This window comes from Synechococcus sp. MIT S9504 (genome assembly GCF_047497135.1).
In the GTDB taxonomy this organism is placed as follows: domain Bacteria; phylum Cyanobacteriota; class Cyanobacteriia; order PCC-6307; family Cyanobiaceae; genus Synechococcus_C.
On the sequence record NZ_CP138942.1, the window covers coordinates 2,111,128 to 2,220,106 of the forward strand.

Here is a 108,979-nt window from a genome sequence, read left to right on the forward strand (position 1 = left end):
TTCTCAGGACATTCCACCACCACCACAGCCCTTGTCACAGCGACGAGCAAGCGGTTGCGCAGAGCAAAACTGGATCGCAGGACCCTCTCGGAATCGCGAAGCTCAGTGATCAGCAGCCCAGCCTCTGCGACCTCCTGCTGCAAACTGCGATGTTCAGGCGGATAAACGCGATGCAGCGGAGTTCCCAGAACAGCCACGGGACTGCCTCCAGCCTGAAGACAGGCTCGATGAGCAGTTGCATCAACGCCCTCAGCAAGACCGCTGACCACAGGCCATTGAGCCTGGGCAAGGGCTCGACCCAGATTGACCGCCATCCGAAGGCCGTGGCTGGAAGGCCTTCTCGTGCCCACCACGGCAACCGCCTGCTGCATCGAGAGCAACGACAAAAGACTTCGACTGCCACGCCACTGAATTGACAGAGGCGGGCGCTCCAGCCTCTCAAAGCCAACCGGCCACTCAGGATCACAGGGCAACAGAACATTGATGGGAACCTTGATGCAAGGCTTGAGGCCGAGACTGGATCGATAACGCTCGAGCGATGCCAGCACCGAAGCCGGCCATCCGAACTCCTCCTGCAATGCGGGGAGAGACCAGCTCCAGAGATCCTGAAAACCCCGTGGCGCATCAGCGGCTGCCGAACAGAGCTGGCGCATCCGAGCTGCGCCTATCCCAGGGCACTGCAACCACAACCACCTCCAGGAGCGCTCCAACACGCCATTCAAGCTAGTACAAAAATACTATCAACCCCTGCACTTTGGCCCCTCAGCCAAGGCCCTGAATGCCGCTGCCACTGCTTCAGGCGGGTGCCGCAGAACCTTTCGGACTGGACGCACGCTCACCAAAGCAAGCTCCACTGAAGCTTCAGCCACGCAAACGCCAGCTTTGATGAATCGAGTTGACCAAGGCCAGCGAACACCCCGGGGAGCGCAGGAGACGCTCATCAGCTCCACCTCATCGCCAAGCATCAGCGCCTCCCGATAACGAATCTGCAGCTGAACAACGGGCATTTCCAGCCCACCTGAAGCCATCTTTTCGTAGGGGTATCCGGTTGCAGACAGCGCCTCCACCCGGGCCTCCTCAAGCCAACCCACATAGGCGCCATGCCACATCACACCGCCATGGTCTGTGTGCTGTGGGAGCACTCGCTTGTCCAGGCGCCAGGGGAGCCTGGTAACGCTCTCATTCAGCATGCGAACTGGGAACTCCAATCAGCCATAGGCTGCTGCATAGGCTGAAACTTCGCCGTGTTCAAGAACCTTCTGATCGCCGATTCAGGCAAAGGCCACGTCGGTGAAATGATCAACATGCTGCGCGACCTGCCGGCCTTCAAGGCCGCCAGGATCAATCTCCTGCATGTGGTCCCGGAACAGACCATGGCGGCAACGCAACAGCACTGGGAAAGCGCAGGCAGCCTTCTGGCTGAGTCTGTGGAAAAGCTGGGACTTAACCCGCAGGACGTCAATTCGATCATCCGTCAGGGGGACACCAAGCAGACCGTTCTCAATGTGGCGGATGAACTGAACGTGGATCTCATCGTGATGGGATCACGAGGACTTGGCAGGCTCCGGTCAATCTTGTCCAACAGTGCCAGTCAGTACGTCTTCCAACTGTCGACGCGACCCATGTTGCTGGTCCGCGACGACCTTTACATTCGTCATATCAACCGGGTTCTGGTCACCATCGATGGCACGGGAGTCGGCGATGACGCCCTCAAGCTCGCTTGCGAAATGGTCCTCGAGATTCCAGGAGGGCAGCTAACCGGCGTCCACGTGGCGCGACAAGACCCCACCCCATCACGAGGAGCAGCCATCAAGAGCGATACCTATCTCGACCGCGCTGTCCAGAGAGCTCGCAAGCTCGGGGTTGAACTCAAGCCCTTGCACGTCACCGACGCCGACATCGGCAAAGGGGTGTGCTTGGCGGCAGAACAGATCAATGCTGACCTGGTCGTGCTGGCCTCTCAGGACCGTCGCCCTCTGGTGGCGAGAGGACTGGTTGACCTCGACAAACTGCTTGGTGGTTCAGTCAGCGACTACATCCGAGTTCACGCCCCTGCACCGGTGCTTCTTGTGAGAGAACCGGAACAGAGGTGAAAGGTCACGATCGGAACAGCCGTGAGTGGAGTCACCCCTCACGGCTGTTGGTCTGAATGAACAGGATGATCAGGAAGACGGTCGGCACCAGAACAAACAGCAGGCTGGCCACGAAGCCGAGATCGTTGGTTTCCATGAACGTGAAAGAACCTGCTGGAACGTATCACCGTCCGGAAAGCTTTGACTCGAACCGATCAGCGCTCTTCACCGGGCGTTGCAGGCGAAGCCTGACCTGAGACTTTCAGCGGCCGCATGGATTCGTCAGTGACTGACTGATCAGCCGTCTCCTCATCAACAGCAGGCGCAACAGGCCACTCCACTGGACCAGGAGGAAGAGCTGCCGCCAGGGCGGCAGCCACCCGCTTGTCCTGTTCAGGCATGGAAGCCTGTGGTTTTGTCACCACCACCACCGACTGCTCAACCAGAGACTGGCAAGCCAGACGCCATCCTTCTGGCCTGCGCCTGAGCTTTACCTCCTCCACCGCGGTTCTTGGGCTCATCGAGGCTGTGGACGTCTCACCTTCAATCTTTACGAAGCAGGTACTGCACTGACCGCAGCCCCCACAGTTACCGAGCTGACCTTTCAGCCCGTAAAGCTGAATTCCCTCCCGCACGGCCACAGCGCGCAGGTTTTCACCCGGGAAGCACTCCACATCCCGACCCTCACGCACAAAACGGATGACAGGCATTGAACCTCGCTCAGAGAAGGGCGCTGCGACACGCCGAGGCATCGACATTACGAGCCTCAGGTTGCGTTTTGTAACCCCCCACAGAGAGAACGCCTCAAAGCCAAGCGAACCCAGGAAACCGGCTGAATCGAGAACTTCGATCACCTCCGCGACCGTCAATTCACGTTGCAGCTCACGACAGCCTGACGCGTACATCGAAGTGAACGCCCTACGATCGCCGGGTCTGGCTGCATTGGCAGCTCCGTTCCCCCCGAACCTGACCCATGGGATTGCCCTGGTATCGGGTGCACACCGTCGTCATTAACGACCCAGGCCGCCTTCTGGCCGTGCACCTCATGCACACTGCCCTCGTCGCCGGCTGGGCCGGCTCGATGGCTCTTTATGAACTCGCCATCTTCGACCCCTCCGACCCAGTCCTGAACCCGATGTGGCGTCAGGGCATGTTTGTGATGCCCTTCATGGCCCGCTTGGGCGTGACGGACAGCTGGGGAGGCTGGAGCATTACCGGAGCCACGGGTGTGGATCCTGGCTTCTGGAGCTTCGAAGGTGTCGCTGCTGCTCACATCGTGTTCAGCGGCCTGCTGATGCTGGCCGCCATCTGGCACTGGACTTTCTGGGATCTTGAAATCTGGCAAGACCCTCGAACCGGGGAGCCAGCGCTTGACCTTCCCAAAATTTTCGGCATTCACCTGCTCCTGGCAGGTCTCGGCTGCTTCGGATTCGGAGCTTTCCACCTCACCGGTGTCTTCGGTCCTGGAATGTGGATTTCTGATCCCTACGGCATCACAGGCCACCTCGAGCCCGTGCAACCGTCCTGGGGCCCAGAAGGTTTCAATCCCTTCAACCCAGGCGGGATCGTTGCCCACCACATCGCGGCAGGAATCGTCGGAATCATTGCCGGAATTTTCCACATCACGACCCGTCCGCCTGAACGCCTCTACAAGGCTTTAAGGATGGGAAACATTGAAACTGTTCTGGCCAGCGCAATCGCAGCTGTGTTCTTCGCAGCCTTTGTGGTGGCAGGAACCATGTGGTACGGAGCTGCTGCAACTCCGATTGAGTTGTTTGGCCCTACGCGTTATCAGTGGGACCAGAGTTACTTCAAGACCGAAATCAATCGTCGCGTCCAAACTGCGATGGATCAAGGTCAATCAGAGTCTGAGGCTTATGCCTCGATCCCTGAAAAACTCGCCTTCTATGACTACGTCGGAAACAGTCCTGCAAAGGGTGGCCTCTTCCGCGTCGGTCCCATGGTGAACGGTGATGGCCTTCCAACAGGTTGGCTTGGCCATATTTCCTTCACAGACAAGGACGGACGCGACCTCCAGGTCCGTCGCCTGCCCAACTTCTTCGAGAACTTCCCTGTGATTCTCGAGGATTCTGACGGCATCGTTCGGGCTGACATTCCGTTCCGTCGCGCTGAAGCGAAGTACTCCTTCGAACAGCAAGGGGTTACTGCAACGGTCTTCGGTGGTGCACTCGACGGTCAAACCTTCACAGATCCAGCTGACGTGAAGCGTTTAGCCCGTAAGTCGCAGCTGGGAGAAGCGTTCGAATTCGATCGCGAGACCTACAGTTCCGACGGTGTCTTCCGCAGCTCGCCTCGCGGCTGGTTCACCTTTGGACATGCCACGTTCGCGCTGCTGTTCTTCTTCGGCCACATCTGGCATGGAGCCCGTACGTTGTATCGCGATGTGTTCGCGGGAATTGATCCCGACCTCGGCGAGCAGGTTGAATTCGGTCTCTTCCAAAAACTTGGAGACCGCTCCACTCGTCGACTGCCGGAGGGCTACGTGCCCCCTGCAGGAACACCCCTCAGCTGATCAGCCCTTAGGAGATAACCGATGGAAAGCTTCGCTTACATCCTCATCCTCACTCTCGCGATTGCAACACTCTTCTTCGCCATCGCATTCCGCGATCCTCCGAAGATCGGCAAGTGATCATCTCAGCCCCGCTGATAGCGGGGCTTTTTTTATGTCTAAAACGTGAATTCGCCCCATAGATGTCATGGGTGGACGTGAGCCTTACAATTCATACATCTACGTAATTACAAGGGCGTGCAGTGCCCCTCCTGCCAGAACACCGATAGCCGGGTGCTCGAATCAAGAGCCGCCGATGGAGGCAGAAGTGTGCGTCGTCGTCGGGAGTGCCTCAATTGCGAGTTTCGTTTCACAACCTATGAACGGGTTGAAACAGTTCCAATCACAGTGATCAAGCGAAACGGCAATCGTGAAACTTTCAGTCGAAGCAAACTGCTTCATGGGCTGAGCAGAGCCTGTGAGAAAACTGGGATTCCTCCGGAACGCCTTGAAACGATGGTTGAGGAACTGGAACTCAGCCTTCAACAGCGCAGCGGTCGTGAAGTCTCCAGCAGCGACATCGGAGAACTGGTGCTCGAAAAGTTGAAACTTCTCAGCGAAGTCGCCTACATCCGTTTTGCATCTGTTTATCGCCAGTTCAGCGGGGTGAGTGATTTTGTGGCGACCTTGGAAGGAATCAATGCAACCAAGGCGGAGCTCACAGCCGCGATCTGAGCTTGATCGTCGATCTGTAGACTCGGCAATTGCCTGATTCAGGTCGGCGGGCCTGTCTCAGATCCCATCGCTCTGTCCCAGAGGCAGACCGCCAACGTTCCATGACTGTCACTCCCACAGATCCTTCCCAGGAATCTGCAGTGGACACCGCAGAAGCGGTCACATCCGAAACCGAAGCCGTGGCTGAAGGGTCAGCTGATCAAGCCGACTTCGGTACCGATGAAGACCTCGGCATTCCCGACGACATCCCCACTGCTGATGATCCCAGCAGCCGGGCAACCAGCCGGGACATGGACAGTGCTGGATTCACCCTGGATGAATTCGCCGCCTTACTGAGCAAATACGACTACAACTTCAAGCCCGGCGACATCGTCAACGGCACGGTCTTCGCCCTGGAATCCAAGGGCGCAATGATCGATATCGGAGCAAAAACAGCTGCATTCATGCCTCTTCAGGAGGTGTCGATTAATCGTGTTGAAGGACTGAGCGATGTGCTGCAACCCGGGGAGATCCGGGAGTTCTTCATCATGAGCGAGGAGAATGAAGACGGACAGCTCTCCCTCTCCATTCGCCGGATCGAATACCAGCGTGCCTGGGAACGTGTCCGCCAGCTCCAGAAGGAAGACGCCACGATCTACTCCGAGGTGTTTGCCACCAACAGAGGCGGAGCCCTGGTCAGGGTTGAAGGTCTGCGAGGCTTCATCCCCGGATCCCACATCAGCACCCGTAAACCCAAGGAAGAACTTGTTGCCGACTTCCTCCCCCTCAAGTTCCTTGAGGTCGATGAAGAGCGCAATCGTCTGGTGCTGAGCCACAGGCGCGCTTTGGTCGAACGCAAGATGAACCGCCTCGAGGTGGGTGAGGTTGTTGTGGGCACCGTGCGCGGAATCAAGCCTTACGGCGCCTTCATCGATATCGGCGGTGTCAGCGGTCTGCTGCACATCTCTGAAATCAGTCACGAGCACATCGAGACGCCACACTCGGTGCTCAACGTGAATGATCAGATGAAAGTGATGATCATCGATCTCGACGCCGAGCGTGGCCGCATCTCACTCTCCACCAAGGCGCTTGAGCCGGAGCCTGGTGACATGCTCACGGATCCGCAGAAGGTGTTTGACAAGGCCGAAGAAATGGCCGCTCGCTACAAGCAGATGTTGCTTGAGCAAGCCGAGGAAGGCGAAGAGCCCCTGGGTTCCATGATGATCTGAGGAATACGAGCCGATGGCTCATCTCAAACTCAAGGACTGCGATCTCGGTCCAGTTCAGGGGGTGCTGTTCGATAAGGACGGCACCCTTTCCCATAGCGAGCCACGTTTAATCGAACTGGCTGACGCCAGGATTGAAGAAGCGAAATGCCGATTCCGCTCAAGAGGAGCCTCAGCCAGCGCGCTTCAAGAGCTGGCTGATCTGCTGGCGAGAACCTACGGCCGCTGCAGGGCAGGGATCGTGCCCGACGGCACACTGGCCGTGGCGTCAAGACATCACAACCTGCTGAGCACCGCAACGGTGTTCTGTCAGATGAATCTGAGTTGGCCTCAATCACTGCTCTTAGCTCAGGAGGTGTTTGATCAAGTCGATAACCGCAGACAAAAGCTGCATCCAGGCGGACACCCAATTGGCTTGTTACCAGATGCAGCGAGGCTTCTGAGAGAACTGGCCTCTGCAGGAATCATCTGTGCCGTGATCAGCAATGACACCACGGAGGGCATTCAGAACTTTCTCCAGCAGCACCAACTCAATGACTGCATCAGCGGAGTGTGGAGTGCTGATCACCACCCAGCCAAACCGGACCCAGGAGCGGTTCAGGAACTGTGCTCACAGCTGGAGCTAAAAGTGGGGAATTGCGCCTTGATCGGAGATGCCGACACCGATCTGTTGATGGCACGACAGGCAGGGATTGGGCTGACCCTTGGCTATGTGGCCGGATGGCATCGCGAGCCAACGCTCACCGCCCATGAACATCTGATCAGTCACTGGAGCGAACTGACCACAACTGCAGACGAAATGTCAAAGGCCTCATGAGTCGACCTCGTAAAGTCTCCGCCAATCACCGATGGCCATGAGTCGATACGTCTTCACCTCCGAATCCGTTACGGAGGGACATCCAGACAAGATTTGTGATCAAGTCAGTGATGCCGTACTCGACGCCCTACTGGCGCAGGATCCCACAAGCCGTGTGGCCTGCGAAACAGTTGTGAACACAGGCCTATGCATGATCACAGGCGAAGTGACCTCCAAAGCGCAGGTGGACTTCATCCACCTTGTACGCAATGTGATCAAGGAGATCGGCTACAGCGGAGCCCGTGCCGGTGGCTTTGATGCCAACAGCTGTGCTGTCTTGGTCGCCCTCGACCAACAGTCGCCCGATATTGCTCAGGGTGTGAATGAAGCCGACGACCACGCCGGTGATCCCCTCGATTTGGTTGGCGCCGGCGATCAGGGAATCATGTTCGGATATGCCTGCAACGAGACACCCGAGCTGATGCCCCTGCCCATCAGCCTGGCCCACCGCCTGGCAAGAAGGCTGGCGGAAGTCCGTCACAACGGCAGTCTCGGTTACCTCTTGCCTGACGGCAAAACACAGGTGAGCGTGGTTTACGACAATGACAAGCCGGTTGCGATCGACACAATCCTGATCTCCACCCAGCACACCGCTGAGGTGGGAGGCATCAGTGACGAACAGGGCATCCGTGAGCGCATCACGGAGGACCTCTGGACCCACGTGGTGGAGCCGGCAACAGCCGATCTGGTCCTGAAACCAAGCCGCGAAGCGACCAAATATCTCGTCAACCCAACCGGAAAGTTTGTTGTCGGTGGTCCCCAAGGAGATGCCGGACTGACCGGTCGCAAAATCATTGTGGATACCTATGGGGGTTATGCCCGTCATGGCGGCGGTGCCTTCTCGGGCAAAGACCCCACCAAAGTGGACCGATCAGCTGCCTATGCAGCGCGTTACGTGGCGAAATGCCTCGTGGCAGCAGGCCTGGCGGAAAGGGCCGAAGTGCAGTTGAGCTATGCCATCGGCGTTGCCAAACCGGTGTCGATCCTGGTCGAATCCTTCGGAACAAGTCAGTTGGCCAACGACGCTCTGACAAACCTGGTTCAGGAGCACTTCGACCTGCGCCCCGGAGCCATCATCGAAAACTTCGGACTGCGCAATCTGCCTCAGCAGCGCGGTGGTCGTTTTTACCAGGACACAGCGGCCTATGGACACTTCGGCCGCAATGACCTGAAGGCTCCCTGGGAAAACGTTGACGCCAAGGCGGCAGAACTGCGCAACGCCTGATCTGTTGATGCAACATTCACTGGCGCTCGGAATTGATCTGGGCACCAGTGGAGTGCGGGTAGCGGTTCTCAGTCATCAACGTGATCTGCTGTACACGGATTCCACTGACTACGACCGAAGCCTGGCCTATCCGGATGATTGGCTGAACAGCTGCATCCAGCTGATCAAAGCCATCCCACATGAGCTTCGCAGCCAACTCAGAGCTCTTGCTGTCGATGGAACCTCAGGGACACTGGTGGCCTGCGATCCAGAAGGCACTCCCAAGGGAGAGGCCTTGCCCTACAACGTCGCCTGTCCGGAACAGCTGTATCGGGTGCGTGAGTTGGTGCAAGCAGGTCAGCCGGCGTCCAGCGCCAGTGGCAGCTTGGCCCGCGCTCTGAGGCTCTTGGAGCAACACTCGCAACCGCTGATCCTTCGTCACCAGGCTGACTGGATCAGCGGCTGGCTTCTTGGAGACTGGAGTTTTGGTGAAGAAGGCAACAACCTTCGCCTGGGCTGGTCACTCAGCGATCAGCGATGGCCGGATGCTTTTGAACAACAGTCCTGGCGTGCGGCCCTGCCGGAGATCAGACCCAGCGGCTCGATGCTTGGGACCATGGATCCCGCGCGAGCCAGCCAGCTCGGTCTTTGCGGAGACATCCTCGTGATCGCAGGCACGACCGATGCCAATGCGGCAGTGCTCACCGCCGATGCCGCCGATGATGAAGGCATCACCGTGCTGGGAAGCACTCTTGTGCTGAAACGCTTCACAGACAAGCCTTTGCATGATGGGGTAGGGACCTCCAACCACCGAGTGGGCGGCCGCTGGCTGGGCGGGGGTGCCTCCAACAGCGGTGGTGCGGTGCTGCGTGAGTGCTTTCCAGGGATCGACCTGGACGAACTGAGCCGGCAGATCGACCCTGACCAGGACAGTGGACTACAACTACGGCCACTGATCGGTCAAGGAGAGCGCTTCCCCGTTGATGACCCCGATCTTGAACCGATTCTGACTCCACGACCGGTCAGTGATGCGCTGTATCTGCATGGTCTTTTGGAAGGCTTAAGCCAGATCGAATGCCAGGGGTGGACGAGACTCACTGAACTCGGAGCACCCGCTCCGAAACGCTTGGTGACCCTGGGGGGCGGCGCCAGAAACCCGCAATGGCGACGCTTGCGACAGCGGTTGATCGGTGTTCCAATCCGCAGTTGTTACAGCCCTCCTGCTGCAGGGGTAGCGCGGCTCGCACTCAGCGCTCTGCAACAGCAGCATGATCAAATCCCCCATTCCGGGAGAGAATCAACTGAGCTTCCATAAGCCTTTGGCAAACAGACTCCGTGACGCCCTCGCCATCGGGCTGTTCGTCGTGTTGGCCGGATACGTGGGTTACAGCGGTCTTCGACTGGCCCTACTGCTCTGGCAGCGCCTCAGCTGATTTTGTTCCTTCAATCCCTGCATCTTTCCAATGGCCGCCGATCCACTCACTCCAGCCATCAGCGAACGCATCTGTCGTCACATGAATGACGACCACAGTGATGCTGTGCTTCGCTACGCCCACCACTACGGAGGTCTGACATCCGCAACAGCGGCCACGATGACTGGCGTAACCGCGGAAGCTATGACCCTTGAGGTGAATGGCGAGCCCGTCAGCATTCCCTTCGACCACACGCTCACCGACAGTGAGGATGCTCACCGCACTCTCGTGGCCATGTTGAAGGCCATGCCTGCCGGAGCTCAGAAGGGGGAATCCTGAACTGAATTACAGAGCATTGCCTTGCTGACCTCCATCAAGAGCTGTCTGAAGCAGCTGTTGATCGAACCAAGTTGTGCGATCTGCAAGCGACAAAGCATTGCAGAGACTGATCAGTCAGATCTCTGCCAGACCTGCCAACAACGCCTGGGTCTGGCAGAGACTGCGATCAAAGGCTTGAGCCCACTGCCCTGGCGGGCAGCCTCCTGGTACAGCGGAGCCATGCGCCAGTTGATTCTGTCGTTGCGCAGGAATCAAGACATGGGCGCTCTGCAAGCGATTTGCGGGATTCTGCAGAGCGACCTGCCGCAGAACAGTCTGCTGATACCGATTCCCGGCTGGAAAGCGAGAAGCCGGTCGAATCCACTTCCGGAACTGATTTGCCGCTGCCTGGAGCGACCGACACTTCAGGTTCTGCAGCGTTGTCGCCCAACGGTGGGCCAGCACCGGCTGAACCGTCAGCAGAGAGAGAGCAACCAGTGCGGCAGCTTCACCCTGAAGCAAACTTCGACCCAATCGACAAGTCATCCCTGGACGTGCCTGCCCAGACAGCAGCAGGTCTGGCTTGTGGATGACATCGTGACAACAGGTGCAACCGTTCTGGCCGCGCACCAGGTTCTTCAGGCCTCAGGAACCACCATCCAAGGGGTGCTCTGCCTGGCCAGAACACCCTGGGAGTTCCACCCTGTGATTTAGGATTCACAAGTCGCGCAGACAACGCGCCGGGATAGCTCAGTTGGTAGAGCAGGCGACTGAAAATCGCCGTGTCCCCAGTTCAAATCTGGGTCCTGGCACCTTTCTTAAGCGCCCAAAGAGCACTGAATGGTCCCCGTAATGGAACGATTCGGTGCTTTTTAGTTCGCGAACTCCTGGAGGCCATGCGCCGCACCTGCAGAGGTGCAGCCATGACTCAACGGACCTAGAACGGCCCGAATGAATACAAAAAACGGGATGGCTTTCCGGACCATCCCGCTGCCCCTGTTCGCGTTTTCCGCAGCCTGAACAACCCCCTTCATCTGGACGTACTTATTTTTGTGTATCGCATCGATACACAAAGTCGTCAAAAGCACAATTCAGGTCACCGGTTGGGCCAGGTACAAAGTCGAAGCATCAGCCTCCACTGCAGAGCCGAACTGCTCCGGCATTGGTCATACCATCGGCGAAGGCCTCTTCGGCTTCTTCTGACTGGGAGTGCTGGAGGTGGAGTTCTCTCCGGTCATGGGTAGGACATCGCTAAAGACAACACCCAGAAACTCATTAAGGGAGAGGGATGCCTGCTATTCATCAGCACGAGCCTTCTTGAACCGGTGTTAGCGCACATCGCTAACCCTTCTGCCACTGGCCGACGAAGGGAATGAATGCTTTTCAGCAGTGCCGCTTGACTTGACTTGTTTCTTGATCTCAGGGAACTGCGGACAATTCAGAGCAGGAAAATCTGATTTCGCCTCCCTAAAGAGATTCCGGATCAGGGTTTTGTATTGGCGCCTGGTGTCGTCCACAGAGATTCCCTTCACTTCACAGTATTTGCGAATGATGAGGAAAAACTCCAGGAAATCGTTGCTGGAAATTCGCTCAATCCTTTTAGTGGTCGCCCAGGGCTGGAGACCAAGACCTGTGGGCCCATTCCACAGGTGCCGCTTGTCACTCAACCAGCGATTGCGATTGTTCCTTGGTTGCTGCTCTTCATGGGCATACCACCGTTCCCAATACACGGAAAGTGCCTGGCCTTGCTCACGCTGCTGCTGCTCCAGCTGCTGATGAAGGCTTCGCCACCGCTCCTGTGATGCAGCCACAGCAATGATTGCGGCCTCCCAGGGGTCAGTGGTTCCACAGGTTCCCTCGATCGACAGACGCTTGCCTTGTCCTCGGTTGGTTCTTCCCTTAAAAGGACGCGGATCATCGGCCTTGTCTGGAAGAAAACGCCATTGAAGATTCTTGGTCTTCCTGCTTTTGACGCTTGGTTTCTGGCGGAAGACAGACAGTGATGGGTGAACGATCGCCCCTGGCCATCCCAGGTCTCTCAGCACATTCAGGCTGTGCAGAGTTCCGTCGATCCAGTTCTGGGGAAGAGAGCGAGACATAGAGTTCCCTCACCAACGCCAACGATCAGGAGGGCGAAGGACGTACCGCCAAACCGAACCAAACGTAAGGACGCGGTATGGGAACAGCAAGACAAGCCTTTGCTGAAAGGCGTTGTCTTGATTACTGCTCAACCAAGCTGAGTGTTTTAACGGGTCAATAGACCCATCACCCACAGCTCAAATCCTGGTCCTGGCACTTCGCAGAACCGCTCATTGATTCCAATCCCGGTTAACGACGATCGACAGTTCAACAACGCTGACGGATTCGCAATGGTGTTCGATCCCGCCTGGAAGGAATGTCTCAGGCGCGGCGAACTTGAGAACAAATCAATCGATGAAAAAATCGAAACAGTGATCGACCATTTGAACGATCATCCGTTTGTGCAGTCCGAGCCAAAACAGGCACGCCAGGTTGCTCAGTTCAGGGTCCGACTGCTTAAGCTGTAAGCAGCCGAATCCAACTTGGCCTCCACCCAATGATCAGGCACTCAGGAGATCAATCTGATCATTTTCGTCCTGATCCTTGACCTCCTCTTGTGAAGGCTCCAGTTGCGGGTCATCCACGTAGACCGTCTCATTCAGAGACGTCTCAAGCTCAGCCTCAATGTCCTCCAGATCGTCAGGATCAGAGACCTCTACATCCCTGCAGGCTGGGGCCATCTCTTCGGATGGTGGCGTCACGAGTTTGACGACCTGACCGGGGGCCTCTTCGCCCAGCAACCCCTGCAGATGTCTGAGACGGTCACCACTGTCGTCAAGCAGCTGTTGACTTGCTTCGTCTGGCACGGGATCTGATCCGTCCGACAAAGCATTCAGATGCAACTGCTCAAAACGCTCCTCCAGTGCAAGCAAACGCAGCGTGAGTGACTCAGCAATCTCGCTGACGACATGCAATTGACGACTGAGCTGCTGGACCATCAGTGCATTGGATTCAGCTGCAGCCATGGGACACAAGCGGTGGCGGCCCGATCGTATCGATCGTGCGTGGGTTGTCCAGGAGTGCCTGGCGCCAGCACAACCGGGCCTCACTCCATAGGCTTCTGGTGACATCCCTGCCGATCGACACCGGAGATTCCGAACAGTACGGATACAGTTCCCAAGGCCGGACTTGAGCGATGGATGGATCACAGCAGGCCAACCTCATGTCGTTGATCGAGGGGGTCGGAGATCAAAACGAACAGCTCCATTCGGTCGGCGATCAGATCCTGCGGCTCAACCTGAAGCCCGAGGACCTGCAGCTTTGGCAGGACACCTTCGCAGCCATGCCAGAACCTGGAAATGTGCTGCTCGCCTGCGAAAGCGATGCCTGCCCGTTAGAGGCGACCAAACTCACCTGGGTTGTTGGTGCCGCCATCCGCAGTACGGCAGTCAGGTCCGCATCCGATGTTGGAACACTGCTGAAGAATCTGGGAGTGAGTGATCCAATCGCGGATGCCATTCCCTGTCATTGCCCGGGAGTTGGCCAGGAGATTGCATGGGCTTTCTATCTGGAACGCCACGGCTGGCTGACCGCGTGCCCGATTCTTCCCATCACTTCCAGAAACAACGCTGTTCATCCGTGAGTTCCGCCTCAGCAGAACAAATCAAAGAACTGGCACGACATTCGAAGGTGTGTGGGCTCGATGGAGATCCCAGCCTTCCGGAGAAACTGCGTGTTCTGATCCATGAAGCCGATCAGAACAAACGCTTACTGACTGACGAGGAGATTCACTTGTGCTGTGGCTGGTCAGGCCTTGAAGCCGCTCCACTGGCTGCACTTCAACGACAGGCTTCCGAGCTTGTTGACCGAGCGCGCGCGGATCTTTTGAAAGAACAGCCGCAGCTGATGCAACCGGGCGGCCAGTTGTTTCCGCAGGAACGGGCCGAAGCCTGCTGGCGCGACTGCTTCCATTTTCTGCGGGTCAGCCTTTACGGGACTGCCTTACTCAGGACCGACGTCACCGACAGCGAAGGCATGCGATGCCTAGCGCAGCTTTACGCACTGCTCGATGTTCCAGTGCCTGCATTACTGCTGGCACTGGAGTGCCTACGCCTGCATTCAGTGACCAGTTACCGCAAACTTGGAGCAGGGGCTGATGCTGAAGCACTCGGTGACGCGTTATCTCATCTCTGCATCATTATTGGCAACGAGATGAAGAGACACGACGGGGCGCAGCGGTAAGACCGTGAAGCAGGCATAAAATGATTGGCGTTCATTGAGCATTTCTACGGATGGCGCTTCGGCTGCTCGACTACCCGCTCACAAGCCAGAACAATCGTGTCGGCGACCAGGGTGGCCTGAAGGCTGAGCTGAATCGCGCCACATTCCCAAGCCGTGAAGACCGGAACTTCCAGATCGAGCAGGCCTACCGGCAAATCTTTTTTCACGCCATGAAATGCGATCGTGACGTGAATCTGGAATCCCAGTTTCGGGATGGAAGCATCACAACCAGGGACTTCATCCGCGGCTTACTGCTGTCCAGGCGCTTTCAGGAAGGCTACGTAGCCTGCAGCACGAATTACAGACTTGTCGACCAGGTGGTCGGTCGCGTTCTAGGTCGCGAAGTACATGGGCAAAGTGAACGAATTAGCTGGTCAATCCTGATTGCAGAAAAAGGCTTCAGCAGCTTTGTCGATGCTGTGCTCGACAGCAGTGAATATCTTGATTCTTTTGGTTACGACGATGTTCCGACTCAGCGCTCGCGCGTCATTCCCGGGGCATCAACAGGAGTAATGCCGATCTACCAGCAATTCCCTCGCTACGGAAGCGACTGGAGGGATCAACAATGGGATCAAAAGCTACAAGCAAGGATTGAAATTGAAACACTCGTCCCTGCCTACATCAAAACGCCTGAATGGGCCAAAAAGGTATGGCTTGGCCTGGCTGCTATCGGAGCCTTTGAACTGATCAGAGTCCTTCTGATTGTGGCCGGGGAAATGTACAGCACTCGCTAGCTGAAGTGCGCTGGAACCAGAAATTCATCTCAGTCAGCATTGGCCACACAGGACGCCATCTTTCAGATGATTGCTCAGGACAACTCGAGGCCTTGCCGTCAAAAAGCTACTCAAGCGCAGAAACAGCATCACTCGATGACAACCAAATCAATGGAAAACGGGGAATTAAGAATCATTAAGCAGCCAATCGCCGATCGTTAAGAAAACCAAAGAATCGCCAGAAAACATTTTGTTGCAAGCCTCGTGGCTCTGCTGAGTTCATCTGTAAACGCGATTATTGTCTTGTCACAAATACCCCTTTGAGATCAGTAATGGTCGCCATCAAGCCGACACGTGATTTCACGAACCTGAACCGCGTCTCTTACGCCACAGGGAACTCCAAGAAAGCAATACAAAACAAGACGACCAATCTCTACCGTCAGGAGTGCGAGAAAGGCAACTTGATACCACGCAAGGGCCGGGCAGCGTCAACGCCTGAGGAATACAAAGAAAACCTATGTTCCGCCATGGGCATCGGCATCGGGCCAAGAGTCCACAGCGAATGCCCTTTCAGCAGCGTGAACGACGTTTATGCAGCAAACGGAAGTGAGGCGCTAGAGACAGCCATCGCAGCGAGTTACAAGCAGGTATTCGGCAACCTCGGCCCCATGGGCAATCAACGCTGCACTGAGCTGGAATCGCAACTCAGCAACGGCGAAATCAGCGTTCGAGATTTCGTGGCCGGACTCGCCAAGTCAGACCTCTACAAAGAAAAGTATTTCCATCGTGTTTCACCGATTCGTGGCATCGAATTGAACTACAAGCATCTGCTGGGAAGGCCCCCGATCAATCAAGCCGAAGTGAGCGCAGCCATCAAGCTGGTCGCGGAGAGTGGCTTTGATGCTTTGGTCTACAAAATCACACACTCTGGGGAGTATATGGAAGTGTTTGGAACAGACACTGTTCCCTACCCACGTGCTTGGACTTCGGCAGCTGGCGCTTATTGCTCCACATTCACAAATCTCGCCAGAGTGACTCCGGCCAACGCTGCTTCAGACACAACGATCGAGTCGCGCAGCCAACTGGTCATGGAGTTCAGCAATGCCCGTCGGATATCTGAATCGGGCCCCGGATACGATGTGAGTGGATTCGTTTACTCCAAGGCAGTCAAAGACCCCTACAGCGGAGCATTCCAACGGATGTATCAGTCTAAAAATGCAAAAACCTGGGCATGACTTAACAGTCCTCGGTGATTCAAGACTCCATCTCAACCAGGCGTGAAGATAACTGCATCGACCTCTCAAGTCGGTGCTTTTTCATGGCTTGATGAAACCAAGAAAAAGCACCAAAATCAGCGGAACATCCTGAGTCCTTTCAAGCCGAGATACCATCAACACTTGGCCAAGGAGCAACAGCTTGACCGCAAAAACAATCAGGCTTTAGAGCTCCTTGATTAACTTCAGTCTGACAGCAAAGGGGTAACCTCCTTTCAGTGCCATCAAGGAGGCTCGAGCTCTGACATCTCAATTCATCGACCTTCGTACCTGGACAGCTCCCGAAACTCAAACGCCTGAAGACGCCAAAGGTTCATCCGTGGACGCTCGTGGTTCCGACTGGAGCCATCGGGATTTAGGCCAACGTGATCTGAGCGGAGCCTTGCTTTGCCGTTGCAACCTTCGTGGCAGTGATTTAAGCCAATGCAAACTGGAAGGCGCAGATCTACGACTGGCGATATACGACTCACAAACCAAATTTCCCGAGGATTTCGATCATCAAAACTGCGGAGCTGTGGGCCCAGGAGCAAAGCTGAATGGCGCATTTCTCAATAACGCTGACTTAAGAGGAGTTGACCTGCGCAAAGCTGTCTTGATGGGCGCCTATCTCAGCGGAACCGATCTCAGCGGGGCAATTCTCGATGGCACTGCAATGGCTGGAGCAGATCTTCGACACGCAAACCTGCGTGGTGCGATGTGCAGAGGCACGCGCTTTGGAACCAGCCAGCTCGACATGGCCGATTTCCGAGGCGCAGACCTGGAAGCTGCGGCCCTGGACTGCGTCGAATCCATTCGGGGTGCTGACTTCAGCCTTTGCAGGGGTCTTGACCAGCAACTGGAGGCATTGCTGAACCGTGCACCCCTTGAACTTGATCAATGGAACCCGCTCACACGCAGCTCGACACGGACAAGCCTGGAATCGCTGAAAGCTAAAAATGATTTGTCAAACCAAAACTGATGCATGCTTCAAACCCCTTCCAGGAGCACAGAATTGTCATGTCACGCAATATTTAGACACACTTGATTGAGCTTTATAAAGAAGGCGCTCGCGCACGGCGGTTCTGACGGACGATGGGTCCGCGAATATCGCGAGAACCTTCATGCCCTTCGGTCCTGCCTCGCTTTTGGGGGTCGAGCGCTTCTCGGACGAGAGTGAAGCCCCCCTCGAACTGCTCCCTGGCGACGACGATGCCAAGAAGGAGCAGATCATCCGCAAGGTGTATCAGCAGGTGCTTGGCAACGCTTACGTCATGGAAAGCGAGCGCCAAATCATTGCTGAATCGCAGTTCAAGCTCGGTGAGATCAGCGTTCGAGAACTGGTGCGGCGCATCGCGAAGAGCGAGCTCTACCGCACACGCTTTTTCGATAACTGCGCACGGTACCGCTACATCGAGCTGGCCTTCAGACACCTTCTAGGACGGGCTCCTGAAGACTTCCAGGAAATGCGCACCCATGCTGAGCGTCTGGACAGCCAGGGGTATGAATCAGATATCGACAGTTTTCTGGATTCAGCCGATTACCAAAATGCTTTCGGTGAATGGACAGTCCCCTATCAAAGGGGTTGGAAAACCGAATGCTGCACGACCCTCCAGGAATTCACCTGGAGCTTCCAGTTATTACGTGGAAACAGCAGCAGCAGCCTGAAAGGTGATCTGGCTGGTAATCGCAGCAAACTTGGCGGCGCGGCATACCAAAACCTGCCACTTCCCGTGGTTCCGCCGTCATCCACCCAGGCGACAGGCTGGAGTTTCCGCCCCTCCACCAACTTGCAGGATGCACCCACCCGACTGGGTGCCGGTGCTGGCGAGGAGGGAGTGACCTACCGAGTGGAGGTCACTGGCTACAGCGCCAACAACGTGCGACGAATCTCTCGCTACACCCGCAGTAACCGAGTCTTCTACGTTCCCTTCGACAAGCTTTCCGAACAGTTCAAAAGGATTCACCGAGAAGGCGGAAAGATCGCAAGCATCACTCCGGTGACCTGAACGCATCAGAACAAACATTCGACCACGACCCAACCCCATTCATTGATCTGAACCATGGCAACCAACCAAACTTCGAACGGATTCGGTGCTGAAACCAAATGGAATAAGCCTGTCAGCTTCCAGAGAAAAGGGCAGAACGCTCCGAAACCTGCACTCACCAGTGGCGAATTCCTCAAGCAGTCATGCGATCAGATGGCGATCGGCGTGGGGCCTCGCAGTCATGAGGATTGTCCACACCGCGTGACAGCAGAGTGCTACAGCCCTGACGACCAAGCATCGCTGGATGAAGTGATTGCTGCCAGTTACCGACAGGTGTTCGGCAACGCCCACGTCATGGATTACGAACGCTGCAATGAACTGGAAGCACAACTGAGAGACGGCAGGCTCACAGTTAGGGACTTCATCAGAGGTCTGGCGCAATCAAGCTTTTACAAGTCTCGCTTCTTCTCTTCAGTTGCCCCGCAACGTGGAATCGAACTGAACTTCAAACACCTCCTGGGTCGAGCACCGCATTCTCAGGGTGAGGTGTCACAAAAAATCAGTTTGCAAGCTGAAAATGGCCACGATGCGCTGATTGACAGCATCATCGATTCCGCTGAATATCTCGAAGTTTTCGGCAGTGACATTGTTCCTTACGCCCGTGCGTGGAGTTCACCTGCGGATCTAGCCACATCAGCATTCCCCATGCTGGCAGCACTGCAAAAGAGCTTTGCTGGAAGTGACAGCGCACGCGGAGGCAGCAGTGCACTGACAACCAGCATGGCATCGGGCATTGCTCCTCGTATCAGCAGTCCTTCTGAGACCATTGGAGTCCGCCCGTCCTCTGCATTCTCAAGGGGACAGATCGCCAGCAAAGCGCCTGGAATCACCAGCGGCAGCGATAGCGCGCCGATGCGCGGAGATTCTTACGTGTTCTTTGGCCTGGGACAAAGAGAACAAGAAACGTTCCAGCGCTGCCCTGGAGATAGTGCAGATCAGCTGAATGCCCTGATCCGGGCCACATACAAGCAGGTGATGGGCAACCCTCACCTCATGGAATTCGAAAGGTCGGTCTCGGCAGAAAGCAAATTCATCGATGGCTATCTAAGCACTCGCGAGTTTGTACGGGCGATTGGTCTTTCAGCCGAATATAAAAAGCGTTTCTTCGAAACGAATGCTCCCTATCGATTCATCGAACTGAACTTCAAGCATTTCCTCGGACGTGCACCAAAATCACAAGCAGAAATCAGTGATCACACACGAATTCTTGCTGAAGGAGGTTATGAAGCCGAAATTTGCAGTTACGTTGACTGTGAAGAATACCAAAGCACTTTTGGTGAAGATACCGTGCCATTCGCACGAATTCTCTCCGAAGATGGCCGCTCACAAGTTGCCTTTAACCGTCACCTCAAGCTTGCCGAAGGTTTCGCTGCAAGTGACACAGTTCTGACCAGTTCTTCGTTGGTCACTTCAGTGGCAACGGGAATGGTTCCCGGCGGATGGAGCTCCACCACCACCAGAATCAACAGAACTGGTACTCAATCTGGTGCACCAGATCCCACCAAAAAGCGCTTCCGGATTGTGGTTGCAGCTCAAGCTGCTCGCACCAGACAACGGACCGCAGGCAACACTTATCTGGTGTCTGGCAAAGACATGTCCAGCCAGATGAAGTACATCCACGCTAGAGGTGGAAAAATCGTTTCCATCACAGAAGTGATGTAAGCAAACCTCAAGCAACGACCTGTTGAAAGGGTCTTTTGATATTCAAAAGACCTAAAAATCAACTCATCACCTAATCACCTAATCACCTGAGACATGACGGAAACCACCACACTGGCGACCCAGGCAAATGCAGATCTGGGACATGCTGATGATGTGATTCAAAGCATCTACAAACAGGTTTTTGGCAACCGTCATCTCATGGAGCTTGACGTCAATAAGTCTCTCGAAGCCTTGTTTATGAATGGAGATTTAACTGTTCAAGGCTTCGTGACAGCTCTGGCACAGTCGGATACATATAAGAAACTATTTCTTGAAGACAGGAGTCCCTATCAATTTGTAGAGCTCAATTTCAAGCATTTACTTGGCAGACCCCCTCATGATCAGCAAGAGCTGATGGAACATGTCAGCAAGCTGAGCACCGAAGGATATGAAGCGGAAATTGCTAGTTACACCTATAGCGAAGAATATCTCGCAGCATTTGGTATCGACGGAGTACCTCATAATCGCTCAAGCCAATCCATCAGTGGTGGACGAACGATTAATTACACACGAGGAATTGCTGTTGATGCAGGTTTCGCAGGCTACGACGCGGCCAGCAATGAATCAAAACTCCTGAGCAGCCTCTCCACTGGAAATGCTCCAGCGATTGTCGATCGCAAGAGCGTTGGCAACGCCAATGGAATCTCAATCTTTTGGACAACCCGTCGTCAGGTCAGTGCCAATCGTCGTGTGATGCAGAAATCAGTTGTCAGCCAAACTTCAATGTCCGCAACTCTGCGGAGCATCCAAGCCCAAGGTGGTCGGATCGTTTCTATTTCGAAGGCTTAAACCTTCATAAGATTGAGCTCTGATTGTTCATGGCATCAGAGATAATTGAATTGGCGTTAGCTAACGTCAATTCAATTCCGTCTTTCAGACACGCACCTAGTTTTTCTCGTTTACCACTGACATGCCAATTCTTAGAGACACGACCAGGTCTGACCCGAATCAGACAGACGCTTTTAATAAGTCTGTGTCATCGGTCCCCATGGCAATGTCGATGATGGTTGACTCAATGGTCAACATGATGCAAGCAAATTTGCCTAAAAACACTGAAGGATTCCACAGTCACGGCAGAAACACTGATGGATATTGAGCAGTTTGTTGCTCAAAGCATCGGAGAATGGCGCTCAATGAGAAGCGGACACTCCCTTGCATTTCAACAATTCGAAGATGTAGTCAGTGAAATATCGATCAAAGAATTCAGTGATGACGACGATCAGCTGCGGGAGCTGATCAAAGCTTCATCACAACCCAATGACAGCCACTACATTTCTCCCTTTTCAATGGAATGGAGTGCAGAGAGTGATTGGGAACCTGACGATCCCAGTGAAGTTTCCAGTGGGTCGTGCATCATTCTGCCGATCCCGAACGATGAACAATCCGGGAAACTATTGAGAAGCGTTGGCTATGCAGAGTCGGTAGCAGCAGAGTCAGAATACCGTTTTCTTGATGATGGCACGTTCATTCTCAAGACTCACTATGATCAATCCATTGCAGAAGAAAGAATTTGGTTCATTTCTGATCATGTCCGCTGCCGCTCATCAGTCCTGAAAACATCAGAGGGATCGGGCATCCTGCAAGCTTCATTTGCTTCCGAAGTCAGAAAAATCTCTGTTTAGTCCTCAGCGACTACATCCCATTCATGAAACCTGAAGAAAAAATCAGATTCGCAAAAACATTATCTGGCGTCTTTGATAATTTTGCACAGTCTCAAGAGCGACCCAAAGACTTTGCTCGAATTAATATTGTATTCAGGCCACTACCATGGCATATCTTTCAAGGACCCGGCTTTTATTCAGAGCAATATTACGACTATTCTCCATGGGATCCTTATAGGCAGGGAATTCATCGCTTGTCTTACAAAGAAGATATTTTTGTTGTAGAGAACTTTGGTTTCAGCAATAAAGAGCGGCTGGCTGGATCTGGGCGAAGACCAGAATTACTTGATTCGTTAGATCTCAATAGCCTGGAAAGAAGATGCGGATGCGCAATGTACTTCACAGAAAAAACAGCTGGTCACTATATTGGCAATGTAGAGCCAGGCAAAGCATGCATAGTACCTCGAGACGGGAAACTAACTTATCTCGTCAGCGAGGTTGAAGTGAACGAACAAAGTTGGGTAAGCCGCGATAGAGGTTTTGACCCCGAAACAGATGAAGTACGATGGGGTTCAGAACATGGTCCACTTAAGTTCAAACGAGTCGAAGATCTTTCTGAGATGGTCACATCTGAATGGATCGGCAAGACCAAAGAATGAATGCAAAACAGCATAAAACAGCTCAAAGGATGGATACGATCACAACATCTGATCTGCGAAGGAACTGATTTTATATTTGAAACTGTTGATCAAACGCAACTCGAGAAGTTTGAAAACTGTATGGACGCAATCGGTGGAAAAGTAAGGCAAATTAAAGCCGTGGGTAACTGGCCGATGGGACCAAACCGGTCATTTAAAATTTTAAGGGCAATTGCGAGCGTCCCTAGACCCGGCGGCGAAAGTCTCGTAACTTATTGGGCGAAACGAGGAGGGAAACAAACACGTTATTCAGATATCAATACTTGAAATCACTCCGAGAACCAACCCATCCATGTTGGTTTGGAGAAGTCGGTGTGCTTGCTCCACTTCCTTAAGATAGCTAGCGGATCGATTAAAAAACCACGTTCTGCCGCAATGGCAATGACTTGATCCTGATTGAGTGCCGCCTTGATCTCGTCTTGAAGACTTTGATCTGATTTGGCTAGGGCGATAAATTGTTCAAGGATTTGATCCTGTTCAGCATCAGACATCATTCACCTCACAATATCGTGATCTGAGCACGAGAATCAGGAATGATTCGTGTCCGCACCCTCCATCAGCATAGCTCTCCAAGCAGAAATCTGACGAAAAGCCCATGACCAATGACTGGTCTGAGCAGCTAAGATTTTTTCTGCGTGGAATCAGATAACTGAGCGAAGTCACGTTCAAAGTAAGAGTTCCATTCATTCTGATTAATATTGAAACCCTGACTTTGGGCATAAGCGATAATTTCCTCGTGCGATACAAGAGGCTTTAATCCCGTCGCAAGCTCATGTGAGCGAATCACCTCATTGACAAAACGGGGGAGTTCTTGAGAATTCATCAGCAACTCTCGATCCAGATTGCAAAATTAGCGTTGGTGCAGATCAATTGCAAAACAAGTGGTCCGCCAGTGCAACGCAGAAGCCTCCAAGGGAGAGCATTATTAATCACTCCGGAATCCACAAGAATCTTCGGAGGACGGGTGGCCTGATCGAGTGGGATCAGGGCGGCACCTGTTAGGGATGGGTCAACGGATTGAACGGCCTTACGAAGGCCTTCTATATCACTCACCTGATTTAACTGATTCTGAAAATTCTGGTCATTGTTCAGTGTCTCAACAAAACGTGGCAACGCTTTTTCCGCTTCAGCAGAGACTGGCATTTGTTTTACAGAAAGCTGATTTATGCTATCAGACAGGATGAAAGCCCTGAATGACTCAATTCCAGAGAGTTAAATCTGCATAAATTTACAATCAACATATGTGAGACAAACCCGGGGCAATCCGATGAGCTGTCGGAATGTGTCACAGGAGGCCTCACAATCCAAACTGAACTCCAAATTGAAAGCAACGATCAAGTCAAAAAGCAACCGAAGCATGCGCGGGAGGATTGCTACGACAACGAGTAATTTTCAAGATAGGACAACTGGAATTGATTTAATAAATGATTAAAAAAATCTTCTGAAAGCAACGAGCAACCTCGCCAACTCGAGAAAAATGAAATCTGTTCAACAAATTGTGGTCAACGCTGAGACATCAGTTATCAATCCAGCGGAAAGCCAGTCAAGAGTGAACTGAATCCTCTAACAAGGTCACGCAAGCAAAATTGAAAAGCCTTGACCGACTCGATCGACCACCTGAGTCGAAGGTTAGATCAGCTCCAACTATGACCAATTCAGAGCGTTCGGTCGGCCAACCGGAGCTCGGAGCAAGATCAGTGCGTGCGCGAGGGGGAAGGCTGGGTTGCGGATGCAGGAGAGGCTGAGACCTTGGAGACGATGGAACAGACCTGACATCAAGAGCTCAGAGAAAAATGCTTCAGCATTCATCAACTACCAATGAGCTTGGAAGGCACACCCTGAACTCCGACAAATCTGACAGACCTTGCTCTCTGATCACACTCGAGCCTGACTCGCGATGAGACAGCAAATGATTCAGCCGATGGACGGGAGAACTCAAAAAATTCAACGTCTTCCTCTAAAACGTCTACCTGCGACAAGAGCAAAGAATCAAAATGCTCTGAACCAATGGCCAGCCCAGCCATGACTGAAGCAACAAGTTGATTGATTGATTGAGAGTTGAACCGAACAATGGCCACTGTGCGATGACACAAGGTTCGTTATGCAACAAGCGCATGAGCGCCGAGCTGATTTGCATCATCACGACTGAAAGACCATCTGGATCAGCCAGGACGTTCACAACAGCTGCTCGATCCTGTTGCAAGCTTGCACCGAATGGCTTAACAGACCTTCGCCATGAAACTCGATCAGTTGCGTTACTAGCATTGAAAGAGCGCCATGGATGGGTCCTTAAACAGACGTCATAAACATCAAGACCCACTGCAGCGCAGTGCAACCAAAGCCACAGAGGCGACAGGTTTGCAATTTTTGGTTTTTCCTTGGATTTGAGTTTGCAAACTTGTGTGTCCTGACAATCTGCTTTTGGTGGGGGGACAGAAAGCAGGGTTAACGTCATTCGTGATGCGGATTTGCATCCCCCTCTAAAACTTTCCGAAGCACCCATGCTCGACGCATTCTCCAGGAAGGCCGTCTCGGCCGATTCCAGCGGCGCTTTCATCGGCGGAGGCGAGCTGGCCTCCCTCAAGTCCTTCATCTCCGATGGCAACAAGCGTCTCGACGCTGTCAATGCGATTACTTCTAACGCGGCTTGCATCGTTTCTGATGCCGTTGCAGGTATCTGCTGCGAAAACACCGGCCTGACCGCTCCTAACGGCGGCGTGTACACCAACCGCAAAATGGCTGCATGCCTGCGCGACGGTGAGATCGTTCTCCGTTATGTGAGCTACGCCCTTCTGGCCGGCGATGCTTCCGTGCTGCAGGACCGCTGCCTGAACGGTCTGCGCGAAACCTACGCCGCACTGGGCGTTCCTACAGGTTCCGCTTCCCGCGCTGTGGCCATCATGAAGGCTGCTGCTGGCGCTCTGATCACCAACACCAACAGCCAGGCCAAGAAGATGCCTGTCACCCAGGGTGACTGCGCAAGCCTGTCTGCTGAAGCTGGCAGCTACTTCGACATGGTGATCAGCGCCATCAGCTGAGCCCTATCTGTTTGATCGTTCAAAACAACACACATCCTTCATCATGAAGTCCGTCATCACCACTGTTGTCGGTGCAGCCGATAGCGCTTCCCGCTTCCCCTCTGCTTCCGACATGGAATCCGTTCAGGGTTCCATCCAGCGTGCAGCTGCACGTCTGGAAGCTGCTGAAAAGCTGGCTTCCGGTTACGACGCCATTGCTCAGCGTGCTGTTGACGCTGTGTACGCCCAGTACCCCAACGGTGCTACCGGCCGTCAGCCCCGTGCGTGTGCCACCGAAGGCAAAGAGAAGTGCAAGCGTGACTTCGTTCACTACCTGCGTCTGATCAACTACTGCCTGGTCACCGGCGGCACCGGCCCCCTGGATGAGCTGGCCATCAATGGTCAGAAAGAGGTCTACAAGGCTCTCAGCATCGACGCTGGCACCTACGTTGCTGGTTTCTCCCAGATGCGCAACGACGGTTGCTCACCTCGTGACATGAGCCCCCAGGCTCTGACTGCATACAACAACCTGCTCGATTACGTGATCAACTCCCTGGGCTGATTCGTCAGTTCAACTGTTGAATAATTCAGCAATGTGATTGGGGTGGGCATTTCTGCCCACCCTTTTTTATTACCTTCAGCTCGAAAGTAATCATCACGCCAAACTTGTGGCATTGCTGAATCATGGGACATTCCATTCGGCCACATCATTGGCCGATAACAAAGACTTACACCATTCTCGACAGCAACAAGAGGCCGATAAGGTTTTTCTTGTTCCCTCAAAGTTTGAAACCGATTGCTCTTGAGCTTCAGCGTCTAAAGCAACTATCAGGGGTAATTCGGGACCAATAGTCAAACCTATCCCCAATTCACATCATGCTCGGCCCAGAAACCAGTCTCAAATCAAACACATCAGCAACCCGAACCGGGCCTGCTGCGTATTCCACACCCAGCAAAGCAGGCAAAAACACAATCCACCGCACATTTGCAGGGGCACGCGCCGAGTACAAGAGGCAGCACTGTGCCTCCATGGGGATTGGAATTGGTCCCCGACTTCACGCTGAATGTCCCTTTGGAGCTGTTTTCGATCAATACAACCCAGATAATTCTGCAGCTCTCGAACGCGTAATAGCTGCCGCGTATCGTCAGGTTTTCGGAAACCTTCATCCCAGAGAGAGTCAAAGAGAGACCTCACTGGAGGTCAGGATGATGAATGGTGAAATCACAGTCCGTGATTTTGTCAACGGCTTAGCGAAATCAGATTTCTACAAAGCAAACTTCTTCCATTCTGTGGGAGCACAGCGTGGTATCGAGCTGAACTTCAAGCACCTGCTTGGCAGACCTCCTCTGAATCAAGAGGAAGTCCAGAATCACATCAAACTGCAGGCTGAAGCCGGCTTTGATGCACTGATCGACAAGCTGACTGACTCGGCTGAGTACACCGAGGTCTTTGGTTCGGACATCGTTCCTTACGAAAGAAGCCACGATTCCTATGCAGGGATGTTCACACGTTCCTTCAACCTGATGCGTGAACTGGGCGGCATGAAAGTTGCTGTCAGCGACAATGCTCAAGGCCGCAACAGCCGTACGATCAATCCACTTGCGATTGCATCAAGAGAAGAGGCTAAGCCCCAGGCATTCACCTACACCTCAGTTCAGAGGACCCCAGTCAAACTGCCTCAACAGCAGTACAGCGGACATCAGACTCCAAAGATGACCGATTACGTGGCATTCCGTCCTTTCGGAGTTCACTTCTGATCCCAATGCAAGTTTGATCTAAATACAAGTTTGATCAATAGGTTCCTCAACCCATCTTTAGATGGGTTTTTTTTTGCCAATGCTCAACCAACAGAGCTTCGAGCCAATCAATTAGATTCAATACAAGCGAATGATGACCATGAGTGAGGCAACATCGAATCAACAAATAGAAGCACTTGACAGTCTCACCGAGCAGGAAGCTTTCGAGCTGGCTGAAGCACTGAAGCAAAAACTGACTGATCAAGAGACCCCTCGCTCTGATCAAACTTCAATCAAGCAAATGATTGCTGGATTGGGAGATCAGCGTGGTGCTTTACGACTGACATTCGCACAAAGTCTTGGGAATGTGGGTGAAGCAGCTGTTCCATATTTATGCGATGCATTGAAAAACAACCCGAATGTCATCATTCGACGCGCATCTGCGAAAACACTAAATCTAATTGGTAGCAGAAAAGCATTACCGAATCTCGTTGAAGCATTCAAAACAGATTCTGATCCAGTCGTTCAAGGATCATCGGCAGGCGCCATGGCAACAATTGGCGTACCTGCAATCGATGCCCTACTTCAAATTCTGGTGGAACCAGGCTGCACAGCTTTTCAGGTGGGGCTTATCAATCTGGCACTGAGCTTTATTGGTTCGAAAGCACCAGATGCATTTGATCAAGCGACACAATCAGACAATGTTGAAATCCGCATCGCTGCGATCACAGTGCTGGCTGAACAGATTCAGGAGCAAACGAGCAATTCAGCGAAAATTGCACTCATCAAAGCGTTATCTGATGAGGCCAGCGAAGTTCGTGCGGAAGCGGCCACTATGGCCGGCAAAACCTTAGAACCCGAAGATGCCTCCAATGAATTGTGCAAGATGCTCAAAGATGAATCCGAGCAAGTCAGAAAAAACACATCACTTGCTTTGATGAAAATGGAAGCAACAGATGCAATAGATCGAATTAAAGACGCAATAAAAACTGAAAAAGATGAACAGGTTAAGTCTGTGATGACTGTGGCAGTGAATGTACTAAAGAGAAACTAGGACTTCCGCTAGTTAAAACCCAGACTCTGTCGTCTCTCAAGACTAGCTTGAGCAACCTCGCGAATTAATTCGTCTTTAGAATCATCTTTAACCAGCCTTTGTAGGCATTCATTCACCAATGGAGAATCTAATTCAGCCAGAGACATAGCCGCACCTTGAACATGTGCAATATTGCTATTGTCGCAGGCTTTAATCAACAAAGGAATAACACGAGCTTCTTCTGAAGCTTGTTTGGAAAGATGGCCAAGAGTCATCAGAGCGGACTGAGCCACTACCGGGCTGTCATCATCGAGAGCTTTTTCCAACATCGTGATCGTGTCGACAGAAAAAGCTTCATCAGGAAAACTGACTGAGACCTGAACGATTGCCTTAATACAACATGCTCTAATGGTTCCATTATCGGATGAGTCAAACAGTTGAATCAGATCGGGGACACTCTTATGGCCGATCATGCCTAAAGCTTTAACAGCAGTGCGATACACACCTGGATCAGGATCGTGCATCAAAGCGAACAGCCTTGGCATTGCCTCCTCAGGGAACTGCTCGGCAAGAAGTGAACAAGCAGTGAAGCGAATATTGGGATTTGGATGGACTAAATCAGCAAATAAAGAGTCAATGGACTTGCTAGACGCGTCCATATAAATACGTGCAAATATCGTTCAATACTACACCAGCGCAAGGAGCATTTTAGAGCCAATTCTATCCATATTGAAACAACAGGTTCAATCAAGCCAGTCGTGTCGATGCCAGCCTGGCTTGAACAAAACAATCATCGTCATCGACGAGTGATTTCAATAAATCTTCAACTTGAGCTTGATTGGCTTGACTAGAAATTGATTCCAACGCCAGGATCGCCACATAACGACAATCCCAAGCAGGCAAATATTGATCAGACAAAAACATTGGCATAAGTTCGAGAAAGCTATCTGGATTCCATTGCGCCATAGAATATATGGCTGCAGGACGACTCTTTTGAAACTGAGGTCGCATATTAATTGCTGAACTTTTCAGGATTTCATCAATAGAATGCACTGCTTGCTGAGGCCAATCAGATCGAGAACCAATCAACCGCATGAAGAAATAATGAGCCCCATAGTCGTTATGAGCTTCTTCTTCCCACTCTTTTAAAATTACAGGCCAGAGCACTTGCGAAGGCATTTGACTCAACGTCTTCATGGCAAGATAACATCGACTGAAATCGGTGTTGAAGAGGTCACGCACTAAAAAGTCGGGACCAGGCGTGACGTCATACTCATGCACAATGTTGATATCGCTTGGATTATCAATCAGAACAGCATCAACGAGGTGCATTGATTCGATCAATGCTGAATGATCTAGTGAATTCAGTAGAAGCCTGCAAGCGCGAACTCGAAAGGCCGGCGACACTGGCGAGCTAACAATGGCAGGAAGCTGCTCAACTGCCTGGGCATCGATTAGATCCTGGATTGCGCATTGACGATCCATCTGGTTTGGCAGCAAAAGATGGTCAGCAACAACAGAAAGCTCCTTCCTGCAACCTGTGAGTTGAGCATCTGCAGAAATTGCAGCACCTCTGATCCCGGGAGATTCGACATCCTTGAATGCCTGAATAGTCGTGAGACTTTCTTGTACAGATAAACTCGCCAAGCATTGAATTAAAACGCGTTGATTGGAAACATCGTCTTTTAGAAGATTAATTATTTTTGCAATCAGATCAGTCTGATTACATTTTAGTTGCCTAAGTGAGCAGACAGTGTTTTCAACCAAGTAACGATCATCAGACCACAAGCATCGACCAATTACAGAGATCGAAGACTCAGCACCCAGCCTCCCGAGAACTTCCACAGCCTTTCGTTTCGCAATATTTACAGCTTGCTCATTGAGAGGATTTTCCAACAAACCCAACAAAGCTTGCTCAGTCTCTGATCCCGGGCAATTAATCAAATGAGACGCGGCCATATAGTAATCGCTTTGCGACTCCAACTCATTAATAGGTCGAAGAAGAATCTGCCGAGCATGCTCACATGTCAGCCCAGGATGAATATTGTCAAAACGACCTGTCATCAAGAGAAGTATTAGTGTATAAATTGTACCTTAAAATCAAGCAAGGTGTCTTCACTAAACTCAAACTGATCAAAAAAAACTAACTCGATGCCTTGAAAAGCAAAATCAGCATAGACTCTCATGAGTTACTTAAACATTGTGGGACCTTTTTCTGGCAAGCGATTCATCGTACAAACGACGACCATGAATCGCTCAAGGCCGTCGATGTCAGTCAGTTTCAACATTCCGTTTAATGGGTTATGTCAGGGGATGCAAGTGATGCATCGATCTGGATTTAGCGTTACTGGGCTGAATACAGATCACGCAAAAGGTGAAGGCCAAGTTCTAACAAATACCGGCAATAACGACCTGAAAACTGAAAATGCACCAAAATCATCTGATCCTAAAACCACAGAGTTGAAATCAGAGAGCAAGTCAGAAAGCACAAAAGCTGAGAAAAAGTCAACTCAAAAGAATCGACGCCAACGACGCAAATAAAAGAAATCTGACCTTCGTTATTTCATGATCTAATTTCAAAGATTGCATCGCTGGGTCGTCCGCTTTTTAGGCCTTCCCAGTTGATGCCAAGCAGAAACTGATTCGGGTCTGCACATTCAACAACGTCAACGCCCCAAGATCCTGCTTGAAGTGGTGAACCAGTTGATCCCGGGGAATCTTTGCGCCCGCCAAGTGCGAGCCAGTGATGTTCAGAGCCATGAGAAGAAGAAATTCGAAATTTTTTCCATGCCTGAACAAGCTCCTTGGCCATTTCTTCTGGTGGTAATGAAGACTCTAGGCGGATAAGCCAATGCGGATGACTCAAGGCTTCGGCATGGTCAAAAGCATTTGATTGTCCCTTCAGTCCCTCAGCTAACGTTTGAGCAGATAATGCAGGAACACTATCTGATGTGATCTGAAGGTTATGAGAGACAATAAAAACGGTCATGGTTTGGGCTATGGTCAAAGTCAAATGTGATGAAGGAGCTCAATGAATGACTTCACTGAAACACAGTTGAGTCAAGAAGAAGCTCTTGATCTTGCCAATCATCTCAAAGAAAAACTGAGAGCGGGATTGCCAATCGATGCTGATCCAGATTCGATCGCGATCATGGTAGCTGGGCTAGGGGATCCTCGAGGGCTGCTGCGCCGCCAAATTTCCGAGGGTTTGGGATCAGTTGGTAAAGCAGCTGTACCTGCTTTGTGTCAGGCGATGCGACGCAGTGATCAGGTCACAGTGAGAAGGGCAGCTGCTAAGACTCTGACCTTGATTGCTGATCGCAATAGCCTGCCTGATCTACTGACAACTTTTCTGACCGATACAGACTCGGTCGTTCAAGGTTCAACGATGGGGGCGATGGCTTCCATGGGGAAAGAATCGATCGGAGCAATTTTCAGCATTGTTGAAAATGTTGATAGCACAGAAATGCAAATTGGCTTAGCGAATTGGGCACTCACGATCATTGGCGATCGAGACCCAGAAACACTAAAAGCTGCATTATTATCAAACAATTCCAAAGTACGAAAAGCTGCAATATCCGCTCTTGCAAGCCAAATTCAATCTCTCAGTTCTCAAGAAGATCGCGACTTACTGCAAAAGGCTCTGCAGGATTCATGTGCTGAAATTCGTTCCGAAGCTGTGATTCTGCTTGGAAACCTTGAGGATTCAGAGTGGGCATTACTCTTACTCTCTCCTGCTCTTTCGGATCAGGAAAGTTTAGTCAGAAAAAACACTGCCTTGTCACTGATGAAGCTGGGTTGCAGCTCAAGCATTCCCAATCTTCAAAAACAACTCGAGAGCGAGTCTGACCCAGCAGTTCGTAAAGTTCTTCAGCTTGCCATTGATCGGCTCCAAAAATTCGCAGAAAACTAGGCACAAAAAAGGGGATGACTGAGCACCCCCCGATTTTGTTATTTGCTGTGAGCCAAACTCAGGAAAGAGCGTTGATCACATAATCCAGGTAGGACTTGAACTCGTTCAGAGCCTGAGGACTCATGTCACGAGGTGCACAAGCACGATCACGGGTGTATGTGAGAGCTTCGACGTAAGGACCAGTCGGCAGACTCAGTGAACGATAAACCTCACGAGCACCGGCGATGCCCCATTCGTCCAGAGGACCAGTACCGCCAACAACGAGGCAGTAGTTGATCAGGCGCAGATAGTGGCCGAGATCGCGGTAGCACTTGTCAACCTTGACCTGGCTATCACCAGCCTCACCAGGCTGCTTGAGATAGGCATACTTGTTGAAGCAGGCATCACCGGCTTCACGCGTCACTGCGTCCAGGCCGGCAGCAAGCTTTTCAGCAGCTTCCAGACGGGCAGCTGCACGCTGGATGTTGCCCTGGACTGCTTCAAGATCGTTCTGAGAAGGGAAGCGACCTGCTGCATCTGCAGCAGTCACAACTGTGGTAACGACGGACTTCATTGTTGGGTTCCTTTAAAAGCGAGGGTGTCTGAGAAGAAAGCGAGAAGCCGTCAGGAAACGGCGCCGATCACGCGATCGAAGTAGGCACCAGCTTCAGCCACAAGCGCGGAGCAGTCACCTTGCGTGGTCTCCATCTTGCGGAAACGCTTGCCGCCAGAGGCAGGAGAGTTGGTTTCGCCGATGAGAGCAGTTGCTGAAGCCTTCATGATGGCCACTGCACGGGCTGCCGACTGGGTCGGAACTCCCAGAGCGATGTAGGTCTCTTTCAGACCATTCAGGCAACGGTCATCCAGCACGGAAGCGTCGCCTGCAAGCAAGGCATAGCTGATGTAGCGGAGCACGATCTCGCCATCGCGCAGACAAGCAGCCATGCGGCGATTGGGATAGCAGTTACCACCAGCCTGAATGAGGCCGGTGTTTTCGCAGATCATGCCGGTCACAGCATCAGAAACGATGCAGGAGGCGTTGGAGGTGATGGCGTTGACAGCGTCCAGGCGCTTATTGCCTTGGCTGACGTAGCTGCGAAGAACAGCGAGGTCGCTACCACCAACGGGTGCGGTTTTGGCGTCAGCGCTGACGACCGAACGGGAGAATGCGTCGAGCATTTGGGGCCAGACAGTTTTGTGGGGGAGAGGCTTCTAATGCCGAGAGGCAACCAGTGAACAAGGCCTTTAAAGGTGTCTTGAGCAGATGGCTGATAAACCCAAGGGGTTGGAAGCGCTTTAACAAGCTAAGCCGGGTCAACCAAGCAGTGGTTCGTGATCAGCTGATCACGCAAGAGTTCGTCACCTTGTGAGCGCAAGAACGCCCTCAACTGGCCTCAGGACGCTCCATAGCCTAAGCAACGAACAAAACAAAAGGCACACTCGCGGGAAAAATCTGTCTGCAGAGCCACTAGATCACCAATCACAACGCAGGCAGCACTTCGGCTTCAGTCGGCGGGTAGGCTCACACTCGCTTTTCTGTCCATTTGCTCAGCATGGCGGATCAACCTCCTCAGCAAGCACCAAGCATTGAAGAATTGCAGGAATCGATTGATGAACTTTCCACCTATCGAGAGCGACTTTATAACGACGTTCTAGGTCTGGGGAAAAAACTTCGTTTATCCCAGAAGAAGATTGATGCCACGCTCAGCGAACACCCTGAGCTCACACGTATCGATGAGGTGCTGGATCAACTTAAGGCGCAAAAAAATGCTCAGAGCGGCCAATGATGGGACCAGAGGGGATAGCCCCCATGACGATGGCAAGCTTTTTTGAAGCCAGTCGTGGTACTTGGCTGAACCGTCGAGCGGTCCATCACCTGGATTGCCAAGACGATGAAGCTGCGGATTCAAATCTGATTATCGAACCTTTCGACAACAACGATCCCGTTGTTGAAAAAGTTTGTACCGCACTGAACGTGAAGATCAGCGATGCAAGTGGCGGAGCAAGATTTTGGTGGGAAAGCAACCTGATGGAAGACACTCGTAATAACGATTACGCTGCAGTGGTTGTGGATGCCCCTAATCCTGAAGATCCCCGTCAAGGTTTTCTGCTGAGAGATGTCGGTTATGTTGAAAAAAAATCGGTCGTTAGCACCTATTCTTTCGCTGATGATGGTGTATTGACAATTAAAACCCGATACGACACCAATACGGGTATCGAACGATGCTGGTTTGTGAATGACCAAATCAGAATGCGGGTGAGTTCAGTGCAATTTCTCAACGGTGTCGCCATGACCACGTACTGCACAGAATTTCGCTGCCCCAGTGATGCTGACATTGCTGCACTTTCGTCAGCAACCAGAGCGAAAGCTGACAACAATCCTCCAACTCAGGAGAGCTGAAACGTGTTTGACCCATTTCTCAAAGAGCTTCACCACGGCATCGAGCAAAGAGGCGGTAAGTCCATCGAGGTGCCTGCTGGGCTCGAGGAATGCCGATCCAAAAAAGGCACCAGCGTGATCCGCAGCTGGCTTTGGGAGGTCCCGAACTTTCGTCGCTGGCGTGTCACCAGGCTTGATGCCGGTGAGAAGCTGCAGGTCCTCAATTCTGTTGCTTACCCCGATTACAGCCTCGACCATCCTCTGATGGGGGTTGACCTGCTCTGGTTTGGCGCACGGCAAAAGCTTGTTGCCGTTCTCGATTTCCAACCTCTGGTCCAGAATTCAAATTATCTCGATCGATACTTCTCCGGACTGAAACAACTGAATCAGGAATTTCCTGATCTGAACGGCGAGGAGACCATGCGCTCATTCGACCCAAACCAGTATTTCTCGTCCTGGTTGTTGTTTTGTCGTGGCGGTGCTGATCAAGCTGAGACCTCTTTACCGCCGGCATTCAGTGCATTCCTGAAGGCCTACTGGGAGCTTCACGACACCGCTCTCAACAACGACGCACTCATTCAGTCGGACGAAGTCAAACGTCTGCAGGACAACTACGACGTTTACAGCGCCGAACGGGACCCTGCGCACGGACTCTTCACCAGTCATTTCGGCAAAGAGTGGTCCGACCGATTCCTGAGCGAATTTCTATTCCCAGCATCCGCCAAGCAATGAGTTCAACCCGACGCAGCAGCCTCGACCCTGTTGCCATTGAAGGCTGGAGTTGGCAACCGTTCCTCGAGGACGCTGTCAACTCTCTGCAACCGCTAGGCATCGAGCCTTATCCGGTAAGCGACGCTTTTCTATTCAAACAAGATCAAACAGGATCGAAAGCAAAACCTGTCAGCGTGACCACCGCGACCTGGGCCTGCAAAAGCGATAAATTCCGTCAGGTGAGGGCAGCTTGCGTCAGTGCCGGCACATCCGCATCGGTTCTGAACTTCGTGATCAATCCGCTGCCGCGATATGACCTGCCCTTCTTCGGTGGAGATCTTGTCACCCTGCCGTCTGGCCACTTGCTGGCGCTTGATCTTCAACCGGCTGACAAGCAGGACAACCAACACACTGAAGGCGTTTGGGATCGTCTGATGCCGATCTTTGACCGCTGGCGTTCTCAGTTACCGGATGGAGGTCCAATTCCAGACGAAGCCCAGCCCTTCTTCTCGCCTGGGTTCCTCTGGACGCGACTTCCCTTGGGTGAAGAAGGCGATCAGCTGATCGACACCGTTGTGCGACCGGCTTTCAATGATTACCTCAACCTCTATCTCGAACTCGCAGCTGCAGCTACCCCTGTCTCCGATCAACGCATGGAGCATCTCTTAGCAGGTCAACGGCGGTACACCGATTACAGAGCAGAGAAAGACCCTGCCCGAGGGATGCTGACTCGATTCCATGGCAGTGAATGGACCGAGGCGTACATCCACGATGTGCTGTTTGACCTCTGAAGACTGGCTGGCTTCCTGCTCTGACTGGGGCAAAGTCCTGCATTGACAGGGGATTAAGCATTATGAACAGCAATCGGATGCGCTTCGACCGTTTAGCGAGAATTGTCTTCGACCCCGACGGGACTTTTACGATGTCCCTCCGGTGTCTGTGACACCCATTTCGACGCTGCCAAGAGGAGTTCCAAATGTTCGACGCCTTCACCAAGGTTGTCGCCCAGGCCGACGCCCGGGGACAGTTCATCAACACCAGCGAGATTGATGCTCTCGCCGCCGTCGTCTCTGACAGCAACAAGCGTCTGGACGCCGTGAACCGCATTTCCAGCAACGCCTCCACAATCGTCGCGAACGCTGCACGCGCTCTGTTTGCTCAGCAGCCTGCACTGATTGCACCCGGCGGCAATGCCTACACCTCCCGTCGCATGGCAGCCTGCCTGCGCGACATGGAGATCATCCTTCGCTATGTCACCTACTCGGTGTTCACCGGCGACGCGTCAGTGATGGAAGATCGCTGCCTCAATGGCCTGCGTGAGACCTACCTGGCTCTGGGTACACCCGGCTCATCCGTAGCCGCCGGCGTCAACCTCATGAAAGAAGCTGCTCTGGCAATCGTCAACGACAAAGACGGAATCACCTCGGGTGACTGCGCATCTCTCAACAGTGAGATCGGAACCTATTTCGATCGCGCAGCAGCCTCTGTCGCTTGATACCGATAACCGCTTTTTTCGCTTAACTCCTTCTTCATCATGAAAACCCCCCTCACCGAAGCCGTAGCCGCTGCAGATTCTCAGGGACGCTTCCTAACCAACGCCGAAGTGCAGGCTGCCTCCGGTCGTTTTACCCGTGCCAAAGCCAGCCTTGAAGCTGCCAAGGCTCTCACTGCCAAAGGTGATGCCCTGGTCAATAGTGCTGCACAGGCTGTTTACACCAAGTTCCCTTTCACCACCCAGATGGAAGGTTCGAACTATGCCTCAACAACTGAAGGCAAAGCCAAGTGTTCCAGGGACATCGGCTATTACCTGCGCATGGTCACTTACTGCCTCGTTGCTGGTGGCACAGGCCCCATGGATGACTACCTGATTGCTGGCCTCGCTGAAATCAACCGTACATTTGAGCTGTCACCAACTTGGTACGTTGAAGCCCTGAAGCACATCAAAGCCAACCACGGTCTTTCTGGTGATGCGGCTACCGAAGCCAACAGCTACCTCGACTACGCAATTAATGCCCTGATCTGAACGACGTTGTTATTCAGACTGTCAACAAGCCCCCATTCGGGGGCTTTTTTGTTTTCAGGTCATCACTGATGAAACCATCTCTGCAACGATTCCTAGACCTTTTATGTGGAGAGTACAGCAATCAGCAGCAAGCCCTGGACAACCCACCGTTATTTGCACATATTTTTCTTAAATATCGACCAATCGAACATCTTGATCCAGGATCCATCCTCCTGGAACAAACTTATGCCGTTGATCCTAAAAACCCATACCGATTAAGGATGATACGAGCAGAAGAAATTGAAGACGGAGTCATCAAACTCTGGAACCATCTTTTTCGCGAACCCGATCGATTCTCAAAAGCAACAGCAGACCTCAATCTACGAAAACAAATAAAAGAATCAGATCTCATATCATTGGACAATTGCCACTATCAAGTCACCAAAAGAGAAAACGGATATCATGGCGAAATAGAGCCAGGCTCTCGATGCGTTGTCAAACGAGACGGCAAAGAAACTATTCTTGTTAGTTCATTTCACCTGGATCACGAAACTCTGTCAACGCTTGATCGTGGTCAGGACCCAGTCACCAACGAGCGATGCTGGGGCTCGATCGCAGGTGAATTTCGCTTCAAAAGAACTGCATCATGGGAAGCAAAATGGAGTCAATCTTCCGAAAAAGATCCTAAGCCTGATGGAGGTTTCTCGGACACGCAGGGCGAAGAACCCCCTATTTAAACTGAAGCAGATGATCTGTTGCTGAGAATTCAGACTTGATCCCCATCAACTCAACACAATCAGCCCTTGAAGCCCTGGATCATGAAGATGCTGGTGTTCGCTACCACGGCGCCTGGTGGCTTGGCAAACACAGAGCTTTCGAAGCAGTACCCAAGCTGATTGATTGCCTGAAGGATGAAAGGGAGATCACCTCCTCAGGCGGGTACCCCCTGAGACGACAGGCGGCACGATCCCTGGGCATGATCCGAGAGGCAAGCTGCGTCCACGCACTTCTTGAAACACTGGAAACCGATGATGTTCAACTACATGAAGCAACATTGAGAGCTCTGATAGAAATCAAAAGCGATCAATGCTCCAGCTCACTCATCAACTACCTCGACAAAGATATTCACAACAAGCCCATAGAAGCTCTGATTGAAGCGCTGGCTTCGCTCCGAATCTGGCAGGTTTCTGAAAAAATCCAGCCCTTCCTCCGATCAGATTCCGAAAGAGTGGTGAGCTCAGCTGCATCTTTCTTTTTTTGCTGCACAGGCGACAAAAGCTATCTCGATCAAGTCGTTGCACTCCTCAATCACGAGAATCGCTTTGTGAGACAGTCAGCCGCATTCGATCTTGCCCGCATCGGAACGTTCGCAGCAGCCAAACCGATCCTGGCAGCCAACATCCCCAATAACGTCAAGATGTATGCCATCAGGGCAATCCTGAGCGATTCGTTACTCAAGTCAACCAAGAGAGAAAACAATCAAGAGGCAGGGAATGAAGAGGTGCATGATTCTCTGTTCACAACACTCGACGAATTAACGAGAGAAAACTTTGCGGGCAATTTGCTCATTAGCCAAGAAGTTCAAAAATCCACCAATCCCGAGCAGCCACCCAGTTCAACAGCCGAATTAATCTCCAACGCCTTTGAGAGGCTCGGGTCGCCGTCTTTAATGGAACGGGAACAAGGCATCAAGTTGCTTGTCAACAGTCCGGAAAGCATCAAAGGAGATCTACACAATCTGTACTTTTCAGAATCAGATCAGGATATCAAAATGGGCCTTGTCAAAGCCATGGCAAAGCTCAAAGACAGGATTTACATCCCAGCATTGATTGATGCTGTTGGAGTCGAAATCGGCAATCACTGCCAAGGCAACATAAGACGTGTGGCCGCATGCGCACTGGGAGACATTGATTGGATTCAGCAAGCCGATCATCAATCACTCACAATCACACTGGATAAACTGAGCTGGACACTTCAATACCCTGACGACTGGGGATTGCGCTATGGCGCTTGCATCGCATTGGAAGGCATCGCCGACGCCCGAGCCAGGGATCTTCTGATTGAAACAAGCGAACAAGAGACAGATCCGGTGATCTCAAGACGCATCAATATCGCCATAGCCAGAATGAGCGAAAATAACGACCCATAAACCCTTTCAATGTCTGACATCACGGCATTTCGCCCCGCCGATAACTCACACCAGTCTTTAAAAACATGAAATTACTCTTCGTCTGTCTTGGCAATATCTGTCGTTCACCCGCAGCGGAAGGCGTTTTTCTGCATCTTCTCCATGAACGAGGACTATCAGACCTCTACGTGGTGGACTCCGCCGGCACCGGCAGCTGGCACGTGGGTAATCCCGCGGACCGTCGGATGCAGGCCGCGGCCAAGCGGCGTGGCATTCACCTGCCAAGTCGGGCTCGACAGATCGAACGCCATGACCTGGAACAGTTCGATCTGGTACTGACCATGGATGACGACAATCTCAAGGCCGTCAAGGGATTAGCTCTTGAAGCGGGGGCAAGGGCCACCGCCCAGATCCGGCCAATGCTCAGCTACGGCGAGCGTTACAGCGAAAGCGAAGTTCCTGATCCTTATTACGGAGGGGAGGCCGGCTTTGATCATGTGCTGGATCTACTGGAAGATGCCTGCGCGGCATTGCTCGATGAACTGAGCGCACAGGATCAAGGGGAACCCATCCAAGACTGAACAGGGATCAACGTTCAGGGGTGGGCCAGACCTCTTCAGCAACCCGCCTGCGGAACAGGTCCTCGAGTGCGTCAATCACGGCTTCGATCCCCATCCCGTCGGTGATCAACTCCGTGGCATCCTGCGCCTGCACCAGAGGGGCAATTGTCCTGGTGCTGTCGAGCCGGTCACGCTCAACAATCTGCGCTTCGAGTTCACTGAGGGCAGGCACGGAATGACCGCGCATCTGCAAATCCTTGGCGCGGCGACGGGCCCGTTCTTCAGGAGTCGCCGTCAGGAACACCTTGAGCTCGGCATCCGGAAACACGGCCGTTCCGATATCGCGTCCTTCCGCCACCAATCCACCCTTCTCGCCCAGTCGCTGCTGCTGCCGCGTCAGCAGTGCTCGCACGCAAGCATGGGCAGCCACCAACGACACCGCAGCGGTGACCTTGGGATCACGGATCGCCTCCGTGACGTCCCTGCCGTTCACACAAACGGTCTGCACACCGTTCCGCAACGGTGAAAGATCCACCTCCAACCCGTTCAGAAGCCGCTCGACGGCGTCTGCATTGGCAGGATCAGCCCCGTGCTCCTGGACCCACAAGGTCACGGCCCGATACATGGCGCCGGTATCGAGATAAAGCAGGCCCATGCGTTCAGCGAAGGCCCGGGTGACCGTGCTCTTGCCAGCACCGGCAGGGCCGTCGATGGCAACGATGGGAGAACGGGTCATGACAAAAATGTGATCGATCAGGCGTGTGGAGCCAGAGCAGACTGCTGCCGCCAAAAGGCGCAAGGACTGCGTTTCCTGCGCAGGCTGCAGCGTGGATGGATCCACGACCTCTACATACTCCACCTCAAGGCCCGCGGTTTCGAGCTGCCGTCTGAGTTGAATCAGAACTACATTCTGGCCGACCAGCCTGTTCTGCAGCTGCGTCGCAGCACCACGGAGAGCGACTCCGATCGCTACCGCGCTGCGTCTCTCCGCTGGAAGCAGGTACAGATTGCGCGAACTGGCAGCCAGACCATCAGACTCCCGCACGGTGGCACATCCCCTGACCCGAACCGACAAACCCAGGTCACTCACCATCCGGCGCACAATCGTGAGTTGCTGCCAATCCTTCTCACCCAGCCAGAGCTGTCTGGGCTGGACCAGTGCCAGCAGGCGGCTGACCACGGTGACGACTCCATCGAAATGACCTGGCCTTAAGGGACCACACAACCCCGACAGCAAGGCTGATGGTGCTTGCAGTCTCCACCCCGAAGCCACGCCCTCCGGATAAATCTGGCGCTCATCCGGGCACCAGATCGCTGTTGCACCCGCCTGCCCTGCCAGAAGGCAGTCAGACTCCAAGGTGCGGGGGTAACGCTCAAAGTCTTCCCCCTCGCCGAATTGCAGTGGGTTGATATAGACGCTCACCACAACTGATCCCGGCTCAGGGCAGCCAGCAACCGCACGTCGGATCAGCTCGGCGTGACCCTGATGCAGCCCCCCCATGGTGGGAACGAAATCAACCGGACCAGGCCTTGATGCACGCCAGGCAGAGAGTTCGGATCCAGATCGGAGGACGCGAAGGCTCAGCGAAGCACCTCAAGACGAACCTGGGCAATGCCACTGCTCGTCAATCCCAGTTCGCTTGCGGCGCCATGCGCCAGATCAATCACTCTGTCACCGGCGAATGGACCACGATCATTGATGCGCACCACCGCTTTACGACCATTCCAAAGGTTCGTCACGCGCACACGCGTCCCGAAGGGCAATGTGCGGTGAGCGGCAGTCATCGTTCCGCGGCGGAACACCTCTCCGCTAGCGGTGCGATTTCCGTAAAAACCGGGGCCATACCAACTGGCTTCGCCGGAATGTGTGGAGATCACCAGAGGAACAACAGGCTTGGGGGGCTCCGGGGGAGTTGGGATCGCCGCTGACTCAGGCTCGGCGACGGCTGTCAGTGGGTCAGCTTTCAGTGGGTCAGTTGTCTCCGGATCAACGAGCTCTTCGATCGATGGCTCAATAATTTCGACAGCGGAAACCGGTTCGGAAGGCAGCACGAGATCCAGAGGGTCAGTGATCTCAAAGCCATCGAGATCTCCCGCAAGTACAGGGTAGAGAGCCATGCTTGTCAGCGAAACGCTGGCGAATGCAGCAATGGCAGGAAGAAAGCGAGCCATAACAGTGGGTCAAACGGCGGGCCTGGAAAACCCTTTGCTTCGGCCTTCAAAGACCAATGCGCACCGCGACCAGAACACACAAAAGTGAATTGACCGTAAAAATGACTGGAGGCTCCTGCAGACCGGGATGGTGTATGCGGATCTGCAGCAAGACGCTGATGAGCTACCCGGAGAGGGTGCGGCAACTGGGCTGCAAGCAGAGAGCCCCGACGCCCCATTGATCAGCCCAGGCAATCCAAGCAACAAGCCCAACTGATCAACAGAGGACCGGCGACTGCAGCGGCACAAGCAGAGGACACGACACTCCGCTCGTGAAGGGAGAGGATCAGAGCAGAACGACAGCTGTTGATGGACTACCGAGCCGCCGGTGTGGACGTGGAAGCTGGGCGAGCTTTCGTGCAGCGGATCAAAACCGGCGTTGAAGCGACTCACCGTCCGGAGGTTGTCGGTGGACTGGGCGGCTTTGGCGGCATGATCCGACTGCCGCAGGGGTTGAAACGTCCACTGCTGGTGTCGGGGACCGATGGCGTTGGCACCAAGCTTGAACTCGCCCAGGAGCATCACGGACATCACGACGTGGGGATTGACCTGGTCGCCATGTGCGTCAACGACGTCATCACCAGCGGCGCTGAACCCCTCTTTTTTCTCGATTACATGGCGACAGGAGCCCTGAGTCCTGATGCCATGGCCACGGTGGTCGAAGGCATCGCCGATGGCTGCCGCCAGAGCGGCTGCGCATTGCTCGGCGGCGAAACGGCGGAGATGCCTGGCTTTTATCCAGCCGGTCGCTACGACCTGGCAGGTTTTTGCGTCGCCGTCGTTGACGAGGTCGCCGTCATTGACGGCAGTCAAGTTCGAGCCGGCGATCGCATCCTTGGGATCAGCAGCAGCGGAGTTCACAGCAATGGCTTCAGCCTGGTTCGCAAAATCCTCGAGGCCAACAACGTCTCAGCCGAAACCCGCTTCGGCTCCGATGATCAACCTCTGATTGAGGCGCTCCTGAAGCCGACCCACCTGTACGCAGCACTGGTGAAGCGGTTGATCGAATCAGGCACTCCGCTTCACGCCATGGCCCACATCACAGGCGGAGGCATTCCCGAGAACCTTCCTCGCTGCCTTCCGGATGGCTTGATCGCCAAGGTGGAGCCCGAGCGCTGGCCGCGCTCAGAGCTGTTCAGCTGGCTTCAGTCCCACGGAGAGATCAAGGAACGCGATCTCTGGCACACCTTCAATCTTGGAATTGGCTACTGCCTCGTGCTTCCCGAAACAGCCGTGGAGGCTGCACGCAAGCACTGTGAACACCAGGGCTTCAGGGCATGGGACATCGGCGAGATCGTGACCTCAGCTGACAAGGGAATCTCTTCAGTGCTCGGCCTACCGGCCTGAAACAGCCCTGCATCCAACAAACTCCAACAGCTGGACGACAAAGCGCACTGAGGCCTTTCAGCCCCGTTAGTCTCCAAGCAGACAGATCGATCCTGCATCGATCAATGCGTCGTGACATACGTCTAGTAAGCCATGCCATTTGATAGACCTCAACGCACGACCCGACGACGTTCGTCGGCGGGTCCGACACCTCCAAGACGCCCAGCCAGTTCCGGATACGACAAAAGCGGAGCTCACCGTCAGGGCGGACCGAGGCCAACCTTTCTGGCACTGAAGGACCATGGCAAGGTCTTCGTTGCCGACATGCCCTTTCTCTCAGATGGGCAACTGGCCAACATCAGCAAAGAAGCCGCGGAGGTGCTGGTCAGCCTTGAGCGTCGCATCAGCGAGTTGGAGCAGGTTCAGGGTGACCGTGACACGTTGATCAAGGCCTGCACGAAGCGCGATGTCACCCATCGTTTTCTGAGAGCGATCGAGGAGGAACAGCAACAGCGCCGGGACAACCCGGCCGTTCGCCGCGCTGCGGGAGAGTCCCTGCCTCGAACATTCCTGGAGATCGCGCGCCACCGCCTTCCTGGCGCGACGTTCGATTCCCTGCTTCAGGAAGCGCTCTCAGCCTGCGAGCAGTCGGCGGAAGAACCTTCGCCCACCATCAAGCCACCACTCAAGGTGGTTTCCCTGCAACCCCAGGCTTCAACCCTGCCGGTGGTCGTAAGTCCAGACCCGGAACCCAGTGATCAGGCGCTCTGAAACGGATTGTCCGGCATGCGAACCGGACAATCGCGACTGAGCTGATCGAGCAGATTGCGCTCCTGCCCAGTGAGGTTCCAGCTGAGGGCCTGTTTGGCATCTTCAACCTGAGCGGGTCTGCGAAATCCAGGAATCGGACAGGTTCCGTGAGCCCTGCACCAGTTCAGTGCCACCTGCACCTGATTCACCCCCCTTGCCTGCGCCATGTCAGCCATCGCCTGACGCAGAGGCAGCGAACCTGGCAACAGGCGACGAAAAAGGCCCGAACGCAAAAGAGTTGCATCTGCCGGCGTCCATCCAGGGCGGCGCGCCAGAACACCAAGAGCCAGAGGGCTATAGGCCAGCACCTCAACACCAAGGTTTCGGCACACGTCAAGAATGCCGCCAGCCCTGATCGGCTCTGGCGCCAGCAGTGAGAGCTGAACCTGCACACTGGCCAGCCGAACACCTCGATGCGCCAAATGATTGTGGAGAAGCTCTAGACGCTGGGGTCCGACATTGGAAACGCCAAGCTCACGCACGTCACCCTGCTCCACCAGATCAGCGAGTCCATCCAGCAGCGGTCGCTCCTGCCATGGCGCATAGCGAGCCGTGCTCCAGTGCAACTGGACCCGATCCAGCTGCCCACGCAGGCGCTGCCGACTGGCCTGGAACGCTTTCACGAGGCCGCGACGGCCAAGACGCCAGGGAAAGGGAGCCAACTTAGTGGCAACGATGAGGTTGGCACGCGAAGAAGCCTCAAGCCCTGTCAGACACTGACCCAGCAGCTCTTCGCTGCGACCATTAAGGTGTCCTGTGCCGTAGGAGTCGGCCGTATCCACAAGGCGGAGTCCGGCAGCAACGGCTGAGCTGAATGTCGCCCTCAGCTCTGAATCGTCTCTCTCGGGGCGATAGCCCCAGAGCAGCTGGTTGCCCCAGGCCCAGGTGCCGAATCCGATTCCTGTCACAACGCAGTGGATCGCTGCACGCCATGATCGCTTCAGTACGGTCGATGCGATGTCACTCTCCGCTGCCGAAACAGCTCGCAATCGGCGGGACGAGAGCTCCGCGCAGGATTCAGCCAGCGCCGCTTCGCAAGAGCGCGTGCTTTGCTCGCACTGTGGTCGTACCGCCAGCAATGGCATCAGCTGCATCGGCATGTGTGTCGCCGACAGCGACTACTGAAGTGATGCGCTTCCCACCAATCCACCGAGAAGCGCTGCGCGGGTGCGCCCTGGCTTTTGTCATGGGCTGCCAACTCGCCGCTCATGCCGAACTCGAATCCTTTGCAGGTCGGTATCAGGCCCAAAGCAGCAACTGTCGTTTCACCCCCACAACTGGACAAAAGCGTGGCTGCCGCTTGGTCCAGATCGATGGCAGGACATCCACGATCATCAGCATCCGCTTTGTTGGATCTGGCGATCGGCCCGGCTCCAGCCAGAGGCTCACATTCGTGGTGTCCGAGTTGTCATCAACGCCTTTTCTGAACTGCAGCCTTGGCAGCTGCCAACTGAAAACGACCAACTGGCAAGGCAGGATCAACAGTGTGTCCGTCTCGAGCTACGACGCCGATGGGCTTGCTGGAGGTGTGCCGAAGGCCTGGGCTGTGAGCCAGGGGAGCTGCAGCGCTCAGGCTGGACGGATTCTCTGTCGTGCCGAAATACCAGAAGGAGGAAAGGTCAGTGCTGAAGCACAACTCTGATCATCCAGACAGTGTGATGAGAACGAAGGCGGCACCCAGATTCGAACTGGGGATAAAGGATTTGCAATCCTCTGCCTTACCACTTGGCCATGCCGCCACTCGGAGCAAAACCGCCCCACTGGCGGATCGTATCAGCGAGACCGCCCCTGCTCTGTTGGTGATCAGCAACGGACACGGCGAGGATCTGATCGCGCTGAAAATCATTGAAGCGCTGCACCGACTGCAACCGGCCTGGACCGTGAAGGTGCTTCCGCTCGTCGGCCAGGGCAGCTGCTTTCAAGCCGCTGTTGAGCAAGGGTGGTTGGAGAAGATTGGTCCGGGAGCACGACTCCCAAGCGGGGGATTCAGCAACCAAAGCCTGCCTGCACTCCTGTCGGATCTCATGGCAGGTCTGCCTCTGCTCACCTGGAGGCAGTGGATCTGCCTGCAGAAGCAGCGCAGGTCCATTGCAGCAACCCTGGCCGTGGGGGACCTGCTGCCGCTGCTGATGGCCTGGAGCACCCGTCGACCGTTCGGATTCATCGGCACCCCCAAGAGCGACTACACCTGGAGCAGCGGACCAGGGCAAGCCCTGAGTGATCGCTATCACGCACTCAAAGGCAGCGAGTGGGACCCGTGGGAATGGCAGCTGATGAAATTGCGATCGTGCCGCCTGGTTGCCATGCGTGACCGTCTCACAGCTCGGGGGCTTCGTCGCCATGGCGTCAACGCCAGCAGCCCCGGAAACCCGATGATGGATGGCCTGGCTCCGTCGCCACCACCAGCCTGTTTGGAGCGATGCCGACGCATCCTGCTGCTGTGCGGCAGCCGAATGCCGGAGGCATTGCACAACTTTCGCCGCCTGATCAGCGGACTGATGCAGATGCCCAGCCCAGTTCCTCTGGCCGTTCTGGCAGCCCTTGGCTCCTCACCCCTTCAGCACGAGCTGGGTGAACTGCTCAGAGGTCTGGGATTCCGTAACTGCCCTCCTCCAAGCAGCGCTCTCGAAGCGGCTGAATGCTGGGTGCATGGACCAGTGCTTCTACTGATTGGCCCAGGGCGATTCCAGCGCTGGGTGGCTTGGGCGGAAGCGGGTGTTGCCACCGCCGGCACAGCGACTGAACAGATGGTGGGGATGGGAATCCCAGCCCTGTCCTTGCCAGGTCGCGGTCCACAGTTCACCCATGGGTTCGCAGAAAGGCAAAGCAGACTGCTGGGTGGGGCCGTCCGCACCTGTCGATCAGAAGAGGAGCTGGGCCACCGTCTGGCCCAGCTTCTTCATGACCCTCTGCTGCGACAGGAGATGGGACGCATGGGTCGTCAGAGAATGGGCCCGTCCGGCGGCAGCGAAGCCATTGCCCGGGAGGTGATCGGCCAGCTCGCACCCGACCGCTGATACTGGGTTTCACTTCAGAACGAAGGATCTCCTTCCCACCGCCATGGCCGCCATTCAGGACCGCGACTATCTGAGGCTTTGCGCGGAACTGGCGAGTCTGCTCAGCATCAGCCAGGCCTCAGCACGCAGGCGGGTCGACCAGCAGGCGGCAAAGGACGGTGCTCGGGATCTCGAAACCCGGAAAGCCGTGGCAACAAGCCTTCTTGACGCAGCAAAAGCCGAACAGGTTCAGAGCTCAACAGGCAGCAACCTGGACACGCTGCTGGAGGCTGAGCCCATTGATCAACACTTCATGCTCGAAGACTGAATCCACTCAGTGTTCGAAGGTGTTGACGAAGCGGAAACGGTCAAGATCAGACATCACCGGAACGCACGCGAAGCAACGCTGCGCCAGCTCCCAACGCCCCTCTCGCCGCAACATCACCTCCAGCTGGCGGCGTGCGGGGAGCAGATAACGGGCATCGTTGGCGGCGTAGGCCAGCTGGGCGTCGCTCAACTCGTCAGCCCTGCCCCAATCGCTGCTTTGGGCCTGTTTATCCAGTTCAACCCCGACCAGCTCCATGACCAGATCCTTGAGACCATGCCGAGGGGTATAGGTGCGAGCCAGTCGACTGCCCACCTTGGTGCAGAACACTGGATTGACTCGAATAGCCAGCCCAGTGGCCAATGCCGCCACATCAAACCGGGCGAAGTGGAACACCTTCTCAATGGCTTGCGACTCCATGAGAGCCTTCAGCCGAGGGGCCTCTGTCTGGCCGAGACCAATGCGAATGCAGGCAACCTGGTCCCTGTCGTCGCAGATCTGCACCAGACAGAGTCGGTCACGACCGTGAATCAAGCCCATGGCCTCGGTGTCGACCGCGAGGGCCTTCGCCTGCACAAAGCGGTCATGCCAGTCCTGATCCAGGTCTCCGTCAAAGACTGCAAAGGCACAGGGCTCATTGGGGATCTCAGCCATGGAGGAGAAGCAAGGGACTACAGCCAACCACCACTCTGGCCTCAGCAAGCGATGGAGCGAGTTTTAACTGACCGCTTGAAAATCAGAACGAGACCGGGTTAGACAAAATTGAGACAGCTTGTTTTCATGCTCACTCAACGCAAACCAACGCGCTCCTGTTTGGCAGACATCGAACACTATTTCCGACAGCCCCCGCCGCTCTTCCTGGATCTCGAGCTGGCCGTCTGCTGGGTTTTGGACTGCCTGCTGCAAAACGACAGCTACCCCTCAGGACTGCTTCAGCGCCTGCAGAGTGATCATCCCAAGCTGCGTCTCTCCGAAACGGTGCTGCATCAGGCCGTCGATTTTCTGGAGCAGCAGGAGATGCTCGATTCCTACACCAAGCGCTGTCCAAGCAGAGGTCGCCCCCGCCGCATGCTGCATCTGCATCAAGAGGCCAGAGGGCAGGCGGAACGCCTCATGGAACCCTGGAGCCGCTGGCTTCATGAACACGATCCACTGACCACTTAGAACGGACTCACTGTTCGGGCAGCAGCTAGCGGATGCCATCCCCCCAGACGTCCACTCTGCTGCTCACTACCCTGCTGGGGATCGGCCTGATTTTCTTTCTGCGAGCTGCCAGCAAGGATCGAACAACTGTTGTGGAGGTTCGATCACCCCGGCCTCCTGTGGAAGTGCTGAACGGCCTCGATGCCTGGTTGAAGCAACGGGGGTGGAGCCAGCTGGGCGGGGACGCTGATCGCTGCCTGCTGGAGTACAGGGGCCAGGTAGACAGCAGTGTCCCTCTGGCAATCCTGCTTTCACTGCTGGGAACTGTCGGCGCTGGCAGCCTTGGCCTGGTCGTGCGACAGATGAACCCATCTCTGAACTGGTGGCCTCTGCTGATGGCCGCCCTCGGCCCCCTGGCTGGTTGGATCTACGCCCGACGCGCAAGACGCGTGGAAGAGATTCAGATCCGCCTGATCGAACCCGACGTAGGCGAAGGCAGCACACTGCGACTGCGTGCCCATCGCGATGAACTCATCGCCCTCGAGCTCGCTCTTGCCGATCCGCTGGAACTGGCCAGCGACGGCGCATTGCTGACATCTCCGATCTGACGTGATTCCGCGACGGCTGGTCCTGACCTCAGCACTGATGGTCGCGGGACTAATCCTGTCAGTCGTGATGGCAACCGCCGCCAAAGCACCACATCCCCAGGAGGAAGACCCTCTCACCGGAGTCAGAGTCACGTTGTCAGCCAGCTGGATGGGCAGGGCAACAACCTCAGAGGACAAGGAGATTCTGGTTCTTGCAGGCCATGCCGACTCCCAGGGAATCGAAGGTGCCGGAACCTCGGGAGCCGCCGTTGACCGTGGAGGAGCCCGCCCCATGAATCCACACATGCGCGATGAACTGTTCTGGAATCGGCGCGTTCGTGATGCAGTCGTGAAAACAGGGCAGGCTCGCGGACTCAACATCCGCTCCTATGAACCGGATCAACTGACCATTCGCAACGAAGACGATCCACGCACCAACTGGTCGGTGGGGCGACGCCACCACGATGCCGGTGGCTACGCCCTGGAGATCCATTTCGATGCCTATGGCAACCACGGCGTCGGCTCAGGCCTGATCCCCAACCTGCGCAGTCCAGCAACGAGAATTGATGAGAGCCTGGCCCTGAACTTCGGGCGCTATCCGCTGAACTTCCGAGGAGGCCTGGGCGCGCCCAGACGAGGCATCAGCATTCTCGAGATCGGCAAACTGGAGGGACAGCTGGAGCGAAAGCTGCGGGATCCGCAAAGCCGCAATGCGGTCGTCGCAGCACTGGCCCTTCGCATCGTTGAAGCCATCGAGCTGGGCATCGGGGAAGCCCCAGCAACCCGGAAGCTCAGTTCACCGCCTGATGCGGACGACAGCGTTCCTCAAGCGACGGATCATCAAACCAATGTTGTGGGCGGGTGAACAAATCGGTGAGAAGAGCCTCGCGAGACCCCTCTTCGGCCTGATAACCGTATTCCCAGCGGGCCAGGGGTGGCAAAGACATCAGGATCGATTCAGTGCGGCCATTGGTCTGCAATCCGAAGATCGTTCCGCGATCCCAGACAAGATTGAATTCCACGTACCTCCCGCGTCGATACAACTGGAACTGACGCTCACGGTCTCCGTAGGAGAGGCCATTGCGCTTATCGACGATCGGCGTGTAGGCGGGAAGGAATGCCGTTCCATTGGCCTTCGCCAGATCATGCAGCTGCTGCCAGGAGAGATTCACTGAACCGATCTCAGCCGCTTTGCCAGCCGCTGGGCCCTCTGGATCCTGGCCTCGGTAAAGACGACCAGAACCATCCTGGTAGTCGTAGAAGATGCCGCCGATCCCCCTCGTCTCCTGGCGATGCTTCAGGAAGAAGTACTCATCACACCAGGGCTTGAACACCTGGTAAAGACGCTCATCGACTGAATCACAGGCCTGTTGATGGCTGCGATGAAAATGGCGGGCATCCTCAAGGAAGGGGTAGTAGGGCGTGAGATCGGCACCACCTCCGAACCACCAGACCGGTCCAGCCTCGAAATAGCGATAGTTGAGATGCACCGTCGGAACAAATGGATTTCTGGGATGCAGAACCATGGAGGTGCCGGTGGCAAACCATGGATGCCCTTTGGCCTCGGGCCGCTGTTTGAGGATTGAGGGTGGCAGTTCCTTGCCGTGCACCTCGGAGAAATTCACACCCCCCTGCTCGAAGATGCGGCCTTCACGCATCACGCGGGAACGACCACCGCCTCCTTCAGGCCGATCCCAGCTCTCCTCCTGAAACCTGCCCACACCATCGATCTTTTCCAGGCCTGAACAGATCTCATCCTGAAGACCCATCACCAGCGCACGGGCACGCTCGCGGGAGTCGGCGGGGGGACGCTCTCCGGAAATAGCCGCAGGCGACGAGGGCACTACCCCGAGCATCCGGCCCTTCAGACGCTTAAGCAGGGAACGGACCATGGTCGACACTGTCGGTGAACTCTCGACCATTTCAGCCCAGCACCGTCTCCGACAAGTCCGTGTGAAGGACTGTCATGGAAAAGCGCCCCTAGGATCCAGCCAACGAATGGGACGCATGACCACTGCGGAACAGGCCACTCAGGCGCTCAGCGACCTCCGCGATGCGGGCAGTGACCGTTCTCTGTTGGATCTCGGTTGGCTCGACCAGGTGCGGGTGGTCCCTCCACGGGCTGTGATCCGGCTGAACCTGCCTGGATTCGCCCAGAACCAGCGTGATCAGATTGTGAGCGGTGCAAGGCAGCGACTCCTGCAACTCGAGGGCATTGACGATGTCCAGATCGAACTGGGTCAACCACCCTCCCAGGGAGGGATCGGACAGGCAGGCCACGGCCAGGTTGCCGAACGACAGTCGATCCCAGGGGTCCGCCATGTGATCGCTGTCAGCAGCGGCAAGGGTGGCGTCGGCAAGAGCACAGTGGCGGTGAATCTGGCCTGTTCATTGGCCGTGCGCGGTCTGAAGGTGGGTCTTCTGGACGCCGATATCTACGGCCCCAACGCTCCGACCATGCTCGGTGTGGCTGACCGCACGCCCGAGGTGAGCGGCAGCGGAGACAACCAGTGCATGCAGCCGATCGAGACCTGCGGCGTTGCCATGGTGTCCATGGGTCTGCTGATTGAAGAGAACCAGCCCGTGATCTGGCGTGGACCCATGCTCAACGGGATCATTCGCCAGTTTCTTTATCAAGTGCAGTGGGGAGAGCGCGATGTCTTGGTGGTTGACCTGCCTCCGGGCACAGGAGATGCGCAATTGTCACTGGCCCAGGCCGTTCCCATGGCGGGCGTGGTGATCGTGACCACCCCCCAGCAGGTGGCCCTTCAGGATGCGCGACGCGGACTGGCCATGTTCCGCCAGATGAGCATCCCAGTGCTTGGTGTGGTCGAAAACATGAGCGCATTCATTCCGCCTGACCAGCCCGATCGGCGATATGCCTTGTTCGGAGCAGGCGGTGGACAGACTCTGGCCGATGCCTTCGACGTCCCACTTTTGGCCCAAGTTCCCATGGAGATGCCTGTTCAGGAAGGTGGAGATCAGGGCAGACCGATCACGCTGTCCAAGCCCGATTCGGTCAGCGCCAAGACATTTCTGGCGCTGGCTGATCGTCTCTCACCCATGGTGACCAACGAAGCCTGAGCATGGTTTCCGGAGTCGGCCTCAGCAGACAACCTGTATTCAGAAGACCTGGCAAACGGCGGGGTCGTGGACGAGAGCGGGACTGGATTCTCTGGGGTATTCCCCTGGCCATGGTCGCCGTGGCTGGAATTCTGATTGCCAGTACACAACGTCAGGCCGATTACGCCGACTGGTATCACCACTGGATCACGGCCGGTGTTGGTGTGGGCATCGCACTGCTGCTGGCACGGCTGTCATTACTGCGACTGCGCCCCCTTCTGATCCCTATTTACGGTCTCACAGTGATCAGCCTCATCGCCGTTCGAATGATCGGCACCACCGCTCTGGGTGCCCAACGCTGGATCAGCATTGGAGGCGTGCACGTCCAACCCTCCGAATTCGCAAAGCTGGCGGCCATCCTGCTGCTGGCAGCGGTACTGGATCGACACCCTGTTGAACGCCCGGTGGATCTTCTCAGGCCGCTGGGCGTGATTTCACTCCCCTGGCTACTGGTGTTCATCCAGCCCGATCTGGGTACATCACTGGTGTTCGGGGCGCTGCTGTTAACGATGCTGTATTGGTCTGGGATGCCTTTCGAGTGGCTGGTTCTGCTGCTCTCCCCCCTGATCACGGCCCTGCTCGCTGGACTGTTTCCCTGGGGACTCACCGCCTGGATCCCACTCACCCTTGGCATCGCCTACCGATCCCTTCCCTGGAAAAAGGTTGCGCTGGCTCTGGTCCTGGCGGTGCAGAGCGCAGCTGCACTGGTGACGCCCTGGCTCTGGGAAAACGGTCTGCAGGATTACCAGCGCGATCGCCTTGTGCTCTTTCTTGACCCCACCAAGGACCCTTTGGGTGGTGGCTATCACCTCCTTCAGAGCACCGTGGGGATCGGTTCCGGTGGCCTGTTCGGCACTGGCCTGCTCCAGGGACAACTCACCAAGCTGCGCTTTATCCCTGAACAGCACACCGATTTCATATTCAGTGCACTGGGGGAAGAGTTGGGATTCTTAGGCACAATTTTGGTCGTGGTCGGCTTCGCACTACTGATGGGGCGGATGCTTCAGGTGGCGGGGAAAGCGCGCACTGACTTTGAATCGCTTGTGGTGATCGGCGTCGCCACGATGTTGATGTTCCAGGTTGTGGTGAACATCTTCATGACCATCGGCCTTGGGCCTGTGACTGGAATTCCACTGCCCTTCATGAGCTACGGACGCAGCGCCATGGTGGTGAATTTCATTGCCCTTGGTCTCTGCCTGTCTGTGGCAAGGCGATCAAGACGAGCTCTGATCCGTTGAAGGACTCCACACCGCTGCTGCAGTCAATTCAGGCCTGCATGGCCACGGGAGTTCCCACCGGCCAGGCCAGCGATGCCAATGCCAGACGTCTGTGGTGGGGGGGATTGGAAGTGCTGCAGGATTTGCTGGAGATCCAGAACAAGTCCGCTGCAGGCATCTGGCTAGCGGCCCCCCTTCCGGCCCTCTATGCGCCCGATCTGCTGCAGCGCTTTCAGGGCTGGGTCTGGGCACCTGAGGCTCTCGATGTCTTGAGTGCGGCAGAGCGGTCAACCCTGCTCCCACCGGATCGTCTCAACGCCAGAAAAACCCCTTTGCCAGCGAGTACTTCCAACGAGCACTTCCAGCGCCTACCCCTAAGAGAGTCAGACAGTCACGATCCACTGCTGATCGTGATCACAAGCCAGCTGCAGGTGGCCCTGGCCCTCCATGGCGAAGAGGGACAGCGGCAGCTACTGATGCGCAGCGAACCCGACATTCTTGGCCAGGCTCTGACACTGGTGGAACAGCGTCTGCGCCTGGATGCACCTGAGCAGGCCGACGGACTGCAACAGGCGGTTCGACAACTCGGCCCTTTGCAGAGCAGCACCGATCTCGCCACACGCTTCTGGCCCCGCCTGGCGGAGCGGCTGGCAGGGATGGCACCCACAGTCATGTTGCAGACGGCTCAGGGGTCCAAATGCCCGCCACCTCCTCCACAGTCTGCAAATGATCAAGGGGATGAGGATGCGGAACTGTCGCTGCTGGAGGCCATCACGCATGAAGTGCGAACTCCCTTGGCCACCATCCGCACCTTGATCCGCTCCCTGCTGCGCCGCCGTGACCTGCCCCAGCAGGTGCTTGGTCGACTGCAGCAGATCGACACGGAATGCAGTGAGCAGATCGACCGGTTCGGGCTGATTTTTCAGGCGGCTGAACTGCAAAGACAGCCTCAAAGTTCATCCGTGCTGGCTCGCACCGACCTTGGAGCGATGCTGAATCTTCTGGCACCAGGATGGGAACAACAGCTGCAACGCCGTGGCCTGCATCTTGAGCTGAGCCTGGCGTGTGGACTTCCACCCGTACTGAGCGATCCAGGTCGACTGGAGCCCATGCTTGGCGGACTGATTGATCGCTGCAGCCGCAGCCTGCCGGCGGGAAGCAGCCTGGAGCTGACCCTTCAACCGGCAGGCGCCCGCCTGAAGCTGCAGATTCTCAGCAGAACGCCTGACCAGCTCTCCACCTCGGTGGCCGACACTGACAACGTGTCCCAGGAAAGCCTTGGGCCCGTGCTCAGCTGGAACACCAGCACCGGTGGACTGCAGCTGAGCCAGACGGCAACCCGTCGCCTGCTTGAACGCCTGGGCGGTCGCCTCACCCAGCGCCGGGACCGCGGGCTGACGGTGTTCTTCCCGATCGCCGATCATTGTTGACGGGTGTGAAGGTCCAGATCGGATCACCAAATTAGAGCCGAATCATTTGCTACTTTCCAAGCAGATCGGCATGCAGACTTCCTCAGGACAGCCATGACATCAACTCCTTTGACAGGACAGCTTCCCCAGTACATCGGAAGCACCGGTGGTCTGCTCAATTCCGCTGAGACCGAAGAGAAATACGCGATCACCTGGAGCAGCAAAACCGATCAGGTTTTCGAGCTCCCAACCGGGGGCGCCGCCGTGATGAACACCGGCGAAAACATCATGTATTTCGCACGCAAGGAGCAGTGTCTGGCGCTCGGCACCCAGTTGCGCACCAAATTCAAGCCACGCATCGAGGACTACAAGATCTATCGGATCTACCCTGGTGGAGACACAGAATTCCTGCATCCCAAGGACGGTGTCTTCCCTGAGAAAGTGAACGAGGGGCGCGCCATGGTGGGCCACAACCCCCGCCGGATCGGCCAGAACACCAATCCTGCCAAGATCAAGTTCAGTGGCCGCGACACGTTCGACACCTGATCTCCTCTGCCCTTGGACCCATCGCGTCGTTCTGTTGAGCGGCATGATGGTCGGCGGTCGGTTTCGACGACTTCTTCATGCTCAGTCCCGACCGCAAAGCCTTTCTGGAAGCCGCTGAATCAGGCGCAACCATGATTCCTGTGGCCAGCAGCTGGCCTGCGGATCTGGAGACACCACTAACGACCTGGTTGAAGGTCGGTGATCAACGTCCACCTGGTGTTCTGCTCGAATCCGTTGAAGGCGGCGAGACACTGGGCCGCTGGAGTGTGGTGGCCTGCGACCCTCTCTGGACATTGTCAGCAGGTCGCGATGGCCTGAAGCGCATCTGGAGGGACAGTCAGTATGAGACCTTCAGCGGAAACCCTTTCGATTGCCTGAGAAGCTGTCTGGAGCCTTACAAACCGGCGACTCTTCCCGGACTTCCTCCGCTGGGGCAGCTTTATGGAATGTGGGGATACGAGCTGATCCGCTGGATCGAGCCCAGCGTTCCCGTGCACCCCACGATCGCCGATGGTCCCCCCGATGGATTGTGGATGCTGATGGACAGCATCCTGATCTTCGACCAGGTCAAACGCCTGATCACCGCTGTTGCATACGGGGATCTGAGCGGACAGAGCAATGCAGCCACCAGCCCTGAAGAGGCCTGGGAAGGCGCGATGGCGCGCATCAACACGCTGCGCGAACGCATGGCAGCCCCCTTGCCACCCGTGCGACCCCTCAACTGGAGGCCAGACCGAGGTGCCACACCAGAAACCAGAAGCAACCGAACCCGGGAGGATTTCCATCAGGCGGTGGATCAGGCACGTGACCACATCGCTGCCGGTGATGCCTTCCAGCTGGTGGTGAGTCAGCGGCTCAGCGCTGATGTCAACCATCCACCGCTGGATCTTTATCGCAGCCTGCGGATGATCAACCCCTCCCCGTATATGGCGTTTTTCGACTTCGGAGACTGGCAGCTGATCGGCTCCAGCCCAGAGGTGATGGTGAAAGCGGAACCGGATCAGGGTGGGATCCGCACGGTGTTGCGGCCGATTGCCGGCACAAGGCCCCGAGGCAGAAATCCCGTTGAGGACAGGAACTTCGAAGCCGACCTGCTCGCCGATCCCAAAGAGCGCGCCGAACACGTGATGCTCGTTGACCTGGGGCGCAATGATCTCGGTCGGGTATGCACTCCCGGTTCGGTCTCTGTACGCGAATTAATGGTGATCGAGCGTTATTCCCACGTGATGCACATCGTGAGCGAAGTGGAGGGCCGTCTTGCGCCTGGCAAGGACATCTGGGATCTGTTGATGGCCTCCTTCCCGGCAGGGACTGTGAGCGGAGCTCCCAAGATCCGGGCAATGCAGCTCATCCACGACCTGGAACCCGAAGCCCGTGGCCCCTACTCCGGGGTCTACGGCTCGGTGGACCTGGCCGGAGCACTCAACACAGCCATCACCATCCGCACCATGGTGGTGAGACCCAGAGCCGGGGGCGGCTGGACCCTGCAGGTGCAGGCCGGAGCTGGGATTGTGGCCGACTCCCAGCCCGAGGCCGAGTTTCAGGAAACTCTCAACAAGGCACGAGGAATGCTCACAGCACTGGGCTGTCTTGAGGACGTCGGGGCATGACCCGCAACCGATTGCTCAAAGGTTTTGAAGTCGAGCTGTTCACCGGCCGGCCCGATGGACGCAATGTCGGCATCGCAGCCCGTGCCCAAAGGGAACTGCAGGGCTTCGTCACTGAACCGGATCACCGAAATCTCGAATACGTGACCGATCCGCTGGCGGATTACGACGCAATTCCGGAAGCACTGCTGTCACCTCGCCGCCGGCTGCGTCACTGGCTGATGGAGCAGGGTCTCACCCTGCTGCCTGGCAGCACCCTCAGCCTCGGAGACACCGACCGTTTTGAGCGCTCAGACCCTGAGAACCCTTATCACTCACTGATCGAAGCCACCTACGGCACGGCCGTGGTGACAGCAAGCATCCATATCAATCTGGGGATCGCCAATCCAGCCGAACTGTTTGCCGCTTTGCGGCTTGTGCGCTGCGAAGCAGCTCTGTTGCTGTCTCTGAGTGCCAGCTCACCCTTCCTTAACGGCCGCATCACCGGAGCACATTCCCAACGCTGGCTCCAGTTCCCGCTCACACCGGCCCGGGTTCCTCTTTTCCTCGACCACCAGCACTTCATCTCCTGGACCAATCGACAGATTCAGGCCGGTTCCATGCACAACGTCCGTCACCTCTGGACTTCCGTGCGACCGAACGGACCGGACCGTCCGCAGCGACTGAATCGTCTCGAGCTGCGCATCTGCGATCTGATCACCGACCCCGAGGTGCTGATTGCGGTAACCACTCTTCTGGAACTGCGGGTGCAGCAGGTGCTGCGAGATCCCGAGCAGCATGACCCCCTACGGAGCAGTGCACTCAATCTTCAGCAACTGGAAGAGCTCAGCATGAGCAACGATCGCGCCGCGGCCCGATCCAGTCTTGAGGCCACGCTGCACAACTGGCGCGACGGACGCGAACGCTTCTGCAGAGACTGGCTGGAACAGCTGATCGACAGTGTGACGCCGCTGGCTCAGGAGCTTGGACTGAAGCAGCAATTCGATCCACTGGCAGCCGTCCTGCAAAACGGCAATCAGGCCATGCGATGGCTGCAGAGCATCGATTCTGGGGAAAGCATCGAATCGGTGCTTCGCGAAAGCATCACGGCCATGCGAGAGGAAGAGATGCGTGGGGTTTGCACACCGGCCGAGCGCACTTTGGGATGATCATGACGACTCCAGATCCCGACCCACCTTCAATGTCCTCCTCCCCCGCAATGATTCCTGCGAGCGATCAGCCCAGGGCTGCGGTGCACGAGACATCCGGCAATGGCCATCTGCTGCAGCAGCGCCTGGCCCTGGTGGAGGATCTATGGCAGACCGTGCTGCGCAGCGAATGCCCTGCCGAACAGGCAGAACGCCTGCTGCGCATGAAGCAGCTCAGTGATCCGGCCCTACCGGAACCCAGCGCTGTCAGCTCGGATTCCGTGGTCTCGCTGATTCGAGACATGGACCTGTCGGAAGCCATTGCAGCCGCCAGAGCCTTTTCCCTGTATTTCCAGCTTGTCAATATCCTCGAGCAGCGCATTGAGGAGGACAGCTACCTCGAAAGCATCGTCCGCTCACAGGAACTGGCTGAGCAGGTCGATCCCTTTACTCCACCACTGGCAACCCAGACAGAGCCCGCCACATTCAGTGAATTGTTTGAGCGCCTGCGGCGCCTCAACGTGCCTCCCGCACAACTGGAGACACTGCTTCAGGAACTCGACATCCGACTGGTGTTCACAGCCCATCCCACGGAAATCGTGCGTCACACGGTGAGGCACAAGCAGCGACGTGTTGCCAGCCTCCTGCAACAACTGGAAACCGCATCAGAAACCAGTCCACGTGAAGCGGACAGCATCCGTCTTCAGCTTGAAGAGGAGATCCGGCTCTGGTGGCGCACGGATGAACTACACCAATTCAAACCATCAGTGCTCGATGAGGTCGATTACGCCCTGCATTATTTCCAGCAGGTTCTGTTCGACGCGATGCCGCAACTGCGTCGCCGCCTGACCAACGCACTCTCCAGCAGTTATCCCGATGTGCAGCTGCCTCCTCCGTCGTTCTGCACCTTCGGTTCCTGGGTCGGGTCTGATCGCGATGGAAATCCCTCCGTCACCACAGACATCACCTGGCGGACAGCGTGTTACCAGCGACAGTTGATGCTGGACCGGTACATCAGTGCCGTCCAGAGCCTGCGAGACCAGCTCAGCATCTCGATGCAGTGGAGTCAGGTGAGTGCTTCCCTGCTGGAATCACTGGAAATGGATCGGTTTCGCTTCCCGGAGGTCTACGAGGAGCGAGCCACCCGCTATCGCCTCGAGCCCTACCGACTGAAGATGAGCTTCATGCTCGAACGGTTGCGTCTCACCAAGTTGAGAAACGATCAGCTGGCAGACGCCGGATGGCGGGCTCCGGCTGAGAGCCCCCAGCCGTTTGCCCCCGAGAGTCAGCCAAGCGAAGCCCTGCATTACGGGTCGGTGGCCGAATTCCGCAGTGATCTTGAACTGATCCGAACAAGCCTGGTCAGCACTGATCTCAGCTGCGAACCCCTCGACACCCTGCTCACCCAGGTTCACATCTATGGCTTCTCGCTTGCGGGTCTCGATATCCGTCAGGAGAGCACGCGTCACAGTGACGCACTGGATGAACTCAGCCGATATCTCAATCCAGAGCAGGCCTATGGAGATCTGAATGAGCAGGAGCGCGTGAACTGGTTGCTGCAGGAGCTGCAGACACGCCGTCCGCTCATTCCTCCTGCCGTGGACTGGTCAGCCACCACAGCAGAAACCGTGGATGTGTTCCGAATGCTGCATCGGCTTCAGGACGAATTCGGCAGCCGTATCTGTCGTACTTACGTGATTTCCATGAGTCACAGCGTTTCCGACTTGCTGGAGGTGCTGCTGCTGGCCAAGGAAGCCGGCCTCGTGGATCCTTCCTCCGGCCATGCCGATCTGCTGGTGGTTCCTCTGTTCGAAACGGTGGAAGATCTGCAACGAGCCCCCGACGTGATGGGAGAGCTGTTCCAGACATCGCTCTACAGAAACCTCCTACCTCGCGTAGGCAGCCAGGGGCTGCCGCTCCAGGAACTGATGCTGGGGTATTCCGACAGCAACAAGGATTCAGGCTTCCTGTCCAGCAACTGGGAAATACACAAGGCTCAGATTGCACTGCAGGATCTGGCGGCACGCAATGGCGTGGTGCTGCGACTGTTCCACGGCCGTGGAGGTTCCGTCGGCAGAGGCGGTGGCCCGGCATACCAGGCGATCCTGGCCCAACCGAGCGGCACACTCCAGGGACGCATCAAGATCACCGAGCAGGGCGAAGTGCTTGCCTCCAAGTACAGCTTGCCTGAGCTGGCTCTTTACAACCTTGAAACGGTCACCACAGCAGTGGTCCAGAACAGCCTGGTGACCAATCAGCTGGACGCCACACCGAGCTGGAACGAGCTGATGGCTCGACTAGCGAAATGCTCACGCCGCCACTACAGGGCCCTGGTGCATGACAATCCCGACCTGGTGGCCTTCTTCGAACAGGTGACTCCGATTGAAGAAATCAGCAAACTGCAGATCTCCAGTCGTCCGGCACGGCGCAAATCGGGTGCCAGGGACCTGTCCAGCCTGCGGGCGATCCCCTGGGTGTTCGGCTGGACCCAGAGCCGATTCCTGCTGCCCAGCTGGTTCGGTGTGGGCACAGCTCTCAGTGAGGAACTGCAAGCTGACCCGGAGCAGATGACGTTGCTGCGCACCCTTCACCAGCGCTGGCCCTTCTTCCGGATGCTGATTTCCAAAGTGGAGATGACACTCTCCAAAGTCGATCTCGATCTGGCCCGCCACTACGTGACCAGCCTTGGCAGTTCAAGCCATCGCGATGCCTTTGAACGGATCTACACGACGATCGCTGATGAATACACACTCACCCGCCGCCTGGTTCTGGAGATCACCCGACAGGAAAGGCTGCTGGATGCAGACCCTGCACTGCAGCTGTCGGTGAACCTGCGTAACCGCACGATCGTCCCACTGGGTTTCCTGCAGGTCGCACTGCTCAAACGTCTGCGTGATCAGAACCGTCAGCCCCCCATGAGCGAGTTTCCTAGCGATGGCGACGGTCGGACCTACAGCCGCAGCGAGCTTCTGCGTGGAGCCCTGCTCACCATCAACGGCATCGCTGCCGGCATGCGCAACACCGGTTGAGTGGCACTGCTTCCCTTTCGCCAACAGGCCGCCGTTCCACGGCTCCCGGAGCGCTACCGCGCGAGCATGGAGTTCGTTCCTGATGGGGCCAGCATCAATGCCCTGCTCGAAGACTGCGGCGATCAACCCCACCCCGTGGAACGCTGGCCGCTTGCGCTGCAACGCAGCATCTGGCACCTGAGCATCCTGGACAGTGAGGAGCAACGGCTTGTGGGCTTCGTCAGAGCCACCAGTGATAAGGCGCTGAATGCCAATCTCTGGAACCTGGCAGCCGCTGCAGGACCTGATCAATCCAGATTGCTGGCGGTGCTGGTTCACCGTTCACTGGCCTGTCTGCGCAGAGATCTACCTGGATGCAGCATTTCGATTGCGGCACCTGCCCAGGCAATGGATGCTCTCAAATCACGCGGATTCATTCTTGATCCAGGCGGGATAAGAGCCATGGGTCTGCGGCTGCAATGACCGGTCGACCTTTCTGAACACGAGCATGGAGGGACTCGAACCCCCGACCCTCAGAACCGGAATCTGATGCTCTATCCAACTGAGCTACATGCCCACGCGGCGGCTGGGAGAACAACCGCGCTCCAGTTACCTTAACCACACACCGCACCCGGACCGATTCGGCTTCTCCGGCTCGAACTGCAGGAGTTCCGCAACCACTGCAACCTGCAGCTGGTGATGGATGCGCCCCGTCTGCTGGTGATCGGCAGCAACGGTGTAGGTAAATCCAACCTGCTCGAATCGGTCGAACTGCTGGGCAGCCTTCGCTCCCATCGATCCAGCCAGGATGCGGATCTGATCCACTGGGATGCCTCCCGCGCTCTGCTCAGGGCCACCTGCGCCGATGAGGATGTGGTGGAGCTCGAACTGCGGCGCCGGGGAGGTCGACAGGCACGTCGCAACGGCAAGGTGCTGCAACGTCAGATGGATCTGATCGGGCCGCTGCGTTGTGTTGGATTCAGCGCTCTGGATCTGCATCTGGTGCGTGGAGAGCCAGCACTGAGGCGCCAGTGGCTCGATCGGGTCGTGTTGCAGCTGGAACCTGTCTATGGCGACCTCATAGGTCGTTACAACCGTCTGCTGCGACAACGCAGCCAATTTTGGAGACGCGGTGGCCTCGGCACAACCTTGGAGCAGAGGGTCTTACTGGACAGCTTCGACACCCAGATGGCACTGGTGTGTACACGCATTCATCGCCGCCGCCGCCGTGCATTGGCACGACTGGAGCCCCTCGCTGCAGCCTGGCAACAACGTCTCAGCCAGGGGCATGAGCAGCTGGAACTGCGCTACACCCCTGGAAGCGTGCTGGAAGGGGAAGAGGCCGAGGAAGCCTGGAGGCTGTCCATCGAAGCGCAACTGCAGCGTCAGCGGCCGGAAGAGGAAAGGCTGGGTAGCTGCAGGGTGGGCCCCCATCGCGACGAAATCGACCTGATGCTCAATGGCACTGCCGCTCGCCGCTTCGGCTCTGCGGGTCAGCAGCGCACCGTGGTGCTGGCACTGAAACTGGCGGAACTGGAATTGGTCGGGGAACTGTGTGGTCATCCACCTCTGCTGCTGCTGGATGATGTGCTGGCGGAACTGGATCCACGCCGCCAGCTCACCCTGCTGGAAGCCGTGGGCGATTCCCATCAATGCCTGGTGAGCGCAACGCACCTGGATGCCTTCGAAGGGCAATGGCAGCAGCGTTCGCAGATTCTCAACGCTGATCACTTGAGAAACGGGATGAGAAAAAGCTAGGGTCTGGAGCCCTTTGCCTCGATGCCCTGATGGAGCAGACCCTGTCCTGCCTGCATCCCAACCCGGGATGGGAGCTCGCTTTGACCGCTTCAGCCCCAAGCCCCAATCAGGCGTATGCGACTGACATGGTGGGCAAACATTGCATCCTTGAGCTCTACGGCTGCGATCAGCGCAAGCTCAACGACGAAGCCTTCCTGAGAACCACCATCACGATGGCAGCGAAACGTGCTGGTGCCACTCTTCTCAACCTCATCACCCACCGATTCGAGCCACAGGGTGTGACCGGACTCGCCCTTCTGGCTGAGTCGCACATCTCAATCCACACCTGGCCGGAAAACGGTTATGCCGCCGTGGATGTGTTCACCTGCGGCGATCACACCATGCCCGAATCAGCCTGCGAGCACCTCAGGCAGGAGCTTGGAGCAGCAAGCCATGCCATGCGCAGCTTTCTGCGTGAAACACCTGCGGCAATGGCTGAAGCTGAACGAACACCGAGCATCCAGGCCGGCTGAATGGGTTCTCAACCGGGTATGACCCGGTTGAGCTTTCCGCTCACCAACCCTTCCAGATCGAGGCTCACACTGGTGAAGCCGATGTCAAGCATGGCCTGAACCAGGGGCACCCTGAGATCAGGAGCCAGCAATTCAGCGAGCCGCTCCGCAGGAACCTCGATCCGAGCGGAAAGCCCCTGGGAGCGAACTCTGACGCGGGAGAAGCCCCGTTTGATCAACCAAGCTTCGGCTTGACCAACCTGTCTCAGGCGGTCATGGCTGATTGCTTCCCCATAGGGGAACCTGGAGGCCAGGCAAGGCTGAGCTGGCTTGTCCCACCAGGGAAATCCCAGCGCCTTCGACAGTCGTCGCACGCAGGACTTGTCAATCTGCAGATCCGCCAGCGGAGAGCCCACCCCTGCTTCACTGGCCGCCTGCAGGCCAGGCCGATGATCGCCGAGGTCATCGAGATTCACACCATCCAGCACCCTCGCGCCTTCGGCAGCCTCAGCAATAGGAGCGAGATGGCTGTGCAGCTCCCGTTTACAGGCATAACAACGATCCGTGGGGTTGCTGCTGTAGGCGGGGTCTTCGAGCTCCCTGGTTTCCACTTCACGGTGGCTGATTCCCAGCCAGTGCGCCTGCTGACGCGCTTCAGCCAGCAGATGAGGAGCAAGCGAAGGCGACACACCCGTGATGGCACACGCGCAGTCGCCAAGCTGTTCCTGGGCAATGGCAGCAACAAGTGTGCTGTCCACTCCTCCTGAGTAAGCAACGAACACTCGTTCGCACCCCAGGATCCATGTGCGCAGATGATTCAGCCTCTGCTCATCCTCAATGGACAGTGGTTCCAGCAGGCGCAAGGTCTCGAAAGCCACTGCTGAAAATTGGAATATCGTTATGCTCCGATCGTAAGAAGCGCCATCTAGAAATCGACGATGGACGCAGTCCAATCATCCGACAGCTCGAGCGGAACCCGACGCAACAGCAAGCCAGGCATCGGCATCGTCACAGCTGCCGACAGCCGTGAACGCAGCCTCGGCCAGCTCCATGTCTACGACGGAGAGGGCAAGGGCAAAAGCCAGGCAGCACTCGGTGTGGTGCTGCGCACCATCGGTCTTGGCATCTGCGAACAACGGAGAACCCGGGTTCTGCTGCTGCGGTTCCTTAAAGGACCTGGTCGGGCCTACGACGAGGATGCAGCGATCGAAGCACTGCAACAGGGTTTCCCTCACCTGATTGATCAGGTCCGCACTGGACGGGCCGACTATTTCAACGCTGACGAAGCCACCAAATTCGACCAACAGGAAGCCCAACGGGGTTGGGACATTGCGCGAGGCGCGATTGCCAGCGCTCTCTACTCCGTTGTGGTTCTGGACGAGCTGAACCCGGTGCTCGATCTCGGGCTGCTCGACATCAATGATGTGGTGAAGACCCTCTCGGCTCGACCGGAGGGCATGGAAATCATCGTCACCGGACGTGCTGCCCCACAACCATTGATTCATATCGCCGATCTGCACTCTGAGATGCGCGCCCACAGGCGAATCGAGCCCAAGGACGATTCACTGCTTCCATTCCCATCCCCGGGTGGAATCGAGATCTACACCGGCGAAGGCAAAGGAAAATCCACCAGTGCCCTGGGGAAAGGTCTCCAGGCCATCGGCCGAGGCATCAGCCAGGACAAAAGCCACCGCGTCCTGATCCTGCAGTGGCTCAAGGGAGGCAACGGCTACACCGAAGATGCTGCGATCGCAGCTCTACGCGAGAGCTATCCGCATCTGGTGGACCACCTGCGTTCCGGACGGGACGCAATTGTCTGGCGTGGTCAACAGGAGCCGATCGACTACGTGGAGGCCGAACGTGCCTGGGAGATTGCCCGAGCCGCGATCGCCAGTGGCCTTTACAAAACCGTGATCCTGGACGAACTCAATCCCACCGTGGATCTTGAACTGCTACCGGTCGAACCCATCGTGCAGGCCCTGGTGCGCAAACCCTCCGAAACCGAAGTGATCATCACTGGTCGCTGCAAACACCCACCGGCCTACTTCGATCTGGCAAGTGTCCATTCGGAAATGGTCTGCCACAAGCATTACGCAGAACAGGGCGTCGACCTCAAGCGCGGGGTTGATTACTAAGACCCTGGTCAGAATCTCAGTAACGGGGGACTCCAGGATCCACCTCCTGTGACCAGGCATCGATCCCTCCCGACACATTGGTGGCATCGATTCCATGCTGAGTCAGAAGCTCGACCGCCCGCGCGGAGCGTCCCCCCAGCTTGCAGTGCACATAGATCGGTCGATCACCAGCAAGGCGGCGAATCTCGTCGACCCCCTCTCCGTTCTCGATTCTTGCAAGCGGGATCAGTTGCGATCGAGGGATCACGGCCACGTCTGCTTCAGAAGGATTGCGCACGTCAATCAGCTCCAGCTCACCGCCGTCTTCCAACAATGCGCTGAGCTCCTTCACGGAAATGCTTCTCACGCTTGACGCTCCCTCAAGACGTCCAGAATCTTCGACGCTACAGAACGCCTCATAGTCGACCAGGGCTGTGATGGGAGGGCGATGGGGTCGGCGCTGCAGACGGAGCTCACGGAATCGCATGGTCAGGCCGTCCACAAGCAGCAGCCTTCCATCCAGAGATTCTCCGATCCCTGCCAGCAACTTGATGGTTTCGGTGGCTTGAAGCAGCCCAATCAACCCCGGCATCACCCCAACCACACCTCCATCGGCGCAGGAGGGAACAAGGCCCGGGGGCGGTGGCTCTGGAACCAGATCGCGGTAATCCGGTGACTGGGGGCCCTTGTTGAAGACACTGACCTGCCCCTCAAAGCGCTGCACGGAGCCATACACCCACGGCTTGTTGAGCAAGGCGCAGACGTCGTTGATCAGATAGCGAGTGGGAAAGTTATCGGAACCATCCACCACCAGGTCATGGCCCTCGATCAGCTCGATGGCATTCGTGGTTGTAAGCCGACAGGCATGCTGCTCTACCTGGCAATGGGAATTGAGACCCAGGATCCTCTCAGAGGCGGAGTCCGTCTTCAGCTGACCGAGGCGAGTTTCAGCATGAATCACCTGCCGCTGGAGATTGGAAACCTCCACGCGATCATCGTCAACAATGCCGATGCGACCAACACCAGCCGCCGCCAGATACATCAATAGGGGCGAGCCGAGCCCACCTGCCCCAACACATAGCACCGAAGTCGCTTTCAAACGCTTCTGGCCGATGACCCCAAACTCCGGGAGTGTGAGGTGGCGGGCATAACGTGCTCGCTCCTGCGCACTCAGTTCGGGATCCGAAAAGTGTTCCGTCATTGCAAAGGCAGGAACGCGTCATCGGGACACGCCTTAATAGTGTCTCCCACCGTTGCGTTGCTGTGGACAACCATTGAAAGCGCACTGACAGGCCTGTCGGGCGCCCCCTGCCGAGGCCCCTGCAACCACCAGGCACGGACACCGGCTGTACCGGCATCAATGAGCATGACCCCCTCCCCGGCAGCCCATTGCCTGTCCAGTGCACTGGGCACCGGCTGCCCCCCTGGATGGGAGTGTGCACTGCCAAGAATGCGCCAACCTCTCTGACGAGACCATCGCTGGGCAGCGATCTGCTCACGAGGATCGAGTGCAAACCGTGATCGGCGCGAAGCCGAGATCTGCGCTTGATCGCCATCTGCATTGATCGGATCGCTGAATCCGCCGAAACCAGGGCCCCAGACATTGCAACAGGGCCATACAAAGTGCACGTGCGGATCAGGTGCTGAGTTGCCAAGCAGCAATGCGCAGCCCTCTTCCGGCGAAACGGCCTTCAGTGAGGCCCTGAGAATCATCAGACAATCGAGATCGATGCGGAGCCGGCATGGCATTCCAGTGATCTTGCCGATATCGTCGCGGAGTATTAGTAGCCAGCCTAGGCGTCATGAGCGACGAAACCACTACGCAGTCGACTGAAAGCGCCACAAGCGACAACGTCGCATTCGCTGAGCGCTACAAAGACGTCCTCGGCAAGGTGAACGAAACCCTCGACAAAGTCGACTGGAGCCAGGCAGGTCGCATCGGCAAGGTTGTTGGCATTTTCGCCGCTGTGATCGTTGCCCAGATCCTGATCAAAGGAATTCTCGACACGATCAATTTGCTGCCGGTTGTCCCAGGCTTGCTGGAACTGCTCGGCGTTGTGGTCGTCGGACAATGGAGCTGGAAGAACCTCACGACAAGTGACAAGCGCAATGCACTCGTTGCCCGGATCCAGACTCTGCGCAAGGAGTATTTGGGCTGAAGCAACCGAACCTCAGCCGTGAGAGCCAAGCTGAATCTTTTTAGAGCAAAGCGAGCCGCAGATCCTTGAGGATCTCGCGGCTTTGTTGTTTGTATCCACCGCCAAAAAGGTTGGCGTGATTCAACAAGTGATAGAGATTCAGAACTTCAATTCTGTGTTCTGCACCATCCTGGAGCGGCCATTCACTGCTGTATCCCTCCATCAATCGACAGGAGAAGCCACCGAACAGACGGGTCATGGCCAGATCCACCTCGCGGTCAGCCCACCAGCTGGCGGGATCAATCAAGAGACCACGACCGTCAGCCAGCACTCCTGCATTGCCAGCCCAGAGATCGCCATGCACCAGACAGGGCTCAGGGGCATGACGATTCAGCCATGCCGCGATCGGTCCAAGCAGTGGCTCCCAGGCCTGCTCAGCCAGCCCCCATTCACTGGCAAGGCACAGCTGAGGCTGAAGTCTGAGTTGAGTGAACGCTTCGCCCCAGCTGTCACACCATCCGGAGGGTTGGGGCCCCAAACCGATGAAGCCATCGTGATCCCAGCCGAAGCAGCCTGGCCCGGCCGCAGCCGACGCACGATGCAGCTGCGCCAGTCCCCGGCCCAGGCGGAATTGATCTCCGCTGCTGGCATCCCACCAGGCCATCACCAAAGCTGACTTGCCAGCAAGTGGTAAACAACCCAGCACCTGGGGCACTTCGATCAAGGCTGGATCAGCCCAGTGACGCAAAGCCTGCAGTCCTGACTGTTCAGCCAGCAGGTTGGCCGTCTGAGCCACCTTGACAAAGAGTTGCTCACCATCGCTCAGACTCAGCCGCCACGTGGATCCGACACTGCCGCCGCCCACACTGCGCAGACCAACCACCTGTCGCCCCTCAAGCAACTCAGCGTCCGCCGCCAGAGCCCGCTCCAGCTGATCACGCATCCACGTTGATCCAACTCTGCTGCCAGCATGCCGCGATGGAATCAGTCCAGGACGTGATCGTGATCGGTGGGGGCATCGCCGGCCTCACCGCCGCAGCACTGCTGGCCCATGAGGGTTTGACCGTCACCCTGCTGGAGGCGCACCATCAGCTGGGGGGTTGTGCTGGAACGTTCCGACGGGGTCGCTTCATTTTTGATGTGGGTGCCACACAGGTTGCGGGACTGGAACCAGGAGGGAGTCATGCTCGCCTCTTCCAGCACCTGGGCATCCGACCGCCTGAAGCCGAACAGCTGGACCCTGGCTGCGTGGTGGACCTCAATGACGGGTCAGCTCCGGTGCATCTCTGGCATGATCCCCAGCGCTGGCGCCAGGAACGCAGCCAGCAATTCCCCGACAGTGAACGCTTCTGGCAACTGTGCAGCTGGATTCATCGGCAGAACTGGCAGTTTGCAGCGGCTGATCCGGTGCTGCCTGTTCGCAGCGGCTGGGATCTCGGACGCACCCTGGCTGCGCTGAGCCCCGGAAATCTGGCTTGTGCCCCCCTCAGTCTGCTCACGGTTTCCGATCTGCTGAGCCTCAGCGGATGCGCTGGAGACCGTCGACTGCGACGCTTCCTCGACCTGCAGCTGCGGCTTTATTCACAGCAACCGAGTGACCGCACCGCAGCCCTCTATGGCGCCACGGTCTTGCAGATGTGCCAGGCCCCGCTTGGTCTCTGGCATCTCCACGGATCGATGCAAAGCCTCAGCGAGCAGCTGGCCACTGCCCTGGAACGCGATGGTGGGCATGTGCTTCTGCGCCATCGCGCGCTGAAACTGGACCGCGACGACGGACAACCTGGATGGTCGGTCAGGGTTGAAGCGCCTCAGAAAGTGCAGCGATGCCTGCGTGCCAGCGAAATCATCTGCAGCCTTCCACCCCAGTGCCTGCCAGAGCTGATTCCAGACCATGAACAGATGCCCGACCAGTACCGCAAGCACCTCAACAGCTTGAAGGCGCCGAGCGGAGCGCTTGTGTTCTACGGCGCTGTCGAACGGCATCAGCTGCCGGATGACTGCCCCGGACATCTTCAGCGTGACGGCAACTCTCCCGGCTCACTCTTCTTGTCGATCAGCCGCGATGGTGATGGCCGAGCCCCGAAGGGCCAGGCCACCGTGATCGCCAGTGTCTTCACCTCACCGGAGGGTTGGCAGGATATGGATGAGAAGGCTTACCAGCAGCGCAAACGAGAGCTTCAGGATTCAATTCGACAGGACGTCAATGCTGCTCTGAATCTGCCGGATGAGGCCTGGCTGCATCAGGAACTGGCAACACCGAGAGGATTCGCCCACTGGACCGGTCGACCGAATGGCGTTGTGGGTGGTCTCGGTCAGAGCCCAGGTCGCTTCGGGCCCTTCGGACTGGCCAGCCGCACTCCCATTCCCCAGCTGTGGCTGTGCGGTGATTCGATTCATCCCGGAGAGGGCACCGCTGGCGTCAGCCTGTCGGCACTGATGGCATGCAGGCAGTTAATGGCTGCGCGAGGCCTGAACATCAGGCTTGCGGCATAGCTGGATCAGAAGGGGGCTCCAGGAAACCGGGACGCAATGCACGGGTCTTTTCCAACTCCTGCTCCAGTTGAGCCCAGTGGCCGTTGAGGATTGCCTCCTCCAGCTGCTCGAGGCTCCATCGATAGGCGGCAAGAGACTTCAGCAATGCGGGGCTATTGCGGCAGGCCATCGCCGTTCCCAGCGCTGGATTACCGCCACCGACTCTGGTTGTATCCGCGAAACCGCTGGAGGCCAGTTGACGGGCAAGATCACGCACACGTGGGTCTCGCTCCTCCCCGAGCACGCGCAGCAGTGCTGCGCTCACCATCACGGGCAGATGCGAGATCAGGGCAACAGCCTGATCATGAATGAGCGGATCCGCACTGATCCAGTGTGCCCCAAGCGAGCAAGCCAGGGCTCTCACCTGCTTCACGGCTTCAGGGGCTGTCTCAGCTTCCGGCGTTCCAACCCAGGCACGTCCTCTGAACAGTCCGCGGCAACCCGACTCCACCCCTGACTCGGCAGTCCCTGCCATCGGATGAGACGCCACGAAGCGGGGATGAAGGTCTCTCCAGACATCGAGGACGGCTCCCTTCACCGACCCCACGTCCGTGACGACGGCTTCTGACGGCAGGGCTTTGAGCAGCGCATCTTGCGGCTGCAGCAAGGCCTCCAGCGGCAACGCCAGCACGACAAGATCGCAGCCCTCGAGGCAGGCAGGGTCGCAGCTGACAGCATCGACCAGCCCCCGCTGAAGAGCACGCTCCGCTGTGCTGTCTCGATGCACAAGGCCCTGAACGCTGACCCCAAGAGCACGCAGATCAAGGCCGATCGAGCCACCGATCAGGCCAAGACCCACAACACCGACCCTGCTGAAACCAGCCAATTCTGCGATCCGCTCCTGATCCATCACCGCCGCGCGCATCCAGCCCATGTTGCTTGACCCATGCAGGGATCGGAACAGCTCAGCCTGAACCGATGAACGTCCCAGCGCTCCTTAGGCTTCTCAAATGCTGGAAGTCCAGGCCCATCAGCAGCTCAAGCAACTGCTCAGGGGAGAAGCAGGACAATGGGAGCACCAACTGACCCTGAGTCGGCTGGTGGGCCGAAGCCTGCGACGACAGGATCGAACAAGAATCCAACTCTCCGCGGGCAGCAGCGACCGCTGGTGGCTGGCCCTGCTGGTGCCCCTCAGCCTGCGCAGCGATCACACCGTGCTGGTTCTCGAGCCGACACAACACCAGCGGCTGCTGCATGTTGAACGGCCACGTCTGCTGGAGAGCGGATTAAGGCTGGGCTGCTGGACAGGCTTTGATCCCCCGCCCGGAGACCAGATCTGGCTGTTGACACCACAACAGCTTCTGGATGTCTATCGCAGCGGACAACTCCGTTCAGACGACCATCTGGTGATTCCGGAGGCGGAGTGGCTGCCAGACCGTCTTCGGCGAGCCATGACCGTGAAGATCGACTCCCATCACTGGGAGGAGCTGCGAGCAGCATTTCCCTCCGCCGGAGAGGGTTTGCTCGATCTGCACGAACGCCTGAGCCGCCAGCTTGTCGCCCCTGGAGGCGGAACGAACCGCGACCTCGCCATGCCCGAGAGCGCTCTGACCATGGTGTGCGATCTGCTGCAGTTGCTCGGACCAACACCACAACCGTGGTGCCAGCTGATCTCCATGGACCGAGCGTCATGGGCCAGCTGGGCTCGCGTGAATCCAAACACCCTTCAGTGGAGCTGGCAGTTGCAACCGCTGGAACCACTGATCACGCTGGAATCACTCTTCCTGAACCATCCCTGGACACTGATCCATGGAGATGGTGGCTGTCGTCGTCATGGCGACGAGCCGAACAGCGACAGCGAGGAGCTGCGCATTGATCTGCGCGATGCCCCGCGAGGAGAAACGCTGCCGATCTATCTGCCCAGACGTCAGCCATTGCCGAACACGGAAATTTTCGCCGGACATCTTCTGGAACAGAGCCGACGCCTGATCCTGGGCCGATCTGGCTTGACCGGCGTGCTGGTTGATGATCCACGTATGCGTCAGCGTCTCTGCAGCGAACTCGCGGCGGAGTTCGGCAGCAGAGTCACTCTGGAAATCACGGCACCGGAGTCAAACGGAGTGATCTGCTGCAGCTGGAGCTGGTGGTTGAGCCATCAGCATCTGCTGCCTGAACCGGAACAGCTGATTGCAGCCATGCTGCCGATCGCCAGCCTGGAGGACCCACTCACCGCAGCCCGAGTGGAGTCGCTGAAGCGACAGGGGCGTGATTGGTTTCGCACGCTTCTGCTCCCGGAAGCACTGGCGACCCTGATCCCTGCCATTGCCTCTCTGAGACGCAGCGGCGGTCGCCTGGCCATCCTCGACGGCAGGGTCCGCGGACGCAGCTGGGGAGAGCAGGTGCTGCGAGCCCTTGAACCCTGGGACTCGTTGCAGAGACTTCGTCCAGACTGACATTCACTTCTAGGCTGATCAACAGCTTGTGAGGCCTGGGATGGGAGAAGCACGACGCCGTGCCAGTCAGGGACTGCCACCTCGCCAGCGCAAACCAGACCCCAAGGATGCTGAGCGGTTTATCGCCTGGTTACCGCTGACTCGCGCCCAGGCCACGCAATTCGTGTCGATCACCACACGAGGCGCCTGGATCGGAATCGCAGCCCTGGTGCTGTTCTGGGTGGTGGTGCGCTTCATCGGCCCTGCCGCCGGATTCTGGACACTGGCCGACAGCCCTTAAAACCGGGAAAGCACACCAGGCACCCTGAATTCGGAAGAAAACCTTTAGGCTCATTTGAACCTGGATGGTGTTCTTCGTGTTCCTCAGACTTTCCGAGCAGTACCGCTCGGTCGTCCACGATCTGGTGATGAGTCTGCAGGCTCTGGCAGCAAATCTAAGGAAACAGGGCATCACCGCAACCTGCTATGTCTGCGATGACGGTCAGGACGGAAGCGGAGCCTCATTCATGGCCGAACTGGGCGAGCAGCACATGGTGCGCTTTCTGGTCTCTGACTTCGGGATCAGCTGGGTCGAATCCCGCAATGGGCGCGAACTGGTGAAATTTGAAGGCGCAGAAGCCATTCAGGAGCTTCAACGCATCGCCGGCAATCTGCAGAGAAGCCGCAGTGAATGCAGCTCCTCACAGATGCAGCAGGGATGATCAGGCTGCGTCCTTCGACGGGGCCGCAACTTCAGCGGACTTGGCGAGAGGCTTGGCAGCAGCCGAACGTGCCGCAGCCGCGAGAGGACGCATGGAATTGGACGACACTTCCGAACCTTCCGTCAGCTTCTGCCGCACCAACACTTCAATGGCATCCTTGGCCTCCGGATTTTGCTCCAGCCAACCAATGGTGTTGTCACGACCCTGACCGATGTTGTCGCCCTCATAGCTGTACCAGGCACCCTTGCGAGTGACCACACCCGTCTCCTCAGCCAGATCAAGCAGACAACCCAGCGTGCTGATCCCCCGACCGAAGAGAATGTCGAATTCCGCGATGCGGAAAGGGGGAGCCACCTTGTTCTTGGCCACCTTCACCTTGGCGCGGATGCCGTACTCCTCGGTACCGCGCTTCAGCGTTTGAATACGGCGGATATCAAGCCGCACTGAGGCATAGAACTTGAGGGCGTTACCACCGGTGGTGGTTTCTGGATTGCCATAGGTGACGCCGATCTTGAGACGCAGCTGATTGAGGAAAATCACCGTGCAACCGGACTTGCCGATGTTGCCGGTGATCTTGCGCATCGCCTGGCTCATCAGGCGGGCCTGACTGCCCACCGCAAGGTCTCCCATCTCACCCTCGATCTCGGCACGGGGCGTGAGAGCGGCGACGGAATCAACCACCACGATGTCGACAGCCGCGGAACGGACCAGCTGATCCACAATCTCCAGCGCCATCTCGCCTGTATCCGGCTGCGATACCAGCAGATTTTCCACATCCACTCCCAGTGACGCGGCATAAACCGGGTCGAGAGCATGCTCGGCATCCACAAAGGCTGCGACGCCTCCATTGCGCTGAACCTCGGCAATGGCATGCAAGGTCAACGTGGTCTTACCAGAACTTTCGGGCCCATAGACCTCAACGACACGTCCCTTGGGATATCCACCACCCAAAGCGAGATCAAGAGTGAGGGCTCCGGTGGAGATTGTTTCCACCCTCATTCGGGATGCGTCTCCAAGACGCATGATCGATCCCTTGCCGAAGTTGCGCTCGATCTGACCGAGCACGAGATTGAGCGCTTTATCGCGCTCACCTGGGCGGACATCTCCACCGGGGGACTGGGAGGCTTTCACATCGGCTGGCATGGCTGAAACAGTTAAAGAGCAGAAGAACGCCGCAGGCAGCTGATCGGGACGGCGGATGAACCGACGCCTCGGTGGGATTCAGAGACCGGACAGATCATCCAGTGCCCCAATCCAGGCCATCCGTCTCACGTAGTACAGATGTACGTTATCGAATCAGGGCCAGTCCGCCAAGGGGGCTGCGAACTGCTCTGGTCGCAGCAGGCGAATGGCACCGGAGAGATCAGTGAAATCAGCAGGTCTCAGGTATCCCCAGCTGACCAGCCAGCAGGGCAGGGATTCAAGACCTGGGGTGGCACGAACGGTTTCCAGAGTGGGGCGACGGTCCTCAACAAAACCGCTCAAGGTCCAGTCGCAGGCGAGGCGGCGCAGCACCTCAGGCTTCGATCCCGACTCATGGCCATCCAGCCGTTCAGGTTTGAGCCCCATCGAGGCGAGCAGCTCGGCAGTGAAATCACGTGCCTTTGTGGTCAGCACCGCCCAGGCCATGTTCTCTTCCGAAAAAGCATTCAAACGTTCAGGCACGCCCGGATAGGGCTGATGCAGAGCCAGCCAGGCATCACGATCGGTCCGCACCGCATCGGCCCGCACCGCCTCCAGCGCTTGCTGCAGCAATGCAGGAGTCCAGCTGAAACGTTTCAGTGCAGCTGTGCAATACGCCGCGTAATCATGCACAAACTCCTGGACCCCGAGCTGCTCGAGAGGGCCGCATTGCTCAGAGATCAATGCCGCGATCAGCACCATCTCCCAACCGTGATGAATCCAGGGCCTGAGCTGCCTGAACTGTGGCGGTGTGGACTCAGGAAGATCGATAGCAGGATGCAGACGCAGGCAGGCACGACGAGCACTCCACCAGTACTCATTCATCCCATCCACAATCACGCCGTCAAAATCAAAGACCAGCAGACTGGGGGAAAGCACCGAAGTTCAAAAAAAACTGGGCCGCTAGGATTCGAACCTAGGAATGGCGAGACCAAAACCCGCTGCCTTACCGCTTGGCGACGGCCCATTGACTCCAGTGATGAGACTCCCTACGGAGGTCAACTCTGGGGTTCAAACAGTTACTCACAATGGAGTGACCTTCGTCAATGCATCGGGGCCACTAGATCGTTGATCATGGGGGGAAAACCCTGAGCCGGCGTTGGTCACTGGATCCATAGACATCGCTCTTGAGGCTGTAACGCGCCACAAGATCCGCCTGCATCTGGAGGACGTTCTCATTGCGGGGCAAGAGTTCAACCGGACGACCCTGCGGCATCACAATCTGCTCCACCGCAAGACGACATTCCTCAAGAGCAGCCAGGGCGTCATCTCGGTCAGGCTCGTCTGATGACGCCTCAGGCTCGTGATTCTTCCTCGGCAGGGTCTGGCGGTTGAGCAGGCGCTCAAGAGCTCGCTCAACCTGGGCCAGAGAGTCCGACTTGATCACAAGAATCGGCACCCCGGCCTCCCTTGCCTGTCGGCGCAGCTCGGGCTGGCGTCCCAACCCTTGACGCACGCTCAGCAGCACATCAGCACACGCCAGATCGTCAACGGCACTGACGGGCCAGCCATGGCAGCGGACAGCCTCTTCAAGTCGCTGCCGACTGAGTCCACAGCAGAGCACCTGCAGCTTCACCTTGCGCAAGGCCACATCAGCGGGGGACTTTTCGGAACGACTGTTGCTGGGACCGGAACGCCTGGGGTCGGGCAATGGAACAACGGCCAGGGCAGGCCGACGCTGAGGAGGCTGCGGCACTGATGGTTCGGGATCGACCAGCCTGACGCCTCCATCCGCCATCAGCTCACGCTCCTGAGGCCTGGGACTTTGTCCACGCAGCAACAGATCCACCGTGCGCCCAACATCATCGTGAACGGCCCAGCGATGACGGCTGTGCATCTCCACAGCGAGCGGGAATGTGGGTTCAGCGGCACGCTCCAGAACCGTTTTCTGGGTTCGGCGACGGCGAGCCTCATCGTCACCCAGGGTGACGGACTCAATCCCGCCCACCAGATCGCAGAGCGTTGGATTCTTGATCAGATTGGCAAGAGCATTGCCGTGGGCGGTGGCCACGAGCATCACGCCCCGCTCTGCGATTGTTCGTGCCGCCTGAGCTTCCAGCTCTGTGCCGATCTCATCAATCACGATGACCTCAGGCATGTGATTTTCGACCGCCTCGATCATCACCTGATGCTGGAGTTCAGGCTTGGACACCTGCATACGCCTGGCACGACCAATCGCTGGATGTGGAATATCTCCGTCACCGGCAATTTCATTGCTGGTGTCGATCACAACGACCCGTTTGTGCAGATCATCTGCCAGAACACGGGCAATTTCCCTTAAGGCTGTGGTCTTGCCCACACCGGGGCGCCCCATCAGCAGGAGTGACTCACCGCTGTCGAGCAGATCACGAACGATGGCGACTGTTCCGAAAACGGCACGTCCCACACGACAGGTGAGGCCCACCACATCACCTCTCCGATTACGGACGGCACTGATGCGATGCAGGGTTCGCTCGATGCCGGCACGGTTATCGGCGCCGAATTGGCCGATCCTGCCCACCATCTCAACAAGATCCTGGCGCTCGAGGCAGCCCTCGCCGAGTTCTACCGAGCGACCTGGATAACGCGCCTCAGGAATCCGACCGAGATCGAGCACGACCTCAAGCAGCTGATCACGACGGTCAGCAGGCGCAAGAGCTTCCTGAACTGCAGTTGGCAACAGCGCGAGCAGCCGCTGCAGATCATCGGTGATGCGCTCAGTACCCATGGCCCAGGCTCCCAGTGCTCATCAGGAGCTGAACGCCTTCTAGCAGGACTGAGTCCCCAATCGGGACAGTCAGGGGCGTGAAAGCCAGGGGGTTACAAGATCACGGGCCAGCGCCAGGGCCTGCTCCCAGCCAAAAGGCCAGTCACGCAATGTGGTCCGGCGGCATTCCGCCTCCTGCAGAAGCGGTTGCACAATCGAACGGGCCATGCCACCGAAGGCAACGCCGGCAGGACCACTGGAACGCGGCAGCCCCAGGCCCTCCAGCAAACCAATTGTCGCGCCGTTGGTGCCTCCCGCCAGCTGCAACGGCCCGGGAGGTGCGCTGGTCCGGACCTGCTGCCAGAGACGCAGAGCCGCGCGGGCCGTGCCTGCACCGACATCGCCACTCATCGGACGTCCATCCAGCTGCCAGAGAGGACGAAACCCGCGCTTTCGCAAAGCCTCGTGGCGCCCCCAGAGCTCCGTAACCAGATCCGCTGCGCGCAGTCCATGCCCCTCCAGTCCGCAGCTCACCGCAAGCCTGCGCAACGAAACTGAGGACGCAACAACCTGATCAAGCGTGCGTTCAAATTCCTCGAAACGATCCGGCGCGGTGTGCACCTCAAGCGCATCGGGTTGCAGCTCTGCGAGCAGAGGGGAAAGGTTATCGAGCCCCACCCGATGATCGGAGGTTTCAATCAGTCCAAGCGGACAAGCCGGCAAACAGCGCCCACAGCCATAACAACGGCTTGGGTCGACACCCGGACCGGCGTGAATGGCATCAGCCGGACAAACTCGCTCGCAGGGCCGGGGACAATCCGGCGGGCAGCGGGAAGGGTCAAAGACAGCCTTGCGGAAATGGGCATCGCGACCATCGCTGACGCTGACCATCAACCAGGGAGCATGACCGGTGCGTTCACGGGCCCAGCTGAGACCCGTTCGAGCAGCATTCACAACAGCCGCATCGGCTGCCACATCAACACACTGAACACCCGCAACCGCATAGAGCGCGCAGAGATCAGCCACCGCAGCCAGGTCCTGATTGCTGGCCCCACAGATCAACTTGACCCAACGCCCCTCGCCAAGGGCATCGTCACCGGCCATCAATGGTCCGGTGACCGGCAGAAGACAGGCGATCAGGCTCCCAGCAGCCGTGTCATCGGCTGCCAGCGGAGGCTGCGGGCACCACCCATTTCCACAACCACCTTCAAACGCGGCTCACGCCGACAAAGATCACACAGGGAAAGCAACTCAGATCGAGACAACACCTGCCCCTCGATCAACCAGAGAACAACAGGTTTATTACCCAGCAACATCTCTCCGAGCTGGGGCATGACCTCCTGCACCTCACCAACTGCCGCGCCACGTCCGACACTTTGATGTCCGAGATGTGGAGGGCGCACGCCATGTTTCTGAAAGAGGAACACTTCAGGATCTCCGAGACCTCGTGCCGAGGTGATATGGGTGCGGTAACCGGCAGCACGCAGACGCCTCAGCAGGCGAGTCTCTGCGCCGCCTTCAAGCGGAGCATGGACTGCCATGACACCGGCGGTTTCCAGTTCACGGCGGAAACCCCGACCTGAAAGCAGCAACGGCATGAAATCAGTCCAGATGAACCGAGTCTGGCAGCTGATCAGGGATGAATGGAAGCCGGAAGGCAGTGCTGTATGGTTTTCGTTTGCTCTGCCGATCTGTGCCCGTCCGCTAGCCGGGCCTCCAGTTCCAGGAGCAGGTCCGGCGTGTGCGCCGGATCTTCAGGCCAGTGCAATTCTGCGATTTCATTCGTTGCATTGCCGGGAAACTACCGACCCCCGGTCGATCAAGTCCCAGCCAGCTGATTCGCTCGCTAGCCCCAATCCGAATTGCCCCAGCGGTTTCCGTTGATGCTTTCGGCCATGACTGCGTCATCTCAATCAGCGCCCTTCAGGCCACGGCTCAAGCAGCGTCAAGTTGCAACAGCTGAGGTTGTCCACGCTGGCGTCATTACCTCCCATGTCCATCGGCATCCTTGGGAAGAAACTGGGTATGTCCCAGTTCTTCGACGAGCAAGGCAAAGCCGTCCCGGTCACCTTGATCGAGGCGGGGCCTTGCCGGATCACCCAACTCAAGACCACTGAAACTGACGGCTATGAAGCCGTACAGATCGGCTTTGGCGAAACACGCGAAAAGCTGATCAACAAGCCCGCCAAGGGTCACCTCGCTAAATCCGGCGAAGGGATCCTCCGCCACCTGCGTGAATATCGCGTCGACGACCTCAAGGGTCTCGAGCTGGGTGGAGCCGTCACCGTGGGTGATTTTGAAGCAGGCCAGAAGGTCGACGTCAGCGGCGACACCATGGGTCGTGGCTTCGCCGGTTATCAGAAGCGTCATGGCTTCAGCCGAGGTCCGATGACCCACGGCTCGAAGAACCATCGTGAGCCCGGTTCAACCGGTGCCGGCACCACACCTGGTCGGATCTATCCCGGCAAGCGGATGGCTGGTCGCTACGGCGGCAAGAAAATCACCACGCGGGCTCTCACCATTCTCAAGGTGGACAGTGAGCGGAACCTGCTTGTGGTCAAGGGCTCTGTTCCTGGCAAGCCTGGATCGCTTTTGAACATCCGGCCCGCCAATCGCGTGGGTTCCAAGCCCGCCAAAGGAGGTAAGTGATGGCCAATTGTGTTGTTCGTGACTGGCAGGGCAAGGAAGCCGGCAAGGCCTCCCTGGACCTGAAGGTGGCCAAGGAAACCACCGCCGTCGACCTGATGCACCGAGCAGTGCTGCGCCAGCAGGCCCACAGCCGTCAGGGAACCGCAAGCACCCTCACCCGTGCGGAAGTACGAGGTGGAGGTCGCAAGCCTTACAAACAGAAAGGGACCGGTCGTGCCCGTCAGGGATCGATCCGTACGCCTCTGCGTCCAGGCGGCGGCATCGTGTTTGGTCCAAAGCCCCGCAGCTACAACCTTGCGATGAATCGCAAGGAGCGTCGTCTGGCCCTGCGCACCGCGCTGATGGCCCGCATCGACGACGTGATTGTGGTGAAGGACTTCGGAGCAGCCCTCGAAGCGCCAAAAACTCGTGAAGTCGTTGACGCACTCGGGCGCCTCGGAGTTGCTGCCGACGCCAAGGTGTTGATCGTGCTCAGCACCCCCAGTGAGGTTGTGCGGCGTTCCGTACGCAACCTCGAGAAGGTGAAGCTGATCACGGCTGACCAGCTCAACGTCTTCGATCTGCTCAACGCCAATTCACTGGTCTTGGGCGAAGAGGCAGTCGCAACCATCCAGGAGGTCTACGGAGATGACTGAGCGCTTCACAGGACGCCTGGCGGATGTGATCCGCAGGCCCCTGATCACTGAAAAAGCCACCCGAGCGCTGGAATTCAACCAGTACACCTTCGAGGTGGATCACAGAGCTGCCAAGCCCGACATCAAAGCCGCTGTTGAGCAGCTGTTTGATGTCAAGGTCACCGGCGTGAGCACCATGAACCCTCCCCGCCGCAGTCGTCGGGTCGGCAAATTTGCCGGCAAGCGCTCGCAGGTGAAGAAGGCTGTGGTGCGCCTCGCTGAGGGCAACTCCATCCAACTCTTCCCTGAGTCCTGAGGGGTCTGAAACGTCATGGCAATCCGTACCTTCCGCCCCTACACACCCGGTACCCGCACCCGGGTCGTCACCGACTTCAGTGAAGTCACCGGCCGCAAGCCGGAGCGTTCGCTTGTGGTGTCCAAGCACCGCCGCAAGGGACGCAACAACCGCGGTGTGATCACCTGTCGCCATCGTGGCGGTGGCCACAAGCGGCAATATCGCATCGTCGATTTCCGACGCAACAAGCATGGCGTCCCCGCCAAGGTGGCCGCCATTCACTACGACCCGCACCGCAATGCGCGGCTCGCCCTTCTCTTCTACACCGATGGTGAGAAGCGATACATCCTCGCGCCAGCCGGGGTCAGCATCGGTCAGACCGTGGTGTCAGGGCCTGAATCTCCCATCGAGATCGGCAACGCCATGCCGCTCTCTGACATTCCGCTCGGTTCCAGCGTTCACTGTGTCGAGCTTTACGCCGGGCGCGGTGGACAAATGGTCCGAACGGCCGGAGCCAGCGCTCAGGTGATGGCCAAGGAGGGCGATTACGTCGCTCTGAAGCTGCCATCCACTGAGGTTCGCCTGGTGCGCCGCGAGTGCTACGCCACCATCGGCGAAGTCGGCAACTCGGAGATCCGTAACACCAGCCTGGGCAAGGCAGGGCGCCGGCGCTGGCTCGGACGCCGACCTCAGGTTCGAGGCAGTGTGATGAACCCCTGCGACCACCCCCATGGTGGTGGTGAGGGCCGAGCTCCGATCGGCCGCTCCGGTCCCGTAACCCCGTGGGGCAAGCCTGCGCTGGGGCTCAAGACCCGCAAGCGCAACAAGCCGAGTAACAAGTTCGTCCTCCGCAAACGTCGCAAGACGTCCAAGCGGAGCCGTGGCGGACGCGACTCATGATGCTGCTCACCATTCTGTCGTTCGCTTAATCCGCCATGGGACGTTCACTTAAAAAAGGCCCCTTCATTGCCGACAGCCTGCTTCGCAAGGTTGAAAAGCAAAACGCCGCCGATGACAAGTCGGTGATCAAAACGTGGTCGAGGGCTTCCACGATCCTGCCGATGATGATCGGCCACACAATCGCGGTTCACAACGGCCGCACCCACGTGCCGGTCTTCGTGACCGAACAGATGGTGGGCCACAAGCTTGGCGAATTCGCCCCCACCCGCACCTTCAAAGGCCACATCAAAGACAAGAAAGGAGGCCGCTGAGACCATGACAACGTCATCCCCAACGGCAACTACCGCCCAAGCCCACGGTCGCTTCATACGCGGCTCCGTGTCCAAGGTCCGGCGGGTGCTCGATCAGATCCGCGGTCGCAGTTATCGCGATGCGCTGATCATGCTCGAGTTCATGCCGTACCGCTCCACGGGTCCCATCACCAAGGTTCTGCGTTCTGCAGTGGCCAATGCCGAGCACAACCTCGGACTTGACCCTTCAACCCTGGTGATCTCCCAGGCCAGCGCAGACATGGGTCCATCCATGAAGCGCTACCGACCCCGCGCTCAAGGTCGCGCTTTCGCGATCAAAAAGCAGACCTGCCACATCAGCATTGCTGTGGCAGCCCAGACCGACTCCTGACCCCCGAGCACCCCAACTGATGGGACACAAAATCCATCCAACCGGCTTACGCCTGGGGATCACCCAGGAGCACCGGTCACGCTGGTACGCACCCAGCAAGAGTTATCCGAGCCTCCTTCAGGAGGACGATCGGATTCGCAAGTTCATCCACAAGAAATACGGCTCAGCCGGTATCAGTGATGTGCTGATCGCCCGCAAGGCCGATCAGCTGGAAGTTGAGCTGAAAACCGCACGTCCCGGCGTTTTGGTTGGACGCCAGGGCAGCGGCATCGAAGAGCTGCGCTCCGGCATCCAGAAAACCGTCGGTGATCTGAACCGTCAGGTTCGGATCAATGTGGTCGAAGTCGAGCGTGTCGACGCCGATGCTTTCCTGCTTGCCGAATACATCGCTCAGCAACTTGAGAAGCGTGTGGCGTTCCGTCGCACGATCCGCATGGCCGTGCAGCGGGCACAGCGAGCTGGCGTTCTGGGCCTGAAAATCCAGGTTTCAGGCCGTCTCAATGGTGCTGAGATCGCTCGCACCGAGTGGACGCGAGAAGGTCGGGTGCCTCTGCACACCCTTCGCGCTGACATCGACTACGCCACCAAGGTCGCCAGTACCACCTACGGGGTACTCGGCATCAAGGTCTGGGTGTTTAAGGGCGAAGTGCTGGGTGATGAAGCCCAGCAACAGCTGCCTGTGGGGGCAACCCCGCGGCGTCGGGCCGGTCGCAGGCCCCAACAGTTCGAAGACCGCTCCAACGAGGGTTGAACAGGAGGCCTGAACCATGCTGAGTCCAAAACGCGTCAAATTCCGTAAGCAGCAACGCGGCCGCATGCGCGGTGTTGCCACTCGTGGCAACACCATCGCCTTCGGTCAGTTCGCTCTGCAGGCACAGGAGTGTGGCTGGATCACCTCCCGCCAGATCGAGGCCAGTCGTCGTGCCATGACCCGCTACGTCAAGCGTGGCGGCAAAATCTGGATCAGGATTTTCCCTGACAAGCCGGTCACCATGCGCGCTGCCGAAACCCGAATGGGTTCAGGTAAGGGCAACCCGGAATTCTGGGTGGCGGTGATCAAGCCGGGCAGGATCCTGTTCGAGATGGGTGGTAACGAAATCACCCCCGAAATCGCCAAGGAAGCCATGCGCCTCGCGCAGTACAAGCTTCCTGTGAAGACCAAGTTCATCACTCTCGATGAACAGGAGCAGACATCCGGTGCGCAAGCTCCGGCTGCTGCTGCCGCCACCGTGGAGTCCTGACCATGGCCCGTCCCAATGCCTCCGAACTGCGTCAGCTCTCCGACGCAGAACTCACAGAGCAAATCGCCGGTCTCCGTCGAGAGCTGTTCGATCTGCGCTTCCAGCAAGCCACCAGGCAGCTGGCCAACACCCACCGCTTCAAGCAGAGCCGCACCAAGCTGGCCCAACTGCTGACGGTGCAGAAGGAGCGCCTGAGCTCCACCGCCTCCTGATCCTTCGCTTCATACCCATGGCACTCAAGGAAAGGGTCGGCACCGTCGTCAGCGACAAGATGGACAAAACGGTGGTGGTTGCGGTGGAAAACCGCTTTCCCCACCCCATCTACCAGAAGACGGTCAGCCGTACCACCCGCTACAAAGCTCACGACGAGAACAACACTGTTCGCGTTGGTGACCGTGTTCGCATCACCGAGACCCGTCCGCTCAGCCGTCACAAGCGCTGGGCCATCGCAGAGGTGCTCAGCCACAGCCCGAAGGCTGAGGAGGTCAACAAATGATTCAGCAGGAATCCTTTCTCACCGTTGCTGACAACAGCGGCGCCAAGCGCATCCAGTGCATCCGCGTACTGGGAAGCAACCGTCGCTACGCCCATGTCGGCGACGTGATCGTGGCCACCGTCAAGGACGCCATGCCCAACATGGGCGTGAAAAAGTCCGATGTGATCAAGGCCGTGGTTGTCCGCACCAAAGCCACACTTCGTCGTGACACCGGCAACTCCATCCGGTTTGACGACAACGCAGCCGTCATCATTAACGACGACAAAAACCCCAAGGGCACTCGTGTCTTTGGACCTGTGGCCCGCGAACTGCGCGACCGGAACTTCACCAAAATCGTCTCCCTCGCTCCGGAGGTGATCTGAGATGGCTACCGCAACACCGAAATCCGCCGCAGCGAAGCGCATCAAGATGCGTCTGCGCAAAGGCGACACCGTTCAGGTGATCACCGGCAAGGACAAGGGCAAGACCGGAGAGGTCTTGCGCACCCTGCCCAATGAAAACCGCGTGATCGTGGAGGGCATCAATATGCGCACCCGCCACGTCAAACCCACCCAGGAGGGTGAAAGCGGTCGGATCGTCACTGAAGAGGCTTCACTGCATGCCTCCAACGTGATGATCTACTCCACAGACAAGAAGGTGACCAGCCGAGTCGAGCTGATCACTGAGAAGGACGGCAGCAAAAAGCGCCGCCTCAAGAAAACCGGCGAGGTGATCGACTGATCACCCCGATCCGCCTTCTGACCAAGTCCAGAAGTCCCATTCCCCAGCCATGTCACTGAAACAGCGCTACAGGGAGACCATTCAGCCCAAATTGCTGAAAGATCTCAGTCTCTCCAACGTCCATGAAGTCCCCAAGGTGGTCAAAGTCACCGTGAACCGAGGACTTGGCGAAGCTGCCGCGAATGCCAAGGCCCTTGAGGCCTCGGTGAACGAACTTGCTCAGATCACCGGCCAGAAAGTGGTGGTGACCCGAGCCAAGAAAGCCATTGCGAGCTTCAAGATCCGCGAGGGCATGCCGATCGGCTGTGCCGTGACTCTGCGCGGTGATCGCATGTACGCCTTTCTCGAGCGGCTGATCAACCTGGCACTGCCCCGCATCCGTGACTTCCGTGGCGTCAGCCCCAAAAGCTTCGACGGACGTGGCAATTACACCCTGGGGGTGAGAGAGCAGATCATCTTCCCTGAGATCTCCTTCGACAAGATCGACGCCATCAGGGGCATGGACATCACCATCGTGACCACTGCCCGTTCGGATGAAGAGGGCCGCTCCCTCCTCCGCGAGATGGGAATGCCGTTCCGCAGCAACTGAGCCCTCCTCGGAAACCACTATGGCCAATCACGACCCTATTTCCGACATGCTCACCCGCATTCGCAATGCGAGTGAGAAACGTCACCAGAGCACGAAAGTACCTGCCTCCCGCATGTCTCGCAGCATCGCCAAAGTGCTGCAGCAGGAAGGCTTCATCGCCGAGATCAGCGAGGAAGGCGAGGGAGTTCACACCAACCTGGTGCTTGAACTGAAGTACAGCGGCAAGAACCGCCAACCCACCATCCGCTCCATGCAGCGGGTGAGCAAGCCTGGTCTGCGCATCTACAAGAACACCCGCGGCCTTCCCAAGGTCCTCGGCGGACTGGGGGTGGCGATCATCTCCACCTCCAAGGGTGTCATGAGCGACCGCGATGCCCGAAAGCAGGGCGTGGGCGGTGAAGTGCTCTGCTACGTCCTTTGATCTGGAGCCAAAACCATGTCACGTATCGGTAAAGCCCCCATCCCCATTCCTGAGAAGGTGACCGTGAGCCTCAACGGCCTCGCTGTCACCGTGAAGGGACCGAAGGGAGAACTCAAACGCACACTGCCTGAGGGCGTGAGCATCGATCAGGTGGAGAACACCATCGTGTTGTCCCCCACCAGCAGCAAGCGCACCTCCCGTGAACGCCATGGCCTGTGCCGCGCTCTCGTCAACAACATGATTGTTGGCGTCGAAAGCGGTTTCAGCAAAAGCCTGGAAATCATCGGAGTTGGCTCCAGGGCTCAGGTGAAAGGCACCACCCTGGTCGTCTCCGCCGGTTACAGCCACCCCGTCGAGGTTGCAGCTCCTGACGGCATCACCTTCAAAGTTGAGAACAACACCAAGGTGACGGTGTCCGGGATCGACAAGGAATTGGTCGGTAATGAAGCCGCCAAAATTCGCTCCATCCGTCCGCCAGAGCCCTACAAGGGCAAAGGGATCCGGTACGAGGGCGAATGGATCCTCCGCAAGGCAGGCAAGTCGGGCAAAAAGTAATCCACTACTAGACGCCGTTCTTCTTTACCCACCATGTCGACCCTCTCCCGTAAACAACAGACCCAGAAGCGTCATAGACGCCTGCGTCGTCACCTCAGCGGCACCGCCGGCAAACCCCGCCTGGCTGTGTTCCGCTCTAACAGCCACATCTATGCGCAGGTCATTGACGATGACGCCCAGAGCACACTCTGCTCAGCATCGACCGTTGACAAGGACCTGCGCACTAGCCTCAAGGCCAACGGCAACGACTGCAATGCTTCGGTAGCCGTCGGTGAACTGGTGGCCAAACGCGCCCTTGCCAAGGGCATCCAACAGGTGGTCTTCGATCGCGGCGGCAACCTGTATCACGGCCGGGTGAAAGCCCTTGCCGACGCCGCCCGGGAAGCGGGCCTTCAGTTCTGATCCTGCTCTCAACATGACCGATTCCAACCCCCAGACCAATCCCAACGACGTGCCCTCGGCGGCCGATGTTCCTGCTGCAGCTGAAGGCCAGCAGCAGCAGGAGCAACGCCGTGGAGGAGGTCGCGACCGCGGTGATCGCCGTGGCGGACGCCGTGGTGACCGACGCAACCAGGAGCGTGACTCCGAGTGGCAAGAGCGGGTTGTCCAAATCCGCCGTGTGTCCAAAACCGTGAAAGGCGGCAAGAAGATGAGCTTCCGGGCCATTGTTGTTGTCGGAAACGAGCGCGGTCAGGTCGGCGTCGGCGTCGGCAAGGCCGGTGATGTGATCGGTGCAGTCCGCAAAGGTGTTGCTGACGGCAAGAAGCATCTCGTCAAAGTGCCTCTGACACGTCACAACTCCATTCCGACCCTGTCCAACGGTCGCGATGGCGCAGCCAACGTGTTGATTCGCCCTGCAGCCCCCGGTACCGGGGTCATTGCAGGAGGCTCCATTCGCACAGTTCTCGAGCTTGCCGGCATTAAAAACGTGCTGGCCAAGCGACTGGGCAGCAAGACTCCTCTGAACAACGCCCGGGCTGCCATGGTGGCTCTCGATAGTCTCCGCACACACAAGGAGACCGCCAAGGAACGGGGGATCTCCCTCGAGCAGATCTATTCCTGATTCCCCATGACTCTCCGACTTGATTCCCTAAAGCCCAACAAAGGTGCCCGACGCCGCAAACTGCGCAAGGGTCGCGGCATCGCCGCTGGCCAGGGTGCGAGCTGCGGCTTCGGCATGCGCGGCCAGAAATCCCGTTCCGGACGGCCCACCCGCCCCGGTTTCGAGGGTGGCCAGATGCCTCTTTACAGGCGCGTGCCCAAGCTGAAGCACTTCACATTGGTGAATCCCAAACACTTCACCGTTGTGAATGTCTCAGCACTCAATGAGCTCAAGGCCGGCAGCACCGTCAACCTCGACTCACTGGTCAAGGATGGTGTTGTCACCAGCCCCAAGCACCCGCTGAAAATCCTCGGCAACGGGGAACTCAAGGCCAAGCTCACGGTTCAGGCCGCCGCTTTCACGGCATCAGCACGAACCAAAATCGAAGCGGCCGGTGGCACCTGCGAACTGTTGGACTGAGATCCGTCGATCGACTTCTACAGATCTAACGTCTGAGCCGTCCGCCGGATTGACATCCGCGGACGGCTTTGCTGCATCAAGCTCAATCATCCAATCTCTGTTCCATGCTCGTCAGTCGGGGACGAAATCCCAGCGCCACTGAAGTCATCACCCAGCTGGTTCAAAACCCTGAGCTGCGAGGCAGGGTTCTCACCACTCTGGGGCTGTTGATGCTGGTGCGTCTCGGCATCTACATCCCGATGCCAGGCATTGACCGTGTCGCTTTTGAGCAATTCATCCAACAGGGTGGCCAGCTGATCGGTTTCCTCGACATCTTCACCGGTGGCGGCATCTCCACTCTGGGCATCTTCGCCCTCGGGATCCTGCCGTTCATCAATGCCTCGATCATCCTTCAGCTGCTCACAGCATCCCTTCCGCAACTGGAGGATCTGCAGAAAAATGAAGGAGAAGCGGGCCGTCGCAAACTGGCTCAGATCACTCGCTACGTCGCACTTGGCTGGGGGTTGATTCAGAGCGTGGTCTTCGCGATGATTCTGCGCCCCTACGCAGTGGAGGGCCTTCCCGTTGGCGTTTTCGTGGTGCAGACAGCCCTGGCGCTGGTCACCGGATCGATGATCGTGATGTGGCTGAGCGAAGTGATCACGGAGCGAGGCATCGGCCAGGGAGCCTCACTGGTGATCTTCCTGAACATCGTGGCCACACTGCCTCAGGCCCTCGGTTCAACCATTGAGAAAGCCCAGACAGGCGATCGCAATGATGTGTTCGGGATCGTGATTCTTGTTCTGGTGTTCCTGGTCACGATCGTGGGGATCATCTTCGTGCAGGAGGGACAGCGCCGGCTTCCGATCGTCAGTGCAAAGAGGCAGGTGGGCGGCGGAGCTGTTTTACCCAATCGCCAGAGCTACCTGCCCCTGAAGCTCAATGCCGGCGGCGTGATGCCGATCATTTTCGCCTCGGCCCTGATTTTTCTGCCGATCACCATTGCCAACTTCAGCCAGAATCCGTTTCTGATCAGAGCAGCCACCGCCCTGAACCCAGGCAGCTCGAATCCATGGCCTTATGCCCTGGTGTTCTTCTCCCTGATTCTTGGCTTCTCCTATTTCTATGCATCCCTGACCTTTAACCCGGTGGACGTCGCCAGCAATCTCAAGCGCGGAGGGGTGGCCATCCCAGGGGTCAGGCCTGGAACGGCAACAGCGAATTACCTCGAAGGGGTGAAAAACAGACTCACCCTGCTGGGTGGTCTTTTCCTCGGCGCCGTCGCCATCATTCCTTCCGCCGTGGAACGGGCCACCAATGTGCAGACCTTCCAGGGCCTCGGCGCCACTTCGCTACTGATCCTGGTGGGTGTTGCCATTGACACTGCTAAGCAGGTCCAGACCTACGTGATCTCCCAGCGCTACGAGGGAATGGTGCGCCAGTAACAAGGCACGGTTCGGGCAGCCGCTCGGAATGAACGCAACCTCGGCAGATCCTCCACACCTTTCATCCCCTCCAACCCAACCACCCGAATCGCCATGAAACAACGTCTTCTGTTCGTGGGCCCGCCCGGTGCCGGGAAGGGCACGCAAGCTGCGCTCCTCTGCGAAAACCATGGACTTCGGCACTTGTCCACCGGCGATCTGCTCAGGGCTGAGGTGGCCGCAGGCAGCGACCTCGGCAAGGAAGCGAAAGCCGTGATGAACCGGGGCGAACTGGTCACAGACAGCCTGGTACTGGCCATCGTCAAAGCGCAACTGTCTGCTCTCAATGGCCAGGGCTGGCTGATGGATGGCTTTCCACGCAACGTGGCGCAGGCCGAGGCACTGGCGCCGCTACTCCAGGAACTCAATCAAGCGATTGAAAGCGTCGTGTTGCTGGAGCTTGATGACTCCGTTCTGATCGAGCGACTGCTCGGTCGCGGTCGAGCAGACGACAACGAGCAGGTGATCCGCAACCGTCTTGAGGTCTACAAACAGCAGACAGCTCCGCTGATCGATCACTACAGCAGTCAGAACCTGTTGGTCAGAGTGCAGGCCAACGGCAGTGTTGAAGCCATTGCTGAGCGAATTGAAAAGGTTGTTGCTTGACCCTCTGTGGTACGGTAGCTGTTTGCAACAATGGAGAGCTTCGCCCCATGAAGGTGCGTTCCTCGGTTAAAAAAATCAGCCCTGACGATCAAATCGTCAAGCGCAGAGGTCGCATCTACGTGATCAACAAGAAGCGCCCTCGCAACAAGCAACGCCAGGGCTGAAGTCTCGGTCTGCCGTCTCAAGGCGGGGGTCCTTTCCCTGCACCCTGAATTGAAGACTTCCCAGGCATAGGAAGTCATTGTCCACCTCGATTAATTGCTCAGTGGCACGGATTGCTGGTGTCGACATTCCCCGCGACAAGCGGATCGAAGTCGCCCTCACCTACATCTACGGAATTGGCCCGACACGGGCCAGAACCATCCTTTCCAAGACCGGTGTCAATCCCGACATCAGGGTGAAGGATCTCGAAGACGGTGATGTGCAGAAACTGCGCGGTGCCACCGAGACCTTCACGATTGAGGGTGACCTGCGCAGGCAGGAGGGGATGGCCCTCAAGCGCCTCCAGGACATCGGCTGCGTGCGCGGTCGTCGCCATCGCATGAGCCTCCCGGTGCGCGGACAACGAACCCGCACCAATGCGCGAACCCGTCGCGGAGCTCGCAAGACCGTGGCCGGCAAGAAGAAATAAGCCGCTTCGGCCCATCGGATCCTTCAGTTCCTTAAGCCCCCTCCATCTCCAGGCCCATGGCCAAAACAGTCAAGAAATCAGGTCCCAAGAAGGCCAAACGCAACGTTCCCAATGGCGTTGCCCATATCCAAAGCACCTTCAACAACACGATCGTTTCGATCACCGATACCACTGGAGAAGTCATCTCCTGGTCCTCGGCAGGTGCCAGCGGCTTCAAGGGTGCTCGCAAAGGCACCCCATTTGCTGCGCAGACCGCAGCCGAAGCAGCAGCCCGCAGAGCTCTTGAGCAGGGCATGCGCCAGATCGAAGTGCTTGTTCGTGGTCCCGGCTCAGGCCGTGAAACCGCGATCAGGGCCTTGCAGGTTGCCGGCCTTGAAATCACTCTGATCCGCGACGTCACACCCTTGCCTCACAACGGCTGTCGCCGTGCCAAGCGTCGGCGCGTCTGAGCCAACGCGTCCCCGTTCAGGTCCCTCTCTCCCCCGCCTCAGACCGTGTTGCAATACCAGATCGACCGTATCGAGCATCAGATCGCTGACGATCGCTCCCAAACCGGTGTGTTTCTCATCGGCCCCCTCGAGCGGGGCCAGGCCACAACCCTGGGCAATTCCCTGCGGCGTGTGCTCATGGGCAACCTTGAAGGCACCGCTGTCACAGCAGTCCGGATTGCCGGCGTCAACCACGAGTACGCGACCATCCCCGGAGTTCGGGAGGACGTGCTGGACATTCTGCTGAACTGCAAACAGATCACGGTCAACAGCCGCACCAATGAGCTGGAGATCGGTCGTCTTGTCATTGCTGGCCCTGCCACGGTGAAAGCCCGGGATCTGCAGTTCTCCTCCCAGGTCCAGGTTGTGGATGGTGAACGCGTGATCGCCACGGTGAGCGATGGCTACAGCCTCGAGCTCGAGGTTCATGTGGAACGCGGTGTGGGCTATCGCCCCGTCGACCGTCACAACGAAGACACCAGTGCGATTGATCTTCTCCAGATCGATTCCGTGTTCATGCCCGTGCACCGGGTGAACTTCACCATTGACGAGACGGCAGTTGCTGAGGGTGGTTCCGCCCGAGAGCGCCTGCGCATGGAAGTGGTGACCGATGGTTCGATCACACCTGACGATGCCATCGCTCAGTCCGCTAACCAACTGATCGAGCTCTTCCAACCTCTTGCCACCGTCACCATGGTGGAAGAAGTTCAGGCAGAACCTGAACCCACAGCCGAAGCTCAGATTCCTCTCGAAGAATTGAATCTGTCGGTGCGCGCCTATAACTGCCTGAAGCGCGCTCAGGTCAATTCCGTCTCCGATCTGATGGGCTTCAGCTACGAGGATCTGCTGGAGATCAAGAACTTCGGTTCCAAGTCGGCTGATGAGGTGATTGAAGCGCTTGAAAGGATCGGCATCCAGATCCCCCAGAGCCGCACCAGCGTCTGACTCTTACCTTCCTCCTTACTCCAGCCCCTCCAGAACCATGCGTCACCAATGTCGAGTTCCCCAGCTGGGACGTCCCGCTGACCAACGCAAAGCCATGCTTCGCGGCCTCACAACACAGCTGATCCGCGAAGGTCGCGTCACCACCACCAAAGCCCGTGCCAAGGCACTGCGTGACGAAACCGAACGGATGATCACTCTTGCCAAAGAGGGCAGCCTTGCCTCCCGGCGCAGGGTTCTGGGGTACGTGTACGACAAGCAGCTTGTGCATGCCCTGTTCGAGAAAGCTCCCGATCGCTACAGCGACCGCAAGGGCGGCTATACCCGCATCACCCGCACCGTGCGTCGTCGCGGAGACAATGCCGAGATGGCAATCATCGAACTGGTCTGAGGTTCGGCGTCAGCATCACGCAAATCACCATCCCAAACCCCTCGGCTGATTCTGTCGGCATCCGCATTAAACGGATTGCTCTCAGTCTTCAGTACGAGGGGTCTTCCTTTTGTGGATGGCAACGTCAACCCAACGGCACCAGCGTGCAATCGGTGCTCGACGATGCCATCTCAGAGCTCGATCCCCATCGACCGATACAGACCGTGGCTGCAGGGCGAACGGATGCTGGCGTCCATGCCTCTGGTCAGGTGGTGCATTTCGACAGCTGCGGCCCCATACCAGCCAGGCGCTGGGCGCCGGCTCTCAATGGCCGCTTGCCCTCGTCGATCAGGGTGCGAGAAGCGGTGGAACGTCCACTTGAATGGCACGCCTGCTACTCCGCCAGCTACCGGCGCTACCGCTACACCCTCTACAACGGTCGAAGGCCAAACCTGTTTCTTGCCCCCTGGAGCTGGCATCGCTACCAGACAAGGCTGGATGAACAGGCGATGGAACAGGCTCTTCATGGCCTGCTGGGAAGTCACGACTTCGCAGCGTTCCAACGCGCAGGAAGCCGACGATCCCACTCGCGCACAACGATCCAGGACGTGTCCATCCAGCGGCATGGAGACTTGATTCACTTTGAAATTCAGGCCAGCGGTTTTCTGTATGGAATGGTGCGTCTGCTGACGGGTCAGCTCGTGGCTGTGGGAGAGCACCGACTGACCCCGGATCACTTTGAACGCCGTTGGAGAGAACGTCGCCGCGGTGAAGTGAAAGACGGAGCACCGGCGCAGGGACTATGTCTGCTGCGCGCTGGTTATCCGGAAACAATCTTCAGCAAGGGCGGCTGGTACGATTGTCAACCGACGTTTTTTCTGGCCTCAGAGGACCCGCCACCGGAGCCTCCACCATGGCCAATCAGTTCCTGAGCGGTCGCTTCCCCTCAACTGACTCGATCAGTGAGGGAACCACCGACAGGTAAAGTCGATCTTTGAGCTCTGAACAGCACGCCACGGCGTGGCTGAAGCTCCCTGCCCAGCTTCGTCGCTCGCGACGGGGCATAACCGAACCGGCATGCCGGCGCGATGAACAAGACCTCCGTCCCTTCCATCGATTCAATCGACCGCCAGTGGTATCTGGTGGACGCTGAGAATCAAACTCTCGGTCGCCTGGCGACCGAGGTGGCTTCCGTGCTCCGCGGCAAGAACAAAGCCAGCTACACCCCTCACCTCGACACCGGCGATTTTGTCGTTGTCGTCAATGCCGAAAAGGTGAAGGTCAGTGGCAGCAAGCCGCAACAGAAGCTGTACCGCCGTCATTCCGGACGCCCCGGAGGCATGAAGGTGGAGACCTTCGCTCATCTCCAGGAGCGCCTTCCTGAGCGAATTGTGGAAAAAGCCATCAAGGGCATGCTTCCCCACAACGCCCTGGGTCGCCAGATGTTCCGCAAACTGAAGGTGTACAAGGGTGCCGATCATCCGCATTCCGCCCAGCAGCCTCAGCCCCTGCAGCTCGATCCCGCCGCTTCCGCCAAATGAGCACGTCCAATTCCGTCGTCTATTGGGGTACCGGTCGCCGTAAGACCTCCGTCGCCCGCGTTCGCCTGATCCCCGGCAACGGCACGATCACCATCAACGGTCGTCCTGGAGACAACTATCTCAATTACAACCCTGCCTACATCGCTGCCGTCAAGGCGCCATTGCAGACGCTGGGTCTGACCACTGAATACGACGTGCTCGTCAACGTGAGAGGTGGTGGGCTCACCGGACAGGCTGATGCCATCAAGCAGGGTGCCGCCAGAGCTCTGTGCGAGCTCTCCTCCGATAATCGCAAGCCTCTCAAAACCGAAGGTCACCTCAGTCGTGACCCACGGGCCAAGGAGCGTCGCAAGTACGGCCTCAAGAAAGCCCGCAAAGCTCCCCAGTTCTCCAAGCGCTGATCCCTGTCATGCCCAAGCCCGACATTCATCCCACCTGGTACCCCGACGCCAAGGTGATCTGCAACGGAGAAGTGGTGATGACCACAGGCTCCACGCAGCCCGAAATCCATGTGGACGTCTGGAGTGGTAACCATCCCTTCTTCACTGGCACCCAGAAGATTCTCGACACCGAAGGGCGCGTGGACCGCTTCATGCGCAAGTACGGCATGGGCAGCACCGCCAGTGTCAACGAAGACAAGGAATCCCCCGCCAAGGACGAGAAGAAGGCTGAAGCCTGATGCGCTCTGCAATCGACGCACAAGCGATCGATCTCCACGACTTTTGCCCCCGAATGCAGACACTGCTCTGCCTTCGGGGCTTTTTTCTGAAAGGGCAGAACCGCCAGATCCTTTCCCGACCGTGCTTCTGAGGCCATGGACTCCTCAACTCTGATCAGCCGTCTCGAGGCCGCGACCAGCAGTTTCCACAATCTGGAACGCCAACTTGCTGACCCCGATGTGGCCTCGGATCCGGAGCGCCTGCAGTCCGTGGCCAAAGAACGCTCTCGCCTTGAACCTCTGGTCGTTGACTACACAAGCCTGCAGAGCGTTCTCCATGAACGGGATCAGGCGAGGACGCTGCTGCGTGAAAGCCGCGGCGACGCCGAGATGGAAGAACTGGCGCAGCTGGAGCTGCAAGCTCTGGAGCAACGTCATGACGAGCTGATCCAGCGGCTGACGCTTGCACTGCTGCCCCAGGATCCGCGCGATCAACGCAGCGTGATGCTCGAAATCAGAGCTGGTGCGGGCGGCGATGAAGCCTCACTCTGGGCAGGAGACCTTGCCCGAATGTATGAGCGATTCAGCAGCAGACGCGGTTGGACGGTCCAGCCCGTGAGCGCCAGCGAAGCCGACCTTGGCGGTTACAAGGAACTGATTCTTTCCGTCAAAGGTGATGCCGTCTTCAGCGAATTGAAATTTGAAGCCGGTGTTCATCGCGTGCAGCGTGTCCCGGCCACCGAATCCCAGGGCCGTGTGCATACATCCACCGCAACGGTGGCTGTCATGCCGGAAGCAGATCCCGTAGAAGTTCAGATCGAACCCGGAGATCTTGAGATCAGCACGGCGCGATCGGGGGGAGCCGGTGGTCAGAACGTGAACAAAGTGGAAACAGCCGTGGACCTGCTGCACAAACCGAGCGGCATCCGTGTGTTCTGCACGCAGCAACGCTCTCAGCTGCAGAACCGTGAAAGGGCCATGGAGATCCTGCGAGCCAAGCTTTACGAGCGCCAGCTCGCAGAAGCGAATGAACGGGAGAGTTCAGCCCGACGCTCCCAGGTGGGCACGGGCGACCGCAGCGAAAAAATCCGCACCTACAACGCCAAAGACAACAGGGTCACCGATCATCGCCTGGGTAGGAATTTCAGTCTTGAATCTGTTCTTCAGGGACAGATGGAGGATGTGATCGGTGCTTGTGTCGCCGAGGAACAGCGCAGCAAACTGGAGCAACTCAGCCAACAGACCGACGATTGATCCGAATGGGTCAGACGCCAATAACGTATTTGGCCCACTCGCTGTGGCGACCTGAATCAATCTGACGAACGGCCTCGAAGCTGAGACTGCTGAGGGGACGTCGCGGAACCCGTTTGAGAGGCATATCCGCTTCTGAAGGAGTGCGGCTGGCCTTGCGGACATTGCAACTCGTACAGGCCGTCGTCACGTTGTCCCAGGCATCCGTTCCACCACGGCTGCGGGGGATCACATGGTCGATCGACAGGAGTTCGCGGCTGCCGCAGTACTGACAGGTGTGATTGTCCCGCTGAAACACGTTGCGGCGCGTCATCGGAACCTGGCGAAAAGGCACTCGTACGAACTGACGCAGACGGATGACTGTCGGCAGATGCATGTCACTGCGAACAAGATGCTTTGAATCGTGTTCGAGACTCTCGGCTTTCCCCTTGATCATCATCACGACGGCTCGACGCCAGGTGGTGATGTTCAACGGCTCGTAGGACGCATTGAGAACGAGAACCTGGCCCATGCCAGCTCCCTGATTACACGGCATGCTATCTGGGTCACAAGGGCAGCCTTGTGACCTTCACTACCCAGTCCCGATGCCCGACCTGTCCGCCGATCGCAACAGTCCCTCCGGCATTGAGATGGCTGCTGGAGCTGATCCGCGACAGCGAGCCTGGATGGAGGTGTCGGCCTCTGCTGTTGAACACAACGCCAGAGCGTTGAGACGTTTGCTGGCAACAAACTGCGCCCTAATGGCGGTCGTCAAGGCTGATGGCTACGGCCATGGGGCCGAAACAGTTGCCCGGGCAGCCATCTGCGGAGGAGCGACAAGCCTTGGAGTCGCTACCCTGCAGGAGGGAATCGAACTGCGTCGTGCAGCACTGGAGCTGCCGGTGCTGGTGCTGGGCAATCTCACCCAACCAGAGGAACTGCGCGCCTGCCTGCACTGGCAGCTGATGCCCACGCTGAGCAGCATGCGCGAGGCACTGCTCTGTCAGAACCTTGCCAATGGCAGTGGCCGTCAGTTCACAGTCCAGCTCAAGCTCGACACCGGCATGACTCGGCTCGGCTGCGACTGGCAGGACGGGGAACGCCTGACCGAGGCGATCCTGCAGCTCGATCAATTGAATCTGGGAGGGGTCTACAGCCATCTCGCTCTGGCCGATGGCGAACTTGAAGGCCATGCCGAACGGATCACTCGCCAACAGCAGGAACGTTTCGAGGCCGTTACGCGCAAGCACCGACAGCAGGGTTTACAGCGACATCTGGCCAATTCGGCAGGCACCCTGCGGGACCCGTCACTGCATCACGATCAGGTGCGAGTGGGATTGGCTCTCTACGGCCATGCCCCCAGTGCCCATCTGGAGAAGAGCCTGGATCTTCAGCCGGCGATGACCGTGAAAGCTCGAGTCAGCCTGATCCGTGAGGTCGCAGCAGGTGTGGGGGTGAGCTACGGGCACCGCTTCGTCACCAGTCGTCCCAGTCGGCTGGCCGTGATCGGTATCGGCTACGCCGATGGGGTCAGCCGCTGCCTGTCCGGGCAAATCCACGCCCTGCATCGCGGTCAAACCCTTCCTCAGGTTGGTGCCATCACAATGGATCAACTGATGCTGGATGTCACTGACCATCCCGATCTTGAGAGCGGTGATGTCGTCACGCTGCTTGGACGGGATGGTCAGCAGGTGATCCGCCCTCAGGACTGGGCGGAACTGTCGGGCTCCATCCCCTGGGAAGTGTTGTGCGGCTTCAAGCACCGCCTGCCGCGACTGGTGGTCTGAACGGTCACCCTCTTGATAGGGTGGTCGTGCCGCTGGAGAGGTGGCTGAGTGGTTGAAAGCGGCTCCCTGCTAAGGAGTTACAGGAGGCAACTTCTGTCGAGGGTTCGAATCCCTCCCTCTCCGTATCAGACCATATTCATTTGGTCTCAAGAAACTTCAAACCCTTGATGCCACAGCTGGTTTCAGGGGTTTTTTGTATCAGGAATTCTCTTCGGATCCCACTAAATCCCGATTCGGCGTTATGGGATTTACAACTCCGTGCTGGAAAAAAGAGTGGGTTGTTAATTCCGTGAGATACCTCTCTCCGACTCGGAACTGAAGGCGCTGAAGGCAGATGCCAACCGAAAGGTGATGTCTGCTGGAGATTTCCTCTACGTAGTTGTCGAGTCCGTTGGAAAGGGTGGGGGCAATCACCTCAACCGCTGCTCAGGGCACGTTCAATCGGTCATGGCACTCAAATTCCTGCGCATAAACTTCTTGAAGGCAGGAAGGAGCCCTTGTTCTCGAACGCTTTTCTTGACGAGAACATAAACATCCTGATTGCCTCCCCACCAGATTCCCTGTTTGTATTCGCTTAAATGCATGCCTGGGAGTTGGCTAATGATTTTCATGGAAAAGCTTGGGTGCGCGCAAGCTGTGCCATATTCTTTCTTCTCTAAATCGTCTTGTTCGGACTCGGGATAGAAGTAAAATCGAAGTCCTTTATCGATGAATTTTTCACTTACGGCAACGCGTGAGGATGGACCGTGAGTGGTAAATATCAAGAGTCCACCTTCATTGAGAAGATTGCAAAGCGATTGCAGCCAGAAGAGCCAGCTTTGGCTGGGTATATGCGAGAAGAAGGACAACGCAACAACTACATCAAAGGTTTTGTTGATTGCGAGCTTCTTGGGGTCATAGCTGGAAGCATGGCATTTCAGCTGCAGATATTGACTGTGAAAGTCAATCGCCTTGGGGTGGATATCACATGCCTCCACGTGCGCCTGCGGAATGACCTGGGAAAAGTGCCGGTTGACCATGCCAAAACCAGAGGCGAAATCCAGGATTGAAAAGTTTTCAACATCGATTGTGGAGATTCCCTGAGGCTGTTGATTACGCAGGATGATCTCTTTAATTCGCGATGCAGATTGCCTGCCATTGTCAAAATAATGCTGGAAGGCTTTTTCGTCGTCTAAGAGACACTGTTGTAAAAATTTCAACAAAAAGTCTTCTTCATGGACAAAAGGGGAAACATGGAATGTTTCGACAATTTTGTCGTGTAGTGATTGAGACATCGATGAGTTTGGATCCAACTTATTGGTCTATTGTCGTTAGAACAATAGACCAGTGTCGATATCGAAAGGCGGGTTGAACATGTCGTCCTTAAGGATCTGAACCGCAGTGTCGACAGAAGATCCACCTTCAATCGTCGTTGCGATGAAAGAGATCAGGTCAGTCTTGTAATTGATTTGTGCTGTCTTGAAGGTCCGCTTGGATGCCTCAAAGGTGGTGTCGCTGATCATCGTGACGAGGGAGCCTTTCGCTTCCTCTCTGTCTGATGTCAACAGGCATTCAGGGCAGCACGGAAACCGTGTTGTGGGAAATTCGGTTTTTTGCATCAAACCTGTCTCAAGCAGAGTCATGCCAGTGCATTTCGGACCACTCCAAATCCCCACCTCTCCGTTGAACTGAAACAGCGAGTCGTTAATCGGCTCCATAGGCCGCGAGTTCCGTCGCCATCCGCGGCAGCAGATGTTCATCGCCAGCACGCTCCTGGCCTTCGCTGAAGACCACCAGCAGACAAGGCGCCTGCCCGTCGATGCACCACCACGCTGCGTCATGGCGGGCCTGACTCATCCACCCGGCTTTACTCCAGAGCTGACTGCCTTCCGGCAAACCCTCACCGAGGAAGCCATCCACTTGATTCTCCGGATCATCCAGTCTGTCTGACTTGCTGAGTGAGCGAGCCAACCGGGTTCGAAGTCTCTGACAGGCCGGTGGTGAAAGCAGGCCATCGGTCATGACCGCCTCGAGAACTCTGGCGACAGCGGCCGTGCAGAGGGCATTGCGATTGTTGTTGTCTTCCCCGTAGAACACGCGCTCGCGTCCATAGGGACCATCTCCCCAAGTTTTCTGGCAGCAATTGACGCGCTCCAGCTCTGGCCAGCCGAAACCATGAAACCAGTCATTCACCAGGCGGCGTTGCTGCTGCCACCGCTCCCATGCAGGGGAGCGCAACGGCGGACCACTGGTGGTGCCGGTGAGCAGATCCACGATCAAGCCCGTGGCGTCGTTGCTGGAGTCAGCCAGCATGTCGAGAAGCGCTCGACGAAGTTCTTCACTGTCTGGGATCAGATCCCGCTGCAACCAGTGCTCGGCGGCCACGGCGTACAACAGCTTCACCACGCTGGCGGGATACAGCAGCTTCTGGTCAGCCCAGGCCGCACCGCTACCGCTGCCGTTGGTTGGCGAAGTGGTGTCGTAACGCACCCAGCTCACCGCAATCTGATCATGCAGGCCAGGACGGCCATCCGCTGCAAGCTGATCGATCAGGTCGATCAGACGTTGCTGCATCGCCGGCTCGGGACGGTAGAACGCCATGGCACTGGCTACTGGCAATGCCGACCCTAGGCACACCGATCGCTCCGGACCTGATCAGCCCAGGGAGCTGCTGGACACTGCTCAGTGGACAGAACGGTTACGCCAAGCCCACGGAGAATGGACTCGCCACCCAGGCCGCTGCGGGGCGAGGCTTCAAGGTCGCCGCACCCTTGCGTCCCGAAGATCACGGGCGTCTGCACGTTGTGCTTCTCGAGGATGGCTATCCCTGCTGGCTGTCCATGGATGCTCTGGCCGGTCAGGCTGTGGCCTGTGAAACCTGGCAACCCTGTCTGCTCTCAAGCTCAGACATCAGCAGCCGGCTGCATGCGGTTCTGGAGTGGCTGAAAGCGGCCGCCGAGCGTGACAACACCTACCTGTGGGGAGGCACCATCGGGCCCGATCTTGACTGTTCCGGCCTTGTGCAGACAGCCTTTGCCAACGCTGGGATCTGGCTGCCCAGAGATGCTTATCAGCAGGAACGGTTCTGCCAGCCTGTAGCGGTGCAGCCGGACAACATCGACGAATTGAGCGCCGGCGATCTGATCTTCTTCGGCACCCCTGAGCGCTGCACCCATGTCGGCATCCATCTGGGAGAGGGGCGCTACATCCACAGCTCGGGGATTGAACACGGCCGCAATGGAATCGGCATCGACAGCCTGAATCCCCAGGATCTCCATCCTGTGGCCAGTCACTACAGAGCTGAACTGCGAGGTGCCGGCAGGGTGATGCGCTGCCATGACGGCAGTACATTGCCTTGACTGCCCCTGTTGATGAGCTCACGGTCTGCCTGAGTTGTGCTCTCAGAATTGGCCCAACAGGTGCCGATTAGGTTGCATTGACATCGATCGGATCCCGATGACGGCTGGGCTGGACCTTTCGGTTGTGGTGCCGCTGTACAACGAAGAGGAAAGCCTGCCTGAGCTGGTGGACCAGCTGCTCAACGCGCTGCGACCCACAGGAGAGCGGTTTGAGCTGGTGCTGGTCAATGACGGTTCAACGGACGACACCGCATCAGTGCTGGAGAGCATCAGCGGCCAAGTGCCTGAGCTGGTGGGTGTTCTGCTGCGCAAGAACTACGGTCAGACCGCTGCCATGGCGGCAGGTTTCGATGTGGCCGAAGGGCAGGTGATCGTGAGCCTCGATGGTGATCTGCAGAACGATCCCGCCGACATCCCCCTGCTGCTCAACAAGTTGCGCGAGGGTTATGACCTGGTGAGCGGTTGGCGTTTTGATCGCCAGGATGCCGAGCTGCAAAGAAAGCTCCCCTCCAGGCTGGCCAACCGCCTGATCGGGAACGTCACCGGAGTTCGTCTGCATGACTACGGCTGTTCTCTCAAGGCCTATGACCGCGATGTGCTTTCCGACATGCGCTTATACGGCGAGCTGCATCGCTTTCTGCCTGCGCTGGCCTTCATCGAAGGAGCACGCATCACCGAAGTGAAGGTGAATCACCGTGCGCGTCAGTACGGAACCAGCAAATACGGCATTGATCGCACCTTTCGAGTGCTGATGGACCTGCTCACGGTGTGGTTCATGAAACGCTTCCTGACCAGGCCGATGTACGTGTTTGGGTTTGGCGGCCTCGTCGCCATCGCAACAAGCCTGGTGGCAAGCGCCTACTTGCTGGTGATCAAGCTGACAGGAGAAGACATCGGTAACAGGCCACTGCTCACCATGGCGGTCGTGCTCGGCCTGGCCGGGATCCAGCTGTTCTGTTTCGGACTGTTGGGAGAACTGCTGATCAGGACCTATCACGAGAGCCAGGGGCGCCCGATTTATCGCATCCGGGCAATGTTGCGAGGGGGACGGGCCAGCTGAACCGGAGACGGTCGGGTTGCTCCACGATGTCGCTCAATTGCTGATGCAGCGGCTTCGACAACCAGACTGTCAGCATCACGCAGTCCGCGCCTCAGCAGCGGCAGAACGGACCGATGCCCCCATTGACCGGCCACCCTCACGGCCTCAAGTCTCTGGTCGGGGTTGCCTTGATCCATCGTCTCGCGTAAACGGCGCTCAAGCGAAATCCGCTCGGCGCTGCTGACCGGAGGCGCAAACGGGGCCGAATCCAAGGCGTCAGCAACAGACCCTGCCTGATTCTCATCATCTTTCTGCGGCAATGAAGCCTGCACCAGCCCCAGCTGAGCTCTGTTGATGGCTGCCACAGATGTCGCATCAGTGCTGCGCAACAACGTTTTTCCAGGCCGTCGGCCAAGACCCCAGAGCACGACCACGAGTACAAGGGCTGCACCGCCTGCAAGCAGCTGATTCATGGGTTCAAAGCGGCGGAGGCCGAATGGATTGAACTTTTATGTCACCGACCGGATCGGTCGAAGACCACTAGAAAGGCAGTCTTTACAGTAACCGCAGACATTTGGGTCGCTGCCATGACTGGAGATTTCGTCGCTTCCTGGATGCCTTCGGTTTTCATTCCATTGGCTGGGGTTCTGGGTCCAGCTGTCGTGATGGTTCTGATGTTCAACCTGATCGAATCCACTGCTGACTGATCGCTCTCAGGCTCCGGCCAACGATCAAGCGCACCGCCCACCCACCGCTTTCCAATCCATGTCTGTTTCCCCCGTAGCCGATCCAACGGTTGGCAACCTCGCCACCCCGGTGAACAGCAACTACTTCACCAAGGCGTTTCTTAACGCGCTACCGATCTATCGACCTTCTCTTTCGCCGAATAGACGCGGCCTGGAGATTGGCATGACCCATGGGTATTTGCTGTATGGCCCGTTCGCCGTCTGTGGTCCTCTCCGAAACAGCGATTACGCATCAACGGCAGGACTGCTCGCCTCCATCGGATTGGTGTCGATCCTGACTGTGTGTCTGTCGATCTACGGCACCGCTGGCAACGGACCCAAGGTGCAACCGGCTGACGCCACCATCAACAATCCACCGTCAGACCTCTTCACCAAGGAAGGCTGGTCTGAATTTGCCAGTGGCTTCTGGCTGGGTGGTTGCGGAGGAGCGGCTTTTGCATGGTTCCTGGTCAGCGCAACTCCATTGCTCTATCTGGCCAAGATCGCTGGTGGTGTAGCGCCAGCCGGCTGATCCACTCACTCCAAGTTTCAACGAGGCAGTTTCAGACCACTGTTGGAGATGCCCTGGATGACGTCATCAATGACTCATTCGGGGCTTTCTGCTGCCAGGATCTGGGCCCTTACTGAGCGGTCGCCGACTTGCGGTCCATCTCCCAGCCATTTCTGAGACGGCCCGTCTTCACCATCGTCTGCAGCTTGTTGGTGCTGCTGGCTGGGGTGGTGTCTCTGGTGGGCCTCGGCCTTGAAGACTTGCCTCAACTGGCACCCACCCGCGTGAGCGTGAGCGCCAGTTTTCCTGCCGCAGGCCCGGAAGTGGTGGAGCAAAGCGTCACAGCAGTGCTGGAAAAACAGCTCAGTGGCCTGGATGGCCTGGAGAGCATGACCTCCAGCAGCAGGCAGGGCGGAGCCAGCCTCAGCCTGCGCTTCGAGTCAGGCGATCCAGAGCTCAACGCGATCAAGGTTCAGAACGAAGTCAACCTGGCCAGCCGTCGACTGCCCCAGTCAGTGACCAGACAGGGGCTGAATGTGAACCGCTCCACCAATGACCTGCTGCTGGTCCTCGGCTTCAGCGCTCCTCCCGGGATGTATGAGCCGATCTTTATCGGTGGCTGGCTCGACCAACGCCTCAATGAAGGCCTGCGAACCACGCCTGGGGTTGGCGACATCCGTGTGTTCGGCAGTAGCGAGCTCGCCTACCGCCTCTGGTTGGATCCGAGTCTCCTGGAGCAATTCAGTCTGTCCACCAACGACATCACTGCCGCTCTGGCAGAGCAGAACGTTCTTGCCGCAGTGGGAAACCTGGGCGAGGCGCCGGCTCCGGCGGGACAGCTGTTCAGCCTGCCGGTGGATGCCGAAGGGCGTCTGCGCAGCAAGGCCGACTTTGAAGCCATGGTGGTGAAACGCACCAGCAACGGAGGCCTGGTTCGTCTGAAGGATGTAGGTCGCGTTGAGCTGGGCCAACGCAACTACGGCAGCAGCGCGCTCAATCTTCAGGGCGAAAGCTCAGTGGCTGTCGGCATCTTCCAGCGGGATGGATCGAACGCTCTGGAGGTCAGTCGTGCGGTTCGGGAGAGGCTGAAAAGCCTGGAAAGCAGCTTTCCCCCTGGGTTGGACGTGCAGATGATCTTTGATGTGGCCGAAAACGTCCAGGCCAATCTCGATCGCACCAGAGACACCCTCCGGGACGCGGTGCTGCTGGTGCTGGTGGTGCTGGTGCTGTTTCTGGGACGCTGGCGTCTGGCCTTGATTCCTGGCCTGGCGGTGCCTGTGGCGTTGATCGGCAGTCTGGTGGTGGTGCGCCTCAGCGGGTCGAATCTCAACAGCCTGATCCTGTTTGGCCTCGTGCTGGCCACGGGCATCGTTGTCGACGATGCCATCGTTGTCAGCGAAGACATCGCAGGCCGGATCGAACGGGGCGAAGAGCCACAGGGGGCTGCGGAAGATGCGATGGCAGAGCTTGCGGGCGCAGTTTTAGCCACATCTCTGGTTCTGGCTGCTGTCTTTCTGCCTGTTCTGCTGATCCCCGGCTCCATTGGCCGCCTTTATCAACCGATTGCACTGGCCATCAGCGGCGCAATTCTGTTCTCAACGTTCAATGCCCTCACGTTCACTCCGATGGCCTGCGCCCGTGTGCTGGGAAAAGGCGACGGACGATTGCCAGCACCGTTCAGATCGATCAGTCGAAGACTGCGTGCGGGCATGGCCCGGTTGCAACGTCTTTACGCAAGGATGCTGGCGGTCTGGCTGGCACGGGGTAGAACCGTGATCGCGCTGGTGCTGGCAGGACTGATGCTCACCGGCATTGGTCTGGCGACGATCCCCACCTCCTTCATCCCCGACGAAGATCAGGGGGGGGTGCGCGGTTATTTCACGCTGCCGGAAGGGGCAAGCCTGGAACGTACCGAGGCTGTGATGGAACGCATCCGCGAGGTCGTCGCTGAAGAGCCCCTGATCCGCAGCGGCAATTTTTATGCCGGAAGGTCATTCGGACAGAGCGGCGAGGACACCGGGTCTTTCTATCTGCGCCTCTCACCCCTGAAAGAACGCCCAGGGCAGCAGAACAGCAGTCAAGCCGTGAAGCAGCGTCTGAACAGCGAACTGAGACGACGCATCACCGACGCCCAGGTGATTGTGACCACGCCGCCCACAGTGCAGGGTTTCAGCAGCGAATCAGGCCTGCAGATGGAACTGCTGGATGGCAGTGGCGGCCAGCTCAGCCTGCAGGATTTCGAGAATCAGGCCCAGCAGTTCATCCTGGCTGCTCAGAACTCCGGGCAGTTCCAACGCGTGAGCACGCGCTTCGATGCAAACTCACCGCGCTGGAGACTGGAGCTTGACCGCAGCCAGATGGCAGCGCTGGACCTACCGGTGGGTCCGACTCTCAGGGACATCGGAACCGCCATTGGAGGCCGTTTCATCGATGACACCTTTTCAGGGGGGGAAATCCGCAGCATCTACATTCAGCTTGAGGGAACTGACCGCAGCAAGCCTGGAGATCTCACGAGCCTGATGGTGCGCAACCGCAGCGGCGAGCTGGTCTCATTGGCGAACGTTGCGCAACTGAAACGTGATTCAGGAGCGAATCGAATCACCCATTACAACCAGAAGCGATCGATCAGCATCACTGCCATCCCTTCAGATGGATTCAGCAGTGGCCAGGCCATCGATCTCCTCCAGGAGATCAGTAATCGGACCGGAGGCAATAACCTGGGCCTGACCTTCACCGGTCTTGCCAGAGAGGAGACCCGAGCGGAATCCGTGACCTGGGTGCTGTTCGGCCTTGGCGTCACGGTGGTGTATCTGTTGCTGGCGGGCCTCTATGAAAGCTTTGTGGATCCGCTGATCATCCTGCTAACAGTGCCGATGGCACTGCTGGGAGCCTTGATCGGCCTGAAGCTGCGCAGTCTCACGCTCGACGTCTTCGCCCAGATGGGCTTGCTGGTGCTGGTCAGCCTGGCCGCAAAGAATGGAATCCTGATTGTTGAATTCGCCAACCAACGGCTTACCCAGGGCACCGCCCTGATCGATGCCATCGAGGAAGCGGCGATCAACAGAATGAGGCCGATTCTGCTGACAGCGGTGACATCGCTGGCGGGATTTCTGCCATTACTGCTTGCCACCGGAACAGGCTCCGCCAGCCGCATCAGCATCGGCACTGTTGTCTTCAGCGGACTGCTGGTGTCAACGCTGCTCTCGCTGTTCATCGTGCCGGCCACCTATCTGCTGTTCAAACGCTGGAGAGGCGTCGGTCCTGCGATCCTTGAACTGGATGGCTGAGTTCAGCAGGGTTCAAAGCGCTCGTTCACGGCCGGGCCTCCACCTGGCGGAACCATGCACGTCCCTGCAGGAGACGATTCAGCCGCCGATTCCATACTCGCGATAGGCGTGTAAATCTTTGGAGCAAACGTGGGCTGAACTGCAGCTCGCTCAGCGATCTGCTCATCAGCCTCAAGCTGAGCCAGGTCGATTCGCTCTCTTGGCAGGATCTGCATGGTGAGGTTGTAACCGGCCGCGACGCCAACCAGCAGCACCACGAGCTCCAGTTTGGGGGGCAGGGAAGGAAGCGACATCAAGGACTCAACCAATCGGTGATGGACCAGTAGACACGAACGGCGGGGTCAAAACGTGACTGAGATCGGTCGAAACAATGACGCTTTGCATACGAAGTCAGAGTCCAGCGATTTGTAAGGTGTGTGCTCCTTTAAGCGCTGAGACGTCACGGCATGCTGAGCAGCGCAACGAATCGCCAAGCGTCATCGTCCCAGGCTCAGTATTTCTCCTACGGCGAAGCGGCCAACCCAATCCGCAGCGGACTGACCGGCGCCGTTCCCTATCGCTCCTTTTCCCCGGCTTTCTTTTCCCAGAGCGGCAGTGCTGTGATGCCTCTGGATCTGAGCGATGAACTGCAGTGCAGTGGACCTGCCAGCGGCCCATCGTTATGCGCCAACTTCATCCGACTGGATGGCGACAGACTGCGCACTGCCGCTGTGGCAACAAGCCAGTTGTTCTTCGTGGCAGATGGCCAAGGTGACACTGAAGCCTGCGGAGAACACTTCCAGTGGACGAAGGGCGACATGCTCGTTCTGCCCGCCGGAGGAGACGCCATTCACAGCTGCTCTGGCAAAGCGTCTCTCTACTGGGTGCACGACGCGCCACTGCTGCGTTTTCTGGGTGTGACTCCCAATGAAGCCCGTTTTAAGCCAACGTTTTACAGCCATCGCGACAGCCAGGGGCGACTGGCTGAGATCGCAGCCAGCCCCAGCGGCGCCCGTGCCAACCGGGTCAGCGTGCTGCTGGGCAACTCTGCGTTCCCCCAAACAAGAACGGTGAGCCACACCCTTTGGGCCATGCTCGGCATTCTGCCCGCGGGGCAGGAACAGAAGCCCCACCGCCACCAATCGATCGCCCTGGATTTCGCCGTGGATTGCAGGCCAGGTTGCTACACCCTGATTGGCACTGAGCTCGATGATCAGGGAAGAATCCGAAACCCACACAGGGAAGACTGGACAGCTGGTGCCGCTTTCGTGACCCCACCGGGCTACTGGCATTCGCACCACAACGAGTCAGATGAGGATGCCTATGTGCTGCCGATTCAGGACGCAGGACTGCACACCTATCTGCGGACGCTGGACATTCTTTTTAGCGGCTGATGAACGGCTGAATTGTTCTGCACCATTCAGCTTCAGCCAACAAAAAACCCCCGCCAGATGATCTGGACAGGGGTGAATGCAAGATTGCCCTGCAGTGAGGGCAATCAGGATTGATCAGCCGAACTTGCCGGATGTCGATGCAATCAGGAAGGCGGCGTACGTGAGGATGTAGCCGATCGTGAAATGGGCGAGACCCACAACACGAGCCTGAACGATGGACAGAGCCACTGGCTTGTCGCGCCAGCCAACAAGGTTGGCGAGCGGTGTGCGCTGATGAGCCCAGACGATGGTCTCGATCAGCTCCTGCCAGTAACCGCGCCAGGAGATCAGGAACATGAATCCAGTCGCCCAGACGAGGTGGCCGAACAGGAACATCCAGGCCCAGACGGCGAGGTTGTTGCTGCCGAAGGGGTTGTAACCGTTGATCAGCTGGGAGGAATTCAGCCACAGATAGTCTCGGAACCAGCCCATCAGGTAGGTGCTGGACTCATTGAACTGAGCCACGTTGCCCTGCCAGATGGCCAGGTGCTTCCAATGCCAGTAGAAGGTGACCCAACCGATTGTGTTCAGGGCCCAGAAGACCGCCAGATAGAAGGCGTCCCAGGCGGAGATGTCACAAGTACCGCCACGGCCAGGGCCGTCGCAGGGGAAGGAGTAACCGAAGTCCTTCTTGTCAGGCATCAGCTTGGAGCCACGGGCATCCAGAGCGCCTTTGACCAGGATCAGAGTGGTGGTGTGCAGACCCAGAGCGATGGCGTGGTGAACCATGAAGTCACCAGGACCGATCGGCAAGAAC

The 108,979-nt window shown here is 57.3% G+C and carries 135 protein-coding genes and 5 tRNA genes (2 of these 140 running past the window's edge); 101 read left to right on the forward strand and 39 right to left on the reverse strand.

Translation table 11 applies throughout. The features are described from left to right. Positions 1–653, reverse strand: partial view of a DNA-processing protein DprA gene (locus SIB58_RS11730; protein WP_066904207.1) — the 5' portion only. Its footprint begins 403 nt before the window's first position; the window shows 653 of its 1,056 coding nt (coding positions 1–653); it begins with the start codon at positions 651–653; its stop codon lies beyond the left edge, outside the window. 87 nt (positions 654–740) lie between these two features. Then, positions 741–1,190 carry an acyl-CoA thioesterase gene (locus SIB58_RS11735; RefSeq protein ID WP_066904965.1) on the reverse strand — a complete coding sequence of 150 codons (450 nt, stop codon included), beginning with the start codon at positions 1,188–1,190 and terminating at the stop codon, positions 741–743. Between the two features lie 54 nt (positions 1,191–1,244). Here SIB58_RS11735 and SIB58_RS11740 point away from each other — a divergent pair, with 54 nt between their 5' ends. Beyond that, complete coding sequence (locus SIB58_RS11740; RefSeq protein WP_066904210.1) at positions 1,245–2,093, forward strand: universal stress protein; 849 nt, start codon at positions 1,245–1,247, stop codon at positions 2,091–2,093. Positions 2,094–2,124: 31 nt separating this feature from the next. Here the strand turns inward: SIB58_RS11740 and psbM are convergent, their stop codons facing one another. Continuing rightward, on the reverse strand, positions 2,125–2,229 hold the full coding sequence (gene psbM, locus SIB58_RS11745; protein WP_006042119.1) for a photosystem II reaction center protein PsbM: 105 nt from the start codon (positions 2,227–2,229) through the stop codon (positions 2,125–2,127). A gap of 58 nt (positions 2,230–2,287) precedes the next feature. Then, positions 2,288–2,977: a 2Fe-2S iron-sulfur cluster-binding protein gene (locus tag SIB58_RS11750; protein WP_369813398.1), complete on the reverse strand. Its 690-nt coding sequence runs from the start codon at positions 2,975–2,977 to the stop codon at positions 2,288–2,290. 68 nt (positions 2,978–3,045) lie between these two features. Here SIB58_RS11750 and psbB point away from each other — a divergent pair, with 68 nt between their 5' ends. From psbB to SIB58_RS11800, 10 genes are all read left to right on the forward strand, one after another. Further along, a complete protein-coding gene (psbB, locus tag SIB58_RS11755; RefSeq protein WP_066904213.1) occupies positions 3,046–4,605 on the forward strand; it encodes a photosystem II chlorophyll-binding protein CP47 in 1,560 nt (519 codons plus the stop codon). A 21-nt stretch (positions 4,606–4,626) separates the two neighbouring features. Continuing rightward, positions 4,627–4,722 carry a photosystem II reaction center protein T gene (locus SIB58_RS11760; protein ID WP_006042122.1) on the forward strand — a complete coding sequence of 32 codons (96 nt, stop codon included), beginning with the start codon at positions 4,627–4,629 and terminating at the stop codon, positions 4,720–4,722. A 117-nt stretch (positions 4,723–4,839) separates the two neighbouring features. Then, positions 4,840–5,316, forward strand: coding sequence for a transcriptional regulator NrdR (gene nrdR, locus SIB58_RS11765; protein ID WP_066904216.1), 477 nt, complete (start codon positions 4,840–4,842; stop codon positions 5,314–5,316). Positions 5,317–5,417: 101 nt separating this feature from the next. Further along, positions 5,418–6,524 (forward strand): 30S ribosomal protein S1, encoded by a 1,107-nt coding sequence (locus SIB58_RS11770; protein WP_066904967.1) that lies wholly within the window; start codon positions 5,418–5,420, stop codon positions 6,522–6,524. A gap of 13 nt (positions 6,525–6,537) precedes the next feature. Continuing rightward, a complete protein-coding gene (locus SIB58_RS11775; RefSeq protein ID WP_066904219.1) occupies positions 6,538–7,338 on the forward strand; it encodes an HAD family hydrolase in 801 nt (266 codons plus the stop codon). Between the two features lie 37 nt (positions 7,339–7,375). Beyond that, positions 7,376–8,602, forward strand: a complete 1,227-nt coding sequence (gene metK / locus SIB58_RS11780) for a methionine adenosyltransferase (protein WP_066904969.1) — start codon at positions 7,376–7,378, stop codon at positions 8,600–8,602. A 4-nt stretch (positions 8,603–8,606) separates the two neighbouring features. Continuing rightward, entirely contained in the window at positions 8,607–9,896 is a 1,290-nt protein-coding gene (locus tag SIB58_RS11785) for an FGGY-family carbohydrate kinase (RefSeq protein WP_369818638.1), read from the forward strand. Between the two features lie 148 nt (positions 9,897–10,044). Next, positions 10,045–10,332 carry a DUF2470 domain-containing protein gene (locus SIB58_RS11790; RefSeq protein ID WP_066904224.1) on the forward strand — a complete coding sequence of 96 codons (288 nt, stop codon included), beginning with the start codon at positions 10,045–10,047 and terminating at the stop codon, positions 10,330–10,332. A 21-nt stretch (positions 10,333–10,353) separates the two neighbouring features. Beyond that, entirely contained in the window at positions 10,354–11,025 is a 672-nt protein-coding gene (locus tag SIB58_RS11795; RefSeq protein ID WP_066904227.1) for a ComF family protein, read from the forward strand. A gap of 25 nt (positions 11,026–11,050) precedes the next feature. Then, positions 11,051–11,123: transfer RNA gene (locus SIB58_RS11800), tRNA-Phe, on the forward strand. A gap of 516 nt (positions 11,124–11,639) precedes the next feature. Here SIB58_RS11800 and SIB58_RS11805 read toward each other — a convergent pair. Then, entirely contained in the window at positions 11,640–12,410 is a 771-nt protein-coding gene (locus SIB58_RS11805) for a hypothetical protein (RefSeq protein ID WP_067326135.1), read from the reverse strand. Positions 12,411–12,683: 273 nt separating this feature from the next. On the opposite strand from SIB58_RS11805, the gene SIB58_RS11810 reads away from it, so the two are divergent. Further along, positions 12,684–12,857: a hypothetical protein gene (locus SIB58_RS11810; protein WP_369818637.1), complete on the forward strand. Its 174-nt coding sequence runs from the start codon at positions 12,684–12,686 to the stop codon at positions 12,855–12,857. A 33-nt stretch (positions 12,858–12,890) separates the two neighbouring features. Here the strand turns inward: SIB58_RS11810 and SIB58_RS11815 are convergent, their stop codons facing one another. Beyond that, positions 12,891–13,355 (reverse strand): hypothetical protein, encoded by a 465-nt coding sequence (locus SIB58_RS11815; RefSeq protein WP_066904238.1) that lies wholly within the window; start codon positions 13,353–13,355, stop codon positions 12,891–12,893. 170 nt (positions 13,356–13,525) lie between these two features. Here SIB58_RS11815 and SIB58_RS11820 point away from each other — a divergent pair, with 170 nt between their 5' ends. The 11 genes from SIB58_RS11820 (at position 13,526) to SIB58_RS11870 (ending at position 22,888) form a co-directional block, all read left to right on the forward strand. Beyond that, positions 13,526–13,972 carry a hypothetical protein gene (locus SIB58_RS11820; protein ID WP_066904241.1) on the forward strand — a complete coding sequence of 149 codons (447 nt, stop codon included), beginning with the start codon at positions 13,526–13,528 and terminating at the stop codon, positions 13,970–13,972. Then, positions 13,969–14,571 carry a hypothetical protein gene (locus SIB58_RS11825; protein WP_067326133.1) on the forward strand — a complete coding sequence of 201 codons (603 nt, stop codon included), beginning with the start codon at positions 13,969–13,971 and terminating at the stop codon, positions 14,569–14,571. The genes SIB58_RS11820 and SIB58_RS11825 overlap by 4 nt, the downstream gene beginning before the upstream one ends. Before the next feature lie 50 nt (positions 14,572–14,621). Further along, positions 14,622–15,344 carry a phycobilisome rod-core linker polypeptide gene (locus SIB58_RS11830; protein WP_066904246.1) on the forward strand — a complete coding sequence of 241 codons (723 nt, stop codon included), beginning with the start codon at positions 14,622–14,624 and terminating at the stop codon, positions 15,342–15,344. A gap of 311 nt (positions 15,345–15,655) precedes the next feature. Then, positions 15,656–16,558, forward strand: a complete 903-nt coding sequence (locus tag SIB58_RS11835) for a phycobilisome rod-core linker polypeptide (protein ID WP_066904249.1) — start codon at positions 15,656–15,658, stop codon at positions 16,556–16,558. Between the two features lie 295 nt (positions 16,559–16,853). Then, positions 16,854–17,555, forward strand: a complete 702-nt coding sequence (locus tag SIB58_RS11840; protein ID WP_066904255.1) for a pentapeptide repeat-containing protein — start codon at positions 16,854–16,856, stop codon at positions 17,553–17,555. Positions 17,556–17,697: 142 nt separating this feature from the next. Further along, the gene (locus SIB58_RS11845) at positions 17,698–18,582 is read left to right on the forward strand and encodes a phycobilisome linker polypeptide (protein ID WP_066904258.1); all 885 of its coding nucleotides are present in this window, start codon (positions 17,698–17,700) and stop codon (positions 18,580–18,582) included. A 54-nt stretch (positions 18,583–18,636) separates the two neighbouring features. Continuing rightward, positions 18,637–20,283 (forward strand): phycobilisome rod-core linker polypeptide, encoded by a 1,647-nt coding sequence (locus SIB58_RS11850; protein ID WP_066904261.1) that lies wholly within the window; start codon positions 18,637–18,639, stop codon positions 20,281–20,283. 93 nt (positions 20,284–20,376) lie between these two features. Continuing rightward, entirely contained in the window at positions 20,377–21,111 is a 735-nt protein-coding gene (locus tag SIB58_RS11855) for a phycobilisome rod-core linker polypeptide (RefSeq protein WP_066904264.1), read from the forward strand. Between the two features lie 296 nt (positions 21,112–21,407). Next, a complete protein-coding gene (locus SIB58_RS11860; protein WP_066904267.1) occupies positions 21,408–21,944 on the forward strand; it encodes a phycobiliprotein lyase in 537 nt (178 codons plus the stop codon). Positions 21,945–21,967: 23 nt separating this feature from the next. Then, positions 21,968–22,582, forward strand: coding sequence for a chromophore lyase CpcT/CpeT (locus tag SIB58_RS11865; RefSeq protein ID WP_066904270.1), 615 nt, complete (start codon positions 21,968–21,970; stop codon positions 22,580–22,582). Continuing rightward, positions 22,583–22,888 carry a CpeR family transcriptional regulator gene (locus tag SIB58_RS11870; RefSeq protein WP_066904273.1) on the forward strand — a complete coding sequence of 102 codons (306 nt, stop codon included), beginning with the start codon at positions 22,583–22,585 and terminating at the stop codon, positions 22,886–22,888. 2 nt (positions 22,889–22,890) lie between these two features. Here the strand turns inward: SIB58_RS11870 and SIB58_RS11875 are convergent, their stop codons facing one another. From SIB58_RS11875 to SIB58_RS11885, 3 genes are all read right to left on the reverse strand, one after another. Beyond that, complete coding sequence (locus tag SIB58_RS11875) at positions 22,891–23,112, reverse strand: Nif11-like leader peptide family natural product precursor (protein WP_066904971.1); 222 nt, start codon at positions 23,110–23,112, stop codon at positions 22,891–22,893. Between the two features lie 128 nt (positions 23,113–23,240). Then, the gene (locus SIB58_RS11880; protein ID WP_231884152.1) at positions 23,241–23,444 is read right to left on the reverse strand and encodes a Nif11-like leader peptide family natural product precursor; all 204 of its coding nucleotides are present in this window, start codon (positions 23,442–23,444) and stop codon (positions 23,241–23,243) included. Then, positions 23,444–23,764, reverse strand: a complete 321-nt coding sequence (locus SIB58_RS11885; protein ID WP_066904279.1) for a hypothetical protein — start codon at positions 23,762–23,764, stop codon at positions 23,444–23,446. The genes SIB58_RS11880 and SIB58_RS11885 overlap by 1 nt, the downstream gene beginning before the upstream one ends. A 1,358-nt stretch (positions 23,765–25,122) precedes the next feature. On the opposite strand from SIB58_RS11885, the gene SIB58_RS11890 reads away from it, so the two are divergent. From SIB58_RS11890 to SIB58_RS11905, 4 genes are all read left to right on the forward strand, one after another. Beyond that, complete coding sequence (locus SIB58_RS11890; protein WP_066904285.1) at positions 25,123–25,659, forward strand: bleomycin hydrolase; 537 nt, start codon at positions 25,123–25,125, stop codon at positions 25,657–25,659. A 43-nt stretch (positions 25,660–25,702) separates the two neighbouring features. Then, entirely contained in the window at positions 25,703–26,200 is a 498-nt protein-coding gene (mpeA, locus tag SIB58_RS11895; protein WP_066904288.1) for a class 2 C-phycoerythrin subunit alpha, read from the forward strand. Between the two features lie 314 nt (positions 26,201–26,514). Further along, a complete protein-coding gene (locus SIB58_RS11900) occupies positions 26,515–27,396 on the forward strand; it encodes a phycobilisome rod-core linker polypeptide (protein ID WP_066904291.1) in 882 nt (293 codons plus the stop codon). 139 nt (positions 27,397–27,535) lie between these two features. Then, positions 27,536–28,429 carry a HEAT repeat domain-containing protein gene (locus tag SIB58_RS11905; protein ID WP_066904973.1) on the forward strand — a complete coding sequence of 298 codons (894 nt, stop codon included), beginning with the start codon at positions 27,536–27,538 and terminating at the stop codon, positions 28,427–28,429. Positions 28,430–28,437: 8 nt separating this feature from the next. On the opposite strand, the gene SIB58_RS11910 is transcribed toward SIB58_RS11905, so the two are convergent. Beyond that, positions 28,438–29,067 (reverse strand): HEAT repeat domain-containing protein, encoded by a 630-nt coding sequence (locus tag SIB58_RS11910; RefSeq protein ID WP_066904294.1) that lies wholly within the window; start codon positions 29,065–29,067, stop codon positions 28,438–28,440. 88 nt (positions 29,068–29,155) lie between these two features. Next, complete coding sequence (locus tag SIB58_RS11915) at positions 29,156–30,472, reverse strand: HEAT repeat domain-containing protein (RefSeq protein ID WP_067326129.1); 1,317 nt, start codon at positions 30,470–30,472, stop codon at positions 29,156–29,158. A 204-nt stretch (positions 30,473–30,676) separates the two neighbouring features. Here SIB58_RS11915 and SIB58_RS11920 point away from each other — a divergent pair, with 204 nt between their 5' ends. Further along, positions 30,677–30,949 carry a hypothetical protein gene (locus SIB58_RS11920; protein ID WP_156486616.1) on the forward strand — a complete coding sequence of 91 codons (273 nt, stop codon included), beginning with the start codon at positions 30,677–30,679 and terminating at the stop codon, positions 30,947–30,949. A 22-nt stretch (positions 30,950–30,971) separates the two neighbouring features. Here the strand turns inward: SIB58_RS11920 and SIB58_RS11925 are convergent, their stop codons facing one another. Beyond that, positions 30,972–31,397, reverse strand: a complete 426-nt coding sequence (locus tag SIB58_RS11925) for a DUF2656 family protein (protein WP_074159258.1) — start codon at positions 31,395–31,397, stop codon at positions 30,972–30,974. 42 nt (positions 31,398–31,439) lie between these two features. Here SIB58_RS11925 and SIB58_RS11930 point away from each other — a divergent pair, with 42 nt between their 5' ends. Then, positions 31,440–32,321 carry a HEAT repeat domain-containing protein gene (locus tag SIB58_RS11930; protein WP_066904303.1) on the forward strand — a complete coding sequence of 294 codons (882 nt, stop codon included), beginning with the start codon at positions 31,440–31,442 and terminating at the stop codon, positions 32,319–32,321. A gap of 58 nt (positions 32,322–32,379) precedes the next feature. Here the strand turns inward: SIB58_RS11930 and cpeA are convergent, their stop codons facing one another. After that, positions 32,380–32,874 (reverse strand): class 1 C-phycoerythrin subunit alpha, encoded by a 495-nt coding sequence (cpeA, locus tag SIB58_RS11935; protein ID WP_066904317.1) that lies wholly within the window; start codon positions 32,872–32,874, stop codon positions 32,380–32,382. Between the two features lie 50 nt (positions 32,875–32,924). Beyond that, complete coding sequence (gene cpeB, locus SIB58_RS11940) at positions 32,925–33,479, reverse strand: class 1 C-phycoerythrin subunit beta (RefSeq protein WP_066904320.1); 555 nt, start codon at positions 33,477–33,479, stop codon at positions 32,925–32,927. Positions 33,480–33,853: 374 nt separating this feature from the next. Here cpeB and SIB58_RS11945 point away from each other — a divergent pair, with 374 nt between their 5' ends. The 9 genes from SIB58_RS11945 to SIB58_RS11985 all read left to right on the forward strand — a co-directional run bounded on the left by SIB58_RS11945 (position 33,854) and on the right by SIB58_RS11985 (position 40,102). Then, entirely contained in the window at positions 33,854–34,087 is a 234-nt protein-coding gene (locus tag SIB58_RS11945) for a hypothetical protein (protein ID WP_066904975.1), read from the forward strand. Positions 34,088–34,110: 23 nt separating this feature from the next. Further along, on the forward strand, positions 34,111–34,701 hold the full coding sequence (locus SIB58_RS11950; protein WP_197461116.1) for a phycobiliprotein lyase: 591 nt from the start codon (positions 34,111–34,113) through the stop codon (positions 34,699–34,701). Between the two features lie 3 nt (positions 34,702–34,704). Then, the gene (locus SIB58_RS11955; protein ID WP_066904326.1) at positions 34,705–35,412 is read left to right on the forward strand and encodes a 15,16-dihydrobiliverdin:ferredoxin oxidoreductase; all 708 of its coding nucleotides are present in this window, start codon (positions 34,705–34,707) and stop codon (positions 35,410–35,412) included. Next, a complete protein-coding gene (locus SIB58_RS11960; RefSeq protein WP_066904329.1) occupies positions 35,409–36,182 on the forward strand; it encodes a phycoerythrobilin:ferredoxin oxidoreductase in 774 nt (257 codons plus the stop codon). Before SIB58_RS11955 ends, SIB58_RS11960 begins: the two co-directional genes overlap by 4 nt. 185 nt (positions 36,183–36,367) lie before the next feature. Beyond that, positions 36,368–36,886: a phycocyanin subunit beta gene (locus SIB58_RS11965; protein ID WP_066904331.1), complete on the forward strand. Its 519-nt coding sequence runs from the start codon at positions 36,368–36,370 to the stop codon at positions 36,884–36,886. Between the two features lie 39 nt (positions 36,887–36,925). Further along, on the forward strand, positions 36,926–37,414 hold the full coding sequence (gene cpcA / locus SIB58_RS11970; RefSeq protein WP_066904334.1) for a phycocyanin subunit alpha: 489 nt from the start codon (positions 36,926–36,928) through the stop codon (positions 37,412–37,414). 68 nt (positions 37,415–37,482) lie between these two features. Beyond that, entirely contained in the window at positions 37,483–38,130 is a 648-nt protein-coding gene (locus SIB58_RS11975) for a chromophore lyase CpcT/CpeT (RefSeq protein ID WP_082823335.1), read from the forward strand. A 35-nt stretch (positions 38,131–38,165) separates the two neighbouring features. After that, on the forward strand, positions 38,166–39,542 hold the full coding sequence (locus tag SIB58_RS11980) for a HEAT repeat domain-containing protein (protein ID WP_066904337.1): 1,377 nt from the start codon (positions 38,166–38,168) through the stop codon (positions 39,540–39,542). Positions 39,543–39,607: 65 nt separating this feature from the next. Further along, on the forward strand, positions 39,608–40,102 hold the full coding sequence (locus SIB58_RS11985) for a low molecular weight protein-tyrosine-phosphatase (RefSeq protein WP_066904340.1): 495 nt from the start codon (positions 39,608–39,610) through the stop codon (positions 40,100–40,102). 7 nt (positions 40,103–40,109) lie between these two features. Here the strand turns inward: SIB58_RS11985 and SIB58_RS11990 are convergent, their stop codons facing one another. Together SIB58_RS11990 and SIB58_RS11995 are read right to left on the reverse strand one after the other, a co-directional pair. Continuing rightward, positions 40,110–41,666: a bifunctional pantoate--beta-alanine ligase/(d)CMP kinase gene (locus SIB58_RS11990; protein ID WP_074162590.1), complete on the reverse strand. Its 1,557-nt coding sequence runs from the start codon at positions 41,664–41,666 to the stop codon at positions 40,110–40,112. Continuing rightward, entirely contained in the window at positions 41,663–42,253 is a 591-nt protein-coding gene (locus SIB58_RS11995; RefSeq protein WP_066904345.1) for a septal ring lytic transglycosylase RlpA family protein, read from the reverse strand. The genes SIB58_RS11990 and SIB58_RS11995 overlap by 4 nt, the downstream gene beginning before the upstream one ends. 348 nt (positions 42,254–42,601) lie before the next feature. Here SIB58_RS11995 and purM point away from each other — a divergent pair, with 348 nt between their 5' ends. Both purM and SIB58_RS12005 read left to right on the forward strand, forming a co-directional pair. Continuing rightward, complete coding sequence (gene purM / locus SIB58_RS12000) at positions 42,602–43,639, forward strand: phosphoribosylformylglycinamidine cyclo-ligase (RefSeq protein WP_066904348.1); 1,038 nt, start codon at positions 42,602–42,604, stop codon at positions 43,637–43,639. A 132-nt stretch (positions 43,640–43,771) separates the two neighbouring features. After that, positions 43,772–44,389, forward strand: a complete 618-nt coding sequence (locus SIB58_RS12005; protein ID WP_066904351.1) for a histidine phosphotransferase — start codon at positions 43,772–43,774, stop codon at positions 44,387–44,389. On the opposite strand, the gene SIB58_RS12010 is transcribed toward SIB58_RS12005, so the two are convergent. After that, positions 44,377–45,336, reverse strand: coding sequence for an aldo/keto reductase (locus SIB58_RS12010; protein ID WP_066904977.1), 960 nt, complete (start codon positions 45,334–45,336; stop codon positions 44,377–44,379). The genes SIB58_RS12005 and SIB58_RS12010 overlap by 13 nt on opposite strands. A gap of 49 nt (positions 45,337–45,385) precedes the next feature. Here SIB58_RS12010 and SIB58_RS12015 point away from each other — a divergent pair, with 49 nt between their 5' ends. Both SIB58_RS12015 and SIB58_RS12020 read left to right on the forward strand, forming a co-directional pair. Then, positions 45,386–45,553 carry a hypothetical protein gene (locus SIB58_RS12015; RefSeq protein ID WP_197461494.1) on the forward strand — a complete coding sequence of 56 codons (168 nt, stop codon included), beginning with the start codon at positions 45,386–45,388 and terminating at the stop codon, positions 45,551–45,553. A 4-nt stretch (positions 45,554–45,557) separates the two neighbouring features. Further along, positions 45,558–46,070, forward strand: a complete 513-nt coding sequence (locus tag SIB58_RS12020; RefSeq protein WP_067326123.1) for a hypothetical protein — start codon at positions 45,558–45,560, stop codon at positions 46,068–46,070. Between the two features lie 26 nt (positions 46,071–46,096). Here the strand turns inward: SIB58_RS12020 and SIB58_RS12025 are convergent. After that, positions 46,097–46,167: transfer RNA gene (locus SIB58_RS12025), tRNA-Cys, on the reverse strand. Between the two features lie 60 nt (positions 46,168–46,227). Here SIB58_RS12025 and SIB58_RS12030 point away from each other — a divergent pair. Both SIB58_RS12030 and SIB58_RS12035 read left to right on the forward strand, forming a co-directional pair. Beyond that, positions 46,228–47,445: a lipid-A-disaccharide synthase-related protein gene (locus tag SIB58_RS12030; protein WP_369813403.1), complete on the forward strand. Its 1,218-nt coding sequence runs from the start codon at positions 46,228–46,230 to the stop codon at positions 47,443–47,445. Between the two features lie 43 nt (positions 47,446–47,488). Further along, entirely contained in the window at positions 47,489–47,752 is a 264-nt protein-coding gene (locus tag SIB58_RS12035) for a hypothetical protein (RefSeq protein ID WP_067326120.1), read from the forward strand. Positions 47,753–47,758: 6 nt separating this feature from the next. Here SIB58_RS12035 and SIB58_RS12040 read toward each other — a convergent pair whose 3' ends face one another. After that, a complete protein-coding gene (locus SIB58_RS12040) occupies positions 47,759–48,403 on the reverse strand; it encodes a ribonuclease D (RefSeq protein ID WP_066904364.1) in 645 nt (214 codons plus the stop codon). A gap of 126 nt (positions 48,404–48,529) precedes the next feature. On the opposite strand from SIB58_RS12040, the gene SIB58_RS12045 reads away from it, so the two are divergent. From SIB58_RS12045 to SIB58_RS12055, 3 genes are all read left to right on the forward strand, one after another. Beyond that, complete coding sequence (locus tag SIB58_RS12045; RefSeq protein WP_066904367.1) at positions 48,530–48,913, forward strand: helix-turn-helix transcriptional regulator; 384 nt, start codon at positions 48,530–48,532, stop codon at positions 48,911–48,913. 32 nt (positions 48,914–48,945) lie between these two features. Continuing rightward, positions 48,946–49,500 carry a cofactor assembly of complex C subunit B gene (locus tag SIB58_RS12050; protein ID WP_067326118.1) on the forward strand — a complete coding sequence of 185 codons (555 nt, stop codon included), beginning with the start codon at positions 48,946–48,948 and terminating at the stop codon, positions 49,498–49,500. Positions 49,501–49,567: 67 nt separating this feature from the next. After that, positions 49,568–50,344: an N-acetylmuramoyl-L-alanine amidase gene (locus SIB58_RS12055; RefSeq protein WP_231856938.1), complete on the forward strand. Its 777-nt coding sequence runs from the start codon at positions 49,568–49,570 to the stop codon at positions 50,342–50,344. On the opposite strand, the gene hemF is transcribed toward SIB58_RS12055, so the two are convergent. Then, a complete protein-coding gene (gene hemF / locus SIB58_RS12060; RefSeq protein ID WP_067326115.1) occupies positions 50,271–51,371 on the reverse strand; it encodes an oxygen-dependent coproporphyrinogen oxidase in 1,101 nt (366 codons plus the stop codon). The genes SIB58_RS12055 and hemF overlap by 74 nt on opposite strands. A gap of 115 nt (positions 51,372–51,486) precedes the next feature. Between hemF and SIB58_RS12065 the strand changes: the two genes are divergently transcribed. From SIB58_RS12065 to SIB58_RS12100, 8 genes are all read left to right on the forward strand, one after another. Continuing rightward, positions 51,487–52,563, forward strand: coding sequence for an Mrp/NBP35 family ATP-binding protein (locus SIB58_RS12065; protein ID WP_066904981.1), 1,077 nt, complete (start codon positions 51,487–51,489; stop codon positions 52,561–52,563). Positions 52,564–52,565: 2 nt separating this feature from the next. Then, a complete protein-coding gene (gene rodA / locus SIB58_RS12070; RefSeq protein ID WP_066904376.1) occupies positions 52,566–53,840 on the forward strand; it encodes a rod shape-determining protein RodA in 1,275 nt (424 codons plus the stop codon). Between the two features lie 38 nt (positions 53,841–53,878). Continuing rightward, the gene (locus SIB58_RS12075; protein WP_066904983.1) at positions 53,879–55,249 is read left to right on the forward strand and encodes a sensor histidine kinase; all 1,371 of its coding nucleotides are present in this window, start codon (positions 53,879–53,881) and stop codon (positions 55,247–55,249) included. A 93-nt stretch (positions 55,250–55,342) separates the two neighbouring features. Then, positions 55,343–55,774, forward strand: coding sequence for a photosystem I reaction center subunit II PsaD (locus SIB58_RS12080; protein ID WP_066904379.1), 432 nt, complete (start codon positions 55,343–55,345; stop codon positions 55,772–55,774). Positions 55,775–55,851: 77 nt separating this feature from the next. Then, the gene (locus SIB58_RS12085; RefSeq protein WP_067326112.1) at positions 55,852–57,384 is read left to right on the forward strand and encodes an anthranilate synthase component I family protein; all 1,533 of its coding nucleotides are present in this window, start codon (positions 55,852–55,854) and stop codon (positions 57,382–57,384) included. Beyond that, positions 57,381–58,529 carry a glutamate--cysteine ligase gene (gshA, locus tag SIB58_RS12090; protein ID WP_066904385.1) on the forward strand — a complete coding sequence of 383 codons (1,149 nt, stop codon included), beginning with the start codon at positions 57,381–57,383 and terminating at the stop codon, positions 58,527–58,529. Before SIB58_RS12085 ends, gshA begins: the two co-directional genes overlap by 4 nt. Continuing rightward, the gene (gene ppc / locus SIB58_RS12095) at positions 58,526–61,537 is read left to right on the forward strand and encodes a phosphoenolpyruvate carboxylase (RefSeq protein ID WP_156486615.1); all 3,012 of its coding nucleotides are present in this window, start codon (positions 58,526–58,528) and stop codon (positions 61,535–61,537) included. The genes gshA and ppc overlap by 4 nt, the downstream gene beginning before the upstream one ends. Next, positions 61,538–61,999, forward strand: coding sequence for a GNAT family acetyltransferase (locus tag SIB58_RS12100; RefSeq protein WP_082823334.1), 462 nt, complete (start codon positions 61,538–61,540; stop codon positions 61,997–61,999). Between the two features lie 20 nt (positions 62,000–62,019). Here the strand turns inward: SIB58_RS12100 and SIB58_RS12105 are convergent. Next, positions 62,020–62,093 (reverse strand) — tRNA-Arg (locus SIB58_RS12105). A 122-nt stretch (positions 62,094–62,215) separates the two neighbouring features. Between SIB58_RS12105 and recF the strand changes: the two genes are divergently transcribed. Further along, positions 62,216–63,274, forward strand: coding sequence for a DNA replication/repair protein RecF (gene recF / locus SIB58_RS12110; protein ID WP_066904391.1), 1,059 nt, complete (start codon positions 62,216–62,218; stop codon positions 63,272–63,274). A 29-nt stretch (positions 63,275–63,303) separates the two neighbouring features. Continuing rightward, positions 63,304–63,786: an adenosylmethionine decarboxylase gene (speD, locus tag SIB58_RS12115; RefSeq protein WP_066904395.1), complete on the forward strand. Its 483-nt coding sequence runs from the start codon at positions 63,304–63,306 to the stop codon at positions 63,784–63,786. 8 nt (positions 63,787–63,794) lie between these two features. Here speD and larE read toward each other — a convergent pair whose 3' ends face one another. Beyond that, positions 63,795–64,643, reverse strand: coding sequence for an ATP-dependent sacrificial sulfur transferase LarE (gene larE / locus SIB58_RS12120; RefSeq protein ID WP_082823333.1), 849 nt, complete (start codon positions 64,641–64,643; stop codon positions 63,795–63,797). 60 nt (positions 64,644–64,703) lie between these two features. Here larE and SIB58_RS12125 point away from each other — a divergent pair, with 60 nt between their 5' ends. Continuing rightward, the gene (locus SIB58_RS12125; RefSeq protein ID WP_066904398.1) at positions 64,704–65,900 is read left to right on the forward strand and encodes a cob(I)yrinic acid a,c-diamide adenosyltransferase; all 1,197 of its coding nucleotides are present in this window, start codon (positions 64,704–64,706) and stop codon (positions 65,898–65,900) included. A gap of 16 nt (positions 65,901–65,916) precedes the next feature. Here the strand turns inward: SIB58_RS12125 and moeB are convergent, their stop codons facing one another. Together moeB and SIB58_RS12135 are read right to left on the reverse strand one after the other, a co-directional pair. Then, a complete protein-coding gene (gene moeB / locus SIB58_RS12130) occupies positions 65,917–67,080 on the reverse strand; it encodes a molybdopterin-synthase adenylyltransferase MoeB (protein ID WP_066904401.1) in 1,164 nt (387 codons plus the stop codon). After that, on the reverse strand, positions 67,077–67,592 hold the full coding sequence (locus tag SIB58_RS12135) for a M67 family metallopeptidase (RefSeq protein ID WP_414494658.1): 516 nt from the start codon (positions 67,590–67,592) through the stop codon (positions 67,077–67,079). Before SIB58_RS12135 ends, moeB begins: the two co-directional genes overlap by 4 nt. 89 nt (positions 67,593–67,681) lie before the next feature. Here SIB58_RS12135 and SIB58_RS12140 point away from each other — a divergent pair, with 89 nt between their 5' ends. Beyond that, entirely contained in the window at positions 67,682–68,038 is a 357-nt protein-coding gene (locus SIB58_RS12140) for a CAAD domain-containing protein (protein ID WP_066904406.1), read from the forward strand. A gap of 40 nt (positions 68,039–68,078) precedes the next feature. Here the strand turns inward: SIB58_RS12140 and SIB58_RS12145 are convergent, their stop codons facing one another. Further along, positions 68,079–68,960 (reverse strand): fructosamine kinase family protein, encoded by an 882-nt coding sequence (locus SIB58_RS12145; RefSeq protein ID WP_066904409.1) that lies wholly within the window; start codon positions 68,958–68,960, stop codon positions 68,079–68,081. A gap of 35 nt (positions 68,961–68,995) precedes the next feature. Here SIB58_RS12145 and crtD point away from each other — a divergent pair, with 35 nt between their 5' ends. Further along, positions 68,996–70,510: a C-3',4' desaturase CrtD gene (gene crtD, locus SIB58_RS12150; RefSeq protein WP_066904412.1), complete on the forward strand. Its 1,515-nt coding sequence runs from the start codon at positions 68,996–68,998 to the stop codon at positions 70,508–70,510. Here crtD and SIB58_RS12155 read toward each other — a convergent pair. Then, positions 70,494–71,414: a prephenate/arogenate dehydrogenase gene (locus tag SIB58_RS12155; protein ID WP_067326150.1), complete on the reverse strand. Its 921-nt coding sequence runs from the start codon at positions 71,412–71,414 to the stop codon at positions 70,494–70,496. The two genes, crtD and SIB58_RS12155, sit on opposite strands and share 17 nt — an antisense overlap. Positions 71,415–71,499: 85 nt before the next feature. Here SIB58_RS12155 and SIB58_RS12160 point away from each other — a divergent pair, with 85 nt between their 5' ends. The 3 genes from SIB58_RS12160 (at position 71,500) to SIB58_RS12170 (ending at position 73,643) form a co-directional block, all read left to right on the forward strand. Next, positions 71,500–72,942 carry a helicase gene (locus tag SIB58_RS12160; RefSeq protein ID WP_067326109.1) on the forward strand — a complete coding sequence of 481 codons (1,443 nt, stop codon included), beginning with the start codon at positions 71,500–71,502 and terminating at the stop codon, positions 72,940–72,942. 40 nt (positions 72,943–72,982) lie between these two features. After that, positions 72,983–73,222 (forward strand): DUF2839 domain-containing protein, encoded by a 240-nt coding sequence (locus SIB58_RS12165; protein ID WP_066904418.1) that lies wholly within the window; start codon positions 72,983–72,985, stop codon positions 73,220–73,222. Between the two features lie 76 nt (positions 73,223–73,298). Then, positions 73,299–73,643, forward strand: coding sequence for a DUF1815 family protein (locus SIB58_RS12170; RefSeq protein ID WP_066904991.1), 345 nt, complete (start codon positions 73,299–73,301; stop codon positions 73,641–73,643). Here the strand turns inward: SIB58_RS12170 and recA are convergent, their stop codons facing one another. The 6 genes from recA to SIB58_RS12200 form a co-directional block, all read right to left on the reverse strand. Then, positions 73,644–74,786 (reverse strand): recombinase RecA, encoded by a 1,143-nt coding sequence (recA, locus tag SIB58_RS12175; RefSeq protein ID WP_067326106.1) that lies wholly within the window; start codon positions 74,784–74,786, stop codon positions 73,644–73,646. It abuts the gene before it with no gap. 153 nt (positions 74,787–74,939) lie between these two features. Beyond that, a complete protein-coding gene (locus tag SIB58_RS12180) occupies positions 74,940–75,704 on the reverse strand; it encodes an HAD family hydrolase (protein ID WP_231884151.1) in 765 nt (254 codons plus the stop codon). Between the two features lie 16 nt (positions 75,705–75,720). Further along, positions 75,721–75,792: transfer RNA gene (locus SIB58_RS12185), tRNA-Gln, on the reverse strand. Positions 75,793–75,897: 105 nt separating this feature from the next. Continuing rightward, entirely contained in the window at positions 75,898–77,532 is a 1,635-nt protein-coding gene (locus tag SIB58_RS12190; RefSeq protein ID WP_067326104.1) for an AAA family ATPase, read from the reverse strand. Between the two features lie 69 nt (positions 77,533–77,601). After that, entirely contained in the window at positions 77,602–78,615 is a 1,014-nt protein-coding gene (locus tag SIB58_RS12195; protein WP_066904427.1) for an LdpA C-terminal domain-containing domain, read from the reverse strand. A gap of 32 nt (positions 78,616–78,647) precedes the next feature. Continuing rightward, positions 78,648–79,109: an NAD(P)H-quinone oxidoreductase subunit N gene (locus SIB58_RS12200; protein ID WP_067326101.1), complete on the reverse strand. Its 462-nt coding sequence runs from the start codon at positions 79,107–79,109 to the stop codon at positions 78,648–78,650. Between the two features lie 394 nt (positions 79,110–79,503). On the opposite strand from SIB58_RS12200, the gene rplC reads away from it, so the two are divergent. From rplC to prfA, 30 genes are all read left to right on the forward strand, one after another. After that, positions 79,504–80,160 (forward strand): 50S ribosomal protein L3, encoded by a 657-nt coding sequence (rplC, locus tag SIB58_RS12205; protein ID WP_067326095.1) that lies wholly within the window; start codon positions 79,504–79,506, stop codon positions 80,158–80,160. Next, positions 80,160–80,795, forward strand: a complete 636-nt coding sequence (gene rplD, locus SIB58_RS12210; protein WP_066904440.1) for a 50S ribosomal protein L4 — start codon at positions 80,160–80,162, stop codon at positions 80,793–80,795. Before rplC ends, rplD begins: the two co-directional genes overlap by 1 nt. Further along, on the forward strand, positions 80,788–81,090 hold the full coding sequence (locus tag SIB58_RS12215; protein WP_066904443.1) for a 50S ribosomal protein L23: 303 nt from the start codon (positions 80,788–80,790) through the stop codon (positions 81,088–81,090). Before rplD ends, SIB58_RS12215 begins: the two co-directional genes overlap by 8 nt. A 15-nt stretch (positions 81,091–81,105) precedes the next feature. Beyond that, entirely contained in the window at positions 81,106–81,969 is an 864-nt protein-coding gene (gene rplB / locus SIB58_RS12220; protein ID WP_066904446.1) for a 50S ribosomal protein L2, read from the forward strand. Positions 81,970–82,004: 35 nt separating this feature from the next. Then, complete coding sequence (gene rpsS / locus SIB58_RS12225) at positions 82,005–82,280, forward strand: 30S ribosomal protein S19 (RefSeq protein WP_006854824.1); 276 nt, start codon at positions 82,005–82,007, stop codon at positions 82,278–82,280. Between the two features lie 4 nt (positions 82,281–82,284). After that, a complete protein-coding gene (rplV, locus tag SIB58_RS12230) occupies positions 82,285–82,650 on the forward strand; it encodes a 50S ribosomal protein L22 (protein ID WP_066904449.1) in 366 nt (121 codons plus the stop codon). Positions 82,651–82,669: 19 nt separating this feature from the next. Continuing rightward, complete coding sequence (rpsC, locus tag SIB58_RS12235) at positions 82,670–83,401, forward strand: 30S ribosomal protein S3 (protein WP_066904453.1); 732 nt, start codon at positions 82,670–82,672, stop codon at positions 83,399–83,401. A gap of 16 nt (positions 83,402–83,417) precedes the next feature. Next, entirely contained in the window at positions 83,418–83,891 is a 474-nt protein-coding gene (gene rplP / locus SIB58_RS12240) for a 50S ribosomal protein L16 (protein WP_066904456.1), read from the forward strand. A gap of 2 nt (positions 83,892–83,893) precedes the next feature. After that, complete coding sequence (gene rpmC / locus SIB58_RS12245) at positions 83,894–84,103, forward strand: 50S ribosomal protein L29 (protein WP_066904459.1); 210 nt, start codon at positions 83,894–83,896, stop codon at positions 84,101–84,103. A 17-nt stretch (positions 84,104–84,120) separates the two neighbouring features. After that, entirely contained in the window at positions 84,121–84,387 is a 267-nt protein-coding gene (gene rpsQ, locus SIB58_RS12250; RefSeq protein ID WP_066904462.1) for a 30S ribosomal protein S17, read from the forward strand. After that, the gene (gene rplN / locus SIB58_RS12255; RefSeq protein WP_066904467.1) at positions 84,384–84,749 is read left to right on the forward strand and encodes a 50S ribosomal protein L14; all 366 of its coding nucleotides are present in this window, start codon (positions 84,384–84,386) and stop codon (positions 84,747–84,749) included. Before rpsQ ends, rplN begins: the two co-directional genes overlap by 4 nt. A gap of 1 nt (position 84,750) precedes the next feature. After that, complete coding sequence (rplX, locus tag SIB58_RS12260) at positions 84,751–85,107, forward strand: 50S ribosomal protein L24 (protein WP_066904470.1); 357 nt, start codon at positions 84,751–84,753, stop codon at positions 85,105–85,107. A gap of 49 nt (positions 85,108–85,156) precedes the next feature. Further along, the gene (gene rplE, locus SIB58_RS12265) at positions 85,157–85,696 is read left to right on the forward strand and encodes a 50S ribosomal protein L5 (RefSeq protein ID WP_066904473.1); all 540 of its coding nucleotides are present in this window, start codon (positions 85,157–85,159) and stop codon (positions 85,694–85,696) included. 19 nt (positions 85,697–85,715) lie between these two features. After that, complete coding sequence (gene rpsH / locus SIB58_RS12270) at positions 85,716–86,117, forward strand: 30S ribosomal protein S8 (protein ID WP_066904475.1); 402 nt, start codon at positions 85,716–85,718, stop codon at positions 86,115–86,117. 15 nt (positions 86,118–86,132) lie between these two features. After that, positions 86,133–86,672, forward strand: a complete 540-nt coding sequence (gene rplF / locus SIB58_RS12275; protein WP_066904479.1) for a 50S ribosomal protein L6 — start codon at positions 86,133–86,135, stop codon at positions 86,670–86,672. A 33-nt stretch (positions 86,673–86,705) separates the two neighbouring features. Further along, positions 86,706–87,074: a 50S ribosomal protein L18 gene (gene rplR, locus SIB58_RS12280; RefSeq protein ID WP_066904482.1), complete on the forward strand. Its 369-nt coding sequence runs from the start codon at positions 86,706–86,708 to the stop codon at positions 87,072–87,074. Positions 87,075–87,087: 13 nt separating this feature from the next. Then, the gene (gene rpsE / locus SIB58_RS12285; protein WP_066904485.1) at positions 87,088–87,735 is read left to right on the forward strand and encodes a 30S ribosomal protein S5; all 648 of its coding nucleotides are present in this window, start codon (positions 87,088–87,090) and stop codon (positions 87,733–87,735) included. Between the two features lie 6 nt (positions 87,736–87,741). Beyond that, complete coding sequence (rplO, locus tag SIB58_RS12290) at positions 87,742–88,194, forward strand: 50S ribosomal protein L15 (RefSeq protein ID WP_066904488.1); 453 nt, start codon at positions 87,742–87,744, stop codon at positions 88,192–88,194. Positions 88,195–88,298: 104 nt separating this feature from the next. Continuing rightward, complete coding sequence (gene secY, locus SIB58_RS12295) at positions 88,299–89,618, forward strand: preprotein translocase subunit SecY (protein ID WP_066904995.1); 1,320 nt, start codon at positions 88,299–88,301, stop codon at positions 89,616–89,618. Between the two features lie 93 nt (positions 89,619–89,711). Continuing rightward, positions 89,712–90,263, forward strand: coding sequence for an adenylate kinase (locus tag SIB58_RS12300; protein ID WP_066904491.1), 552 nt, complete (start codon positions 89,712–89,714; stop codon positions 90,261–90,263). Positions 90,264–90,310: 47 nt separating this feature from the next. Next, the gene (rpmJ, locus tag SIB58_RS12305; protein ID WP_066904998.1) at positions 90,311–90,427 is read left to right on the forward strand and encodes a 50S ribosomal protein L36; all 117 of its coding nucleotides are present in this window, start codon (positions 90,311–90,313) and stop codon (positions 90,425–90,427) included. 101 nt (positions 90,428–90,528) lie between these two features. After that, on the forward strand, positions 90,529–90,894 hold the full coding sequence (gene rpsM, locus SIB58_RS12310; RefSeq protein ID WP_066904493.1) for a 30S ribosomal protein S13: 366 nt from the start codon (positions 90,529–90,531) through the stop codon (positions 90,892–90,894). Positions 90,895–90,950: 56 nt separating this feature from the next. Continuing rightward, a complete protein-coding gene (gene rpsK / locus SIB58_RS12315; RefSeq protein ID WP_066904496.1) occupies positions 90,951–91,343 on the forward strand; it encodes a 30S ribosomal protein S11 in 393 nt (130 codons plus the stop codon). A 45-nt stretch (positions 91,344–91,388) separates the two neighbouring features. Continuing rightward, positions 91,389–92,327: a DNA-directed RNA polymerase subunit alpha gene (locus SIB58_RS12320; RefSeq protein WP_066904499.1), complete on the forward strand. Its 939-nt coding sequence runs from the start codon at positions 91,389–91,391 to the stop codon at positions 92,325–92,327. A 37-nt stretch (positions 92,328–92,364) separates the two neighbouring features. Beyond that, positions 92,365–92,715 (forward strand): 50S ribosomal protein L17, encoded by a 351-nt coding sequence (gene rplQ / locus SIB58_RS12325; RefSeq protein WP_066904502.1) that lies wholly within the window; start codon positions 92,365–92,367, stop codon positions 92,713–92,715. A 23-nt stretch (positions 92,716–92,738) separates the two neighbouring features. After that, a complete protein-coding gene (gene truA, locus SIB58_RS12330) occupies positions 92,739–93,626 on the forward strand; it encodes a tRNA pseudouridine(38-40) synthase TruA (RefSeq protein ID WP_066904505.1) in 888 nt (295 codons plus the stop codon). A gap of 156 nt (positions 93,627–93,782) precedes the next feature. Continuing rightward, on the forward strand, positions 93,783–94,235 hold the full coding sequence (rplM, locus tag SIB58_RS12335; protein WP_066904508.1) for a 50S ribosomal protein L13: 453 nt from the start codon (positions 93,783–93,785) through the stop codon (positions 94,233–94,235). Continuing rightward, complete coding sequence (rpsI, locus tag SIB58_RS12340) at positions 94,232–94,636, forward strand: 30S ribosomal protein S9 (RefSeq protein ID WP_066904513.1); 405 nt, start codon at positions 94,232–94,234, stop codon at positions 94,634–94,636. The genes rplM and rpsI overlap by 4 nt, the downstream gene beginning before the upstream one ends. Positions 94,637–94,644: 8 nt before the next feature. Then, the gene (gene rpmE, locus SIB58_RS12345) at positions 94,645–94,914 is read left to right on the forward strand and encodes a 50S ribosomal protein L31 (RefSeq protein ID WP_067326093.1); all 270 of its coding nucleotides are present in this window, start codon (positions 94,645–94,647) and stop codon (positions 94,912–94,914) included. A 135-nt stretch (positions 94,915–95,049) separates the two neighbouring features. Beyond that, complete coding sequence (prfA, locus tag SIB58_RS12350) at positions 95,050–96,147, forward strand: peptide chain release factor 1 (protein WP_066904519.1); 1,098 nt, start codon at positions 95,050–95,052, stop codon at positions 96,145–96,147. Positions 96,148–96,157: 10 nt separating this feature from the next. On the opposite strand, the gene SIB58_RS12355 is transcribed toward prfA, so the two are convergent. After that, on the reverse strand, positions 96,158–96,655 hold the full coding sequence (locus tag SIB58_RS12355; RefSeq protein ID WP_066904521.1) for an HNH endonuclease: 498 nt from the start codon (positions 96,653–96,655) through the stop codon (positions 96,158–96,160). Between the two features lie 73 nt (positions 96,656–96,728). On the opposite strand from SIB58_RS12355, the gene alr reads away from it, so the two are divergent. Continuing rightward, positions 96,729–97,910 carry an alanine racemase gene (gene alr / locus SIB58_RS12360; protein ID WP_066904524.1) on the forward strand — a complete coding sequence of 394 codons (1,182 nt, stop codon included), beginning with the start codon at positions 96,729–96,731 and terminating at the stop codon, positions 97,908–97,910. A 34-nt stretch (positions 97,911–97,944) separates the two neighbouring features. After that, positions 97,945–98,033 (forward strand) — tRNA-Ser (locus SIB58_RS12365). A 314-nt stretch (positions 98,034–98,347) separates the two neighbouring features. Here the strand turns inward: SIB58_RS12365 and SIB58_RS12370 are convergent. The 3 genes from SIB58_RS12370 to SIB58_RS12380 all read right to left on the reverse strand — a co-directional run bounded on the left by SIB58_RS12370 (position 98,348) and on the right by SIB58_RS12380 (position 100,490). Next, positions 98,348–99,184: a class I SAM-dependent methyltransferase gene (locus SIB58_RS12370; protein ID WP_066904527.1), complete on the reverse strand. Its 837-nt coding sequence runs from the start codon at positions 99,182–99,184 to the stop codon at positions 98,348–98,350. A gap of 36 nt (positions 99,185–99,220) precedes the next feature. Further along, complete coding sequence (locus SIB58_RS12375; protein WP_156486613.1) at positions 99,221–99,412, reverse strand: hypothetical protein; 192 nt, start codon at positions 99,410–99,412, stop codon at positions 99,221–99,223. Positions 99,413–99,593: 181 nt separating this feature from the next. Next, on the reverse strand, positions 99,594–100,490 hold the full coding sequence (locus SIB58_RS12380) for a serine hydrolase (protein ID WP_066905000.1): 897 nt from the start codon (positions 100,488–100,490) through the stop codon (positions 99,594–99,596). Positions 100,491–100,507: 17 nt separating this feature from the next. Between SIB58_RS12380 and SIB58_RS12385 the strand changes: the two genes are divergently transcribed. Next, the gene (locus SIB58_RS12385; protein WP_067326090.1) at positions 100,508–101,248 is read left to right on the forward strand and encodes a C40 family peptidase; all 741 of its coding nucleotides are present in this window, start codon (positions 100,508–100,510) and stop codon (positions 101,246–101,248) included. Positions 101,249–101,345: 97 nt separating this feature from the next. After that, a complete protein-coding gene (locus tag SIB58_RS12390) occupies positions 101,346–102,308 on the forward strand; it encodes a glycosyltransferase family 2 protein (RefSeq protein ID WP_066904535.1) in 963 nt (320 codons plus the stop codon). Here SIB58_RS12390 and SIB58_RS12395 read toward each other — a convergent pair. Then, a complete protein-coding gene (locus tag SIB58_RS12395) occupies positions 102,266–102,760 on the reverse strand; it encodes a HEAT repeat domain-containing protein (protein WP_066904538.1) in 495 nt (164 codons plus the stop codon). The two genes, SIB58_RS12390 and SIB58_RS12395, sit on opposite strands and share 43 nt — an antisense overlap. Before the next feature lie 114 nt (positions 102,761–102,874). Here SIB58_RS12395 and SIB58_RS12400 point away from each other — a divergent pair, with 114 nt between their 5' ends. The 3 genes from SIB58_RS12400 (at position 102,875) to SIB58_RS12410 (ending at position 106,810) form a co-directional block, all read left to right on the forward strand. After that, the gene (locus SIB58_RS12400; RefSeq protein ID WP_066904541.1) at positions 102,875–102,994 is read left to right on the forward strand and encodes a photosystem I reaction center subunit VIII; all 120 of its coding nucleotides are present in this window, start codon (positions 102,875–102,877) and stop codon (positions 102,992–102,994) included. Positions 102,995–103,052: 58 nt separating this feature from the next. Further along, on the forward strand, positions 103,053–103,544 hold the full coding sequence (locus tag SIB58_RS12405; protein ID WP_066904544.1) for a photosystem I reaction center subunit XI: 492 nt from the start codon (positions 103,053–103,055) through the stop codon (positions 103,542–103,544). 128 nt (positions 103,545–103,672) lie between these two features. After that, positions 103,673–106,810 (forward strand): efflux RND transporter permease subunit, encoded by a 3,138-nt coding sequence (locus SIB58_RS12410; RefSeq protein WP_067326087.1) that lies wholly within the window; start codon positions 103,673–103,675, stop codon positions 106,808–106,810. 2 nt (positions 106,811–106,812) lie between these two features. Here the strand turns inward: SIB58_RS12410 and SIB58_RS12415 are convergent, their stop codons facing one another. After that, positions 106,813–107,103, reverse strand: coding sequence for a hypothetical protein (locus tag SIB58_RS12415; RefSeq protein ID WP_066904550.1), 291 nt, complete (start codon positions 107,101–107,103; stop codon positions 106,813–106,815). A gap of 153 nt (positions 107,104–107,256) precedes the next feature. Between SIB58_RS12415 and SIB58_RS12420 the strand changes: the two genes are divergently transcribed. Continuing rightward, on the forward strand, positions 107,257–108,183 hold the full coding sequence (locus SIB58_RS12420) for a cupin domain-containing protein (protein ID WP_066904553.1): 927 nt from the start codon (positions 107,257–107,259) through the stop codon (positions 108,181–108,183). A gap of 114 nt (positions 108,184–108,297) precedes the next feature. On the opposite strand, the gene psaB is transcribed toward SIB58_RS12420, so the two are convergent. After that, positions 108,298–108,979, reverse strand: partial view of a photosystem I core protein PsaB gene (gene psaB / locus SIB58_RS12425; RefSeq protein ID WP_066904556.1) — the final stretch only. It continues 1,526 nt past the right edge of the window; 682 of the gene's 2,208 nt are visible here — the last part of the coding sequence; the start codon falls outside the window, past its right edge — the gene reads right to left on this strand; it ends in the stop codon at positions 108,298–108,300.

Bases quoted from the DNA above. Each gene is read 5' to 3' on its own strand.
- SIB58_RS11750 (WP_369813398.1), bottom strand. From the start codon at position 2,977: ATGTACGCGTCAGGCTGTCGTGAGCTGCAACGTGAATTGACGGTCGCG.
- SIB58_RS12005 (WP_066904351.1), top strand. From the start codon at position 43,772: ATGCCATTTGATAGACCTCAACGCACGACCCGACGACGTTCGTCGGCG.
- SIB58_RS11830 (WP_066904246.1), top strand. From the start codon at position 14,622: ATGGCGCTTCGGCTGCTCGACTACCCGCTCACAAGCCAGAACAATCGT.
- psbB (WP_066904213.1), top strand. From the start codon at position 3,046: ATGGGATTGCCCTGGTATCGGGTGCACACCGTCGTCATTAACGACCCA.
- rpsE (WP_066904485.1), top strand. From the start codon at position 87,088: ATGACCGATTCCAACCCCCAGACCAATCCCAACGACGTGCCCTCGGCG.
- rplB (WP_066904446.1), top strand. From the start codon at position 81,106: ATGGCAATCCGTACCTTCCGCCCCTACACACCCGGTACCCGCACCCGG.
- SIB58_RS12390 (WP_066904535.1), top strand. From the start codon at position 101,346: ATGACGGCTGGGCTGGACCTTTCGGTTGTGGTGCCGCTGTACAACGAA.
- SIB58_RS12075 (WP_066904983.1), top strand. From the start codon at position 53,879: ATGGCCACGGGAGTTCCCACCGGCCAGGCCAGCGATGCCAATGCCAGA.
- rplD (WP_066904440.1), top strand. From the start codon at position 80,160: ATGGCCAATTGTGTTGTTCGTGACTGGCAGGGCAAGGAAGCCGGCAAG.
- rpsS (WP_006854824.1), top strand. From the start codon at position 82,005: ATGGGACGTTCACTTAAAAAAGGCCCCTTCATTGCCGACAGCCTGCTT.
- SIB58_RS12065 (WP_066904981.1), top strand. From the start codon at position 51,487: ATGACCACTGCGGAACAGGCCACTCAGGCGCTCAGCGACCTCCGCGAT.
- SIB58_RS11995 (WP_066904345.1), bottom strand. From the start codon at position 42,253: ATGGCTCGCTTTCTTCCTGCCATTGCTGCATTCGCCAGCGTTTCGCTG.
- SIB58_RS12145 (WP_066904409.1), bottom strand. From the start codon at position 68,960: ATGCGTGATCAGCTGGAGCGGGCTCTGGCGGCGGACGCTGAGTTGCTT.
- prfA (WP_066904519.1), top strand. From the start codon at position 95,050: ATGGACTCCTCAACTCTGATCAGCCGTCTCGAGGCCGCGACCAGCAGT.
- SIB58_RS12135 (WP_414494658.1), bottom strand. From the start codon at position 67,592: ATGATTCTCAGGGCCTCACTGAAGGCCGTTTCGCCGGAAGAGGGCTGC.
- rplC (WP_067326095.1), top strand. From the start codon at position 79,504: ATGTCCATCGGCATCCTTGGGAAGAAACTGGGTATGTCCCAGTTCTTC.
- ppc (WP_156486615.1), top strand. From the start codon at position 58,526: ATGATCATGACGACTCCAGATCCCGACCCACCTTCAATGTCCTCCTCC.
- moeB (WP_066904401.1), bottom strand. From the start codon at position 67,080: ATGACGGAACACTTTTCGGATCCCGAACTGAGTGCGCAGGAGCGAGCA.
- cpeB (WP_066904320.1), bottom strand. From the start codon at position 33,479: ATGCTCGACGCATTCTCCCGTTCGGTCGTCAGCGCTGACGCCAAAACC.
- SIB58_RS11930 (WP_066904303.1), top strand. From the start codon at position 31,440: ATGAATGACTTCACTGAAACACAGTTGAGTCAAGAAGAAGCTCTTGAT.
- SIB58_RS12215 (WP_066904443.1), top strand. From the start codon at position 80,788: ATGACTGAGCGCTTCACAGGACGCCTGGCGGATGTGATCCGCAGGCCC.
- SIB58_RS11815 (WP_066904238.1), bottom strand. From the start codon at position 13,355: ATGGCTGCAGCTGAATCCAATGCACTGATGGTCCAGCAGCTCAGTCGT.
- metK (WP_066904969.1), top strand. From the start codon at position 7,376: ATGAGTCGATACGTCTTCACCTCCGAATCCGTTACGGAGGGACATCCA.
- rplN (WP_066904467.1), top strand. From the start codon at position 84,384: ATGATTCAGCAGGAATCCTTTCTCACCGTTGCTGACAACAGCGGCGCC.
- secY (WP_066904995.1), top strand. From the start codon at position 88,299: ATGCTCGTCAGTCGGGGACGAAATCCCAGCGCCACTGAAGTCATCACC.
- cpeA (WP_066904317.1), bottom strand. From the start codon at position 32,874: ATGAAGTCCGTCGTTACCACAGTTGTGACTGCTGCAGATGCAGCAGGT.
- SIB58_RS11855 (WP_066904264.1), top strand. From the start codon at position 20,377: ATGACGGAAACCACCACACTGGCGACCCAGGCAAATGCAGATCTGGGA.
- cpcA (WP_066904334.1), top strand. From the start codon at position 36,926: ATGAAAACCCCCCTCACCGAAGCCGTAGCCGCTGCAGATTCTCAGGGA.
- SIB58_RS12055 (WP_231856938.1), top strand. From the start codon at position 49,568: ATGGCAACCGCCGCCAAAGCACCACATCCCCAGGAGGAAGACCCTCTC.
- SIB58_RS12160 (WP_067326109.1), top strand. From the start codon at position 71,500: ATGCTGGAAGTCCAGGCCCATCAGCAGCTCAAGCAACTGCTCAGGGGA.
- rplV (WP_066904449.1), top strand. From the start codon at position 82,285: ATGACAACGTCATCCCCAACGGCAACTACCGCCCAAGCCCACGGTCGC.
- SIB58_RS11775 (WP_066904219.1), top strand. From the start codon at position 6,538: ATGGCTCATCTCAAACTCAAGGACTGCGATCTCGGTCCAGTTCAGGGG.
- rplM (WP_066904508.1), top strand. From the start codon at position 93,783: ATGAACAAGACCTCCGTCCCTTCCATCGATTCAATCGACCGCCAGTGG.
- SIB58_RS11820 (WP_066904241.1), top strand. From the start codon at position 13,526: ATGGATGGATCACAGCAGGCCAACCTCATGTCGTTGATCGAGGGGGTC.
- SIB58_RS11945 (WP_066904975.1), top strand. From the start codon at position 33,854: ATGGCGGATCAACCTCCTCAGCAAGCACCAAGCATTGAAGAATTGCAG.
- alr (WP_066904524.1), top strand. From the start codon at position 96,729: ATGCCCGACCTGTCCGCCGATCGCAACAGTCCCTCCGGCATTGAGATG.
- SIB58_RS12015 (WP_197461494.1), top strand. From the start codon at position 45,386: ATGTCACTCTCCGCTGCCGAAACAGCTCGCAATCGGCGGGACGAGAGC.
- SIB58_RS12385 (WP_067326090.1), top strand. From the start codon at position 100,508: ATGCCGACCCTAGGCACACCGATCGCTCCGGACCTGATCAGCCCAGGG.
- psbM (WP_006042119.1), bottom strand. From the start codon at position 2,229: ATGGAAACCAACGATCTCGGCTTCGTGGCCAGCCTGCTGTTTGTTCTG.
- SIB58_RS11860 (WP_066904267.1), top strand. From the start codon at position 21,408: ATGGATATTGAGCAGTTTGTTGCTCAAAGCATCGGAGAATGGCGCTCA.
- SIB58_RS11890 (WP_066904285.1), top strand. From the start codon at position 25,123: ATGCTCGACGCATTCTCCAGGAAGGCCGTCTCGGCCGATTCCAGCGGC.
- rpsK (WP_066904496.1), top strand. From the start codon at position 90,951: ATGGCCAAAACAGTCAAGAAATCAGGTCCCAAGAAGGCCAAACGCAAC.
- SIB58_RS12380 (WP_066905000.1), bottom strand. From the start codon at position 100,490: ATGGCGTTCTACCGTCCCGAGCCGGCGATGCAGCAACGTCTGATCGAC.
- rpmE (WP_067326093.1), top strand. From the start codon at position 94,645: ATGCCCAAGCCCGACATTCATCCCACCTGGTACCCCGACGCCAAGGTG.
- speD (WP_066904395.1), top strand. From the start codon at position 63,304: ATGGAGCAGACCCTGTCCTGCCTGCATCCCAACCCGGGATGGGAGCTC.
- SIB58_RS12395 (WP_066904538.1), bottom strand. From the start codon at position 102,760: ATGAATCAGCTGCTTGCAGGCGGTGCAGCCCTTGTACTCGTGGTCGTG.
- rpsQ (WP_066904462.1), top strand. From the start codon at position 84,121: ATGGCACTCAAGGAAAGGGTCGGCACCGTCGTCAGCGACAAGATGGAC.
- SIB58_RS12355 (WP_066904521.1), bottom strand. From the start codon at position 96,655: ATGGGCCAGGTTCTCGTTCTCAATGCGTCCTACGAGCCGTTGAACATC.
- rplR (WP_066904482.1), top strand. From the start codon at position 86,706: ATGTCGACCCTCTCCCGTAAACAACAGACCCAGAAGCGTCATAGACGC.
- SIB58_RS12040 (WP_066904364.1), bottom strand. From the start codon at position 48,403: ATGGCTGAGATCCCCAATGAGCCCTGTGCCTTTGCAGTCTTTGACGGA.
- SIB58_RS12370 (WP_066904527.1), bottom strand. From the start codon at position 99,184: ATGTCTCAATCACTACACGACAAAATTGTCGAAACATTCCATGTTTCC.
- SIB58_RS12200 (WP_067326101.1), bottom strand. From the start codon at position 79,109: ATGCCGTTGCTGCTTTCAGGTCGGGGTTTCCGCCGTGAACTGGAAACC.
- rplE (WP_066904473.1), top strand. From the start codon at position 85,157: ATGTCACTGAAACAGCGCTACAGGGAGACCATTCAGCCCAAATTGCTG.
- SIB58_RS11885 (WP_066904279.1), bottom strand. From the start codon at position 23,764: ATGCCAGTCTCTGCTGAAGCGGAAAAAGCGTTGCCACGTTTTGTTGAG.
- SIB58_RS11880 (WP_231884152.1), bottom strand. From the start codon at position 23,444: ATGAATTCTCAAGAACTCCCCCGTTTTGTCAATGAGGTGATTCGCTCA.
- SIB58_RS11905 (WP_066904973.1), top strand. From the start codon at position 27,536: ATGAGTGAGGCAACATCGAATCAACAAATAGAAGCACTTGACAGTCTC.
- SIB58_RS12415 (WP_066904550.1), bottom strand. From the start codon at position 107,103: ATGTCGCTTCCTTCCCTGCCCCCCAAACTGGAGCTCGTGGTGCTGCTG.
- SIB58_RS12405 (WP_066904544.1), top strand. From the start codon at position 103,053: ATGTCTGTTTCCCCCGTAGCCGATCCAACGGTTGGCAACCTCGCCACC.
- SIB58_RS12190 (WP_067326104.1), bottom strand. From the start codon at position 77,532: ATGGGTACTGAGCGCATCACCGATGATCTGCAGCGGCTGCTCGCGCTG.
- SIB58_RS11845 (WP_066904258.1), top strand. From the start codon at position 17,698: ATGCCCTTCGGTCCTGCCTCGCTTTTGGGGGTCGAGCGCTTCTCGGAC.
- SIB58_RS11805 (WP_067326135.1), bottom strand. From the start codon at position 12,410: ATGTCTCGCTCTCTTCCCCAGAACTGGATCGACGGAACTCTGCACAGC.
- gshA (WP_066904385.1), top strand. From the start codon at position 57,381: ATGACCCGCAACCGATTGCTCAAAGGTTTTGAAGTCGAGCTGTTCACC.
- SIB58_RS12375 (WP_156486613.1), bottom strand. From the start codon at position 99,412: ATGATCAGCGACACCACCTTTGAGGCATCCAAGCGGACCTTCAAGACA.
- SIB58_RS11735 (WP_066904965.1), bottom strand. From the start codon at position 1,190: ATGCTGAATGAGAGCGTTACCAGGCTCCCCTGGCGCCTGGACAAGCGA.
- SIB58_RS11875 (WP_066904971.1), bottom strand. From the start codon at position 23,112: ATGTCTGATGCTGAACAGGATCAAATCCTTGAACAATTTATCGCCCTA.
- SIB58_RS12035 (WP_067326120.1), top strand. From the start codon at position 47,489: ATGGCCGCCATTCAGGACCGCGACTATCTGAGGCTTTGCGCGGAACTG.
- hemF (WP_067326115.1), bottom strand. From the start codon at position 51,371: ATGGTCCGTTCCCTGCTTAAGCGTCTGAAGGGCCGGATGCTCGGGGTA.
- SIB58_RS11870 (WP_066904273.1), top strand. From the start codon at position 22,583: ATGCAAAACAGCATAAAACAGCTCAAAGGATGGATACGATCACAACAT.
- rplF (WP_066904479.1), top strand. From the start codon at position 86,133: ATGTCACGTATCGGTAAAGCCCCCATCCCCATTCCTGAGAAGGTGACC.
- rodA (WP_066904376.1), top strand. From the start codon at position 52,566: ATGGTTTCCGGAGTCGGCCTCAGCAGACAACCTGTATTCAGAAGACCT.
- SIB58_RS11985 (WP_066904340.1), top strand. From the start codon at position 39,608: ATGAAATTACTCTTCGTCTGTCTTGGCAATATCTGTCGTTCACCCGCA.
- SIB58_RS11850 (WP_066904261.1), top strand. From the start codon at position 18,637: ATGGCAACCAACCAAACTTCGAACGGATTCGGTGCTGAAACCAAATGG.
- SIB58_RS11920 (WP_156486616.1), top strand. From the start codon at position 30,677: ATGTCAGTCAGTTTCAACATTCCGTTTAATGGGTTATGTCAGGGGATG.
- SIB58_RS12140 (WP_066904406.1), top strand. From the start codon at position 67,682: ATGAGCGACGAAACCACTACGCAGTCGACTGAAAGCGCCACAAGCGAC.
- SIB58_RS11915 (WP_067326129.1), bottom strand. From the start codon at position 30,472: ATGACAGGTCGTTTTGACAATATTCATCCTGGGCTGACATGTGAGCAT.
- SIB58_RS12125 (WP_066904398.1), top strand. From the start codon at position 64,704: ATGGACGCAGTCCAATCATCCGACAGCTCGAGCGGAACCCGACGCAAC.
- rplP (WP_066904456.1), top strand. From the start codon at position 83,418: ATGCTGAGTCCAAAACGCGTCAAATTCCGTAAGCAGCAACGCGGCCGC.
- SIB58_RS11965 (WP_066904331.1), top strand. From the start codon at position 36,368: ATGTTCGACGCCTTCACCAAGGTTGTCGCCCAGGCCGACGCCCGGGGA.
- SIB58_RS11950 (WP_197461116.1), top strand. From the start codon at position 34,111: ATGACGATGGCAAGCTTTTTTGAAGCCAGTCGTGGTACTTGGCTGAAC.
- SIB58_RS12420 (WP_066904553.1), top strand. From the start codon at position 107,257: ATGCTGAGCAGCGCAACGAATCGCCAAGCGTCATCGTCCCAGGCTCAG.
- rpmC (WP_066904459.1), top strand. From the start codon at position 83,894: ATGGCCCGTCCCAATGCCTCCGAACTGCGTCAGCTCTCCGACGCAGAA.
- SIB58_RS12050 (WP_067326118.1), top strand. From the start codon at position 48,946: ATGCCATCCCCCCAGACGTCCACTCTGCTGCTCACTACCCTGCTGGGG.
- SIB58_RS11770 (WP_066904967.1), top strand. From the start codon at position 5,418: ATGACTGTCACTCCCACAGATCCTTCCCAGGAATCTGCAGTGGACACC.
- SIB58_RS12300 (WP_066904491.1), top strand. From the start codon at position 89,712: ATGAAACAACGTCTTCTGTTCGTGGGCCCGCCCGGTGCCGGGAAGGGC.
- SIB58_RS12085 (WP_067326112.1), top strand. From the start codon at position 55,852: ATGCTCAGTCCCGACCGCAAAGCCTTTCTGGAAGCCGCTGAATCAGGC.
- recA (WP_067326106.1), bottom strand. From the start codon at position 74,786: ATGCCAGCCGATGTGAAAGCCTCCCAGTCCCCCGGTGGAGATGTCCGC.
- SIB58_RS12080 (WP_066904379.1), top strand. From the start codon at position 55,343: ATGACATCAACTCCTTTGACAGGACAGCTTCCCCAGTACATCGGAAGC.
- SIB58_RS11760 (WP_006042122.1), top strand. From the start codon at position 4,627: ATGGAAAGCTTCGCTTACATCCTCATCCTCACTCTCGCGATTGCAACA.
- SIB58_RS11835 (WP_066904249.1), top strand. From the start codon at position 15,656: ATGGTCGCCATCAAGCCGACACGTGATTTCACGAACCTGAACCGCGTC.
- purM (WP_066904348.1), top strand. From the start codon at position 42,602: ATGGACTACCGAGCCGCCGGTGTGGACGTGGAAGCTGGGCGAGCTTTC.
- rpmJ (WP_066904998.1), top strand. From the start codon at position 90,311: ATGAAGGTGCGTTCCTCGGTTAAAAAAATCAGCCCTGACGATCAAATC.
- mpeA (WP_066904288.1), top strand. From the start codon at position 25,703: ATGAAGTCCGTCATCACCACTGTTGTCGGTGCAGCCGATAGCGCTTCC.
- SIB58_RS12045 (WP_066904367.1), top strand. From the start codon at position 48,530: ATGCTCACTCAACGCAAACCAACGCGCTCCTGTTTGGCAGACATCGAA.
- SIB58_RS11900 (WP_066904291.1), top strand. From the start codon at position 26,515: ATGCTCGGCCCAGAAACCAGTCTCAAATCAAACACATCAGCAACCCGA.
- SIB58_RS11790 (WP_066904224.1), top strand. From the start codon at position 10,045: ATGGCCGCCGATCCACTCACTCCAGCCATCAGCGAACGCATCTGTCGT.
- SIB58_RS12400 (WP_066904541.1), top strand. From the start codon at position 102,875: ATGACTGGAGATTTCGTCGCTTCCTGGATGCCTTCGGTTTTCATTCCA.
- rpsH (WP_066904475.1), top strand. From the start codon at position 85,716: ATGGCCAATCACGACCCTATTTCCGACATGCTCACCCGCATTCGCAAT.
- rplQ (WP_066904502.1), top strand. From the start codon at position 92,365: ATGCGTCACCAATGTCGAGTTCCCCAGCTGGGACGTCCCGCTGACCAA.
- SIB58_RS11865 (WP_066904270.1), top strand. From the start codon at position 21,968: ATGAAACCTGAAGAAAAAATCAGATTCGCAAAAACATTATCTGGCGTC.
- SIB58_RS11960 (WP_066904329.1), top strand. From the start codon at position 35,409: ATGAGTTCAACCCGACGCAGCAGCCTCGACCCTGTTGCCATTGAAGGC.
- rplO (WP_066904488.1), top strand. From the start codon at position 87,742: ATGACTCTCCGACTTGATTCCCTAAAGCCCAACAAAGGTGCCCGACGC.
- recF (WP_066904391.1), top strand. From the start codon at position 62,216: ATGGATGCGCCCCGTCTGCTGGTGATCGGCAGCAACGGTGTAGGTAAA.
- SIB58_RS12165 (WP_066904418.1), top strand. From the start codon at position 72,983: ATGGGAGAAGCACGACGCCGTGCCAGTCAGGGACTGCCACCTCGCCAG.
- SIB58_RS12155 (WP_067326150.1), bottom strand. From the start codon at position 71,414: ATGCGCGCGGCGGTGATGGATCAGGAGCGGATCGCAGAATTGGCTGGT.
- rpsC (WP_066904453.1), top strand. From the start codon at position 82,670: ATGGGACACAAAATCCATCCAACCGGCTTACGCCTGGGGATCACCCAG.
- crtD (WP_066904412.1), top strand. From the start codon at position 68,996: ATGGAATCAGTCCAGGACGTGATCGTGATCGGTGGGGGCATCGCCGGC.
- rpsI (WP_066904513.1), top strand. From the start codon at position 94,232: ATGAGCACGTCCAATTCCGTCGTCTATTGGGGTACCGGTCGCCGTAAG.
- SIB58_RS12195 (WP_066904427.1), bottom strand. From the start codon at position 78,615: ATGGCCGGTGACGATGCCCTTGGCGAGGGGCGTTGGGTCAAGTTGATC.
- SIB58_RS11910 (WP_066904294.1), bottom strand. From the start codon at position 29,067: ATGGACGCGTCTAGCAAGTCCATTGACTCTTTATTTGCTGATTTAGTC.
- SIB58_RS12020 (WP_067326123.1), top strand. From the start codon at position 45,558: ATGCGCTTCCCACCAATCCACCGAGAAGCGCTGCGCGGGTGCGCCCTG.
- rplX (WP_066904470.1), top strand. From the start codon at position 84,751: ATGGCTACCGCAACACCGAAATCCGCCGCAGCGAAGCGCATCAAGATG.
- SIB58_RS11975 (WP_082823335.1), top strand. From the start codon at position 37,483: ATGAAACCATCTCTGCAACGATTCCTAGACCTTTTATGTGGAGAGTAC.
- SIB58_RS11925 (WP_074159258.1), bottom strand. From the start codon at position 31,397: ATGACCGTTTTTATTGTCTCTCATAACCTTCAGATCACATCAGATAGT.